Genomic DNA, 115,343 nt, shown 5'->3' on the forward strand with positions numbered 1-115,343 from the left:
TCTTGGTTTTACCTAAAATGGAACCAAGCGGACCAATGAATGGCGGCATTGAAATCGTCATGATTAAGTCCGGATTCTTAGAAGCCAGGCCTTTCCTGTACATCCCCAGAAAAACAAACAATGCTTTGACGATCCGTCTCGGGAAACTCTTTTCTTCAATTGGAACATCTATTCTTCTGATAGCTAATGATCCGTCCTGAGCAACTTCATTTTTCTTTGCTTTATATTCTCTTTTAACTTTCTCATCTACTTTAACCGGAAAGGGAGTGATCATCTCTACTTGATGACCCGCAGCAATCAGATCATCAACTAAATCTTTGGCCAGTCTTGTTCCTCCTGCAACTTCCGGGAAATAGTTGGGTCGTAACATTAAAATTTTCATTGCTATTACTCCCTTGGATAATATGAATGTTGATGGGTAAATTCTTTATCAGCCTTTGTGTAACATTAAAAGGATACTATCTTATCGCCTAATCCAGGTGGCATCCTGATTTTATCAATCCTGGTTGTCTTAATAAACCTGATTATTCGTAATTTTGCTAAACTTTACACAAACTTAAAAACCTTTACATTAAATCGTTTGGATACAATCATATATCCCACGATGTTTGTGAATATAATGGTAACCATACTGGCAAATGCAGCACCATTAATTCCGTATTTAGGAATCAATAAATAGTTAAGGAGGATATTGATTAAAAACGCCACGATATTTGCATACATTTGAAATTTTGGCTGTCCTGTCATCGAAAGCATCAGCCAGACTCCTCCAACTGAGAGGTTGATACAATGAGCGACACTCCTTAAGATCAGAGCGTTTTGTCCTTCCAGGAATTCAGCCCCGAAAAAATATAAAATAAAATTACTGGAAAGAATCAATATAACTGTTACGGTCACTGAGGTAAGTGCCAAAATTCTGGTAGCTTTCACATACATCCTTTTCATTTGTTCCAATTGTCCGCTATGAAAAAGCCTTGAAATTTCCGGGGCGAACACAGTATTGAATATCAACAGTAGTGCCGATAAAATATTAGAAACCTGAACAGTAATCTGATAGATACCTACATCACTTTTGGTAGTCATACTGCCGAGCATTAAAATATCAATTTTATTGATCATTACACCAAGCAGCGATGCCAGTATTAAAGTTAAAGAGTATTTTAAATAACTTTTATCAAAGGTGTATTTATTAATTTTTCTCCTGTTGTAAAAATAGTACATAGCATTCGAGAATAAAAATGAAGCATATACACCATAAGCTATGCTATACTCATTTTTCCCCGTTATATAATAGAAAGCGATAATCAGCACAATTCTTAGAATCATGGTTACTAAACCATTGATCACATAATATTCTTTTATCTTTCTTTCCGATCGATAGATTCCGAAGAATAGCTGCTCTGCAGATAACAGCCAAATTAAAGGAAGCATCCATCTGATATAGTGATCCTCAATGAATACCCACCCAACGCCAACAATTACGAGGGATAGCAAAAAATTAATAACAAAGCTGAACGACACATCTTTATAGCCATGTTTCGGAATGGAATACATTAATCCGTTATTGAATCCTGCCGTAGCCAGAATCATCAACACTTGGACCAGCGTGAATGCATAGGTGAACTCGCCAAAGACTTCCACCCCATACAATTGGACACTTATATAAGAGAACAGCAAGGTGAAAAGTAAGAAAGAACCTCTTCCAATAAAAGATTCAATGATTTTCATGATGAAATTGCCACTTGTCATTTTAGCTATCAGTTTTTTGAAGTTCACCTTAACCATCCTTAAGCTCAAAGAGTCTTTAACTTGTCGATCAGTGCTTTTAATAACTCTCCACTTCCTTTTGGGATGCCTTATCCATACCGTCATAAGAAACGTGGAGCTTTTTTTGTTTACTTTTAACCTTACTTTTCTTATTCAGTTTTAATAGAGTAAACCCTTTGAAGCAGAAAGGGGCGACCATCATAAAGCCCATCAGTAAATAAACAAGCCTGGAAAAGGTGCTCATAAAAGCACCTCTATTGATAAACAAAAAGATGAGAACTACGTAAGGATAAATATAATTAAAAAGATATTTTCGATCCATTTTGGCTAAAGACCAATATAATCTATCCAACCTTCCGCTGATTAAAGCCATTACGGCGGTGAATATGATTAACCCGGCCACCCCAAAATCAACAAAAAATTCTATCACCAAGGGTGAAGCCATGTTATTTATAACATGATCATAATAATCAGCAATCGTATAACCCAGGGAGTACTCCTTTTCAGGCCAAATATTCCTTGGCACAAAAAACAGCAAATTAGACAGCATTTGTCTCCCATACATTAACCCCTCTATCTTTACATATTCAATTGTTGCTAAAGCAATTGCATATGGGGAAAAGTCTCCTTTAATAAAGTACTCATAGTCGATATCTAAACTGAAACTTGTTAAAAGCTCTCCAGCATTGGTTACGTTTCTGATATCAGACAGTATAGGCATAACAAATAAAAATCCGACAATTAAGAAGATGATTAGTATTTTTTTGTTTGCCGTGTTGCTTCTTACATATAAAAAAGTGCCTAAATAAATAGCTCCTATTAAAAATCTTGCACGGCTTGTTGGAAAAATAAGCGTCAAAAGGTATAGGAAAGAGAATATATAAACTGCCCATTTAAATACATAGTGCTTTGTTCTGCTATAGTCGATATTTAATAATAGCAGCAGACATGCTGAAAATAGGGAAGCTTCGAGAATGATTCTTAGCAGACTCACTTCCTCGCCTCCACTTTCCCCCACAGTTCTTGTAGACCTTAAAAACATATTTTCAGGGCCAATTATATACATATTGATAAATAAGATAAATAATAAAAGCAAGAAATATAAAAAACTGGTACTTCTTTTTGTTTCTTTTATTTCGACCATGTATGCTTTATTCATATTTTTATATGAAAATTTATAAACAATACTAAAAACTAACATATACAACAAAATCAACAAATTCAATTCTATGACACTTGTATCATTAATAACTAGATTTCTTAACTTGAACCATTGGACCGTGTACTGGAAAAGTGGAGTTATGCCTAAAAACAACAAATTAAAGAACCAAAATACTGCATTAAAAGAAAAAGGTTGAGTTGTATCCCAAATTAGTTTTTTTACTGCATAAATTATATTTATAAAAAATGTAACAACTACAAATATACTGCTTCCTTTAAAATCGTACCAATTATAAAAGAATATCAAAAACAGAATAACTAAAAATGACAAGATCCAATTAATGGATAGGATCTTTATATTAAATTCTTTACCTTTATACATAAATATCGGCCTCATTATTTACTGGTGAATTAATCTAAACTATTAAAAAGTTGACAGTCTATTGGCGATATTCCAGTTTTAAATATCCACCCTATTATAGGTGCCTTCTTTTTGCTGCCAATTCCAGGTGTCTTCACACATTTCCGTAATTCCTTTTTCAGTTTTCCATCCTAGTTTATTTAAAGCTTTAGTTGGTTCCGCATAGGACTCAGGTACATCCCCATCTCTTCTTCCTACAATTTTGTATGGGATTTTGTTTCCTGTTACTTGTTCAAATGCTTGTATTACTTCTTTTACACTATATCCTTCCCCTGTACCAAGATTGTAAGTGTCTATTGACTCTTGTTCTTCAATATTTTCAAGTGCCTTCAGATGCCCTTTTGCCAAGTCTGTCACATGAATATAATCCCTGATTCCGGTCCCATCCGGTGTATCATAATCATCTCCAAATACTTTCAGTTCTGAAAGATCTCCGGCAGCTACCTTTGAAATAAAAGGCATGAGATTGGTAGGGACTCCATTTGGATTTTCACCCAAAAGTCCGCTTCGGTGAGCTCCCACAGGATTAAAATAACGCAATAAACTAATTTTCCAATCATCATCAGAAGATGATAAATCCTTCAAAATCTCTTCATTCATTAATTTCGTTCTACCATATGGATTTAAAGGATGTGTCTTAAAATCTTCTGTTATAGGCAGGTCATCCACCTCACCATATACAGTGGCAGATGAACTGAAAATCAGCTGCTTTACATCATTTTTTCCCATGATGTCTACAAGATTAAGGGTACTAAGTAAATTATTTTTATAATATTTAATAGGTTCTGCAACAGATTCACCTACAGATTTGTATCCCGCAAAATGAATGACTGCTTCAATTACATGCTCTTCAAATACGAACGAAAGTTCAGTGTAATCGAGCATATCAATAAAATAAGCTTTTATTTTTATGCCTGTAATCTTTTGTAGCCGGTCGATAACTACCCTGTTACTATTACTTAGATTGTCTACAATCACAACATCATACCCGTTATCTACCAGTTCAACTACTGTATGACTTCCGATGTAACCAGTTCCTCCGGTAACTAATATGGCCATAAAATAGACCTCCAATTTAATGATCTGTAGCCAGGATCGATAATCAAACAGCTCTTACAACAGTAGATTCAAGGCTGTGATGACCCTGCGCTTTTAATTGTTGCTTAAAAACTTATTCCTTTTTTCTACAATATTTGAATATAAGGCATTTGCTTTGTCGATGTTCCGATGATTTTGTATGATTGCTTTAATTTCTTCTTTCTTTTTGTTTTTTTGTTCACTTGGCAATGCGACAAATGATTCGTCTTTTTCTTTAAATTCAATTCTTTTCTGTGAATAATCTTCCGCACGTTTAGTCAAATTCCTATCGATTTTTCGATTATGTGCTTCAATATATTTAAATAAATCACTAAAATCCGAATTAATAATTTCATCAAAAGTCAAAATGAAAAAGCGGTCTAAATTATTATTGATATATTGATAGAATGATATATATTCATCAATGGCTTTATCTAAATCATAGTCAAATCTTACAACCCTGGAAGCCACCGTATTTACAGGTTGTCTAATCAATATGACAACAGGCATATTCTTTAATTTACTTTCTTTGACCGAAGCTAAGGAATGCGTATGATGCGCATATATTTCATCAGGCAGCATGTAGCCTAAAAGATACTGAAAATAAGTATTGGCTGAAGACGGATAACCTTCGACACAAAATGTCGTATTCGAGGTTACATAATTACGCCTTTCTTTAAACACCCCAACCCTGAACATACTGTATAGCTTATATAATAGAAAGTTTTGGGTAACTACTTTCTTTACCAGGTTTTGTGCCATAAAAATCCTCCTGCAGCAAAAGCAGCTGCTTCGCTTTATTGATGAGTAATTTTCTGCCTAATCGTACTAGTTTCCTTTGTTTTCCATTTTGCTATGAATGTTTCTATATCTTCTTCGGTATAAAATAAATCGACTCTGTTTTCTTGATAAAACCTACGAAGATAACCTTCATCATAGCTGATTTCTTCACTGAACTTAGATTTCAACGGATTATACCACTTGTGCATGGAATCATTTGATTTCTCGGCATGAAAAGGAATGCCAAGGAAATCTCCTACAAGCTGGTGATTATCGTTCAATTTCTCTAGAGTCACCATTAGAATGTTAAACTTTTTGTTGTTATAAAAGCCATAACCTCTCTGTTTATTGAAATTTAAGTTCTCTTCTTTGATTTCCAATGTTTCAAATAACTCATTTTGTAAATGTTCTACAAAATAATTTTCCTTTATATAAGTATCCATGATTTTTTTCATGAAATCCCCATCTGAATTTTCCCTGGCAGTTCCTTTATTCATTTCAAAATAGTCGTAAAGAAACAAATGCAGATCCTGAAACAGAAAAGAGTGTCGAACTGTAATCGGATCCCGAATGATTGTCAGGACTTTGATTTGTTTTTTTTGGAGTTTAAAAATTAATTTCACCAGGATATTGTGTACGACTTCATAAGCCTTAAGTTTAAACTTTTTTTTATGAAGAAATTTCAAATCTTTTTTCGTATGGTACGTATAATTCAGCCAATGTAAATCTAATGGTTCAATACCGTTCTGATTCAATTCTTTAACAATACTTCGAGAACCGACTTTCCCCATCGTATAAATGACTATCGGCAATTGATTAAAATTAGCGATCTTTTTAAGTTTTGACACAGCTATTTCTCCTTGGATATAACTTGGATTTTCTTCCCTATACCTTATAAAAAGCTGGGTGGTATAAATCACCTGATATCAATACATTACAGAATAGGCTGAAGTTTATTTGTTTTCACTTTTTCTTTATATAACTTGATATAGTTCGAAAATTTTTCTTGTTTGTCAAACTTGCTCTGTGCTCTCAACTGACCCTTTTCTATGAAATTTGAACTCGACATCTTTACTTTGGTAATCGAAGCCCTCAAGGAATCAACCGTTTTATTTTCCAGCTTGATTCCTGTTTCTGAGTTAATGATTTCTGCACTTCCTCCTGAGTCAAAGGTGATTACAGGCACCCCACATGCCATCGCTTCTATATTTGTAGTCGGAAAAGTATCTTGTAACGTAGGATTAACAAAGACATCCGCTGTAGAATAGATTTCTATTAATTCTTTTTGGTTTGAAGTTCGGGTAATACCGACAATATTGGCTGGAAGAAGCTCTTTTTGTTCTTCAGTCACCCCTACTAAAACAACAACTTCCCTCTCAGTCAATTTTTTGGATAATTCCAGGAAGTAATCAAATCCTTTTTGTTTACTCCAGACACTTGCAACACCTAAAATCATAAATTTTTCCTGCAATCCATTTTCTTCTTTGAAACTGCTTGGAGTTGGCTTAAACAAATCGATATTCACACCATTATTGATCGTTTTGACTGGATATCCTCCTAAGAAGGACTCACGGACTAAGTCAGCCAGCCATACGGATGGAGTAACAATTGTCATGTCATCTACTCCTGAAAAAATTTCCTTCTTATGTTTGTAATTAAATTTTGAATTATCCCAGAGGTCACTTTTGGGATATGATTTCTTTTGTGGACAAGAAAAACAGCCTGTCTTCCATCTATCACACCCAATATAATCAAAATGTGTACAATGACCGGTGAATGCCCAGCAGTCATGCAATGTCCAGATTACAGGTTTACCAGCTTTTTTGAGGTAATCAAACAAGCGCTCTACATTCATATAGTAACCATGGATGTTATGCAAATGGATGATATCAGGATTCAATTCTTCAACCTTCTCCAAAAATTCTTCTGTCGCTTTTCTGGAACCAAACCCATGCAAATCAAGTATCCTTGTTTTGAGGACATGCGAATAAACACTGGGTTTTGACCCTATTGTGATTGTATTTTCTTTAAGGGCGGTGTTTCCCCTGCCATAAGCTACATGACTTTCATAGTTTTTTGCTAGCAGCATTTCATGGATATCCGCCATGATTCTCCCTGTACTACCGAAACCACACACAGAGTTTATTTGTAATACCTTCATATAGCTTCCTCCAAACACACCCCATAAGACTTCTTAAAAATCGACTGTCCTTTGTTCAGTTTTCCTAATGAAACTGATATGCTGTTCGCTTCTATTCTTTTCGCCAATTGACTTTATTAATAATATCTGTGTAGCTTTGAATCAGCTTAACCACTTTTGTAGAAACGTTGGCATCCTGATAATCTGTTGCCAATTCAACTCCTTCATTGTTTTCCCACATATTTCTGCTCAGCTCTACTGCCTGCACGATTTCTTGTTCCCTGATGCCGCCGATAACAACTGTTCCTTTATCCAGTACTTCCGGACGTTCTGTTGAAGTGCGGATCAACACACCTGGAAATCCGAGGATGGCTGATTCTTCCGATAACGTGCCACTATCTGATAGCGTGACGTAAGCATTCAGCTGCAATGCATTATAGTCAAAAAAGCCAAACGGTTTCATTTGCTTCACCAAAGGGTGAAATTTAAAATTTCTATCCTCAATTTTTTTCCAGCTTCTCGGATGCGTGGAATACACGACAGGATATTGATACTTCTCTGCAATATGGTTAATGGCATTCATTAAAGAGTTAAAATTCTTCTCATTATCGATGTTCTCTTCTCTGTGAGCAGATACTAAGAAATATTCATTTTTATTTACACCCAAGGATTTTAGGACCTGACTGTAATCTATTTTTTCTCTATGTTTCTGTAGAACTTCTGTCATTGGCGACCCTGTAACGAAGACATGATCTTTACGAATTCCTTCTGATAACAAATACCTTCTGCTATGCTCAGTGTAAGCGAGATTAACATCTGAAACATGGTCTACGATCTTTCTGTTGATTTCTTCAGGCACATTCAAATCGAAGCAGCGATTTCCGGCTTCCATGTGGAAGACTGGAATCTTGAGCCTTTTCGCAGAAATTGCGCTTAAACAACTATTTGTATCACCAAGAATCAACAGGGCATCGGGTTTAACTTCGTTTAGAATATTATAAGAAGAAGCGATAATGTTCCCCATTGTTTCACCAAGGTTGTTGCCGACAACCCCTAAAAAATGATCCGGTTTTCTCAATCCAAGCTCTTCAAAAAAAACATCATTCAACGTATAATCCCAATTTTGCCCTGTATGCACTAACGAATGATCAAAATAACGATCACAGGCTTTGATTACTTCAGAAAGTCGGATAATTTCCGGTCTGGTTCCGACTACTGTCATTACTTTAAGTTTCTTCATAAAAGCTATACCTCCAAGTAGTACGTATCTGGGTTGTCTGGATCAAACTTTTCATTTGCCCACATGACTGTAACGAGATCTGTTTCTCCGACATTGACAATAGAATGGGTGTAGCCGACAGGGATATCTACTACTTCCAGTTTCGATCCACTGACAAAATACTCTATAATATCTTCAGTATCTATTTTTCGGAAACGAATTAGCCCTTCTCCGCTGACAACCAGGAATTTTTCATTCTTAGTGTGATGCCAGTGGTTTCCTTTCGTAATTCCAGGCTTGGATACATTGACAGACACCTGCCCTCTTTCAGGGGTTTTCATGATTTCTGTAAACGACCCTCTATCATCTACATTCATCTTCAAGTCATAAGAAAACTCGTCGGTAGGTAAATAACTTAAATAAGTGCTGTATAATTTTTTCGTTAAGGAATCGCCCATATCAGGAATGCTTAGATCTTTTCTGCTTTCCTTAAAACTTTTAATCGTATCGGCTAACTCCTGCAAGGTAATACGGTGTACCGTTCTTACCGTGCCATACTTACCATCACAGGTTGGTTTTCCTTCCAGAGCCTTTTTAAATTCGGCCAGAACATCATCTATATAGGCTAAAGTTAACAAGGCATCCGGATTATTCACCTGGATTCCCTCTCCCCTGGCGATGTTATGGCAGAATGTAGCTACGACACTGTTGTAATTGGGCCGTGACCATTTCCCAAATAGGTTTGGAAGACGGTACACATAAGCACTGGCTTCTGCTTGTTCGTAAAAATCAAAAATAGCTTCTTCCGCCTGTTTCTTGCTAGCGCCGTAAGGGTTGTCCTTTTCCGCTTGAATAGAAGAGGAAAGTACAATCGGCGTATTCATCATCTGATGCTTTTTCAATAAACCAACCAGTTCTTCGGTCAAGCCTTTATTTCCTTCAAAGAATTCCTGCTCATTTTTGGGACGGTTTACTCCTGCAAGGTGAAAAATGAAATCCGCCTTACGTACAGAGACATCTAAATCTTCTAATGTGTGATCTCTGGTGAACGGCATGACTTCATGGTCCTGGTTCTTCAATTCAGCCACCAGGTTCTTACCTAAAAAGCCATTAGCCCCGGTAACTAAGATATTCATTACTATTCCAACTTTCTAATTCATTTTGGATATATTTCAACTCTAATAATTTTTGTTTGATCTGTTCAATATTGAGTCGTTCCGTATTGTGGGAATTATACTCTTCTTCTGTGGAAAGGCGTTCGTCCCCTACAGCAAAATACTTATCATAATTCAAGTCCCTTTGGTCAGCCGGTACACGGTAAAATCCACCCATATCTTCAGCGACCATATGCTCTTCTTTCGTCAACAAGGTTTCATAAAGCTTTTCACCGTGCCTGGTTCCGATGATCTTGATTTCATTATCAGCTTGAAAAAGCTCTTTTAATGCCTGTGCCAAATCACCAATGGTAGAAGCAGGTGCTTTCTGAACCATGATATCTCCAGGTTCAGCATGTTGATAGGCAAAAGCCACTAAATCAACAGCTTCTTCTAAGCTCATTAAAAACCGTGTCATTTCCGGATTGGTAATTGTAATGGGTTCATTGTTCTTGATTTGATTGATGAATAATGGGATGACAGAACCTCTTGACGCCATAACATTTCCATACCTTGTCCCAGTTATCGCGGTTTCGTCTTCGGTAACTTTTTTCGCTTTTGCTACAAATACTTTTTCCATCATTGCTTTAGAAATCCCCATAGCATTAATTGGATAAGCAGCTTTATCGGTCGACAGACAAATGACTTTTTCCACTTTCTGCTCAATAGCAGCGGATAAAACATTTTCCGTACCCATGACATTTGTCTTCACAGCTTCTATCGGAAAAAATTCACACGATGGCACCTGCTTCAAAGCGGCCGCGTGGAATACGTAATCTATCCCATGCATCGCGTTTCTTACGCTATTGATATCTCTCACATCTCCAATATAGAAATTGAGTTTGTCATTTTTGAATTGTTTCCGCATGTCATCCTGCTTTTTTTCATCTCTTGAAAAAATGCGAATTTCTTTAATATCCGTCTGCAAAAATTTATTCATTACTGCATGGCCGAAGGATCCTGTTCCACCTGTAATCAATAACCTCTTTCCATTAAACATCCCAGTCACTCCATCTCATTTGTTTTGATTTTGCTTTGGTCCAAGCAAAAATCCGGTTGCATTATCAGTCCATATAACTATTCCACAAACGAATACGAGGGAACTTCTTCATTATTTGCCAGTGAAAGGACATAATCTTTCAAATACTGCTGATCAAATATGTAATGCTGCCTGATAAGTGTGTCAACTTGGTTAAAGTCTACTTCAACTGAATTGCCGACGAAAATCTTAGGGAACACCGGCTTTTGATCGGCTTCATTGTCATTCAATAGCTCTTCATACATTTTTTCACCCGGACGAATCCCTGTATATTCGATACCGATTTCTTCTATGCTGTACCCCGAGAGTTGAATCAGATTACTTGCTAAATCAACAATTTTGACCGGTTCTCCCATATCGAGGACAAATATTTCCCCGCCGCCTGCAAGTGCCCCTGCCTGCAACACTAGACGGGATGCTTCTGGTATGGTCATAAAATACCTGGTCATGTCAGGATGAGTGACAGTGACCGGTCCACCCTTGGCAATCTGCTTTTTAAAGAGTGGAATGACACTCCCACGGCTCCCTAATACATTTCCAAAACGTACCGCTACGAATTTGGTACTGCTGTTCCGGGCCAGCTGCTGAATCACCATTTCTGCAATCCGCTTTGTCGATCCCATCACATTAGTTGGATTAACTGCTTTATCAGAAGAGATCAGAACAAAATTACCGACGCCAGCTAAATCTGCTGCTTCCGCTACGTTCTTCGTTCCAATCACATTATTTTTCACAGCTTCATCGGGGTTCGCTTCCATCAGAGGAACATGCTTATGAGCAGCTGCATGATAAATATAGGCTGGTACATACTCCTTCACCAGCTGGATGATACGATCTCTATCCTGAATATCAGCAATAACCGGGATGAGTTCCGTTTCGAGCCCCAGCTGTTTTAATTCCATATGAATCTTATAAATGCTATTTTCTCCATGTCCCAATAAAAGCAATTTTTTAGGGCGGAACTTTACCAGCTGGCGGCAAATTTCTGAACCAATGGATCCTCCTGCCCCTGTCACCATTACCGTCTGGCCGTGAATTTCATTAGAAATAGAATCGATATCCAACTCCACAGGATCACGTCCAAGCAAGTCTTCAATGGAGACATCACGAATCTGGCTCACCGATACATTACCCAGTGCAATATCTTCAATCATAGGCAGGGTTTGGACACTCGCTACTATACTTTGTGCTTCCGTAATAATCTCCTTGACCCTTTCCCGTTCGACAGAAGGCATGGCGATAACAATATGATTGATCGATTTCTCCTCTACCACCCTTGCCAAATCCTTCGTGTTCCCTAGTACGGGGACATTGTTAACAGATAAGTGATGAAGAGTGAAATTATCGTCGATAAAACCTATCAAATTGATATCTTGCTGTTCGTTCCCCTTCATTTGTCGTGCCAGCATCTGTCCAGCAGACCCCGCCCCGACAATCAACGTACGCTTTTTATCCTCATTCTTCCCTGTCTGATTCATTTTTTTCTGCCCTAATGCAAAGTTAAATCCATAGGTATTGTAATAACGCCAGGCTAACCGTATGCCTCCAATCAATATGATATGGAGCATCCAGGTCACAATCAGCGCCCGTTCATATACCATTCCAAACATCAACTGTTGTTCGACCGCAGTCACTACGATAGAACCTGTAACTGCAACCAATATACCGATTAATTCTTCGATACTCGCATAACGCCACACTTTTTTATATAAGTCCAGAAGATATGAGAACAAGTGGTGAGTTAATAGCAGCGTTACCGATGATACGAACATGAAACGGTCGAACTCATGCCTATACGGATTTAAAAAATAATGAGACATAAAAATGGAAAAAGTAACGATGATTGAATCTATCAGTATTAATAACGCCAGGCGTTTACTATACGTCAATAGTTGCACCTTCCTTCCGCCTTCTTGATCGATAAGATTTCATTAAACTTAGTGTTGGCAGAGCCTGCACCGTAAAACATTACATTATATAATTATTTCAATTTGAAATTATTTTTCGGCGTGTAAATACAGGCTGAATCAGGTGAAACACATCTAAATCAACTGTTCAACTGTACGTATTTGTATGTAATACTTTTATAACCTTGTATATACAGAAGCAATATCTTTTTTATAGTGGCTATATTAACACAGTCCGGTCTTTTATTAATGAGGGCTAAAGATGCACTCAGTTTTACCCCCTACCCAAGAAACCGATCTTAGGCAACTATCATCCTATTGTTTTGAAAATTCTTCTAACAATCAGTCGCCTTTTCGTCGCATTCCATAACAGGTCTATTTACTCCCTCACTCCTTAATATAGGAAAAGTAATGCAGCTTATGAATTATTTGGATAGGCAAATATGATGATTTTGCCAAATAAACAAAAAAAATACATCTGATCGACAAAAATTGTCGATAGATGTATTAGATATTGGCGAACTAAAAAATACCAAGGAACTTCTTCTTTTTTATCTCCTCCGGTGGCTCTGCTGCCAATATTTGCCCTTCCGTCACATAGAAAGCATTTTCTGTAAATTGATATACGGAGGAAGTTCCATGCTGCTTCCTTATATCATCATAAGCTTCTTTCATACAAAAACCACGGCTGTGGGTATTATGGGCATCGGATGCAATCAAATGTGTAAGCTTGGCTTCGATTAATTGATGAGAAAATTTTTGAATCGACTTTCCGAACTTTCCAGCCACGCTGGCAGCCGTAACCTGAGTATACGCACCGCCTTTTACAAATTGATAAAGCAGATCTGGTTCCTGAATAAGTTTTTTATTTCGTTCCGGATGAACAATAACCGGTTTGAAGCCATCACGCTGCAAATCGAATAGTAGACGCTTGGTATAGCGGGGAACCTGGTCCGAAGGAAGTTCGACAAATATATATCCGCTATCAATATTCAGTGGGAGAATCTCTTCTTTTTTTAAATCCTCGGCCATCTCTCCAAAGATACGGGTTTCCTGCCCTGGAAGGATGGTCAATTCAACCCCCCTCTGTTCCAGCTCGAAATTCAATTGCTGAACATGGTGCAAAATATCGAGACGGGGGTTCTCATACTTTCCATTCTTATGATGCGGGGTAGCAATAATTGTATCGATACCCTGATCGACCGCTTCTTTTGCCATTACGATGCTGTCTTCCAAGGTTTGGGCTCCATCATCAATTCCGGGGAGGATGTGGCAATGAATATCTATCATCCACTTCACCTCTTTCAAATTTAATCTACGTACCTCATAAACTATCAGCTTTAGTATAGCAAACCACCCCGGAGCCTCCAAATTCAGGAGGTTCCGGGGTGGTTGGTGGAAAGCTGGTCAATTTCCTTTTGAAGATTGCATTAATTTTTTTAGCTTTAGGTCTTCCAGCGTGAATGATACACACTTTATTTTTTCTTCTTTCCGCTCCTTTATGTCAGCAAAATGAATCATGAAAACACTAAATGTAACGGTTAGAATATCTAAAATTAAACACAAAAAATAACTGAGCGGAGTTTCCCATCTACTTAGTATCTGCCAATTCACAAGCAATACGATAGCTATCAATAATAAAGCACAAACCTTAACCAGTTTGCGAATAGAAAAAAATTTCGACATTAAGTTCCACATTCCTTCTCCACTTCTCAATTTCCTATACGAAGTATAAACAGCATTGTATTTAATCAATCTGGTAACTTATGCAACTACTGAACCTTTACCAATGAGATCTATTAATTAGAAGTTATCTAGTATAAAAGACCTCTATTGTAACTATAATGTAACATTAGTAAGGATTCAAGTCCTTATTTTCTTATTTTGTAAATAATTTCTAAACCATCTGTACTCCATACAAACCTTAAAGATGTTTCTTAGCTTGCCAACCATCTCATCCAGCCAAAAAAGAGAAGCCATAAAGGGATACTGATTAATAAAGCCCATCTGAATCCGGTAATAAAATCATTTTCTTTAAACATGCATCGTCCTCCAATCACTTGATCAAAGATTGGTCATTTCATCCATAGACTACATGATAGCCAAAATGATTCTCACTTAAACCCGCCCGATAATTTACTTCATCATGAGGTAGATCGTTAGAATGATGAGGACCCATAGTGGCAGCGAGAGCAAGATCCCCCACATACACCCTTTAGCAAAGTTGTTTTCTTCCATCTTCTTGTCCTCCATCTCTGGTTATTGTAACTGTATGCTATCAGAAGACGGTTAACAAGAAAAATCGTTCGAAAAATTCATACAAAAAACTACCCTTATCGGGTAGTTAGACTATGAGTTATATTCTTCGATCATACTATGCACTTTCTGTACTTCTTTCTCTGGAACTTGAAGATAATAGATACCGTTAATTTTGATCCCTTGACCTGTCATTTGATAGGTGACCATATTCTTTCTCGTACTACTATAATTCGTCAAAAGGTTTTTCATATCACTGAACTTCATGTTGGTCTTCATATTATCACCCAGAACGCCAATCATATTATCGATTTTATTGACGGATGCTACGCTTGCACCTTTTTCAATAATCCCTTCTATTACCTGGCGCTGTCGTTGGTTACGTCCAAAGTCACCATTAGGATCCTGATAACGCATGCGCACATATCCCATCGTCTTTGGGCCATTCAGCTCTATTTCACCTTTTGCATAATGATAGCCTTTCTTGTAATATCCACGGTCTTTCCAGTCGAGTTTGTTATTAACAGTGATCCCACCGACAGCGTCGACCATTTCTGTCAGACCTTCCATGTTCATGCTTACATAGTAGTCGAGCTCGATTTCAAGGAATGATTCAACAGTATTGATAGCCATGTCTGTTCCGCCAAATGCGTAAGCATGATTAATCTTGTCTTGTCGACCGTCCCCAACAATCGTAGTCCTGGTATCACGGGGAATACTGATCAGCTGCATTCGATTTTTCTTTGGATCAAGTGTCATCACCATTAATGCATCAGAGCGTCCACGATCATTGTTCCGTTCATCAACGCCCATTAAAAGTACGTTTACAGGCTTGTTTTCTTTCACTTTTTTCTTCCCAATATCATAATCAATCGAGGCAACTGGGGTATTCATTTTCTTATCTACGGTTTGCTTAGCATTATTATAGATAGAGTATGCATATCCTCCACCACCAAGAATAACGAATAAAACTACTAACGATATGATTTTAAGCCATCTTTTACTTTTATGATTAGTAGATTTCCTGGCTCTTCTAGAAGTCATAGGATAATCACCTCTTATTTTCCCTTATAACATAACCATCTGGGTGTTGCTGGTGCCACTCCCAGGCAGTAGCAATGATGTCTTCCATATCAGTATACTTCGGATTCCATCCCAGCTCTTTCCGAGCTTTTTCAGCGGTTGCTACTAATTGCGCTGGGTCACCCGCACGCCGTTCTTTTACGACAGCCGGGATTGGGTGCTTGGTTACCCGTCTGGCGGCATCAATTACTTCCTTTACAGAAAAACCGTTTCCATTCCCAAGGTTGTATGTAACATTCACTTTTTCTTCCTTGATATGATCAAGAGCAAGAATATGAGCTTGAACCAAATCCTCCACATGGATATAATCACGAATACAAGAGCCATCGGGTGTTGGGTAATCTTCTCCAAAGATAGAAATAGATTCACGCTGTCCTAGAGCTACTTGTAATATAATTGGAATTAAGTGTGTTTCCGGTTGATGGTCCTCCCCAATTTCATATTCCGAATGGGAACCAGCAACATTGAAATAGCGTAAAACTGCATAATTCAGTTCGTGAGCATTTGCAGCCCATTTTAACAGCTTCTCAATCGCCAGCTTAGTTTCTCCGTATGGATTAGTAGGATTGGTCATATCATCTTCGACAATCGGCATCCGCTCAGGTTCACCATAAGTGGCAGCAGTCGAAGAAAAAACAATATTCTCCACTCCATGTTTAACCATAGACTTTATTAAATTTCAGCGAACCATATACATTATTTTCATAATAGGCCAGAGGTTCTTTGACACTTACACCTACTAGTGAATCAGCAGCGAAGTGCATAACAGAATCAATTGTGTAACCACGAAAGACCTGATCAATATCCTTTATATTTCTAAGGTCACCTTCCACTACCTCCGCACCTTCTACAACAGCCTCTCGATGCCCGGTTTGAAAATTATCAAAAACCACTACCTTTTTACCGCTTTTAATCAGTTCGGCTACTGCATGGCTGCCAATATAACCAGCACCGCCACAAACTAGTACAGTCATAATATCCCTCCTACCATTAACGATTCAATTTAGCTAAGAACCAAGGGTTTCTCAAGTCTTCTTTATTATATCGTAAAGGGTTCGATCCTCCTGCAATAGTCACCTGTCCTCCAGCATGCTCCACAATTGCTTGGCCTGCACCTGTATCCCATTCCATGGTTGGAGCATAACGCGGATAAAAGTCCGCAGCCCCTTCAGCAACAAGGCACAGCTTCAAGGAACTACCTGCTGATAGAGTTTCTACTTGCTTGTAATCTCTTTTTAAACCCTCAATAAATTCCTCTGTCTCTTTGGACATATGAGACCGGCTAGCTACTACTTTCACTTGATTAGGTTGCTTATCTTGAAGTGGCAATACAACTGATTTCGAATAAAAGTCTTCTAAGTTTTCCAAGGAGTTCACGTATGCTTCTGCATTTTCTAACTTATAAGATCCTTTACTTTGCTGCCCCACATAAAATGTATCTAAAGCAGGAGCATAAATCACTCCAAAAACAGGCTTGCCCTGTTCGATCAAGGCAATATTAACGGTAAACTCATCATTCTTTTTAATAAACTCTTTCGTTCCATCAATCGGGTCAACTAACCAAAATTTCTCCCATGCAGAACGTTCTTCATAAGCAATATTTTTTCCTTCCTCACTTAAAATAGGAATTTCAGGATAGTTTTCCTTCAAAGCTTTTTGAATGACTTCATGTGATTTCATATCTGCTATAGTAAGTGGGGATTCGTCTTCTTTATATTCAACATCAAAATCAGTTTGATAGATTTTCATTATTTCCTGTCCTGCTTCATAAGCTGCTTTAATGACAGATAGCATATACTTCCTCCTCATAAAAGACAATCGCCAGCAAAGTACTGGCGATTGCTTGTTTAAATTAATTGCTGCTTTACTAGGTAACTGATAATCGTTTCAACAGATTCGTCCAAGTTCTGACGGTCGGTTTCCACCACTACTTCAGGACTGTTAGGCTCTTCATATGGAGCATCAATCCCAGTGAAGCCCTTGATTTCTCCTGAACGAGCCTTCTGATACAAACCTTTCGGGTCACGTTTCTCACATTCTTCTAGAGAACATTTTACAAAAACTTCGATGAATTCTCCTTTTCCAAGAAGTTCACGGACCTGGTCGCGATCTTCACGATATGGAGAAATGAAAGCTGTCATGGTTACTAGACCAGCATCATTCATCAATTTAGCAACTTCACCGATACGGCGAATATTTTCGGTACGATCTTCCGGACTGAAGCCTAAATTCTTATTTAATCCATGGCGTACATTATCCCCATCGAGACGATAAGAACGGATGCCACGTTCATGTAATGCTCTTTCCAGTGCTACAGAAACAGTAGATTTACCAGACCCAGAGAGCCCTGTAAACCAAATCACCGGGCTTTTATGGTCATTCATGCTTTGACGATCTTGTTTGGATACAGTTGAGTCATGCCATGTGATGTTAGTAGATTTCATATAACTACTCCTTCTTAAAGAAACTTATAATAAACAATCAAAACGGTTAGTAACATAACCATTACTGTCAATGGAAAACCTGCCTTAATATAGTCTTTAAATGAATAGCCTCCAGGTCCATAGACAATCAGATTAGTTTGGTAACCAATCGGTGATAAAAAGCTTGCGGATGCAGCTATAGCAACTAAAATCGCTATGGCCATCGGTTCTATCCCATAGCTAACAGCTACTTCATAGCCAATCGGAAACATGATTACCGCTGCGGCATTATTGGTAATCAATTCAGTAAACAAATTGGTGAGCATATAAAGCGCTATTAAAATAACAATGATCCCTAATGGTGCTAACAAGTCAATCATCCCACTAGCCAACCATTTAGCTGTTCCAGTTTGGATAATTACATTACCGATTCCCAATGCACTAGCAATTAAAAGAAGAACTTGAAATTGAACAGAAGCCTTCGCTTGTTTAGGTGAGATTATATTTAAGGCGATTAAAATGCCTACCGTAAGAACCATTGCTTTGAAAATGGATAACATGTTAAAGGTGACTAAGCTAATCATTAATACTAGCAGTACAAGAGAGAACCACCCTGTTCTTTCGTTCTCTTGAAACTTCCCATTTTTAATCGGCGATGTCAGATAGAAATCTCTTCTCTCTTCCAGATTGCTTTCAAAATCCTTTCCTGTTACTAGAAGCATAAGATCTCCAGCTTTAGGAATGATTTCGCCAATTTTACCCTGGACTTTTTCATCATTTCGATGGACCGCTAACACAGCCGCATCATACCTCTCTCGAAATCGACTTTCTTTAATGGTTTGACCTAATAACGAGGACTGATGAGAAACAACAATTTCTACTAATTGATTGTTTCCATTCTTAATATCATCCAGGGATAAGTCGGTCCCTGTATCAAGTTGAAGCCCCTTGCGTTTCTGTAAATCGGCGATAGTCGACATCATACCTGAAAAAATCAGGCGATCACCACTATGTATTTTTGTTTGACTGGTTACAGGGGAAATCCTCTTTTTCCCACGAATAACCTCAATCAAATATAAGCCTTTCAAATTACGTAACTCCGCATCTTCAATCGATTCCCCTAAGAAGGGGAACTCATCAGTAACTACCATTTCACTAAGATAGTCTTTGGTATTTTCTCTTACCTTTTCGATTAAGCTTTTATGGTCAGGGAGGAAACGGTGTCCTACCACTATCAAATAAACAAGGCCAAAAAAGGTGATAGGAACCCCCACCCATGCCAACTCGAAAAAGTTAAATCCTTTTTCCCCAAAATCAAGCAGTAATCCATGAATAACAAGGTTAGTAGAGGTTCCCATTAGAGTGATGGTACCCCCTAAAATTGCTGCATAAGATAAGGGTAAAAGAAATTTGGACGGAGAGATATTATTCTCCGATGCCCACTTACGTACTATTGGCGTTAAAGTAACAACTATCGGTGTATTATTTAGAAATCCAGAAAATCCAGAGATAGGTACGATGAGTCGAAACATCGCACTCTGGCGCGTCTTTGCTTTTGCCAGCATAAATGAAACCAGCCGCTCTACTAATCCACTACGTTCAAAAGCACCAGCAACGATGAATAACAAACCAACGGTCAACATGCCCTCATTAGAAAACCCAACAAGTGCTTCATTAGTACTGACGATATCTGTCATTATGAAAAAGAACAGAGTGAAAAAAACAAGAAGATCCGGTCGAGCCATTTCGAAAAATAACCCAACCAGCATTAATGTTATAACAATGATCACAAGGATCATTTCAAACGTCATTCAGACCATCCTCTATACGGTTTGCGTTTGCATCCCTTTAATTAAGACATCTGCCACTTCCGGGCGAGAGAATTCTTTCGGAGGACGCTCCCCATTACGTAACAATTCACGTACCTTTGTACCGCTAAGGTGTACATGGTTTTCTTTACCGTGTGGGCAAGTTTTAGCAGATGCCATGTTTCCGCACTCTGTGCAGTAGAAAGCATGCTCGAATTTAAAAATTTGAATGCCTAATTCATCTTCGAACTGAGAAATAAAATCTTGTGCTTCATAGGTTCCATAATAGTCACCCACTCCTGCATGGTCACGACCGATAATAAAGTGAGTACAGCCATAGTTTTTACGGACAATCGCATGCAAAATTGCTTCTTTTGGTCCTGCATATCGCATTGCTGCCGGATAGATTACAAGTCGAGTAACATCTTCCGGATAATAGTTTTTAAGAATCACCTGGTAGCTTTTCATACGTACATCTGCTGGAATATCATCAGACTTTGTTTCTCCTACAAGCGGATTTAGCAACAAACCATCAACTGCCTCTAATGCACACTTTTGAATGTACTCATGAGCTCGGTGTACCGGATTACGAGTTTGGAAGCCAACAACTGTCTTCCACCCTAAGTCTGAAAACATTTGTCTAGTTTCGCTTGGGTCCATATAGAAATCATTAAATTCACCATGATCTGGACGATTCAATAGTGTAATAGGTCCACCTAGGTAGACGTCACCACGCTCATAAAGTTTTTTCACACCTGCATGAGCTTCTTCAGTTGTTCCATATACCTTTTGTGCTTCTAGTTCTTTATCATAACTATATTTCTCTTCCAGGCTAAGTGTCCCATAAACTACACCATCTTCACCTTTAAGAGCGATTTCCTCTCCGACTTGGTAATTTTCAGCTTCTTTTGAGGAAACTGATAGAGTAATAGGAATACTCCATATTGTTCCATCAGCAAGACGGGTGTTACGTACAACACTTTCGTAATCTTCCTGGCCCATAAAACCTGCAAGGGGACTAAAGCCTCCGATACCGATTAACTCTAAATCTGAAATCGCCCATGGTGAAAGTATTAAGGAATTTAGTGACTTGGCATCTGATAAAGCTTCTCCTTTTTTACTCCCTTCTAGTTCTCTATTAATTAGAGTTCCTCCGTGTGCTTTGATAGACATAATAATACCTCCATAAATATTCATATAATATTTACTTAATTATTTTTCTTCCTAAACAATACTACTCGTATACTTTACAGTAATTCTCTATTTCTTCCCAAGTAAGTACTATCCGATAAATATCTTCTTCGATTAATTCACTACCAGTTTGGACTTCTATGATTTCCATGTCTGTGGTAGCTTTCAACGCATGTCTTGATGATAATGGGATTTGCACAACATCCCCAGCTCTTACATGCTTTAATTGATCGTTTATTACAAATACTCCTTCACCCTTAACTATAGTCCAAACTTCACTTCTTTTATAATGAACCTGGTAACTTAAGTTATTTCCACTATTTATTCCTATTCTTTTTGTTAATACCTCATTACCTTCACTATATTTGGTATATTCTAAAACTCGGTACCATCCCCAACGTCGCTCTTCGTACATGGGTCTTCCATTAAATTTATTAGAATAGCTTTTTACTTTTGGACTAGATTCTTTATCAGTAACGAGAATTCCATCAGGACTAGCTGCCACTACAGCATTATTAATACCTAATAATGTAATTGGTATATCTAATTCATTAACTATGTGGGAATTATCTATATCATCACTAATGACACCTTTACCAATTATCTTCGAGGAAATTTCATCAGTTAGTGTGTTCCAAGTACCAAGATCTTTCCAGTAACCCTCATATGGTATTGCTACAATTTGATGCGCTTTTTCTACTACTTCATAATCAAAACTTTTTTTTGGTAGTAAGCTATACAACTTTAAGAGATCTTCATAGTTGATAGGTAAACCTTTCTCTTTTAGTAAGTTAATAATAAATTCTAATTTAAATGCAAATACACCACAATTCCAGAGAGCATTTTTTTCAATTAATGAACTAGCGGTCATTTCATTAGGCTTTTCCTTAAAATAATCAACTCTTAAGAAATTTTTACTTTCCTTTTCTTCAGGTACAATATATCCATATTTTTCAGAAGGGTATGTTGGTTTTACACCCATAAGCGCTAAATCTCCGTTAGATTCTATTAAAGTTGCCTCTAAATCTTTTACCCTTTCAAAAAAATGATCTTCTACGTAAGGGTCAACCGGGAGCATTGCTACTACTTCGTTAAGACTACATCCCTGCACTGAATACAAATATACTGCTGCTAAAGCAATTGCTGGGAATGTATCTCTTCTCTCAGGCTCTGTTACGATAGTGACATCTAACCCTAGTTGACTTGTTATCATATCTACTTGTGATCTACTAGTGGCTATTATGGAACTATTAGATAGATTATTCTTTTCTATTTGACCCCAAACTCGTTGTACCATTGAAACTTTTTGATCATTTGAGCCACTTAGCACTTTTAAAAATTGTTTAGACCTAGAATCATTAGATAAAGGCCAAAGTCGTTTCCCCGAGCCACCTGATAACAATACTAATTTCATTATTTAACCTCCGTACTCTTATTGCTAAGCATTTTGCTATCTACAAATCTTTTTAATTCTTTTCTGAAACGTTCAGTTCCAAAAAATTCAGCGTGTTTTCTACAATTTTGAGGTGAAAATACATATTCCATTTCTTCAAATTTTTTGACAGCATTTTTAATTGCTTCATTTGTTTGTTCATAGAAAAATAACCCAGTGGGATTTTCTATTACGTTATTACCGCGGACAGTTTCTAATGAACCTCCTTTACCATAAGCAATAACTGGCGTACCACAAGCCTGAGCTTCAACAGGCGTTATACCAAAATCTTCTTCTGCCGCAAATATAAACGCTTTTGCACGTTGCATATGATTTCTTAATACTTCAAAAGATTGATATCCTAATAAAGTTATATTTTCAGTAGCTTTGGCTTTTATCTTCTTGAAGTCCGGTCCATCTCCAATGACAATTAATTGTTTATCAGGCATTTTATTAAACGCCTCTACAATTTTGTCAATTTTTTTATATGGCACCATGCGTGAGGCAGTTAGATAAAAATCCTCCTTAGTTTCGTGCAAGGAAAACCTAGTTATATCGACTGGTGGATAAATAGTTTCGGCCTCTCTCCTATACACTTTCCATATTCTATTACTGATAAAATTAGAATTAGATAAAAAGTAATCTACTCCGTTAGATGTTCGGTAATCCCAATTTCTTATCTTATAAAGAAAATATCTAATTAATACAGACTTTATCCCCTTCTCAACCCCAGCTTCCTTTAAATACTGATTTTGCAAGTCCCATGCATAACGAATCGGTGAATGTACATAAGATATATGTATTTGATCTGGCCCCGTTATTACTCCTTTTGCAACTGCATGCGAGCTAGATATAATAATTTCATACTCTGACATGTCAAATTGCTCAACTGCAAAAGGCATAATAGGTAAATAATTCCTATATTTATTCTTAGCGAAAGGCAATTTTTGAATAAAAGAAGTGTTAACTTCTTTATTCATAATAAAAGACCTTTCATTTTCGGGTATAAAGTTTACAATACTATATACATCAGCATGGGGAAATACTTTTAATATTTGTTCTAGTACTTTTTCAGCTCCAGCATATGTAACTAACCAATCATGTACGACCGCTACTTTCATTTATAACCCTCTTTTCAATTAAGGAATAAATTTGTTTTCCAGCTAACTCCCAAGTGAATTTATTTGATTGTTTATTGCCTTTTTCTATTAATAAATTTCTATGGTGCGGGTCACTATATAACTTTTTAATTGTTTTAGAAAGGGAGTGAGCATCATCAGGAGCTATATACTCTGCTGCATCGCCACAAACCTCTGGCAATGATGCTTGATCTGATACAATCACTGGACAGCCTGTTGCCATAGCTTCTATTGGCGGTAAACCGAATCCTTCATAGTAAGAAGGATATATAAAACATAAAGCATTCTCGTACAAGGCTTTTAATTGTTCATCAGTTACATATCCAACGTGCAACACATTCTCAACTTTAGAAAAGTTAGTTTTCTTAAAAATTTCAAAGTTATTTCCCCCCGCAATTACTAATGGGATATTTTTAGAAAAGTAATCCGCAGCCCGAGTGATCACTTTGAAATTTTTATTTGGGTTCATACTACTAACTGCTAAAACAAATTCTTTATTTTTTAATTTGTATTTTTCTATGATTGCATTATCACTATTAATCCTTTTAATTTGTTCTTTACCTTCAATTATTACATGTATTCTATCTTCTTTAATTTTTAAATATTTACTTATTTCATTTCTTGAAAAATTCGAGATTGTTATTATTTCATTTTTACTGAACTTGTTTGATTTAAAAAGCATCTTATAAAACAGTTGAAAGCTTCTTGAAAAATTTTGAGGTGTGGCAAATACAGCCATATCATGTATTACAGTTAACTGTTTTTTCTTTAATATCGGAGATGTATTACACAAATTTAGTAAAAGCTTATTTCTAGTAAAACGGCGCAAATCAAATTGCTCCCAAAGATGACCTTTTGTTTTTCCATATTTAACTACCATAATATTTTCCAATTCTAACTCACAAGTGATATTTTCAGGGATAACCAATATAAATTTAATTTTGCTATTTTTCAATCTATCTAAAGAGATTAAAATTTCTCTCGCAAACCTTTGTACTCCTGTTATTCTTTGTGTTAAGAAACGACCGTTTATATAGACCTTCATTATAAAACCCCTAATTATCTTATTTTCATAAAATCTTTTATATTTATATCAAACTGTTTTAGTACTAAAACAAAACCTGTGAGATTCATTAATATAAGAGAAATCATACTTGCTATTGCTGCACCATTAATTCCATATTTGGGAATTAATATTAAATTCAATGAAATATTAAGTATACATGTAATTAAATTTGTATACATTTGATAAATAGGTTTACCAGTCATAGCTAGCATTATCCATACTCCGCCAACTGATATATTTATAAATTGCCCTATTACTCTGAGAGTTAGAGCATAACCACCCTCTACAAATTCTCTTCCAAAGACCACTAATATTTCCTCTCTAAACAGTATTAAAAAAAGAGATAATAGCATACCTGTAAAAAATAAGTATTTTGTTGACTTTAGATAAATCGTTTTTAATTTTTCTAGCTTACCTAAGTGATAAAGAGTAGATATTTTAGGGGCAAACACAGTATTGAATATAATTAAACACATTAGTAATAGGTTTGACACTTGTACCGTTACTTGATATATACCCACCGAGGTATTCGTGGAGAAATAACCAATCATTAATATATCTGTTTTATCTATTAATATACCTATAAATGAACTAAACATTAAGGGAGCAGAATATTTTAATATATCTTTATCCACATAAATTTTATGGAATTTACTTTTATTTTGGTAGAAGTACAATAATATAGAAAATGTTACTGATATATAAACAGCTAGTACTATACTAGCCACATTTTTTGATAAAAAATAGTAGAATATTAAAAGAAGACTAATTCTTAATAATAAGGACCAAAAGCCATTAATGATATAAAATCCTTTTATGTTATTACTAGCTCTATATATTCCAAAAAACAATTGTTCCATTGAAAGCATCCATATAAGGGGTAGTAAAATAATAGTTATTGGATCGCTAATAAACAATAACAATATAACCATTATTATTATACTTAATAAAAAGTTGAATAAAAATACAAAACTGATTTGCTTACTTCCATTTTTAGGTATATTAAATATTAGGCCATTGTCTAATCCTGCTTTAGCTAAGATCATAAAAAGAATTACCACTGTATAACCAAAGGTATATTTCCCAAACTCTTCAGCTCCAAATAACCTTGTACATAAGAAAGTAAACACCATAGTTAACAATGTATATGATACTTTGCCAAAAAAAGATTGTAATAATTTAATTATAAAATCATTTTTATATAAAATTTTTTTTATCACTAGTGTTTCACCGCGTCCATTTGCTCCTAAGCCTTTCAATTTCTTCGGTAGTATAGAAATGCCTCATATACTTTGAGTCATAAAGAGAATCAATAAATTTAGTAGTTGGTTTGAAATTTTCTTTAAAATTATTATATAAGTCTGAATACCACTTTTCATTTGCAACATTAGAACTTATCAATTGGAAGTTCTTCAACCCCAAAAATTCTCCAATCATTTTCTCGTTTTCTTTAATAGTTTCAAGCTTCAATAAAAGTATTTCTATATTCCCTTTAGTGATTACAGAGGCTCCTCTTTCTTTATTAAATCTATAATCATATACATCTATTCCTATGGTTCGTTGAAATTCGTTATCAAACCAATTTATTGAACTTTCTTGATTAAGCTTCTCATAAAATTGATAATTAAGCTCCTTTAAAACACTTTCTTTATCTAAACGTTTACCTTTTTCAAAATATATATCATACAAAAAAATTGGTGCAAATTGAAAAAATAAAGAAATGTTTCTACTAATTGGATCTCTAACAAGAGTTATAATTTTGGTAGTTCCTTCATTTTTTAAATTTTTTTTAAACTCTTTTCTTGTCAGTTTCATTTCTACTGGTCGTAAAAACTTATTTAATGCACTATTTAACCTGTTTTTTCCTCTTAAATTATTTTTTGACTTAAACATTTCTTGCTCCCAAAATGGGTAAAAACTGTGGATGTGAATTGAATTATCGATTGATTTTTCTAAAGAAGATGATCCTACTTTCCCCATTTGATAGATATATATTTTATTGTTTGGATTTGCTATATCTTTATACCACATGTATCTATTACTAACACCCTGTAACATTTTGGTCTCCTCCTTAATTATTAACGATAACCCTCTTCATTAGGTATATTTTTTATTTTATATGAGAAAAAATAAGCAAATACGCTAAAAAGTAGAATTGGAAAAGTACTACTCGATGACAAATAGAGTGTTCTCAAGATTTCTAAGTATGAAATAAATAACACTGGATATAAAAAAACACCTATTCCATTTTGTTTTACAAATGATTTATACAAAACCCCGGAAATAATTGCATAAAAAATTGTATAAATATAACCCTTTATTATTCCTAAGTTAAACATTATCATAAACAATCCAGATGGATTGTTAAATTCGGTATCTCCATATGTTCTTAAATATGTTTTATAATCAGAATTAGTACTTGTTACTACGGTTTCACTTAAATATTCTCCAATAAGTGGCATTTGGTATAGCCAATTTAATATATACCTCATTTCTCCGCTTGGCCATTGTAAGTTATTCATGGCCCCCACCCCATTGTTAAGCGCAGTACTGTAGTAGTTAAGGATTCTTTCAGTAGTAAAACTAACTATATTTTCAGATGTTACTGAAGAATAATAATTCCAGGATCTAAAATATTCAGTAATACCAAAAAGTAAAAATAGTAACCCTATTCCTAAAAAAGGAAGTATAGGTACTACCTTGTTAAGAAACAAAAAAGAGGGCTTTTTATCTCGAATATATATTATTAGTCCGATGGTGAGAGGTATTGCTAATTCAATTAATGCCAATCTTTCAGACCATATAAAAACTCTAAATATAGTTATTATAATAATTATAAAAAGGTAAATAGAAAACTTTTTGTCTATTAATTTCTTTTGATACATAATCACATAATTAACATAACAAATAGCATATACTACCCCTAGTTGTGATAAAGTAGTAATACCTGGAATAGTAGAAATTTGATTTCTTAAGCCATCAGTACCTGTTTCTCCTAAAAAAATATTTAATATTAAATTAGGTTGCAATATTAATTCTCCGTACCAAACTAAATAACCAAATAAACATAATATTGCAGTTAAATGGAGATAGAATGGTTTTACTACTATGATGTAATTGTTTTTTTTATTTTTGTTCATACCCTTTATAATAATAAACGTTATAAATACAAAAGATAGTAAATACAATAACCCAATATAAAAATAAAAACCATTTAAGTAATTATAAGATTCATCTATATAAATTGAATTCCTATAAAACAAATAAATAGAAAGGTATATTGGTGTTACAAAACCAATAAACAATTTGTGGGGTTCTAACCACCAAGAATAACTGCTCATCCCCTTCCTCCTTATTTTTTATATTTGTTTTAAAATTTTTAAAGAAGCTTGTTTAAGCTCGCTATTAACTATAACTTTCTCTAATTCACTATCCACAATAAAATCATCACTATTTTTGAGAGCTCCTAAGAAGCCATCCATGCTTTTCACTATGTGCTCTTTAAATAAGTGTTCAAATTCAATTATAAAGCCTCTGTTTTCCGAATATTTCTTTAAATCATTGCAATACAAAATTACCGGTTTCTTTAATGGTAAAAAATCAAAAACTACTGACGAGTAATCAGTAATTAATACATCTACAAAAGGTAAAACCTCTTGAATGTTAGTACCTGAACTAAATAAATAAATATTTTCATAAGCATCAGTATTTATTTTTCTCTTATCAAATGGATGTAATTTAATATATAATTTACTAGATTTTTTTTTCAATATTTGGTTTATATTATCTAATTGTGATTCATTAAATATATTTTCGGTTTCATAATCTCTGAAAGTCGGTGCAAATAAAAAAACCTTATTATCCTTTTTATAAATACTTTCTTGAGGGAAGGGACTTTTGATCTCTATTCCAAATTTCGATGAATCTAATAAAAATTCCATACGAGGATAGCCGATAGTTTTAATTTTGTCTGGCTTTAAGTTAAAGCATTTTGAGTATATATTATTAAAATAGACATTGTTAGAAATGAAAATATTTGTTCTTTTGGATTTATAATAATTATTAATTTTACCTAATAACTTAATATTTTTGTCTAAAAATTCTATTTTTTTCATTGGAATTCCATGATGTAAATTTACTACTTTAGTCTTTTTATTATAAATAACGGGCATGACGTCGCTTAAACTATGTGTAATAAAGATTGCATGTGCTTTCATGGAATACACAAATGCATTCTTACTAAAATAATATTCTGCTGGTAATCCTTTATCCTTTAATTCTTTAACTATGGTCTTATCCTTTGAAATCCAAACTACGTTATAATTTCCATGCCTTCTAGCATAGAAATATAAATATTTAGTATTGTCTTCAAACCCTCTTCCTCCTCTTGCCCCAAAAAGCAGCAATCCTTCTTCAACCTTGAAGAAGTTTCTTAGCACTATAGATATACAATACAAAAGAAGGTATTTAAATTTTTTAACCATGGTAACCATCCAGTCTAAAATATATTAGTAAGCATCCTTCGAGCCAAAGAGTACAAAAATCGTTTTAAAAATAAGTTTTAAATCAATTAATAAACTTCTTTCTTTTATATATTTCAAATCCAACTCGACCCATTTCTCAAAACTTATATTACTTCTTCCACTAACTTGCCAGTAGCAAGTAAGTCCAGGTGTAACTTTTAGTCGTTGCTTTTCATATACATTATATTTTTCTACCTCAATTGGCAACGGGGGTCTAGGACCTACTAAACTCATTTCCCCTTTTAAAACATTTATTAACTGAGGCAATTCATCAATACTAGTCTTCCTTATAAACTTCCCTGTTTTTGTTATTCGTGGATCTTCTTTAATTTTAAATACTGGTCCATCTGCTTCGTTCTTATGAAGCAGGGATGCTTTAATTTCCTCAGCATTAGAAATCATTGACCTAAACTTATATATATAAAAAACTTTCTCATTTTCCCCAACACGTAGTTGTTTAAAAAATATAGGACCTTTTCTATCTTCAAGTTTTATTAATAAAGCTATTACTAAAAATAATGGAGCCAATAAAATAACACCTAAGGCAGCCCCTATAATATCTATAAAACGCTTGCTAATTAAGTAAAAACTATTTTTTCTTAAATCTTGTTCTAGTAACTGTTCCGGATGATTTTTGCCTTTATTTTTTTTCAAAGTTGTTATTTCCACAAAGATTCACCAACTTTCTTTTTTGGTTATATTCTGAATTATTTAGCATCTACTTCAACCTCTAATAATTGTTGAAGTATTTTTTTTACCTTATCCCCCAACTCTGGATCTAATAAAGCAATTTCAATTGTTGTCTTGATAAATCCTAATTTCTCTCCAACATCATATCGCTTACCTTCAAAGTCATAAGAATATACTTTTTGCAGTACATTTAAATTTTGGATTGCATCTGTTAATTGGATTTCCCCACCAGAGCCAGTTTTTTGTTTATCAAGGAAAGGGAAAATTTCTGGAGTTAAAATATATCGACCCATAATTGCTAGATTTGAAGGGGCAGTCCCTTTTGCTGGTTTTTCAACAAAGTTGTTAACCTTATACCTACGCCCTTCAATTGTATTAGGGTCTATTATTCCATAACGATGAGTTTCTTCGTCAGGGACCTGCTGCACTCCTATTATAGAGGAACCTGTTTGTTCGTATTGCTCTATAAGCTGTTTTAAACAAGGCTTTTCAGCCTCGACAATGTCATCACCTAACAAAACTGCAAACGGTTCATCGCCTATAAAGTTACGCGCACACCAAACTGCATGACCTAAACCTTTTGGATCTTTCTGTCTAATGTAATGAATGTCCACATTGGATGTTTCTTTAACTTTATCTAGTAATTCGAACTTTTCTTTTTTAATCAAGTTGTCTTCTAACTCATAATTATTATCAAAATGATCTTCAATCGCTCGTTTACCTTTTCCAGTAACGATAATGATATCTTCAATACCTGACGCAATTGCTTCCTCTACTATGTATTGAATCGTTGGTTTGTCGACAATTGGAAGCATTTCTTTTGGCATCGCCTTTGTAGCCGGTAAAAAACGAGTCCCTAAACCGGCTGCCGGAATAATAGCTTTTCTAACTTTTTTCATAATGTCTCCCCCTAAAATATTCCAAATAACTTTTTCTTCTTTTTGATTGGCTCTGGCTTGTCGGCCGCCAGCATTTGCTCTGTTGCAACAAATTTCGCCTTTTTAACAAAATAATAAACCATGGATGATTCCATAGTTCATTTAAATATAATCCAATAAACTAATAGATTTTTATAAGTATGACTTACTAGTTTTACAAATATGTAATTACTAGATTCGTTAGGTTACTCTACAGTACGTTTTCTACTTTACATCAGCCTATAGAAAGATAAAACACACATCTGGAATACGACTATCGGTATTATAGCATATTTATCCTCCATTTGAAGTAAATTTTGGAAAATTATAAGGAAAATTATATCTATCTACTATTTAAACCCCCATAAATACTTAATATGATTCGTATATTATTGAATTTTTTATAAAATAACCTGTTAATCAATGACTTCATCGATTAACAGGTTATTTTTGTATAAAAAAGCTTAAAAAATTTTAAGAAACTTCTTCTGCTTGGTTCGTTCCGGCGGATCAGCAGCCATAACCTGGCCGTCTGTAACATAAAATGCATTTTCCGTAAAATGGTACACGTAGCTGGCTCCGTACTTTTTCTTTACTTCCCGCATAGCTTCTTTCATAAAAAAGCCTCTTCGTTTTGTATCATGCGCATCTGAGGCAATCACATGGGTGAGATTAGCCTCGATTAACTGATGGGAGAACTTCTGAACGGATTTCCCGAATTTCCCCGCAACACTACCTGCTGTAACTTGGGTATAAGCTCCACTTTTCACAAAATGGTACAACAAGTTCGGATCCTCGATGAATTTTTTATTTCTTTCCGGATGCACGATGATCGGTTTATAACCTGCACGCTGTAATTCGAATAACATGGATTTCGTATAATTCGGCACCTGATCATTTGGCAGCTCGACGAATATATACCCGCTGTCAATATTGATTGGGATCATCACTTCCTCGTTTAACTCTTCCACCATGTCTCCATTGATCCGGGCCTCCTGGCCTGGCAATACCGTCAATGGAATTCCCGCACGCTCTAGTTCAAAATTTAGTTCCTGGACAAAATGCAAGACCCCTAAACGTGGATTTTTATATTTTCCATTTCGGTGGTGCGGGGTGGCAACTATCGTATCAATCCCCTGCTCAACGGCTGCCCTAGCCATTGCTAAACTATCTTCTAACGACTGTGCTCCGTCATCTACTCCGGGAAGTATATGACTGTGAATATCAATCATCCTTTGACCCCCTGTGCTTTTAGTACTATGTAACATCTAATTCTCCCTATTTATCTACCAAATAATTACTTTTAACTAGTATAGCAAATACATGATTACTTGTATTTAGGAAGTTTTGTCGAACTATGACTAAATTTTTAGAAAACTTGCCTTGTCGCGAAGTACTGATGTCGAAAGCCTTAGTATTTTCTTATACTTTAATCTTTTAAAATAGTAAACTTTCTTAAAGTAGAACATAAAAAAGTGCTCTCTGCTTTCGCAGAGAGCACTTTTTATGAGCCATAGTAATAATAATAATTTGATTGTTTTTGTTCGACATCATTTAACACAGCACCAAGTACATTGGCATTTACTTGATGCAGCAAATCTACCGCTTTTTTACCAGCATCGATCTCTGTCTGTTTACTGCGGGTGACGAGTAGTACTCCATCACATAAGTTCGATAAAATCTGTCCATCAGTAACCGCCAACACGGGAGCTGTATCAAATATCACCAGATCGTAATCTTGTTTCGCTGTTTGTAAGAAGTTGTTCATTGCACGGGAGCCCAGTAATTCCGAAGGATTCGGCGGGATCGGACCCGATGACATCAAATCCAGGTTTTCCATATCACTTTGTTGGATTACCTCATGTATATCTTTATCGCCAATCAGTACGCTGCTAAGTCCCCGGCTGTTATCCAATCGGAAAGTGTAATGCAGGGTCGGCTTTCGCATATCGGCATCGATGAGCAGCACCTTTTTTGCTTGCTGGGCAAAAGTTACTGCTAAATTAGAAACCGTGAGGGATTTCCCTTCTGCAGGTCCTGCCGAAGTAACCATCATGCTATGGAGTTCTTGATCCACGGAAGTAAATTGTAAGTTTGTCCGTATTGTACGATATTGTTCCGAAATTGGGGAACGAGGGTTCATTTTGGCAATTAACGTGCGTGCTTTATTATTAGACAGTTTCTTTCTGCTTCGACGCATAACGGCTATGTCCTCCCTTCGCCCTTAGTGAAGTGGCATTGGCTGCTTCGGAAGCTTTCGAGATTTCCTCTTCACTGATATGAGTGATAATACCCAATACAGGCAAGCCCAGTTTATCTTCTATATCTTTCTCTGCCTTGATCGTATTATCCAGATACTCCAATAAGAAGGCGACCCCGACACCAACCATCAGTCCAAGGACCAGTGCAATTGCCATATTCAGAAACGGCTTCGGACTGACGGGACTTGGATTGTCTACCGGCTGTGCTTCGGATAATATATTGACATTATCCACATTCATATAATCCTGAATTTTTTCATGAAAAATCTCAACGGTAGTGTTCGCCACCATAGCAGCGCGATTCTGGTTCGTATCCGTCACTGTAACAGATACTACTTGTGAATTCTGTTCGCTGGATATATTCAGCTTTTGACGCAGACTGTCTGCTGACATACTTAAGTTCATTTCAGAAACGACATCATCCAGGATAGCCGGACTTTTAATGACTACATTATATGTATTGATGAGTTCGACATTGGTACGTATGTCATTGACGTCAAACTCTGATTCTTCCTGCGACTGGCTTGTATTTACAATAAATTGCGTAGTGGCTTCATATGTAGGCGTAAGAAAAAAATAACTGATTAATGCAGCAATGATAACTGCTCCTGCTGTTGTTGACAAAATCAGCCAAAAGCGCTTCTTCAGCACCTGCGCAATCTCCTTCAGCGAAATTGTTTCTTCCATGTATGTCCCTCCAAGATTCTTTGTTGACTTTTGCAAAAACTAGTCACATTATAGCACACCCAACTGGTTATTTTTGTGATTTTTTAAAGATTCCTTCAATCTGATACATTTTACATGGATTTCTAATAGATTAGTAGCATACCTCCCCTTACAATTATCGTCATACCTAGTCGATTAGTAAATAATATTTTCTAATATAGACAAAATAGTCCCGAATCTCCGACAAGACTTCCCAATATTATAGACCTATCCCAGGACCATTAATTGTTGGTAAACCCGTCTGCAACAAATGTTTTGTTTCCAAATTATTGTAATATAACTCCGTTTCTATCTCGAGTGGCTTTTGTTGAAAAGATGACAATAAGTTCCGAATAACTAGTAAAATTCGACAGATTTCATACTACCTATTTTGCTAGTCCATCAGTAAGATTTTTACTTTCTCCTCTTGTAAAATTTTAAAGATGCCCAGAAGATGTTAATGGAAATCCGATAATAGAGGAGGCTTTATACTTGGAATTATTTCTAACAATATTTTTTGGTCTATGTCTATTTTTCCCCTTGCTTCATCTAATTCACTGTACTCCATGGTTCCAGGAAGAGGATGAAATCGTAAAAAGAAACCCGGCGTTTGAAAAGGGAATCAGTATTTTAGTTCCCTCCTTCAACGAAGCAGGAATAATCAAAACATCAATCACTAGTATGAAGTCATTGGATTACAAGAACTTTGAAGTGGTTTATATCAACGATGGGTCGACCGATGAGACCTTTTCCATTTTGCACAGTCATTTACACCTGAAGCCATCAGCCAAGCTGTCCATTGGTAAATTGACGCACCAGGATGTAAAGAAGGTCTATCAATCAAGCTTTTATCCGAACATCTACGTAGTCGATAAAGTAAATGGCGGTAAAGCAGATGCCTTGAATGCAGGCATAGAATTCGCTTCGAACGAATTGATTGTCACATTAGATGCCGATACTGTATTGACTGCTCCGTCATTAAAGGTAATAAACGAAAAATTCGACAACCCGGAAGTCGTAGCTGCAGGCGGGATGGTCCACGTATTACAGACCAAGACTAACAATCCATTAAAAAGGCTATCCTTAGCCGGCACGCAAATGCTGGTACGCGTGCAAATGCTCGATTTTATGAAAGCATTTTATGTAACCAAGCTGTCACTGGCACGCTTTCAGGCATTAGCTATCATTTCCGGTGCTTTTGGCATTTTTTCGAAAAAGGTGTTGATCGATGTCGGCGGCTATCGCTCCTCTGTTGGGGAAGACATTGATATTACATTGAAAATCCACCGCTATATAGCCAAACAAAAGGATAAAAAAGTTCTATTGATTACGCAGGCCATCGGTTATACAGAGCTGCCTGAAACATGGAAGGATTTATTTAAACAAAGGATACGCTGGCAAAAATCCTATATAGATTGCCTGGTCCATTTCAGCTCGTTTTTAGGGAAAACTGTTTTAACAAAAACTGTGTCGTTTTTCTACATAATTGAATCTTTCTTTGTAGGAATCTTGGCTGCCTATATAACAGCAGGGTTTTTCGTAGCTAACGCCTTTCTGAATATGGCTTTTGTATTTATTGGTTTCATTATTGTCTACTTATCCTATATTTTCTTATTTAATTTCATTTATAACCTGCTCGCGCTTTTTCAGGTGAAACGTTATGGTTTTAGATTTGAAAAAGGGGATCGTATTCGTTTATTGAACACTGTTGTGTTCGATGTATTTGTTCATCGTTTTATAACCATGTATTTCGTTATGTATGGAAGCATCGCTTATTTCTTTAACAGGGATTGGAAGAAGGTTTCCCGAACAGGAAGAAAATACGAGGTAGAGTCCTCTTCTGAAATCACTACGTATAATCAAAATGTAAGGTGAGGTAATGATGAGAAAAATAAAATGGAAAAAAATTATACTTGTATTGCTAACCCTTATCCTTGTTTCCATTGTAGCTGTTGGAAGTTACGGGTGGAACATGGTAGCCTCTACATTTACGAATATCCAGGAAGATATTGACCGAAAAAAATCAGATAAACGCCGAGGAACTATTAACTTTGAGGAAGGAGATCCTTTTTCTATATTATTGATGGGAATCGATAAACCAGGAAGCCAGGGAGACCTCTATAAGCGTACAGACACCTTAATGTTACTGACGGTCAATCCGTCCAGCAATTCTACGCACATAGTCAGCATCCCACGTGATACCTATACGAAAATCGTAGGCGAGGGAAAAAAAGACAAAATCAATCATGCCTACGTATTCAGCGGGACAGAAATGACCATACGTACGGTTGAAAACTTTCTGGATGTCCCAGTAGATTATTTTGTGCGAGTCGACATGAAAGGTCTGAAAGATATGATTAACGCTATAGACGGCGTGAAAGTAAATAATGAATTGGTCTTCACCTATAGGCGTGACCATTTTAAAAAAGGGACGATACAACTGTCGGGTCAAGAAGCAGTAAATTATGTACGAATGAGACATGAAGACCCCCGCGGAGACATGGGCCGTCAAGAACGGCAACGTAAAGTTATCAAAGGGCTGCTGAATAAAGCTACAAGTATATCTTCCATTACCAGAATCGAAAAGATACTTAGTGTCGTGGAAGATAATGTAAGGACTAACTTCAGTTTGAAAGAAGTCTGGGGTATTCGTTCCAATTATCAAGATGCTTTTTCAAAGATTAAACAACATGAAATTCCGGGAAAAGACGGTGAAATAAACAAAACATACTACTATATGCCGAACGAGGAGAAAGTTAAAGAACTTTCCAACATGCTGCAGGAACATTTGGAATTAAAAAACTAGTAAAAATGGTGACCCTTGCGAATTTTATCTATACGGGGTCACTTATTTTTGTGAGGAATATTTACTAAAAATTATGATAGGTATTATCTGTTTTCCGGAGAAAATATTGTATTTTTCTGTCGAAATGCTACAATGCCGTAACAAAATAGAAGATTAATAAAGGAGAGATGACTATCCGCACATACCGTTTGTTTTTATGTTTATCAACATGTATTGGGTTATTTTTATTTTTCCTGACGCTTCTATTTCAGTTTTCGATCATTTCAGCCGGTGCCCACGAAAGCGGCAATTACGAAGTCGGGGCTACATCCCTGAATGTACGCAGCAGCCCAACAATGGATGCTGAAGTAATTGGTTCCTACCCTAACGGGGAAATCATACATGTCAAAGATATCAAATACGGCTGGGCAAAAGTGAGTTATGAAGGAGATACCGGGTGGGTTGCTTCTCAATACTTATTTAAAACCGGAAGTTCTGGCAGCCAGCATACAAGCCAGGTGACAGTTGGCGTCGATGTCGCAAATATCCGTACTGGGCCAAGCACGGATTACAAGGTTATAACACAAGCCACCGATGAAGATGTATTCCCAAAGCTCGGAGAATCAAACGGCTGGATAAAAATCCAGCTGGAGAATGGCAAACATGGATGGATAGCTGGTTGGCTGGTATATGCATCCAGGGAGAAAGAACAGATAAGTGAACAGCCGTTAAAAGGAATAAATATAGTCCTTGATGCCGGCCATGGCGGATTTGATCCCGGTGCAATAGCTTTCGATGGAACATCGGAAAAAGTATTCACATTGCCAACGACAGAAAGAATTGCTGAGAGCATGCGCAATGCTGGGGCTACGGTAATTTTAACGAGGGAGAAGGACCGTTACCTTGCGCTCGAGGAACGGGTTAGAATCAGTGAAGCCTATTATACACACGCCTTTATAAGCGTCCATTATAATGCTTCCTATTACCCTTCTGCGAGAGGGATAAGCACGTATTATTATCAGGAACCAAAAGGCAGGAATCTGGCATCTGATATTCAAGCACGGCTGAATTCCACGACCTCTTTACAAAACGATGGGGTCCGTCATGGAAATTTTCATGTATTACGAGAAAATATAGGAGATGCTGTATTAGTTGAATTGGGGTTTATTTCTAACCCTTATGAATTAAAAGTGATCAAGTCCGCAGACTATCAACAATCAGTCGCCAAAGCAATCACCCAAGGAGTCATCAATCATTTCTCTAATTGAACATTAAACAACCCCTAGCGATATATTAGTAATTTTGAAGAATCTTGCTTATAGACAAGGAGGAGATAGAATGTGCAAAAAGAGGTTATTTGGCATTTCTTTGATGAATATCTGCTTAATTTTCTTCTTGTTGATTAGCGTTTTTTTTGGAAATACTGTATCAGCATATATAGAACTGGATCTCGACCATGCAGGACTGGAAGAAACTCCTGAAATAGAACAAATTGATCCAGGTTTCAACTATACACCTATGGATGCCAGACTGATGAAAAATTTGGGAGCTGTCGAAGCCTGAACCTCGATAGTTCTACTATAATAGCAGTTGGCGGCGGTCTGGTATTTGTATTCCCCGCAACCCTCCAAATCATGGGGTTCCGGGGTTGGGTTTTGTTTATTTCAAGTCTTTTATCATTTCTTCCAGCAGGGCTTCCTGGTAGCCGGCTTTTCGTTCGGTTTCAAGAAGACGGGCAGTTTCGATCAGCTCCTGGTGAGTGATCGCTTTCAGCTTCCTGATCCGGTCGTCTTCCAGTTCAACGGTTGGATTGGTATTGCGATAGCTGTCCGGGTCCATTTTCCATAGCTGGACATGCTCCGGATGCCGACTCAACAGCCGCTGCGCCATGGCCAGCCCTTCAGGATCAAAGTCGCCGCCATAATGGATGGTGCATCCTTCGTCGGCCAGACGGTCGATCAGCATCAGACCAGCGAGTTTGAACTGACCATGGGTACAGATCACCGGTGCTTCGGGGACTTCGTCCATCAAACCGGAATAGACGCTAGAGTTTTCGACGATCCAGACGTCCGAGCCCACCACGGGATAAACCCGCTCCAGCGTCAGCAATTCCCGGATCGGGATATTACGGACCATGTGCAGGGAAGCAGCCGCATGCCACACCGGGTGGACAGCGTCATCTTTCTCTGCCAGCAGGTTGGCGCAGGTGACGAAGTTCAACAGGTCGTCCCTGAGCAGACGGTATTCCTGCAACAGTTCGTTGATGTCCTCGCTCGTTCCCGGCAGCACTCCGCCTCGGCCGCTCGCCACACTTAACACATGGAGCCACAGCCTGCCGAGGTTGGATGAGACATCAAGTGCATGGGGATTGTACATGACGCGCTGGCTGAACAGGGGCAGCCGCTCATAATCATCCGGCAGCTGCCGATAAGCTGCCTCAAGCCATGCACACGACTCCATGAATGGTTCCGGCTGTTCCTTTACTTGCCGCACAATCCAGTAAGTGTCCGCAGTGTTGCCAGCCAGGTGGCGGAACCAGAATTGCAGAGCCGGGAACGCTTCTTCCAGCTGCTGGAGACGTCCGGCCAGTTCCTGCTGTTCCTGATATTTACTTTCTTTTTTTGACAGGATCGTCTCACCGAAATAAGCATCGAGCAGCTCTTTAAGACCCACATCACTGAATCTCGTCTCACCAAGCTGGCGTTCGAATTTCACCAAAGAAACGCTGCCTTTTTCCTGCAATCCTTCCACCGTCATTCCAAAAAAACGGGCGAGTGGCTCCAAATCCTCAAGAGGCCACGGGGCTACACGGACGGTGCCTCCGATCCGCCCAAGTGACTGGTATTTTTTCCGGAACAGCTGAAACAGCTGATCGAAGGCCCGCTCCTCACGAAAATAATCGAGTGCTTCTGCAAGCTGTGTGGACCGCTTCACAGTAATGTCTCCTGTTCTTCCGCTTCTTCCAAGTCGGACAGCTGTAGCGATGAACCATCCCATAAATAATGAATGACGGAAACGAAACTTGCGTTTTTCGGCCGGACGAGCTCGCAGATTGACAGCTCGGAGATGGTATCATAGTCCCCCCAGAGCACCTGGGAGTTCATGATGTAGTCAAAGCCGAGCTCCTCGACGATTTCGAACATTTCCCTGATATTGTTTTCATCAACACCCGCAAAAGCTTCATCCAGCGAAATGATGTACGGTGCATCATGATTTGCCTCCTGATAACGCGAATAACAGGCGGTGAACAGCGGGATATACATCGCCATCGCCTTTTCACCGCCGCTGAATTTATAAAAGGCATGGTTCGTCAGCTCGCGTTTCGGCTCGCCTTCCCGGCGGTACGAGAGTACGAATGAAAACCACTTCCGGTAATCGAGCACTTCCTTCAGCACCTGGAGAAGCGTCTGCCCTTCCCCTTTGATGGCGATCAGCTCTTTCGCTTTTTCGATTTTGGACCGGAAATGGGCGATGATTTGATTCAGGTCTTCATCACGGAGTGTCCGGGCATCGCGTTTCAGCAGATCCACAAGGTCTTTCGTATCCATTTCTTCTTCACTGTCGGCGGTGCGTGGTTTCCATCGCACGGAAAAAGTAAGCCCCGAGGACGAATTGAGTTTTTCCATGAAGCTGTTCATTTTCTTCGTCCACTGCTCGGCGCGATGGATCCTGGCACGCAGTTTATTGCCAACCGACTGGAACAGGATCTCTTCATATAGCGCGCGATCCTGCTCATCCAGGAGACTCTCCTGCCGGGCCTGGTCTTTTTCGACTTCTGCCTGCACATAAGCAGGGGCTACCTGCTTACCCTGATAGTTCAGCTCGATGATCCGGCGTCCGGCTTTCTGTTTCCATTTATCTGTATAGATGGCGGCATCTTCGCGGGAGATGGTATCCATCCATTCCGGCACTGGTGCACGCTGGTCATACTCCTGCATCCGGTATTCGACCAGGTTCGATTCTTCATTGTAAAATACGCGTGTCAACTGGCCGCCGACATGATTCAGGTCACTATCAAGCCTGGAGCCATACGTTGCTTTCACCCATCTTGCCAGCTCGAGCGTGTCCTTCTCACTCTTCGGTAACACAACGAAGCCGAGCCGGATTTCACGGGTAAAGGTTTCCCGCCAGGCAGTCTCCAGCTGCTCCCACATCCGGCAGACTTCCGCTTGTTCCTTCAGCTGCTCTTCACGATGACGGAATTCGTTCCGACTGGCCGGCAGCTTGCCCTGGACATCTTGCCATTGTTCGTTCACCTCAGCAAGCCGCTCCTGTACCTGCATGATTTGTTTCCTGATATCCTCCATGCCGGATTGTTCCAGCTGCTGGAGGATCTCCTCATAGTTACGCCGTTTCCGTTCCAGCTGATCGGTCATGGAGTTGAGTTCACCTTTCAGTTCATCAACTTCTTCCTGGAGCTCTGCGATCCGCTCGTCAAGCCGGGCTTTCCGTTCAAGCATGTGCCGGTATTCCACGTGCGCAGTTGTCAGGCCGGCCAGTTTCTTTTCGTACTGGCGCATCACATAACTGGCATCCTGGTAAGCAGAGCGGGAGGTCTCAAGATTATAATGACGGGTTTTCTGGTCGAGCTCCTGCCTGATTTCCTGGAATTGATGATAAATTTCCTTCAGTTCCGCGTCTGCCTGACTGATCCGGTCGTTCAGCTGGCTGATCTCGATATGTTTTCTCTGTATCTGCCGGTAGCTTTCGCTTACGTCGGCGTCACCAGGAAACTTGCGGATTGCCGCTGCTGCCTGATCAATATCCCTATACAACGCACTTATCTCCGATTCGACTGCCCGTTTTTCTTCATACTGACCTGCAATCTCCTCTTCCAGCAACAGGGTTTTCTCTTCCCGGTACCGTTTCCGTGCTGCCCGGCCGATAAAACGGACCGATGGCACTGGTGAAGCATGGCCGTGGACGAGACCGATTTGGTAACGGCCGGCTTCATCAAGCGATAGTCCTCCTGCATCACCATCAAGCAAAATACTCTGGAGCACATCTGCAATCCGTTGTTTTGAAACAGAACTTCCGGCTTCGACATCGGGCTCGAGATAATCAGCGAGGGTGTAGGCCATCATACCGGGCTTAGCATGCAGTACTTTGTCGAACGATGGATCCACCGGGTCTTCCGTAATCAGGGCGTCGAGCACTCCTGTCTCTAATAAGGCGGCTTCCAGCCGTTTCCGCACCGGATCGGTGACATGCTCCTGGAATTCCACCGCTTCATAAAACGGCACGAACGAATGCCCCGCTTCTTTCAGCTGTCGTCTTGAATCGTTCGTTTCTATCGAGCGCTCGGGCTCCGGGTCCTTTTTCTGCTTCCATTCGGCAAGCTCTGCCTCCAACTCGTCAATCCTGTCTGTCAGCTGGTTTTTATCATGTTCCCGTCGGGATAATGCTGTGCGTTTTTCCTGTTCATATCCTATCTGGATCGTACGGAACAGTCCCCGGATATCTTCATAGCTGGCGTCGTCATAGAGCGCCGGCAACAGACGGGACGTATGCTGCAATGCCTGCTTGTCCACCGGGAGGAAGTCATGGGCTTCACTCCAGGCATGGATGTCCCGGAGCAGCTTCTCCTTGTCTTCTTCCATCGTACGGAGCCATTCCTGTTCTTCCCTCTGGTGACCCTCAAGCTTGAATTTCAGTATTCCGATATCTTTATGACGCTGTTCATACTGCTCTTTCAGCTGATCATAGGAACGGTATTGTTCGACGATTTCTTCCAGTCTGGTGAGGTGCCCGTCGGCTTCCTGTTTCCAGACAGCAAAATCGAACGCCTTTTCCTTGTGACGGCGAAAATCCTGCAGGTTGATGTCATGCTGGGAAAAAGAAGCAGCTTCTGCATCGTCTTCGAGGCCGGTTACGATATCTTCTATCTCTTCCTGCCGGGTGTCGATTTTATCGATCTGGTTCTTACGGTCATCGATCGCCTGAAGCTCCTTCTGGCGGCGCTCGTCCCACTTGGCATCTTTTTTTCCGATACTGTCCTGCAGTTCCTGAATCGCCTGCGCTTCCGAAGTCCGCTCATTTTCCAAATTCCAGACTTCATGGTTGCGGAGCCGTTTGTCCTTTTTATCGAGGGCATCCTTTTCCTGATCGAGCTCCTGGGCTGTGATTTCCAGTCTTTTAATTTCGTCCCGCAATCGTACGAGACTGGCGCTCTGTTCGTCATGCTTCGTTGCTTCCCGGTCTGCCTTCCGGTGGGCGTTCAACAGCTCTTCTGCCTGGTCAGCAATTTTCCATTCATTGTATACCTGGTATGCATCATTCAGTTTGGTGATTGCGGCAAGTTCCCGGTCCAGCTGTTCGATCTGCTGCTTCGTCTGGTCCATATGCTCGATCGTATCGGATAGATGACGGAGATCCTCATCCGATAACGGTGGCAGTGCCGCTTCGAGGATGTCATAAATCGCAGTCGGACGGAATTCTTTGGACAGTTTCGGACTGCGCAGCTGGATCAGAAGCTTGATCAAGTCTTCATAAGCATCGATCGTTTCAAACCCGAAGATGTACTTATTGACGAGTGCTGCATACTCCCCCGGCGTCTGGACGACATGCCCGCCGCCTGCGACCCGGTTTTCCAGTTCTGTCCGTGAAAAAGGGATCTTCTCTGTTTCCCCGGCATTGTTCACTTCTTTATAAAGCTGGAAATCCTCACCGACCCGCCGGTTGTCTGTCAAAACGAAGCCCCAGAACTTCATCGCCTTGTTCCGTTTCGCCTGCAGGCCGATGCCTGTCGTTATATACTGGTCGGTGTTTTCCCGTTTGTATTCGATGAACAGGTAGCCGGTTCGTTCATCGCGGTCGACAACTTCCTTTTCCCCCAGCAGGTAATCTTCCATTTTTCGAGCTCTTGACCCGAACGGATCGAGACGGTCCGGCGACTTGCGCCCATCGAGAAGGACCGGAAGAAAGCTCTGCATCGTCACTGATTTTCCCGAGCCATTGCTGCCGCGCAGGAGCAGTTTTCCATTGGCGAATTCAAAAATTTCTTCGTCATAATACCAGAAATTCACAATTCCGGCCCGGTTCATTTTCCATTTATTCGTCTTGTCCATCTTTTTCCCGCCTTTTTTCAAGATATTCTTTCGGGTAGCGGCCGATCAGCCGTGCGATCGCCGGCTTAAGAACGAACATGCCGGATTCCTTCTCTTTATAGGCAAGCTCCCACGCCTGCAGTGCTTCGAAAAGTTCATTACGGATCGCCATCGTCCCGCTGTTCCTGTAAGCCTTGCTCCAGCCGTGGCTGTAATCATCGATCAGAAGCTGGACCATCCGGTCGAACTCAGTTTCTGTCCACTTCACCTGTCCGAATGCATTGATTGTTTCGTGTGCGACTTTTTCCCTTACTAATGCTGCAAAATGGAGGATGAGCATCGATGTCATTTTCTGATCGGGGAACAGGTGAAATCGCTGCCGGTTTTCCTCCATGACGAGCATCGCGGCGTTTTTGAACATTTCCAGGCGAAATGGTGTATGGCTCTCGATGTCATCAGCCAGCCGGTTCCGGAAATTGCGGAGATAGGCAAAATCAGGATCATCCTCAGAGGTCCGGTAGACGACAGGGGAAAACAGCAGTTTCCGGTAAACGCGCTTCCTCCGCTCATCCGTCCCCTGGCGCTGCCATTCACTGGCGAGGATGGCTTCTTTCGTATCATAACGGAACAAATCATCCGGATAAGAACGGATGAAGTAGCGGGCGTAGACGGTCACTTCATACAAGGCTTCGTAATTCTCATCCGCCGCGAACATTTCAATGTCCCCATCGACCAGCTTGATGATATGCATATCAAGCAGCTTTTTCAGCGCCCGGACCAATGACTTACGGTGATTGTAATTCGTCCAGTCCAGGGAAAAAGCGCCGGGGTACATATCCCTGATGTCCTCGCAGATTTCCGACAGGAGAAACTGTTCATCGACGGAACGGTTTTCGGTGAAAGCAAGTCCACAGCAGAAAATCGCATAGTCACGTGGATCGCTGAACTCCTGAATTCCCATCCATGGTTTTGCTTCGACCGGGATCTTTTCCAGCTTGATGAAATGCTGATGGACAATCAGATCGAATCCGAACTTGTCGCTTATGTAGCGTTTGAGCTGATGCTCCCGTTCCCGGATTTTCTGATACAGCTCCGGTTCCTCGCTACGGAGGACCCAAAACTGCTCGAACAGGATGCTCAGCGCTTCTTCTGCTTTTTCATCGAATCCTTTTGGCTCCGTCATTACCGGTCACCTCCCTGGCGTCTTTTGCTGTGATGGATGTCTCTATGGAGTACCCACTCTCCGGTCATTGGTTTCTGCCTCCGTCAAGGAATCGGAATACGACTTTTGGCATCTCCAGACTGCCATCCTCGGAAGCGAGCGTCGTCCTTCCTTTTCCTATTACTACCTGCACCTGTCGGCCCGTCTCCGTCTTGATGATCCGGTCCTTGCGCGCCATCGCCTTTCCGACCCAGGCAAGCAGCACTTTCCGGACATGTTTTTCGATTACCGGTAATGCATCTGTCCTGATTTCCCCATTGGTGATATATTTCTCCAGCAGCTCCTGCTCGAGCCTCCGCTGCCTGAGGTGTGCCTTTCGCATCTGTTCTTTTTCTTGTTCATGACGGACCATTGCTCCGGCGCGGGTCTTTTCGGTAAATGTCCGCACCCTCGGCTTTGTGACATGCTCCATCGGCCGTTCTTCCCACACATCGGAGTAGATGTCATCTGTAGGAATGTGGTCCGAATGGAAGTGACGGGTATGGAACACCCCAAAGGCGATTGCGGACAGCTCATGAGCTTCATTGATATCTTCTAAACTGTCAAACCATTTGGCAAGGTGGAGATAATCCTGCTTGCGGCTCCGAAAATGCTGGTGACGTTCCCCCAGACGCTGGACGACACGCGTGACCCGTCGAATCGCCTCATTCGTACGCATCTGAAGCATCGCATACTCGCTGTCGCCATGAATATTACCGAGAAACCAGGCAGACAGGCTGCGCCACTTTTCCAGTTCCTCCGTCAGCCGTTCTTCAGGCACCAGCTCCTCGAACCGGAATGTCTGCTCCTGGTGGGCGACCACTTTTTCCAGGAACTTTTCCAATTGTTTACGGTCAACCGATTGTATCAGCTCCTGAATTTGGAGTGCGGTCTGCTGCAGTGCAATGATGAAGTCCCGCAGATAAGCGGTGAATTGATCCTTATACACCAGGAAAGCCTCGGTCTGCATCCGCTGCTCGACTTCCTCACTGTTCAGATAAGCCAGATAGTCCGCCGTGTTTTGCGTAATTTTGCGGTAATACGTTAGCACATCCTCCCACAGCTGTGCCGCTTCCTCTGATGGTATATTGCTCTCGAAACTTCCTTCGACTTTGACGAGTGACTGATACAGCCGCTCGAACTGTGTCTTCTCCAGCGAACCTCCGAACGTCTCACCCATATGTTCCATCTGCTGCAGCATACGCTCAAACTCTACGGTGTAAGCAGTACACTGGTAGCGGAATCGTTTCTTTATGTATTCTTCCACTGTCCTCGCCTTACCGGAATCCTGGCTGGCAATGAGGTTGCCCCACTTTACCAGGGCGGAGAGGTCCTGGTGCAGCTGGTCCTCTGTATAACCGGTGAAACCTTCCAGCTGCCGGAGATGGCCCAGGATTTCCTCCGGGAATAAAAATTCGCGCATCCGCTCATGCTGGATGTAGAAATACCGGAGGATCGCCCGGTAGCTCCACGCGCGATCTGCCGTCAGATAAGTCGCCTCTATCACCTTTTTGAAACTATCCATACTGCCCGCACATCCCTCATCGTTGATTAGTTTCATTGTAAGAGGAATGACGTTACCTGTCTATCCCCGTCGAACCTCCCCCCCTTACCCCAGGTCCTCCAGATTCTGGAGGACCTGGGGTGTTGACTTGTTTACCCCGGAGCCCTCCAAATTTTGGATGCTCCGGGGTGTCTTTTGTCTAATTTTGATGGTTCTTAATTCCTTTTTCCTTCTTTTCTATAGGATTATTGCAATTGAATATATAAGTAACATTCGAAGACTACTAATCTATAGAAAAGGAGTAGATGGAATGAGCAATAACAGGCTAGTCGGCACTTCTTTGAGGATTATCACGTTAAGTTTATGGATGTTACTTGGGGGTTTTTCCGTAAATACTGCATCAGCCTATATGGAACTGGATCTTGGCAATGCAGGGCTGGAAGAAACCCGTGAAACAGAGGAAATTGCTCCTGGTGTTAACTACACCCACTTTGAACGTGGCCATACTTCTGATGTATACACGGTTCAGATCGCCCTGATGGAAACAAAGAATGAAAGCAAGGATCTAGTCAAACGCTTAAAAGCAGACGGTTATAAGGCTTATGTCACTAAGATTAAAGATAATAAATACAACGATATTGAAACACATCACATCGCTTATCTTGTACGCGTCGGAGAGTTTGAAGACATTGGTTCAGCGCAGGAGTTAGAAGCAGAACTGGAAAAAGACGGTTACACGAGTGCCAGCACACTTTTTACTGCCTTTGACGGAACACGGACAGATGGTCCATGGGCAGTCAATATTCTGGAAGTTGATCCGGATGTTTTTGATGGGACCGTCACTTCCGCCCTCGCCCAAGGAAAGGTGCAGGGAAAAGAGCGGGTAACCGAGATATCTGAGCGGACCGGAGCCCTTGCAGCAATCAATGGCGGATACTTTGTCGTCGGTTCCCGTGACGGGACACCGGGAGACCTGGCCGGCGCTTCTGTCATTAATGGCGAACTGGTCAGTGAATCTGTCAGCGACCGCACCAGTCTGGTTTTTTCCGACTCGGGGGCAGATATCGCGGAAGTGGAAACGGAACTGATGGTTGAGGCTTCCGATGGAGCTTCCATCCCCCTGGATGGCATCAACCGGAAACCTGGGTTAATCCGTAGCTGTGGCGGTACCGGAGATGATGTACCGACAGAAGCACCGCGCCATGATGTCACCTGCACCGATGACAGCGAGCTGATTTTATTCAAGCCGATATTTGGCGATGAAACACCGGCAGGTGAAGGCCTGGAAGTTGTTTTAGATTCGGATGGCGAGATTTGGGAAGTCAGAAACCAAGGCGGACACATCCCGGTAGATGGTGCGGTACTTGCTGCTACTGGCTCACACGCCGATTGGCTTAGGCAACATGCACAACCAGGAGCCAAGCTGAATGTGGAGGAGAGTTTATTGGTAGATGGAGAAGAGTCGGCGGGTGAAGCCATAAATAGTATTGTAAATGGCGGCCCACGCCTGATTGAAAACGGAGAATTGGCGATTTCTGCCGCTGATGAGGGTTTCTATTGGAGTACTGACTTCCTGTATAACTTTGCTATCAAGCGACACCCTAGGACGCTTGCAGGTATCAAGGAAAACGGCAACCTGTTGTTTGTTACTGTAGACGGTCGTGCCGACAACAGCATCGGCGTGAACTTCCTGGAAAGCGCAAAGCTGATGAAGAGTCTCGGTGCAGTTGTAGCTATGAATCTCGATGGCGGCGGCTCATCGACTATGGCTGTCGGCGGTGAACTGGTTAATCAGCCTTCCGATGCTTCCGGCGAAAGACCCGTCGGTGACGCGATTGTTATCTTGCCAGAATAACCTTTTTAACCATACCCCAGGTCCTCCAGAAATTGGAGGACCTGGGGTGTTAACTTGTCTACCCCGGAGCCCTCCAAATCATGGAAAATTAAAAGGTGTCCATTGGTTAGATGGACACCTACGTATCTTACTTTAATTCATCGCTTTTTCTACTGTATCAGTTGTCTTCTGGAGCGAGGTTTCAAGTCTGTCAATAGCTTGCTGCAATGCCTCTCGGTCACCAGCTTCAATGGCTTCTGCAAGGGCTGGAAGTGGCAGAGCTGCATAGCCGGTTGTCATTCCTGGAGCCCAAATCTGATGCTTATACCAGGAACGGCCCGGTAACCCCTTCTCATTCATTAGATCACGCTCTTGTTTTAACATAGCCGTATTCATGTTTTTCAACAGGCGTTTTTCTGGTCCCTGAATTCCGTCAGAAATCATCTCTTCGGCTTTTAATTCCAATGCAGTTGCAGCAAATTGCCATTCTCTGGCCTGTTCTTTGAGGTTAGCCAGGTTAACGTCATTATTTTGTTCCAGTTCTTCTAGAAGTTGAACGACTTCTTGCGCATAATCGGAATACTTAAACGGCAATAGGTCAGCATTAGCAAGCCGAAGAGCAGCAAGGCCTACCAGTTTTGCTCCTGCTTCATGATGTTGATAGCCAGGATCTGCAAAGCGCTGCATTGCATCTGAATTATCGTAAAAGCTGTGATACAAACCGCCTGGAGAGCTAAAGCCCATCCCTAAAGAAGGAACACCAATATGCTGCAGGAACGCAGTATAATCAGAGCCGCTTCCCAACTGTCCTAATTCCGGTTCTTTATTACCAGACCGCTGATACCAATCTTCATAAATAGAGGTCCCCGTTCTAGGTTCCTCGACTTCTTTCGTAACGTCATAAATCAATTCATTTAATGACGGTACCGAGGAAGCTCCAAAATACTTCCCTCCCAAACCGTCCATATTCAGATAAGCTACTGCATTTTTCGTTAAATCTTTCCGTTCTTCTTCCACCCATTCGGTAGAACCAAGCAATCCATATTCTTCACCATCCCAACCGGCAATTACAATGGTCCGATCCGGCCTCCATCCTTCCTGGTATAACTCACCAAGCGAACGGGCGATTTCCATTGCTGAAGCCCAACCTGAGGTATTATCACTGGTCCCATACACCCAAGTGTCCCGGTGAGCCCCAATGACAATTTTTTCTTTCGGATGTTTTTTACCCTTAATTTCCACAATCACATCATTTACCGGTTCATTCTGATACTCAATGTCCAATGATAGTTTTACTTTAGTCGGACCTGGACCTATTTTGTAGTCAATAGGAAGCCCGCCTTGCCAGGATTCAGGGGCTGTCTCCCCTTCCATTGCTGCTAAGAGCGGCTCGGCCTCTCCATAAGAAATAGGGGTGGTCGGAATCGACGGTAGTGAGTCCGCTTCTGAAGGATCGATACGTTTAGTCCCTTTTTTCGAAGCCTCACCCGGGGTCAAAGGATCTCCTGGATAGTTGAAAATATAAAGGACACTCCCACGTTGAATACCATCCTCTGGAAGCCAGGGCCCTTCCGGATAAACTTCTCCATGCACGTAGTCTTCAGGGTCGGAATATAACAAGACACCTGCTGCACCCCGTTGTTCCGCCTGGGAAGGTTTCACACCGCGGAAGTTAGCGCCGTATCGAGCAATGACTATTTTACCTTTAACCGATATTCCTCGCTTCTCCAATTCTTCGAAATCTTCCGGTCTACCATAGTTTGCGTAGACGATTTCAGCCTCGATTTCACCTGCAGCTGAATACGCATTATAGCCAGTTACAACTTCATCCGCATACGGAGTGCCTTCCGGAATATCTTCTATTACACTAATTTCCCGATTTTCCGGTGCTGTCTGGCTGACAGAAATACTGTCAGGTTTGGACATATATACATCGTAGGATTTCACTTTGGGTTTTAAGCCGGCTGACTCTAGCTGTTGAAGAGCATAGTTGAGGGAAGCATCATTTCCTGCTGTGGCTACTCTGGAGGGGCGTGAACTCATAGATTCAGAGTATTCCTGAATGGAAGTCGAATTAACAGTTTCAAGATAATTTTCTTCGTATTCTTGCTGCCAGGAAGATTTCTCTGGTGAAAAACCTTGAACAGCAGAATCCGCTGCAACACTTTCGGGTAATCCTGTTGGAATTAATAGAGTTAGAGAAAGGACACCTGTGGTAAGCCAACGTCGTTTTTTATTACGCTTCATTCCATCAATCACTCCTTTTTATTTGTTACTGTTTATACTAGCAAATGAAACATCCCCATAATATGGTAGATTGGTAACTTTCATGTAGTATATTGTCATTATTTTGAAACTAAGGAAATTAGGTACTAGGTAATAGTTGACAAAAGCAACTACATTCATGTATAAATAAGTCAAAATAGTTAGAAAATGGTGAAAATTTTGTATGAGGAAATAAGAAAGTTCAACCGGTTTTATACACGAGTATTGGGATTAATCAATCAGTACACCGAAGAAAGTCCATATACACTTCTGGAAGCTCAAATTCTTTATGAAATATATACTAGGGAAGGATGTGTAGCTCATGAAATAGGTAACCGTTTCTCAATAGATAAAGGGTACCTTAGTAGAATTATTAATAAGCTTACAAAGGAAGGCCTTATCTTTAAAAAACCCGCTGACCATGATAAAAGAAAGAGTATCTTACTGATTACTCCTAAAGGGATGACCCAATTAAATGAACTGATCGAATCTTCCAATTACTATGTTCAAAGAATGCTAGAAGGTATTCCTGATCAGGAACAGGAAAGACTAATCGAAGCCATGCAGGTGATTCAAGATATTTTTAACACCTACAAGAAGGAAAAATAATTATGTAGAGGAGGAGGAACCATGAGTAATATCTACATAACAGTAGTCGTTCTTTATTTGGTATTAATGATTCTGATGGGAGTTTATTATGCCAAAAGAGAAGTAAAGACAAGTGAAGATTTCATGGTAGCTGGCAGGAGATTACCAAGAATTATTATGATTGGTACGTTGTTAGCCACTTGGGTTGGCTCCGGTACGGTGGTTGGGGGTGCCAGCTTCATTTACCAATACGGACCTCTAGCATCTATTATTTATTTTGCCGGGGCTCCTATAGGGATTTTCATCTTATATTTTATTGCTGATAAGGCACGGGCACTAAGTAAATATACGGTTCCCGAGATGCTCGAAGTAAAATTCGGGAAACATACCCGAACAATTGCTGCAATATTTATTCTTCTGGCGTATGTTGGGATCACCTCTTACCAGTTTATTGGCGGGGGATATGTGTTGAATATCACTACCGGCATTTCTGTAGAGATGGGCACATTGATTACCGCGGCACTTGTTATTTTTTTAGCAACTACTGGTGGTATGTTTTCTGTCGCATATACGGATTTCTTAAGCTCTTTCCTTATCGTGATTGGTTTTATTATTGGCATTCCATTCGCTTTATCCGCAGCCGGTGGAGTGGATGGGTTAACGACTGGACTTTCAGAAGCTCAACTGTCCTGGACCGGAGGGTTAACTGTTACCCAGTTAATCGGGTTTTTCCTTCCTACTTTCCTTTTAATTTTAGGTGACCAAAACATGTACCAACGTTTTTCATCCGCTAAAACCCCAGCTGTTGCAAAAAAGTCAACCGTCGGCTTCTTCTTTGGTGACTTACTCATCGTAGGGTTAGCCATTACATTAGCTACTTGTTCGATTGTTTTATTTCCTAATATCCCCGCTGATACCGCCATCATCGAATTGGCTGCAAGTGGATTACCGATCGGTATCGGTTCGCTCATTCTTGCAGCATCTGTCGCTTTCATTATCACCACAGGAAACTCTTACTTATTATCTTCAGCCGGAAACCTCGTATATGACTTAATCCAAGGATTTCGTAAAAAGAAGATCCCCGAGAATAAGCTCCTTGGATTGAATCGTTATATTGTCATTTTGTTAGGAGCCTTTGCTTATATTATTGGACAATTCTTCCCCACCGTTTTAGCCATCCAAATGTATTCTTACACCATGTATGGGGCAGCCATAACACCAACCATCTTAGCTAGTTTTCTATGGAAAAGAGCAACAACTCCAGGTGTTTTAACTTCGATCATCACAGGCGGAGTCGCCACCTTATTTTGGGAAATGGCCCTGCAAAGACCCATGGGCTGGAATAGTGTGTTAATCTCATTGCCATTATCTGTAGCTGCTTTGATTGTAGTGAGCCTGCTTACCAAACCAAAACAACTGGAAGCTCAATCTTCTAAAGTTGTTAATGACTAAATGGAGGTAGATAATATGAATATCGACAAACGTATTTTAGAGTTAAGAAACCACCTGGAACAAGAGGGAATGAATGCCGCGATAATTACGTTACCTGATCATCAGTATTACTTAACAGGATTCAAGGCACTTATTTACTCCAGACCGATATACTTGGTTGTTGATTTCAAAAAAAGCACTCTGATTGTTCCAGGGTTGGAAGAACTGCATGCGGTTCAAGAAGCGCAGGTTGATGAAGTAAAGGTTTATTATGAACACCCGCTGGAAGAACAAACCAATCATATGAACCTGGTAAAAGAAGTTTTATCTCGTTATTCGTCGGGATCAAAAATTGGCATGGATTTCGCCAGTGCACCAACGAGTTTATCTCAATTCACCGCTGACTTAGGTTATTCATTATCAGATATTAGTCAACAACTGGTTCGTATGCGCTACATTAAGAGTGAAGAAGAAATTGATATGATGAAAAAGGCCGGGCAATTAGTGAACCTTGGAGTGCAAACATCCATCGAAGCCTGTAGAGCGGGGATAAGTGAATTACAAATGGACGCTGAAGGAAACAAGGCCATCTATCAGGCAGCATCCCAGGAACATCCGGATGCAACTTTAGAACTCATTGTTATGTCACCTTCTGGAAAAGTAAGGACAACTTTACCTCACATTTTCTCCAACACCAGGCAAGTGAAAAATGGTGAAAGCATCATACACAGTCGTCAAGTCGCACTAAATGGTTATCGAGCAGAACTGGAACGAACCATTTTTGTAGGACACCCCTCCGAAGAACAAAGAAAACTCTTCGACCTGGCTACTGAGGCTCAACTAAAAGCTTTGGAATTCATACGTCCAGGTGTGAAGGCAAGCGAAGTCGATCAAGTCGCCAGAGATATGATTCAAAAAGCTGGTGTAGACCAATATGCCGTTCATCGAGTCGGCCATGGGTTAGGGATTTCTGCACATGAAGAGCCCTATATCCGTTTTGACAATGACCTTGTATTGGAAGAAGGAATGGTGTTCTGTATCGAGCCCGGAATTTATATTCCGGAGTTAGGCGGTTTTAGACATTCGGACACTGTGGTGCTAAGGAAAAATGGCGCAGAACAAATTACATCCTATCCTAAGACGTTAAATGAGCTTGTGTTACAATAGAATTTTTGTTCAGTTGGAAAAATGTTATCAGGTTGTAATCTATTGTCTTCTTAAGCCAGAACCCCACAAACGTATCATCAACGTTTGTGGGGTTTCTTGTATCTCCTTTTAAGTCCCTATCTAAACATAATATTAAAACATGGATTTCACTTTTTTCAGAATAACAACATCATATAATCTATAGAATCTATTAAATTTAAGTCTAACCTTTTAAAAAAAGTAAAACGTCCCCTCTTATTACTTCGTCCCCACTTGCTACATTCAGGCTATCAATTAAACTGCTTACCCCAGTTGCCAGATACTCCAGGGTACCTTTATCATTAATGATCGCTAATAAATGCTGTCCTTCTATAATCATTTCTCCCTCTTTAACCCTTATTTCTTCTACCTTGCCATAAATCGGACTTGTTACAATTTCTTCTTTCCCCCATTTATGGGGGATTATTTCATGGATCATTATTCAGCGCTCCCTTTAATTTCCAAAATTTACTATCAGAAAATTAATAAGACAAAATTTCTAATTTCATAAGATCCACTTGTCTATTTTCTATCTATTCCTTCCTGGTTAGGTTCTTTCATGGAAGATTTTCTTTCTTTATTTTTAACCTGACACAATTTACATTCTTCACAACTTGGAGTATCACAAATAATCTTCCCCTCCTTATTTAACTTTTCTTTCAGTATAAAGACTACTACTGTTCTTCTTTAATTTGTTTATAATGGAGATAAAGATCCTTACACGCAGCAGCAAGAGCATTGGTAGCTTTACCCCTATAGTATTTATGAATATCTTCTATGGATCCTTCAATACCATCCTTTAAGCTGACTCCTTTTAGTAACGAGCCCATAAAATCCCGTCCATGTGTTGTGGCTAATGTGCAAGAAGCTTCTAAAATCACTCCGTATTTTTTATCCACTTCAGCTGTAATTGTTAAAGTTTCAAATACACTCTTTGCAGCCATGCCTTGCGGTAGCTTGGAATGTCCAGCAAGGAACATAATTTTAGAGTTAATCATTCCTCTCCCCTCCTATTTGCAACTTCATATTACATGTGTCATGATTAATAATCTTCCAATGAGGGATGCATAGGTTGTAAAATTGACCTAAAAAAGCCCTTTAAAATATCTATATCTTCTAGATACACCCCCAATTTTTCAGACCAGTACGTCTCATCATTAATATCTTCCTTAGACATTAATAACAGCACTTGATTTTGCAAGGAAAATACCAGACTTTTCCCCAAAAACTGTCTTGAACGAACCACACCGATATCATAGCGCCTGTCGTTAGAAACAATGCCTGTATACCTCACCTCTTGTTCTTCTACTTCTTCAAATAAATATTCCAGTTCCATTTACTCAGCCTCCCTATTCAATCGATCCATCCTCTAAAACGCGCAGCTTCTGCAATCTTTTTAACGCCAACTATATACGCTGCGGCTTTCATATCTACTCTGTAGCGTTTACTAGTTTCATATACATTCTTAAAACTGCCTTGGATTTTTTCTTTTAACCTCTGATCAACAAGTTCTTCATCCCAGTAATACCCTTGATTATTTTGACACCACTCAAAATAGGAAACGATTACACCCCCGGCATTAGCTACTACATCTGGTACAATCAGGGTACCTTTCTTTTGTAGAATCTTGGAGGCTTCTCTTGTGACTGGCCCATTAGCTGCTTCAATAATGATATCTGCATGCAGACGATTTACATTTTCTATTGTGATCTGTCCACCTATGGCGGCAGGAATTAGTACATCACATTCTTTTTCCAGTAACTCTTTGTTTGTGATTGTATTTCGATAAAGGTTACTGATCGTACCAAAAGAATCTCTCTTTCCCATTAAATAAGGAATATCAATCCCTCTTTCATCATAAATAGCCCCCAGAACATCAGAAACGCCAATTATTTTAGCCCCTTGTTCATATAAAAAGTTTGCTAAATAACTCCCCACATTTCCAAACCCTTGAATGATAATTTTCATCTGATCTACTGGAATGTTCTTTAGTTCACTCACTAATTGCAGTGTATAAAGGACTCCTTTTGCAGTTGCAGTTTCTCTGCCATATGAACCACCTAAGACAATTGGTTTACCGGTAATAAAACCGGGAGAATCAAACTCGCGAATGCGGCTGTATTCGTCCATCATCCACGCCATCACTTGTGAATTCGTGTACATATCAGGAGCAGGAATATCCTTTGTAGGGCCAACTACTTGACTAATTGCTCTTACATACCCTCTACTTAACCGTTCTAATTCTTCAAAGCTTAATTCCCGGGGATTACAAACCACACCTCCTTTACCTCCCCCATAAGGTAAGTCATTAATTCCGCATTTCAAGCTCATCCACCCAGATAATGCCTTCACTTCGTCAGGAGTAACTTCTGGATGAAAACGAATCCCTCCCTTAGTAGGGCCTATAACATCATTGTGTTGGGAGCGATACCCTGTGAATATCTTTATATCTCCGTTATCCATTCGGACGGGAATTTGCACACTCAAAAAACGAACTGGTTCCTTTAATAGTTCATATGCGGACTGTGTATAATTCAATTTACTTACGGATTCTCTTAAAATTTGTTGAAACTCTTCTAACGGACTCAAGGGAGTATTTGCATGACTTGTACGAACTTCCTGTTTAACACTAATCATATTCACACCATCTCCTTTTGGCATTTCCCATATTTTGATTGGTATTGGATGGAATTTTCCAGACAATACACATATAGCTGAACGTCTTCAGTAAACAAAAAGCCAGTTGCACCTGCCACCTTTTCGGCAATTAGGTACAACTGGCGATAATCTAGATTATTCTCCGTGTTAAACGAAGTATTTAGATTTACTCAGTCAACATATAGTTTTACTGAACTGTTTAATCATGATCACTGCTCCTGAAAGGGGTTATCTATCTGGAAGTGAATGATTAAAGATTCTTTAGTTAACGCTTTACTTTTTTGTCTTTATTAAGCATACAACACGATTGACACCCTTAAAAGTTACAGTTTTAAATTATTTGACAGGGTCAGCTTTAAAAAACGTGTTCAAAGTAGTATATCTGTTTCTATAGGTTATTAGAAATTGAAATTGTTTTAAATGCGGTGAAAAATTCTTTGGCAGCTTGTCCCTGCTCCCGGGTCCCGGAACTTGACTCCTTCATTCCGCCAAATGGTGCTTGAGGTTCTGCTCCTCCTGTTTCTCCATTAATTTGTACCATTCCAGCTTCACTGTTTTTTATAAAGTGAAAGGTTGTTTCTAAATTATTAGTAAACAGGGAAGCACTTAATCCATACTTAGTGTCATTTGCTTGTTTTAACGCTTCTTCATAACTATTTACTCTTATTAAAGACAAGACAGGACCAAATATTTCTTCCTGTGCAATAGTCATGCTATTCGTTACTTGATCAAATAGGGTGGGTTCAATAAAGCAACCACGTTCATATGGATCGTTTTCTAACAGGTTTCCTCCGTGTAAAAGGTTAGCTCCCTCTGAAACCCCTTTATCAATATAGTTCTTTACCGTTTCCAATTGTTTGCTGGACGCTAAAGGACCCATATCCACATTATCTTCCATTCCATTACCGATTTTAATTTTTTTAAAGTGATTTAATAGCTGGGATTTAAATTCTTCATAAATGGATTCATGGATAAACGCCCTGCTAGTAGCTGTACAACGTTGCCCTGTTTGCTTCATCGCTCCATCAAATACGAGCCTGGCCGCCAATTCCAAATCAGCGTCTTCCAGTACAATTGCTGGATTTTTACCTCCGAGCTCCAGCTGATACTTTTTGTTCAAACCAGCTGCTTTTTCAGCGATAGTCCGTCCTACTTTATTTGAACCTGTAAATGTTATGGCTGAGGTATCCGGATCTGTAACGATAGCGTCACCTACAGAAGGACCTCCATGTACCACGTTAATAACACCTTTGGGTAACCCTGCTTGTTCAAAGCACTGAACTATTCTGGTAGCTGCAATGCTGGTCAATTCCGACGGCTTCCAAACAATGGTATTTCCGTATATTAATGCAGGTGCTATTTTCCATATCGGAATAGCTACTGGAAAATTCCATGGAGATATTACACCCACCACACCTAGAGGAACACGTATGCTATATAGGGTATTATTTGGATTTATCGATGGAAGCATTTCACCAACATCACGCATTCCCTCTTGGGCATAATAGCGTAGAATGGTTACACTCCTGAGGACCTCGCCTTTTGTTTCAGCTAATCTTTTTCCCATCTCTTTGGTGCACGTTTCTGCTATATCATCGCAATTTTTTTCAAGCACATTTGCAACTTCTTGTAGAAACGATCCCCTTTCAACTGGTGATGAATTTTTCCACTTTCCAAACGCTGTCTTGGCACTTTTTACAGCCTCTCTGACTTGGATCTCTGTTGCAATATCCACTTCGCCCAATTTTTGCTGTTTGTTTGCCGGGTTATTTACACTGAAGTTTTTCCCCGAGCCTGAATGAACCCATTGTCCATTGATGAAATTTTTATATCGCTGCATCGTGAATCTAACTCCTTTACTAATCATCTATCCTTCAAGTATATTTCAAATGCTTCTTCTAAAATGGAAAATCCTTTTTCTAATAATTCGTTATCAATATTAACCGGAGGTAAGAATCTTAGAACATTGCCATAAATCCCCGCACTCAAGATAAACAATCCGTGTTGCCAGCAATATTTGACAATCTTTCCCGGTAGTTCACTCTCAGGTTCTTTCGTTTGTCTATCTTTCACTAATTCCATTGCACACATCGGACCGAGCCCCCGCACTTCTCCGATCACCTTATATTTTTCTTTCATTTGAATAAATTTCGTTTGCATTTTCTCGCCCAACTCTTCACTTTTGCTCACCAATCGTTCTTCTTCGATTACATCTAATACTGCTAGAGCTGCTGCACAGGAGAACGGACTTCCTCCAAGCGTTCCTCCCAGCTGACCTGCTTCTGGAGCATCCATGATTTCAGCTCTGCCGGTTACTGCACTCAAGGGCATTCCAGCAGCCAATGATTTTGACATGGTTATTAAGTCTGGAGCGATATCAAAATGTTCCATGGCAAATAACTTACCTGTTCTGCAAAAACCTGTTTGAATTTCATCAGCAATGAATAATATATTATTTTCCTCGCAAATCTTTTTAATTCCCCGAACAAAATACTTAGATGGCAGGATAAAGCCGCCTTCCCCTTGCACGGGTTCCATTATAACTGCTCCTATCTCATCCACAGAGGCCTCTGAAAGGAAGAAATCTTTAAATCTATCAAGCATAATGTCGTCTATTTCTCTAGTATCAAGATTACTTTCTGAACGATAGTAATAAGGATATGGCAATTTATACGTGGAATTCGCGAATGGTCCAAAGCCATATTTAAAAGGTTTTACCTTACTTGTTAACGACATGGTTAGTAGGGTTCGCCCATGGTATCCACGATTAAATGAAATAACACCTGGTTTTCCTGTAAATTTACGTGCGATCTTTATTGCATTTTCAACTGCTTCTGCGCCACTGTTCAGAAATAAGGTCTTCTTTTCAAATGAACCTGGCGTTAAATCGTTTAGTCGCTCAGCTAACTCAACGTAATCCTCATAGGGGGCGACGTGAAAACATGTATGAATAAACTTGGAAGATTGTTCATTTATCGCTGCAATCACTTTTGGGTGAGAGTGGCCGATATTTTGGACCCCGATTCCCCCGGCAAAATCGATATAATCATTTCCATCAACATCCGTTACTGTGGCCCCTTCCGCTTTATTTACATAGACTTCTGTCACATGGTAAGGCCCTCTTGGAACCGCCTTATTTCTTCGCTCATGTAATGACATAGATTTTGTCCCCGGTATTTTACTCGTTTCTTGTTTCATTTTCGGCATTTGTATTCCTCCCCTATTCGTCAAAAATTCCATTTTCAAAAGCAAAATGACATTTTAAATATTAGAATATTGCAAATGTTATTAATCTTGTTATATTATAGACTAAATAACTTTTGACCCTTAGAAAAGTGACAGTTTATAAAAAATCGACAAGGTCAGATTATGAGGTGAGTATAAATTGTTAGAAATAACACCGCTTTTAGAAGAAAGATCGGGTACCTCTTTGTATATTCAGCTTTATGAATATTTGAAAGATGAAATTAAGTCAGGCAACATACCTGCAGAAACCCGTTTACCTTCCATCCGTAAGTTGTCTACTTATCTGAACCTAAGTAAAAATACTGTAGAAAAAGCTTATGACCAATTAGTCAGTGAAGGGTATTTGGAGAGCAGGCCAAGAAGCGGTATATATGTATTGGAATTAGAAAAAGAAGTAATTGCTCTTAAACCAAAACCAGTGTTACAACCTCAATCTAAAAAAAAGAAACCAGAAATCAAGTATGATTTTCGATTTGGTAACATCGATACCGGTCATTTTCCTTTTTCTACATGGAGAAAATTGACAAATCAATGCTTATATCCCGACCAAAAAGAACTTTTTTCATATGGTGACCACCAAGGTGAGTATGAATTACGCAAGGAAATTAAAGAATATCTTTACTACTCCCGCGGAGTAGTGTGTGTTCCAGAGCAAATTATAATCGGCGCTGGAATTCAACAGTCATTAAGCTTACTTTTTCAAATCATGCAGTTTTTCAATCAAACAGTAGCAGTTGAAGACCCAGGATATGATGGTGCGAAATCTATATTCATGAACCACGGCTGTACCATTGACCCCATTCCTTTAGATTCAGAAGGGATCAATATTGAAAGTTTATATCAAAGTCAAGCAAAAGTTGTATATGTAACACCTTCTCACCAATTTCCTTATGGGATGATCATGCCCTATAACAAGAGAGTGCAACTATTAAGATGGGCGGAAGAGAATAATGCACTGATTATAGAAGATGATTATGATAGTGAATTCCGTTATGCTGGAAAGCCCATCCCATCACTGCAAGGATTAGGTAAAACTAATAAGGTAATCTACCTTGGTACATTTTCAAAGTCACTTATTCCCTCTCTACGTATTAGTTACATGGTTTTACCTACATTTTTAATGGAGAAATATGAACAACACTTCCAATCCTATCAACAGCCAGTTTCACGTATACACCAAAAAACGCTGCATTCATTTATGAAAGAAGGCTACTGGGAGCGTCATATCCGTAAGATGCGAACTACTTATCAAAAAAAACAGCATACATTGATTTCTGTTATAAGAGAGCGTTTTAAAAATAATGTTGAAATCATCGGGAATGGAGCGGGGTTACATATCTTACTGCGAGTTTATACCAATCACACAGAAGAAGAGCTATTAGACATAGCTGAGAGGAATAAAGTGAAAGTCTACCCCATATCAAAATTTTGGACCCGTAAGAATGTAAGTGGATTTCCTATCATTCAAATCGGGTTTGGTGGCTTAAGCGAAAAAGAAATTTTAAAAGGGATTAAAATTCTTGAGAGAGCCTGGTTTGGTTAAATCTATATGAAAGTATCAAAATTACAAATGTTCTGAGACATACGCTTATTAATTTTAGAGAAATATTGAATTTTCACGGTTAATAAAAATCACCCCACTGATCGACTGTTACTAGAACAGTCGATCAGTGGGGTGAAACACTTTTCCATTAATCATGAAAACATTCGTTAACTCCAATAGGCAAATGACCTTTTCTGCATGGTATCCCGAAATTGTTTCGTAGATTCAAGTAATACTTTATTGGTCTTATAGTTCATTACTACACCATAACGGCGAATAACATCCAGTTTGTCAATTTCTCCTTTATTAAACAGTTGTTCCACGTATTTCGGCTCCTCTTCCAGCCATTGTTTACGGTTATTTCGTATGAACTCCCTGGATAATTCAGTGGCTTCATAATCGATTTCGAACTGGTCCAGATTTTTGTCTACTTCCTCAATGATAACTCCATAATCCTTTTCAGCCCTTTCAACTGACACATACTCGTCCATGACATCTTCTAAAACAGCTTCAGGATTCCTTTCGAGTGGATCACCTAGTCCGCCACCGCCAGCAGAAGGACGGATGAAAGAGTCTCCGCTCTTTACCTTAACATTAGAAAATATAGCACCCAAAAACTCCTCATTTTCTTTTCCTGGATTCAACCATGCACCATGAGGATAAGAAGGCAGCCCCCCCTTGATACCCCACGTGACGGAACGAGAGCGATCACAGCAGTAGGACATCACGGTATTATTTAACTCCGTCAGGGTGCCGCCTTTTTCTACTCCACAACCACCTCGATATTTTCCTGGTCCGCCTGAATCGGTGATTATTTCATGTTTAGTGGTAAGGACTGGTGAGAGTCTTTCCTGACCTTCACAAGGTTGTACACTTAATCCCACTCCAAAGACAGGGGACAATGCATTTACCCCATCCCTATCACTTCGGCCACCATGCCCTCCTGCCATCCAGTCATACCACATGAAATAGTTATCCTGCCCGTGTCTTGAATCATTACCTCCTATCAGAAGGTATTCCAGGTTAAACGAACATGCGATAGCTCGCTCCGGCATGATAGTGGACCATAACTCAAAGCAGGCATTCATTATTTTCTCATACGCTCCTGAACAAAACCCGGTAACCGCTATTGGCTCAGGTGCATTGACTACTGAGTTTTCCGGTAATTCCACTTTCACAACTTCATAAAAGCCGGAATTCAATGGTATTTCAGGGAAGAAAGTTTTTGTACCTGCGTAGGCAGCTGATAAGGAAGCACCAAACCCTGAGTTTAGAAAGCAACCAATATAAGGATGAGATCCATTCAGATCATATAGAATTTCCTCATCCGTTATTGTCATTTTAACTTTAATCGGAATCAATCCGTCTCCTATTTCCGGATCCATATCAATATAGTCCACTGTTTCCCATGTGCCATTTGGAAGTGATTTCACTTTTGCTTTTGCTAGGCGCTCTACATACCTTTGCACTTCATCAAAAGCTACCAGCATAGTTTCTAACCCATACTTCTCTACTAAATCTATTAACTGACGTTCTCCCGTCTTCGCAGCTTCTACTTGAGCCCTTAAATCCCCTACTCTTTCCTCCGGGATTCGCATATTCGATACGATTAAGCTCACTACATCTTCCAGATATTCACCCTTGCTATAAATTCGGACAGGAGGGATCCTCACTCCTTCACCAAAATGGTCTTTCGCATTCACGTCAAAGGACCCAGGAGTAGACCCTCCCATATCCGCCCAATGGCCATTTGTTTGCATGAAAGATATCAGCTGCCCATTGTAAAAAACTGGGAGTAGTACACGCGTATCGTTGAAATGGGTACCGCCACGATAAGGATCGTTCACTAAAAACACATCACCAGGATGTATATCACCCTTAAAGTCTTCTAGCACCGCTTTTGCTGTCAAGTGTAAAGTCCCTACGTGTACGGAAATATCCTGTGTCCCCTGCATGATCGTATTACCTTCCGCATCACACATGGCACAGCTAAAATCACGATTATAGATGACAAAAGAGTAACATGTACGCAGAATCTGTTCAGCCATCTGATCCACCAGGTTAATAAAACCATTTTTTAAAACCTCAAAGGTAACCGGATCCAAACGTTCATCAAATTTTGGTTTAGTAAGTTCTGTGCTATTATTCACCATCATCCACCTCTCGTTTAATTATTAGTGTTAATAATTAAGTTTTTGTATACATCCACTTTGGCCGAAAAAGCCGGTGGTATAACCGTAGTTGTGTCAAGCTGATCGACAATGGCCGGTCCTTCTATTTCAGACAAAACAGGAATTTTTGCTCTATCATATACAGGTGTCTCTACGTACTCCCCGTCAAAATAAACGTTCCTCGTTTGCTTAATAGCATCTGTAATATTTCCTATCGGCTCAAACGTTTGGAATGCCGGTTTAGGTACAGTTCCGATGGCTGTTACTCGTAAACCGTATATTTCTATCGATTGATTTTCATCAGAAAATGCAAATTCTCTTTCATGCTCCTCGTGGAAGCTTTTTATCGTTGCTTCTAAAGATTGAATTGGGCGTCCAACAGAAACAGCCAGAGAACGCCATTGTCCCATATATCTCATCTCTATATAACGCATGAGTGTAGAATCCACTTCTGAAACGCCTTCTTCTTCTAATAAATCTCTTGCTTCTGTATCCATACTGATGAATGCTTCTTCTAATTCTTCAATGGTTACGCTTTCAACATTCCTTACAAAAGTTTTCGATATGTCGTGACGTACATCAACCAAGAGACATCCCATAGCAGCTGCAACTCCTGGATGAGGTGGAACTATAACTGTCGGTATCCCCATTTCTTTTGCCACATAAGCTCCTTGAACCGGACCTGCTCCTCCCATTGTCACTAGGGCAAAATCACGCGGGTCATACCCTCTACGTACGGAAATCAATCGTAAGGCGTCGCACATATTGGCATTAGCTACTTGGAGGATGGCATCAGCAGATTCTTCTTTAGTGTACCCAAAATGCTGGCCGACCTTATCTACTACATCATCAGCTTTTTCTTTATCAAGTATCATTTTTCCATCCAACAGTTCTGTACCTAACCTGCCTAATACAAGGTTGGCATCTGAATTAGTAGGTTCTGTACCACCTCTTTGATAGCAGGCAGGTCCGGGCACAGCGCCGGCGCTCCTAGGTCCGTTCCGTAAAGAACCGCCTTCATCGATCCAGGCTAAACTTCCGCCTCCGGCACCGATGGTAATTATCTCTATACTTGGAAAGCCAATTGGATATCCATATTCAATATACCAATCTTTCGTTATCCTTAAATCTCCATCATGCATCAAGGAGATATCTGTGCTTGTACCACCCATATCCAGACCGATAGCATTATCGAACCCACATAATTTAGCAATATGTTTACTGGCAATTGCCCCAGCTGCAATTCCTGAGCTGGCAAGTCTTGCAGCATACCGTGGTACGGTTTCAGAAGTCATAACCCCTCCTCCTGAATGAAGTACAAGTATATCGTCTTTATACCCATGTCCCTCCATTTCACTTTCTAGTACATTGATATATTTTGTTATGGTAGGTCCAAGCACAGCATTGATGATGGTGGTACTCATTCTTTCATGTTCGAATATTTCTGGTAAAACTTCACTTGAAATGCATATATAAGCTTCTGGAAGTTCTTCTTCTAATATTTCTTTTATTTTCGCTTCATTCACACCATTCACATAAGCATTCATTAAACATACAGCAACGGATTCCGTGCCTCTTCTACGCAAAATATTGGCTAATTCTCTTACTTCTTGTTCATTAACTCCATTCAAGATATTTCCTGAATAATCAATTCGTTCATCGACTTCAAACCGATCTCTTCGCTGGATATACGGCTTAGCAACATCATCATAAGCATCCCATAGCTCACGCTTGGTCCCTCTTCTGATTTCAGTGACATCTCGAAAACCTTTAGTAGTAATCAAAGCAGTCTTCGGCAGCTTTCTTTCAATTAATGCGTTTGTCCCTACCGTAGTACCATGAGAGAAAACTTTGATATCTTCTCCATTTATTTCTGCTTTTGCAATCCCATCCAATATGCCTTGCTCTGGATTGGAAGGAGTGGATGCTGTTTTTGTAACTGAGATCTCACCTGTTTGCTCGTTAAATAGAAATACATCTGTAAATGTGCCGCCTACATCAACTGCCAGTCTATATTGCTTCATTTAATCACACCTCTTATGTATAGATTTTAATACTACCTTTCATCAAATATATAACTCTAGTTTCCCGCTGTATTTTTCACCTCCTTTAAAATTCATTCGCAATGAGGGCTTCTAAAAGGTAAATACCTAATTAGATAAAGCTTAACCACTCAAATAATTAACAGAATATTTGTAATGTTTTAATTATTAATATATATAGACTAAACAAATTCTGTCCATTTAAAAAGAGACAGTTTATAAAAAATGAAACAGGTCAGATTTACATAAAAAATAAACTGGAATAACTATCACCCCAGGTCCTCCGGAAATTGGATGTCCCGGGGTGTTGACTGGTATACCCCGGAGCCCTCCAAATTATGGATGATTCAGGGTTATTGTTTCTCTGGCTCTGACAGAATTGTCATAGCTCTTCGATACTGTTGAAAAACTTAGGGATTTTTTAGTGGTAAGGAGAGGATTCAGCGGTTTGAGTGATAAAAAATAAAGCTTTGTAGTTGGTGGTTGCTCGTTTCAACAAGCAGGTGTACGTGGTTGGATATGAGGCAATAAGCATAGAGATAAAATGAGTATCTACTGCTGACTTCTGATTAATAACTCTAAGTAATAATAACGGTCAACATCTTCTAAAAATATATATTGTAAATTTTTGTGTACCCCGGGTCCTCCAGAATATGGAGGACCCGGGGTACACAGACTCACAGACTTACTTAGTTCCAGCCGATCATTTGGGCGATGATTAAAAATACGGTACAGCAGGCTATCCATATACCGAGTATGGGAAGAACAAACTTCACCCATTTCCCCCAGGAAACATACGCGAGCGCTAAGGTAGCCATAAATGGCCCAGCAGTCGGATAAAGGATGTTTGTGAATCCGTCACCGAACTGGAAGGCTAAGACAGCCGTCTGCCGGGTAACTCCGAGCAGGTCAGAGAGTCCGCTCATAATCGGCATGGTTATCATAGCCTGTCCGCTTCCAGATCCGACAAGGAAATTGAATAGACCCTGTACAAGCATCATAGCAACAGCAGTCACTTCTCCGGGAACCATGCCAACTACCTGGGTAATGCCAAAAACAATTGTATCGAGAATATTCCCTTCTTCTAGAATAATTGAAATCGAACGTGCCAACCCGATCAACAACACTCCGAGCAGCATCGTTTTGAATCCTTCATGGAACGTTTCGGCAATTTGGCTGCCATTCATCCCGCAAATCAAGCCAATAACGATTCCAAGGAATGCATACCAGCCGCCAAGCTCGACAAAATACCATTTCCACACCAGCAGTCCATACAGCATGATACCGAATCCTGCAGTCAATACAACTAAACCGATTTTTTGTTTTGCGGTAGATTTATGAGTGATACCCTTATCCTCCGTGAGGAATTCATTATCATAGCCATCATCATAAACATAGCTGTTAGAAGGATCACGCTGAACTTTCCGAGCATAATTCCATACATACCAAATCCCAATTCCCGTTATGATAGTAAAGATAATCATACGGTAAACGGCACCAGAATAAAGTGGAAGTTCGGTGATTTCCTGAGACAGTCCTAACGTTGCAGGCGCGGTAATACCAGTGGAAAAGCCGGCAGTAGCGCTAACTAACACAAGGGCAAGCCCTGTAAAACGGTCGAATCCCATTTTCACAACTAGTGGAACAATGATAGGAACGTAAATCAATATCATTTCTAATGCTCCGGTTATAGTGGTAAATACAGCAATAGGGATCATTAGTAACGGAATGACGAGAATGGTTCTGGATTTCAAGGTGGTTACGATTTTATGCACAACTAACGGAAGAAGACCGGCTTTCTCCAGCACAGCAACCAGTCCACCCATCATCAATCCACCGAAAATAATTTCACCAGCCTGAACCATCCCTGTGGGGATCGCAAAAATGAAATCGAATATACTGAGGTTAACTTCTTCAGTGAATTGGAAAGTGCCAGGGATAAGTATATTGGCACCACTTTCTGTTTGCTGTCTTTCAAACGTGCCACTTGGAATTAAGTAGGTTGCTAAGTAACCAAGCACCATCATCGCAAATAATATTACATAAACATGGGGGAGTTTAAATCTTGATTCCTCTTGCTGCCTGTCATATTCTTTCCATTCCTTTGCGTGTAAGCCCATAACTGCCTCCTTTTATCGAAATATTCGAAATTCAATATGGAAAAATATAAAGGGGAAGGATTTTCCCCTGCTTACGTTAAATATTTAAATACGGCATGTACAAAAATGTTGACCCCATACTTCAAAGCATCTTCATCGATATCAAAATGGGGATGATGATGAGGATGGATAATACCTTTCGCTTCATTCCCTGCTCCAATCGTAAAAAACGCCCCTGGGGTGTCTTTTAAATATCCCGAAAAGTCTTCGGCGCCCATTTTCGGTCTCTGATAGTCGAGGGTAGTCTCCCCATACAATTCCCGCACCGTATCTTCGATTACTTGTAGCACGGTTTCGTCGTTGATGACGGGATCATATCCTTTTACATAATCCAATTCATACGTGGCTCCATGCGCGTCTGTAATTCCTTTAATCACACGCTCCATCAATTCGGGCATTGTTTTCTTATATTTCGGGTCAAATGACCGTACTGTCCCATCGATTTTTACTGCATTAGCAATTACATTCCCCGCTTCTCCTCCAACAAATTTACCGATAGTAAGTACTACCGTGTCCAGCGGATCGGTATTACGGGAAATGATCTGCTGAAGATTGGAGACGACCTGGGAAGCAACCACTATGCTGTCTACGGTTTGGTGCGGCATGCCTCCATGCCCGCCTTTCCCTTGTATCGTCAGCCAGAATCCATCCGTTGATGCCATCATCGGACCAGGGACAATCCCAACTTTGCCGATTTCCAAGTCGGACATCAGATGTGCCCCAATGACAAAATCGACTCCTTCTATAACCCCGGCTTCTACCATTTCGACCGCTCCACCAGGGAAATGTTCTTCTGCGTGCTGGAATAAAAAACGTACTTCCCCGACAATCTCATCCTTCAAGCCTGAAAGAACTTTTGCCGCACCTAGCAGCATCGCCGTATGCCCATCATGGCCGCAGGCATGCATCACACCCGGGTTCTTCGATTTGAATTCATGTGTGGTTTCTTCTTCGATCGGCAGGGCATCCATATCAGCTCGAATTGCTAATGTCTTCCCCGGCTGATCGCCCACCAGACGTGCCATCACACTGGTTTTGGTTGGCCGTGTCACCTCCAGATTGCCGAATGACTGGAGCTTGTCATATACAAATTGCGATGTATTTACTTCCTGAAAGGAAAGCTCAGGGTGCTGATGTAAATGTCTTCTCCATTGGGTGACTTCTTTTAATACACTTTCGACTTCTATTTTAGATGTTAATTTTGCCATTGTTCCTACCTCCTATTGTCAGCTATTGGCTCAGAAGCTTTTCTTTTTGAAAAAACAGGTTTCCATCGATATACGTTTCCAGCACAGATGCTTTGTCGATATCTTCCGCTTCCATAGTGAATATGTCCTGGTCCAATACCATAAAATCGGCATGAAATCCTCGCTTCAGCTGGCCTGTATCAGCGATTCGGGTAAGCTCCTGGGCAGCTTTTGTATAAAGAATGATCGCTGTCGGAAGATCAACCTGTTGATCTTTTCCTACATCTGTACCATCATGCGCCAGCCTGGTGACAGCTGCTTTTAATCCAACAAATGGATCGACGGGCTCAGACCATGCATTTCCCGGCGCATCCGAAGAAAAAGCAACCGCTCCACCAGTTTGAAGCATGGATTTAATAGGGTAGGAATGCTGCGTTTTTTCCAAACCGATATTATTCTTATAACTCTCAATTTCTGCATATAGAAAAATAGGCTGGGTGACAAAGCCTATCCCTGCTTCCACTGCACGCTTGAGCACTTGTTCTGAAGGAAACGAAACGTGCTCAATCCGAATCGACGGGGCATCCTCCAGCCATCCCGGAATATGTTTCAATGTATCGACGATCCATTCAATCGCCTGTTCTCCCATCGCATGTATCGCTAATTGTATCCCGTTTGCTTTAGCTCCTTCCGCTGCAGCAAGCAGCTCTTTTTTCGTGGTCACCTTAATTCCATAGTTGCTGTCGTCACCAATAAAAGGTTCTTTGACCCAGGCCGTCCTTCCTGAAACGCTTCCGTCGGAAAATAGTTTAAACCCACCAATATGAACAGGCTCCTCTCTCTCCGTCCTATTTTTGTCCAGTATCGGTGCATGCTCAATATCTTCCCACTTATAATATAAAGCCGTCCGTTGCTTCAGCCCTTTCTTTCTTGCTTCGGTATAGATATCATAGTCATCTGTCTCCCCTTTTCTTGCCATCATGTCCGTCATACCTGTAACCCCATAGCGGAGCAGTTCGGAACTATGCTCGGCCAGCATCGTCGCCTTCTCTTCCAAGGTTTGAGTTGGCATTGCTTTCTCGAACAGGTCTTTTGCGTTTTCCCGTAAAATTCCCGTAGGCTCGCCCATATCGTCTCTATCAATTTCTCCCCCCTCCGGGTCTGATGTATGTTTATCGATACCTGCCAGCCTTAAGGCTTTCGAATTGGCTACAGCTATATGTCCGCAGGTTCGTGTCAAAAAGACAGGAGCATCAGGTGCAGCTTTATCAAGATCCCACCGTGTTGGTGTCCGTCCTTCGATAAGTTTTCCTTCATCAAACCCCCAGCCTTCTATCCATTTGTCTTCATTTTGTTCCTCTGCCCTTAAGCGGACTTGTTCCACTAAATCTTGTATAGAGTGGACAGTCGGCGGGGTGCTTGGTACCTGATTCGATATTTTAGCCAGATGCATAGGATGGAGATGCGCATCGATAAAGCCCGGAAGTACTCGTCGTCCTTGAAGATTAACCTTATTTTCGGGTTCCCCCCCCAGTTCCACGTATTCCCCAATCCAGTGGACCCGGCCATCTTTTATGATCATGGCATCCGCATATAATTGTTCAGGGTTTGAGGTGAATATTTTTGCGTTGTAATATAGCATTTGATTGTTACCTGCCATATTTCTTTTCCTCCTTTATGAAGCCTTTTAGTTGTTTTTAATAGAAGAGGTTTTCATTTTCTGGGTCATACCTCCTGCTAAGTATTATGCAAATTTCATGCCAAACAACGGAGTATATCCCCTGGATCGGTTTGAATATTCAGAATAATACAGGGTTGAAAAACTTTACACTTTCGTTTATTAGGAAGGATTTCGGTTATAAAAAATAAAAAAGAGAGGGAAATTTTCCCCCTCTACGTAAAAATTTTTTTACCGCAAATTGTATTTATTTATCTTATATTTCAACGATTGTTTTGAAATGCCTAACCTTCTTGCTGTTTCCGCAATAACCTCTTCAGCAGCTGTATAATGTTCGATAATCAATTCTTTTTCAAAATTCTCGACAGCATCTTTCAACGAAACACTATCGTTAGTAATTGGTGATGCTTCTTTGCTTGATTTTTTACAAATACGTTCCGGGATATCATCCAGGGCCAACTTACCATTTTCTGCATGATTATATGCCATTTCAATAGCATTTTTGAATTCTCTTACATTCCCGGGCCATTTATAACGCATAAAGCAATCGATTACTTCCTGGTCCACTTCCTCAATGGTAATGTTCATTTTGTCGTTGTAGAAGTTCAAGTAATAATCAAGCAGAATCTTAATATCTTCTTTACGTTCCTTCAGCTCCGGTAGACGGATTTCCACTACAGCCATACGATAAAATAAATCTTCCCGAAGCCTTTGTTCCGAAAGTAAGGTTTCTGGATCTTCATTGGTAGCAGAAATCACCCGGATATCGACGGGGATATTCTTTTTGCCGCCAATCCTCCTGACTGACTTTTCCTCCACCGCCTTCAGAAGTTTCACTTGCAGTGTAATATCAAGCGAATTGATCTCATCTAAAAATAGTGTGCCTCCATCGGCCTGCTCAAATAATCCAGGAGTTTCTTCTGCCCCTGTAAAACTTCCTTTCGTTGTTCCAAACAATGTAGTTTCCATTAGATTTTCCGGCACAGCACTGCAATTAAGAGATATAAACGGGCCACCAAATCGATCACTAAGGTTATGAACAGACTGGGCGACTATTTCTTTTCCTGTTCCGGTTTTTCCGGAAATCATTAATGTAGAATCAGTGCGTGAGATTTTTCTTATTTTCTGTTTTATCTTCTCCATGGCAGGGTCCTTCGTAATCATATCGCCAATCGTATAAATCGTATTGTTCTTGCGATACATTTTATGACCAGCATATTTATTAAGGGACTCAATATTCTTTTTTGAATAAAAACGCTTGGAAAACTCGATAGCTCCCTTCACTTCGCCGGATTCTATAATCGGATAGGTGGAGCTGATCGATTCCACTTTGCCCCCTTTGTGGGTTGTCATGACCTGTCGTATATCTGTCAATGGCTGTCTGGTTCGCAGTACGGTCATCACGGTACTGTCCTGTTCCGATAAATCTTTATAGAAAGTCGTCACCTTACGTCCCAGGAAATCTTCCGGGCGCTGGCCGAGATGGCGAAGTACATTCAAGTCAGGAATGTCATAAAAGAGGGTATGCCCTTTTTCATCCACTACTAAGATATTTTCATAGTCGGCCAGCTTATCAACATAACTGATGTTCATCATGGTCCCTCCTCTATCGTTTCAGGATACCATAACTCTTCCTGACAATAGAAAAAGAGGCGTCCGCTAAAAGTCTGCAATAGACTATTGTGACGCCCCTTTAGGTGCTAGGTAATGATTGGCAAGTTATTACCCCCCCTTAGTCTATCAGTAGAAAGGAGGTGTCGTAGTGCGGGTAAGAACCGTTAAGGTGTTATTGAATGTATTCAAGTTAACTATTGCCCCAATAGGAATTGCAGTTTTATAAGTGCCGTGTGCTGAGGTTAGATTAGTCATCAGCGGCTTTCCTAATGGGATCATAAATTCATTGATAAAATCTTCGTACGTCTTACCATAAGATTCATCACATTCTGTACATTCTCCCATAACAACCCCAATACAGTCCCGGAACTTCCCAGCCATTCTTAATTGTTCAGTATATCTGAATAATGTGTTAATGGGTTCGTGTGTATCCTCGATGAGGAGGATCTTTCCCCGAGTATCTATTTCAAAAGGAGTACCGATGGTGCCAACTAATGATGTGAGATTTCCGCCAACAATCGGCCCGGTGACGTTTCCTGGTACTCTGCTTTTTAACGGAATATCAGGGGGGGTTTGTATTTTTCCTATTGGTGTAGAGGAAGAAATAGCAGTAAAAAATTGATTAAAATTATAGCCGGGTGTGCTTGGGTTAAAATCGACAAGCATCAGACTTTGAAAAGTTATTAAATGGGCATATTGGTACAAGGCATTCAACAATACCGTTATATCACTGTAACCACTTATGATTTTTGCGTTTCGCTGTATAAATGCATAGTCAAGATAAGGGAGAATTCCTGCAACTCCTACCCCACCCCTTGTAGGTAATATCATTCTCACCTCAGGATTGGCAAACATACGCATCAAATCTCCCGCACGTACTTGCGCTGTACCTGCTAAGAAACCATCTCGTGCGTACACGTTACGGCCGAGAAGTGTTTTAAAACCCATGTCCTCCAACATTTTTAAACCCGTCTCAACCTCATCTCTTTCTGGCGGGCTTCCCAATGTGACAATACCGATCGTATCTCCGCGCTGTAATGCAAATGGTCTTATTTGCATAGAAACACTCCTTCCAGAGTCAAACTTCATTCTAGAGTTATTTTATTTGAGAAACCCTCTTGAAATACTAAATAATTCTTGCTGGTGTAGAAAATGAGAAAACCCCAGGTCCCCCAATTTCTGGAGGACCTGGGGTAAACAACAACAAACGAGCACCCCGGAGCCTCCAGATATTGGAGATAGATAAAAAAAGCTTATAGATAAACGTGAAAGTTTTTCTCTAAGCTAAGAATTACACAAACACCCACTATTCTTTTACACCGCCACCGCTCATACCTTTTACTAGATACTTCTGAAAGATGATCGCTATCACTACTGGAGGGATCAAGGGTGCTGTTTTTTTAACGTGCATTCTGCGCCATACGAAGTGGGACGATTTTATTTCGTTCCCATGCTTGATCGAATGCACTGGCTGGCAGGTGTCTCTGGCCAGGATAGGCACTGATTTCTATCGTCAATCCTACCGCTTGAATTCATCGATAATCTGGAGGGCTCCGGGGTGGATTAGTTCTAATAGATTATAGACAAAATATTACAAAATTTTTACACTGTATGTAAAACAGATTTAAACTTTTTTGCTATTTTTTAGATGTTATTAAATTATAGGAGGTAGATCATGTTTCAAGTAAAAAAAGTATTACCAGCATTTCTTTTATCCGTTTCTCTCATAGGTACATCAGTTTCAGCTGCTCCCGGGGCAAATGATAGCTATAAGGAAAGATACATACCGGTTCAGCTATTAGGCATCAATGATTTCCATGGTCAACTGGACGTTTACCGAACCATCGGTGACCGAAAGGCAGGAGGAGCAGAATATTTGGCTGCTTACCTGAAACAGTATGAACAGGACAATAAAAATTCGCTGCTTGTCCATGCAGGCGATGTCGTTGGGGCAAGTTCACCTGTTTCTTCCCTGCTCCAGGATGAACCTACTATTGAGATTCTAAACGAACTTGGTTTTGATGTAGGAACGGTCGGCAACCATGAGTTTGATGAAGGGGTTGCTGAAATGAAGCGCCTGATCAATGGAGGGACTCATGAAGAAACAGGAGATTTTGAAGGAGCTTCCTTCCCTTATACCGTAGCAAATGTGAAAGATAAAGAAACAAGCGAGCCGATCCTGCCTCCGTATGTAATCAAAAAAGTCAACGGCATGCCAATTGGATTTATCGGTGTAGTCACCACGGACACGAAGAACATTGTTCTTCCGAGCGGTATCGAAGGCGTTGAGTTCACCGATGAGACAAAAGCGATTAACAATGCAGCTGCACAACTGAAAGAAAAAGGCGTCGAATCCATTGTTGTACTTGCCCACGTTCCTGCTTCCTCAAACCAGGATGGTTCCAACCCTTCTGGAGAGGTTGTGGAATTTGCACCAAAAATAGACGATGAAGTCGATGTTATTTTCGGCGGGCATAATCATGCTTATGCGAACACGGTTGTAGATGGAAAGCTGATTGTGGAATCTTACTCCTATGGAACTGCTTTTTCTGATGTAGATTTAATGATTGATCCAAAAACGAAGGATATCGTTTCAAAGGAAGCCTCCGTGGTTACCACTTTTCACGACGCCATCGAACCTGATGCAGAAGTGAAAGATATGGTAGATAACTACAGCAAAGAAGTGGAGGATCTAGTTCAGGAAGTCATCGCGCAGGCGGGCGAACCGATCACGACCGCTCCAGATGCCAGCGGAGAGTCCGCACTCGGCAACCTGGTTGCTGATTCACAACGGGCTGCCATGCAAACAGACTTTGCGTTTATGAATCCCGGCGGTATTCGTGCGAATCTTGATGAAGGCCCAATCACATGGGGAGAACTATATACCATGCTTCCATTTGGAAATAACCTTGTAAAAATGACATTGACCGGAAGTCAAATAAAAGCAGTCCTTGAGCAGCAATGGTCAGGCAGCTACCCTCGGATATTGCAAGTGTCAGGATTAAACTATACTTGGGATGACAACGCTCCAAACGGGGAAAAAATCGTCGCCATGACAGACAGTAATGGCAACCCGATTGATCCCGAACAACAATACACAGTCACCGTCAACAACTTTATCGCCACTGGCGGAGACGGGTTTACGGTTTTGAAAGAAGGAACAAATCAAGTAACAGGTCCGCTAGCATTGGATGCTATGATTGAATATCTAAAACAACAAGAGGACATTAAAGCACCAGCTTTGAACCGAATTGATGTGAAGTAACTCAATTAAAAGTAGCCCCAACTAACAAAGCACCCCGGGACATTAGTGTGCACCCCTTAAAATAGACGTTGAAAAAACACCCGGTTACAACGTACGATTTTTAAGGGGTGCATTTTTATGGCTTTAAAAGGACAAAAGAAAAGAACTTACCCATTCGAACTGAAAATGGAAGCCTTAACGTTAAAGAAAAAAGGTTGGACGAAACGCCAGATTGCCAATAAATTAGGGATTCATGATAGGGACTTGATCAAGGCTTGGGCAAGGAAATACCGAGCGCAGGGCGCTTACGGTTTGGTTGACAGGCGTGGGCGAGGGTCAAAGAAGAATGGGGAATATACGGATCAAGAACGGTATATCCGTTCGTTGGAAATGGAGAATGATGTGTTAAAAAAGTATTTCGAGATTCTAGGAAAGGAGAAGCGTTAACGGCCTATCAAGTAATTGATGTTTTACGGGGAACCTACACGATCGAAGAATTGTGTGCTTACCTTAGCGTTTCCAGGAGTGGATACCACAAATACCGTGCACGCAGGAAATGCCCGGATAAGGATCGTTTCTTGCGAAACCGAATTTGGGAGCTTTATGAAGCTTTTGATCACCGGTTTGGGTATCGACGAATTCAAGATGAATTAATCCGCCAGGATCAATGGAAGGTGAATCATAAAAAAGTATATCGACTGATGGATGACATGAACTTAAAAGCTAAAATACGCAGGAAACACAACAGCAAGCTTCGTATGAAAAAAGTGATGAAACCTTATATCGCAGACAACGTTTTAGAGCAGAACTTCCAGGCGGAGAAACCAAATGAGAAATGGGTTACGGATATCACTTATATTATTGTGGGACAGGAACACCGTTATTTATCCGCAATTATGGATTTATACACGAAGGAAATCATTGCTTATCAAATCAGTGATTCCTATGACTTAACCTTTGTGCTGGATACCGTAAAAGAAGCTGTTCATAAAGAAACAGACGCAATGGGACCTCCGATCCTTCACAGTGATCGAGGAGCCCAATATACGTCTGAGGATTACCATAACATACTGGCTGACCACCACATCACGCCCAGTATGTCAGGTAAAGGCAATTGTTTTGATAATGCCTGTATCGAAAGCTTCTTTTCCCATTTGAAAGTGGAAGCTCTCTACTATTATCCTATCGCAGATATCGATGAAGCTCAAAGAATAACGGAAGAATATATCTATTTCTATAATCACCAACGTGCTCAGCGAAAACTAAACCGCCTGACTCCTGTCGAATACAGAAATCAGGCGGTTGCATAACCCCGGTGTTTTTTCAATGTCTACAGTTTTGGGGCTTGACCACATCCATTAATTGGATGTCCCGGGGTGCTTTTGCTAACTATTCTTAACGAGCGTTCTCTGCCATTCGTAATGGCACGATTTTATTTTTGTTCCACGCTTGATCAAATGCGCTTGTCGGCAAATGTCTCTGCCCTGGATAGGCACCGATTTCAATCGTTAACCCTACCCGCTTGAATTCATCTACGAACCAATCGGTATAGCCGCCGCCTGATGGATTGGGCTGTGGGCTTACTGGCTTGTAGCCAGTAATCAGGCTGATGTTGTCTGCTACCCGCTTGTCGCGATCATATTGTTCTCCTGTCTGGCTGAAGTACCAATACACGATTTGGCCTGCTGAGTGATAGGCGACTGTTGAGCGTGGTCCGGTTTCATAGGTGAAGCTGGCTAGATGACGGGCTTCTTTTGCCTGCATTGGATAATAACCTTTGAAGTCCTTATAATATGGCTTTCCACTACTGTATTTGATGTTTTCCCAGTCTGCCGGGTACTGACGGTTTAGGTCTTCCCCTTTGGCATTTGCTTTCCAGCGTGTAAAATCCCTCATTCCGTCATTCATTCTAATAAGATCATTATGAATAGAAGACGGCATTGCATTCAACCCCTGCTGCTGAAGCGTAACACCATCAGGATTTACCATCGGAACGAACCAGATGGCAACGTCGTTAAGCAGCGTTCGTACCTGGAATCCATTGATGGTTGTGTTATTGGAATAAGCCTTCGCATATTCCTCTACCATTTTCATATTAAGTGTCGAGGTCAGCCACTCCCTGGCATGGTGGGAACCATTGACAAGGATATTTTTATCCCCGCTGCCTACTTTCACCGCCCAAAGTTCTCTGCCATATGGGGAAGTTCCAATAGATTTATAGGTTATAGCTTCAGGGTAACGTTCAGCCAATACCTTGATGTCTTTCGTTAATCTTTCATAAGAATAAGTAGTGTCTGGATCGACTTGTGACGCCGAAGCGGTATTTTCCTTAAGTCCCAACCCTCCAGAAAAAACGATCAAAAAAGCGAACAAACTCATAAACAAATTTTTGTAAAACAAACTTTCTCATTCCTCTCTGGTCTTAAGATTCGACAAACTTCTATGCTTGTTATCTATTAAACTACCGCATACACACGCCCATTTCACCACTATTACAAAATGTTACATAAAATAAATAATACGAGCTATCCCCCTCCTACTAAGGGAACAGCCCGTATTTACCTCTGCTAATCCATATCCTGTATTAAAGGGACGATAGAAGTCTTATTCATTACTAAGATATGCATACCTCTAATTACCGGTTAACCTAAAAAACACCCCGGAGCCTCCAATATCTGGAGGCTCCGGGGTGTGGTCTTGTTTAACTGGCAGTGTTCACTCTTTTGATTTTCCTGATTCCAAATACTAGTACTGCTATTAGTAAAGCGAACAACAAAATCGGAATACCATAAACAAATGTGAAATAGCTGATTTGACTTTTTTCTTTAGCCACTGGCACGCTGAATTCGTCAGAAGCATTTTTAATATCCTCAGTCGGCAATGCATATACATTACTGTCCTGACTTCCTACAATCAAGGTGTCATTCATAATGATTGGACCTGATGGAGCCAATTTTCCACCTAACTCTTTACGACCAATCTCTTCCCCTGTCTCGGCATCCAAGGCATGGACAAACCCCTTCGCATTGGAGAAGTAAACAACTCCGTCATCCGCTACTGGCGGAGCCTTCATAACTGCATTATTGAACTCCCAGAGCCGCTCGCCAGATTTCAAATCATAGGCATAAAACTTTTTAGTGATTGGACTTCCTACATAGATTTTGCCTTCGTATATAATTGGAGCACCGGATTTATTGTTCTTTACAAATTCACCGATGCCAAGACTATCTTCCCAAATCACTTCACCAGTTTTTGTATCCATTGCGTAAATTTTGTGTCTGGGATGCTTTTCACGTTCATTGATGAAGCCGCCTCCGCCAAAGAAACCTTTGATGGCTTCTTTATAGACTTCAACTACACCATCCCGATCGTATACTTGCTTCAACCGAACCGGCGTCGCGTCTTCCAGAGCAGTTGTCACGACAATCCCTTGGTCTACCGCAGGCGGAACATCATCCAGGCCGGCATTTACATTTTCAAACTCGGTCTGCCATTTGATTTTGTCTGTAGTAAGATCGACAGAAGTAAAGGCATATGGTAACGGACCGCTTCCCCCGACAAATAGCTGATCACCAACGATGTTCGGGGATGACATACTTACCGTGTGGCCCAGGTTCACCTTTGTATCTGACTCTCCAGTTTCGGCATCAATTTTATAAAGATGGTCGTCTCCGGTAGCAGCATACACATAACCGTCTTTGAAGGTAGGGGTAGGCATCACTTCACCTTTGGTATTAAATTTCCATTTTGTTTCTCCTGTTTCTGCATCTAACGCTAACACACCACTTTCCCCAGTTCCTCGGGTACCATCTTCCTGGAAGAACCGGTTACCGAATCCAACAAACACAGTGCCTTCGTTATAAATCATCTCAGAGTGAATCCAGTTAGGGGCTTTGCTTCTCCACAACTCTTCACCACTGTTAACATCAAATGCAAACAGATCACCAGAATTGTGGTTCCCGACAAACAGTTTGTCCCCTGCCACGACTGGGGTAGCACGTACCTCATCTGCAGTTTTAAACGTTTTCGCTTCCAGTGGCTCGACGCCTTCCTGATTGTATACGGCATTCTTATCGTCCTTCAGACGATACTCATGCCAGGCATCCGGTCCAAATTCAGCGCTTGCCTGCACTGGAGTCATAAGTAATGGGACAGCCAGTAAGGCAGCCAATAATCCATTTTGCCTCTTCTTTCGCATTCTTTCCACTCCTTAATTCATAAAAATATAATGACAAAATATTTACACTTCTAAGTACGGTGCATATTATAGCACATTTTGTCGAGCATCCACATTACAATTTAGTGTTAAGGGTATGGGTATCCAATATCTGGATGACCTCGGGCATGAACGAAAACACCCCGGAGCCCTCCAAATTTTGGAGGGCTCCGGGGTAGTATTGGTATTAATGCAATTTTTTATAAACGCTTTGGACTTGTGAGGCGAATTGATCGATGGAGAAATTGGCAGCTGCGTATTTTTGTAAGGCAGCTCCGATATGTTTAAGCTGTCCCTCTTTCTTTTGTTCCACTGCTTCTAATATCGCTTCAGCTATAGAAGTTCTACTCGATGGCTGAACCAGCCAGCCATATTTCTTCGAAGGTACCAGCCGCTTTACGCCTCCGACATCCGTACTTATAACCGGAACTTCCGCCCGTGCCGCTTCCAGTAAGACAAGCGGGAAGCTCTCGCTTTTTGAGGTCAACAGTTCTACATCCATCATCGGCAAAATACGGTCGACATCGTTCCGGTGCCCGAGGAAATAGACAGCAGATTGTATGTTCAACTCCTTTGCCAGCTTCTGAAGGTTATTCCGCTCCGGCCCATCTCCAACTAATACAAGCTTACACCCCGGACAGTTTTTATGAACTTCCCGGAAAGCTGCAAAGGCCAGTGCGTGCTGTTTGACCTGTTCAAGCCGGGCGACCATCACTACTAAAAAGTCGGCTTCCTGAAACCCGAGCTCTTCTCGTGTATAAGGCCGTTCCACCTGATCATCAAAATCCAGGCCATTCAGTATCGTCGTAATCTTTTCTCCCGGAATCGAAAAGTCGAGCAGAACCTTTTTGAACCTTTCTGAGATAGCGATACAGTGGTCGGCCGAGCGAATCGCCCGTTGTTGGAGCTGCCGCATCACATTCCCTTTCCAGCCCTTGCCCATGAAATCATCCCTTGGGTCGCTGTGAACCGTGACGACCCAGGGGATATCCAGCCAGTGCTTCATAGCATGGACAAGCACGTTCGCCCGCGGGCCATGAGTATGCACGATACCAATATTCTCTTCCTTTATGTAGTGCTTCAACTTTTTCATAACACGCAGGTCCAGCTGACGGGTTTGCCTGAATACAACCGTTCGGATACCAAGTTCACGAGCGCGCCTAATCATTTCCCCTTCCTCGAATACCCCGAGAACAAATGTTTCCCGGTCTAGTTTGTTGAGGAGAGAAAGGATATGGAACATGCCGCCTCCTGTTTCATTGCCTGCATTTAGATGAAGCACTTTCATTATTGATACCCTCGTTTCTACTGACTTTATTTTTTCCTGATAATATGCCAAAGGAACCGCGGCAGCTGAAGCATGCGCTTCCAGCGGGATGGACGTTTGATCAGCCGGTACAGCCACTCTAAGTTCAAACGTTGCCAAATCTTTGGAGCACGCTTCATTTCTCCGGCCCAGACATCAAGACTGCCTCCTACCCCCATCATCAGGCCATGATCCAGCTGCTTGATTGCTTTGAAAATCCACTTTTCCTGTCTAGGAAATCCGAGTGCCACGAATATCAAATCTGGAGCAGCTGACTTGATCTCCTCCAAAATTGTTTTATCGTCATCATCAAAATATCCATGATGATAACCGCATACATCCAACTCGGGATAGGCTTTTTTAATATTGTCGGCTGCCCTTTCCGCTACTTGATCTGTCGCTCCCAGCAGATAGCACTTCAACTTTTTATCATTACCATAGTCTAGCAGCTCAAGCATCAAATCATACCCCGGTATTCGTTCTGGCAACGGTTTTTTTATGATTTTTGAGGCAATAATGATACCGATGCCATCTGCAACCACATAATCCGCTTCCTGCTGGAGGATATATTTATATTCCAGATCGGATTCAGCGGCCATCACGATTTCCGGGTTCGCGGTGACGACGAAGTTTTTCCCTTTGTTATCTAGCGCTGGGTAAAGATGATTTTTCAATAATTGTTGCTGTGTAATATTGATGAATGGAATTCCTTTAATGGAAACATAACTGGTAAATTTATTCATGACAAGCAACCTTTCGCTAAATTTACATAATTTTAGTAAAATGTAATCAAATTATAAAGAAGTGTTTAAACGAGCATAAAATCCATGAGCTACATTATATATGTGTGATAAGAACAAAATAATGATCGGGGTGAGATTTTTGAAACCATTTGATTATCGACTGCTACTTATACATATTGGGCTGCTGGGGCTGGCGCTTTTATTCCCTTCCCCGCTTTTTGGTTATATCATAACAGGAATCATCCTGGTGACAAGTTATTTTTATGTAAAGAATGGCTGGCTGTTCTTACTGGTATTCTTTCCATTACGCCCGTTTCTTACTGAAGTGAATGGAGGATTGCTCTATTTGGGGGATCTGATTATCATCCTCCTTTTTTTCATGAGCCTTATCTATGCTCGACCGTCTTTCGAGCATTTAAGACGAAACTATCTATTCTCTATCTTTTTCATCCTAATGCTCGGGATCGGATTTTTTTCCGGTTTGTTGACCGGGATATCATTGGTCGCAGGCATCTTTCAGATTCGTGCCTTTTTAATCATGTTTTTACTTATTTATATTGCAAGTGCATACCCATGGGAAAAACGCGACATTAAGGCTACCATCACTGTTTCGCTTGCTGTAGCCACTTTGTTAAGCGTCCATGGCTTGATCGAAAAGATTTCCATGCGGCATTGGCTGTTGCCTGAAACGTGGGAAAACTGGAACCTGGCTGCTGCGAATGCGATGCGGATTTATGGCTTGATCGGCAATCCTAATGTGCTTGCTACGTATTTAATCATCGTGTTTTTCATGAGCTTTTACTTAAAACCCGATATGATACGCTGGTACAAATTGCTGCCGGTCATCCGGATAGTCATCCTGGGTGCCTTTTTATTGACCTATTCCCGCGGGACAATTCTCGCCTTTGGGTTCGGTTTCCTGGTCTTTCTTTTCTTCCAGAAGAAATGGCGCTCGATTGTACCCGTATTCATCTATGGAATTGTAGCATTCGCTCTCATCTACTATCCGACAGTTATAGCAGTCGACTACATCCAGGAAGCCGGCTTTTTTCAGGAGGATACAGAAAAAGAAAAGCCTGAGTCATCGGAACTGAAGAAAGATACAGAAGAGAATTCCTCTTCGAAGACAAAAAAGCAAAATAACGTGTTCATTGAACGCTTCCAGGAGATGTTTTCCAGTGCCACCTTGCAATCCAGCCTGGAATGGGGAAGGTTATATGTCGTTTTTAAAGGAATCGAAATATTCCTTGACCACCCTGTCATCGGTACGGGATTCGCAACATACGGAGATTCAGCAACAAAAAGCTATCCCTCACCGATTTATGAAGAATACGGCGTACCAGATAATTTATATACTGATAATCAATATATCGAAATCCTGGTCGAAACCGGCGTAATCGGTACCGTGCTGTTTCTCACTTTCCTGGTCTTTCTAATATGGAAGCTGTTTCGTTATCCTCCTTCCCTTGTGCGGAATCTTGGGCTTGCCATGACAGCTGTCATGCTTGTCGCTGGATTGTTTTATAATATTCTTGAAGACAAAACATTCACCCTGTATTACTATCTATTGATCGGGTATATAATCAGTATCAACAGTCACAAAAAATTGGAGACATGATTTCATGATACAGTTATCAAAATTAATGAAAGCGTTCGGGATGGTAACCGTTTTATCAGCGTTCGGCAAATTATTCGGTTTTGTCCGTGAAGCTCTGATCGCCTCCTTTTTCGGGGCTTCCGGAACCGCTGACGTATTCTTTGTCGCTTTCCTGATCCCGACCATCCTGTTTACTGCACTTGGGACAGGCATCCAGGCAGGTATCGTCCCGCTTTACATCCAGGAAAAAGAACGATCTGGCGAACAAGCCTCTCACCTGCTGCAGCGGCTCGGAAGCTTTTTCATCCTGAGTTCAGCTGCGCTGACATTACTCGCCTATTTGCTTGTCGTTCCGTTAGTACATATTTTCGCACCCGGGTTTACCAACGCCCAGTCGGATCTGGCTGTCATCCTGACGATGATTATGCTGCCAAGTCTGGTGTTCATGACAATCCAGTCCTTGACTCAGGGTGTCCTTCATTCCAACGAAAAGTTCGGGCTTCCTGCCTGGGCGCCGCTCGTCAACAATCTGGTGATCATCTTATTTATGTACCTTTTATATGACTGGCTCGGCATCCATGGGCTGGCAATCGGGGTACTTATCGGGAGCGCAATGCAGCTGGTCATCCAGCTGCCCGGACTTCAAAAAGGCGAACGAATAGCAATCACCTTCAAGTTTTGGCAGGAATGGAGCACCTTGAAGAAGGTATTGAAGCCCTTCATGCCGATCATCATCGCATCACTCGTCGTCCAGTTGAACCTCGTAGTCGACCGGGTCGTGTCATCATTTCTGGAAGAAGGAAGTGTGTCGGCACTGAACTACGGCAACCGTTTATTGTGGTTACCACTGAGCATTATTTTGATGCCGATTTCAACGATTTTATATCCTTACTTATCCCGTGTCGCTACAAAAGGGTTTCAGGCATTTATGGATATCTCAAATCAGGGAGTAAAAGCGATCATCATGCTGGCGATACCACTTCAGGTCGTCATGGTAATCGAAGCGGATTCCCTCGTGCAGCTCGCCTTCGAACGGGGAGCTTTCGATGACAAAGCAAGCATGCTGACCAGCCAGGCGTTTGTCTTTTTTGCTGTCGCTCTGCCGTTTTTCGCACTTCGTGATTATTTGATGAACAGCTTTTATGCTTTCAAGCTGGCAAAAATGGCAATGTACTCCTGTCTGTATGGTGTCGGGTTGAACATCCTGCTCAGTGTCAGTCTTGCTTATTGGCTTGGTGTCGGAGGTGTCGCTCTTGCGACCAGTCTCTCGATGGTGTTCCAGACGGTATTCCTATACCGCTACCTGGTTAAACAAACAGTATCAGGCACCGAAAGGCCGGCCCAGCATTTGTTTCGGTTAGCCGGGGTGCTTATCCTGTTACTTATAGGTTCAGCCGGGCTGCACTGGCTGCTTCCGGAAATGCCGATTCTTTTTTCTTTAATCATTACGACATCATTTACATTTATTCTTTATGGACTTTTCTTATACATCTTTCGACTGTATCATTTACAAACACTATTCCCTACCCTGACCAGTAAAGGAGAATCCTGATGAAAATTCTGATCACTACAATTTTCGACTATCCCCATGAAGGCGGCCTTTCTTCCCATGTAAGCACATTGAAAGAAGGCTTGGAAGAACGGGGCCATACCGTTGATGTACTTTCATTCTCAGACCTTGGAAGCTTAAAGAAAAAAGTGCTTGCCCAGGCTCCGGGGTACATTGTCAACCGCTTCAAAAAAGGGCATGGCCAGTTGCTGAATGATTTGCAGCGCAAAAAGCTATTGGAAGAGGCTTTAAAAGACAAAGCTTCCAATTATGATGTCATCAACTCACAGGATATCTTTGCAACGTTAGCATCTACCGCTACAGATGTTCCAGTAGTTGCAACAGTCCATGGCTACTATGCTTATGAAGCAATCAGTCGCGGTGCCATCCAGCAGGAAACGAATACTTCGGACAAGTATCGAAATTTAGAAAAAGAAGCTTACCAGGCGGCTGACCTGAACGTTACCGTTGATCAGAGGATTCGCGACTATCTTAAAGATACAGCGGGTGTCGAAGCCGAGGTGATGAAAAACTTCATCAACACCAAACGTTTTGACAGGATTGATGTTAATCTGGACGAGTTGAAACAATCACACGACATCCCGTCAGACAGGGAAATGTTATTCGTACCACGCAGGCTGACCGAAAAGAACGGAGTCATCTATCCGATCCTGGCACTTCCTGAAGTTTTAAAACAGCACCCGAAGACCATGCTTGTCTACGCGGGCACCGGAGAGCAGATGCCGGCGATGAAAAAGAAAATTGCGGAGCTTGGGTTGCAGGAAAATATACGCCTGCTCGGCTCTGTCGCACCTGAAGAAATGACAAGCCTCTATCAGGCGGCTGATATCGTACTGATCCCCAGCGTCCATTCCCATGGTGTCGAGGAAGCAACGTCGATTTCAGCATTAGAAGCGATGGGTTCCGGCACTCCGGTGATTGCAGGAGCTGTCGGGGGTTTGAAGGAAATCATCGACCATGAAAAAGATGGGCTATTATTCGGGGACCGTGATGTAAAAAAGTTGGGTAGCCATGTCATCAAGCTATTACAGGAAGCTCATTATGGCGAGCAGCTGGCTATCAAGGCAAGAGAGAAAATCAGTACCAGCTATTCCCATCAAGCTGCAGCTGAAAAATTTGAATCTTTTTATAATACAGCAATCAATTCTAAGAAAAAAATCACCTGATTATCATACACTAAATCTTTTATAACATTAAAACCCCCGGCCGAGGCCGGGGGTTTCTCCTTACAATTAGTTGATAATAATATGGACAAAGTCTTGATGAACCCATCCTGCTTCATTAGAATCAGGAAGCTGGATTTTGACATATTCATCTTTTACAATAAATTGTCCTTCTTCCAGTACAGCTTTCAAGAAATCACCAGGATACGTTTTACCAACTATATCTCCATTAGGAGCGTTACGAATGTTCAATCTAGGTGAAACATCTTCGTTAACTTGAATCAAGTTGTTCATAGCGAGTGATTTGCCATATACCCAAACTGTTCTACCATCTACTAACACTCGATACCATCTGTTGTCATATGGATAGCTTCCATTTTCACGGACATCCTCATTATAACCAATAATGGTTACTTCAGAAGACTGCGTTAATGTCCCAACATAGGTCGAAGAGGATGTATATGGCAGCGTACGATAGTTTGAGTTTTCCAGCAATGTAGCTGTTATGCCTTCCGGAAAGTTGATAATTACATCTTCCGGGTATGGCTGGCTTTCAGGAATATTGCGCCCGTAGGTACCAGGCGAACTTCCATTCATTGGCAGGATAGAGGCTGAAGAGTAATGCTTTGCATCATATGGACGGATGCTTTCCATCAGCCTTGCAATACCATTTTTCCAATTTTGGTCGGTTGCATATCTGACGTTCATACCAATCAGTGTTGGGCCGTTATAATACCGCCCATCAGGATTCAGATAATTTGTTCTAACCATATAGGCTACAGAGTTGATGCTTTCTGCCTCTGTCGGATAATAATATCCACAAGTGAATGGGCAGACATCATACGCACCATAACCGTATAGATTGTTTTTGTAATCCATCAAGTTAGAGCCGCCCCATCCTGTTTCCCAAATCGTATGAGCAACAAGATAAACTGCATTGACACCATATTCATTCTGAACGTCAATAAAGTCTTGAGCCAAGTCTTTCAATGGACTTTCTGGTCTTGTCCGATTGAAGTAATCTACTATTTCTTGGGCAGTTACATTAGAGGGTTTTCTCAAATCCGTATCAATGTAGGTTTTATCTGGTTCTGGCTCTAAATTTGTAGTTACATCACTTTCAGCTATATACCCAGTTACATATTTGCCATTGATTGACACCTTCACTTTATACCAATCCTCAGTAAAAGTGTAAACCTTAAGAATAGAGTCTTTTTCATATGACTTTAAAACGTTCGATTTACGTGAAGCTAAATCATGCACATTCACCTTGTCGAGGGCTCTTACTTGGAACGTGGATGTTTCATCAGTTAGTCCCTGGACATGGGTATTATGGATATACCCGGTCTTGCTTGAACCATTAATATCCACAGTGATTTCATACCAATCTTCTGTAAAAGATTGATAGGCCAGTATTTCCCCTTGCTTAAAGGCTTTCAATACTTCAGAACTTAATGTGGCTTGAGAATATACATTGGTCGGATCTGCTAATCCAATCCCTTTTAAGGATGTAGGAGAAGGGTCACCGCTTTCAACATCTTCCTTATAGATATAGCCATTTCTCCACTTACCGTTACTATAGACGACTGCTTGATACCAATTTGTGGTGAAAGTTTGATACTTCAAAACAGTTCCTTGCCCATAAGTTTTCAGAACTTCGGAATTGGTTGTAGCATCCGCATAAATGTTCGTAGGGGCCTTAATTCCAATCCCGGACAGAGTAGTCGGATTAGCTACACTATTCTCTGTGTCGCTGGCATTAATGTATCCATGTCTTCTTTTACCGTTTACGTAGACAGTAGCTTCATACCAGCCTGATATAAAGGTTTCGTATTTTAAAACAGTACCTTGGCCATATGTTTTTATTACATTAGAGCTTGTAGTAACATCTGAGTAGATGTTGGTAGGGCTTTTAAGACCTATACCATATATAACAGTTTGATCTTTATCCCCGTTTTGCACATGGTTAGCATTAATATAACCTCCTGTCTTTTTCCCGTTGACATAAACAGTAGCTTTATACCATCCGGAAGTGAATGTTTCATATTTCAACACTGTACCCTGACTATAACTTTTTAAAATATCAGCACTGGTTGAGGCTTTAGCATATATGGGAGTTGGACTATTCATGCCTACTCCCCTTAAAGTTGTTGGATCAGCATCTATATTTTCGACATGATCTGTCTTAATATATCCAGTACGATATTCACCGCTAGCATAGACAGTTGCTTTATGCCATCCCGTGGTAAAAGTTTCATATTTCAATACTGTACCTTCAGCATAACTTTTCCAGGCAGATGAGCTGGTGGCAGCCTCTCTATAGACCTTCGTCGGGCTTTGCAAGCCTATACCATACAGAGTAGTCGAAGAACTGTCTCCATTGCTTACATCACTTGCTTTAATGTAGCCTGTTCTATAACTTCCTTCAGCATATACGGTCGCCTCATACCAGCCAGAGGAGAAAGTTTTATACTTCAAAACTGAACCCTTGTTATAACTCTTCCAGACGTTCGAGTTTGTCGAAGCTTTGGAATAGATATTAGTAGGATCAGCTTGTGCCACCCCGTGTAAAGTAGTTTGAGAATCTACAAGATTCTCGACATCCCCTTTGTTGATATAACCGGTAGTAGGGGTTCCATTGATATACACAGTGGCGACATTCCAGTTTGCGTTAGAGAAACCACTGTATTTGAGTACAGAACCTTGCGCATAACTTTTCAGCACTTTAGATCCTGTTGAAATTTCCGCATAAACATTCGTAGGAGCCTTTAAAGCAACTCCATGATATGTTTGAGTAGTTTCTACACTGGTCATTGTCAGAGACTTCTTTTCCATACCAGCGATGGAGACTTGTTCGTCAGTAGAACTTTCCTCTTGAGCTTTCACATTTTTTTCCTCTTTGTCTGGGTTCTCTTCACCTGGAAGCTCATTTGAAGAAGACTCAGTTTCTATAGTCTCTTCCTCTTCATTACCTTCAACGACCTTATCTTCAGCCGCTTTTTCCTCAGTTGAAAGATCTGCCTCATCACTACTTACTGACGTGTCTTCAGAGGAAGTGTCATTCGTCTCCGGTGATTCCTCGCCAGCCTCTCCTTCGATAGGCGATTCTTTCGTGACAGTAGACTCTTTGTCCTCATCTATTTCCTGTCCTTCTACACTTTCCGTTGAGGATAACTCGTCAGCACTTTTCTCCTGGTCTATTGTTTGCTGCTCACGGGAAGTACGGATTTGTTCTGCTTCTGCCTCATCAACCAAATAGTTTTGGTCAAGAAAACCAGTCCATACTTGTTCAGAGTCAGTCCCTTCATAAGTGACCTTAGCATATTCATCACCTATTTCTTCCACAATGACTTTTGAATCATCCGGTATATGTACGAGGACATCACTATTTGCATCCTTTTCTTCCAGAAGTTTCACTTCTTCTCCGATATTATCAGAAAATACTACTCCATTAACCTTCCCATCTGCTTCAGTTCCCGTGGTGGCGTCCACCATATGTAATGGAATGAGCTGAATAAAAAGTGCAAAAACCATAAGAAGAATATTAACTTTTTTTATCATAGCGTTCACTAATCACTCCTCCATTTGTTAAATTTCATTTCCTGAAGAATTTTTACATTGAAGCTATTAATATACTAGACTAGCGTCACCACCTTTTAGAATTTTATAGATGCACTTTCCTATTATGCCGAATTTTGTCAAAAATGTTAAGCCTATATTTCGATAAATTTCATAATTTTAAATTTAATTTACAAATACATTGCATCTAGTGGTTTATCATAGAAATTAAGTTATGTAAGGCCTATAAAATGGTTTTTTTAACATAATATAAAGTGTCTCTTATACATTACATCGACAAATTCTGATAAAAGTAAATACTTTCCTACTAAATTCCAGCTAAATTACTATTTAAACAATAAAAATTTCCCAGGCCAGTGCTGGGAAAAAAATAATATAAAAAAGGACAGCTGAGTTTTAAATCCAGCTGTCCTTTTTTTAGTTGGAAGGAGCTAATCCTATTCCGCTTTGTTTTTTACTTACTTCTTCTCTATATTGCTGTCTTTCTTTTTTACTCATTTTTTTATATTTATTAAGGAATTCCTGGTATTGAGGAAGTACTTCATCAACGGATCCATATGCCTTCACTTCCCCGTATTCCAGCCAGAGGATTTTCTCGCAGAATTCTTTCATTTGTCCTAGCGAGTGGCTGACAAAAAACATTGTCTTTCCACTTTTTTTGAACTCATGCATCTTAGATAAACTTTTCTCAGCAAATGCTTTATCTCCAACCGATAGTGCTTCATCAATTAGCAGTATATCCGGGTCGATATTAACAGATATTGCAAACCCGAGCCTTGACTTCATTCCACTGGAATAAGATTTTACAGGCTGGTCTATAAACTTGCCAATTTCCGCAAATTCAATTATTTCATCCTCAAGCTCGTTAATCTCTTGCTTATTAAAGCCTAACATTAAAAGCTTTAATTCAATATTTTCTCTCCCAGTCAACTTTCCATCCAACCCGGTGTTTACTGCAATCAAGGCAGCCTGCCCATTGACTTCAACTGTTCCCGATGTCTCTGGTACTACTCCGGCAATAATATTTGAAAGTGTGGACTTACCTGATCCATTGACCCCCACAAATCCTACAATGTCTCCCTGCTCGACATCAAAACTGACATTTTGGAGTGCATAAAAATCCTCCCCATAACTTTTCTTGGGGATGACCAAGTCTAATAGTCGCTCTTTGGGATTATTGAACAGTTTGTACTTTTTACTGATATTTTTTACTATGACTGATTTACTCATAAGTTAACACTTCCAATTTATAGAAAATCAACAAAATGTCTTCTGAACTTAACATGTAATGCTCCACCTATTACGAACAATAGTAATAACAGCCCAAAGAAATAAAGTGTATACTGCCATTCTTCTATAAAATACCATCCACCGGTCACCAAAGAATGACGATACCCTTCCACAATATAATAAAATGGATTGATTTTCATCACAGTCTGCACCCAGTGTGGTAATCCACTGACATCCCATAGAATCGGAGAAAGATACAATAGCATCCTTAGTACTGATTGTAGCAGCATTTGAACATCTCGAATTATGGTAGCCAACGTGGAAGTGATTAAAGAAATAGCAAAAATCAATGCTACTACACCAAACATGTAAATTGGCAGCTGCAAATAATAAATTCCCATACTGAAAATCGAAAATCCTAAAAATTGCAAGATAAGAATGATAAACCCTAATAACATTAGATGAGAATAAAAATTCGCAAATATAACGTAATTAGGAATGACGCTCATTGGAAAATTCATTTTTGATAACATTTTAATTTTTGTATATATCGATTTAGATGACTTCAGTAATCCTTGATTAATGAAGAACCATACAACAATCCCGCCTAAAAGCCAGGGAAAGTAGTCGATATCACCAATTTGGCCTCTTTTATCCCTTAATATACCAAAACCAAATACAAACCAATAAATGGCTATTTGTATGGCAGGATTCAGAAGCTCCCAGAACATTCCTAAATAATTATTGGAATTAGTACTCTTCAATTCATAAAATGACAATCGCTTAACCAAATAAAAATATTTGATCTGTTCCTTTAAAACAGTGACTGCAGCTTTCATTATATATATCCCTTCTTCAATAAAGCTTAACTCTGACAAATGCCATTATATCCAATCTGATTTTGTTTAACAATTGGAATCTTTAAATGTCATCAAAATATAATCAAACCACATACTGATTATATTTATCAGTCCTTTATAAACCTGTCTACTACTCTCCTGGAAGCATTACCATCTTCCCATTCACAGAATCTGCGATAGAATTCTTCATACTGTTCCAGTTTGAACTTTTTTTCCTCGCTTTTAATTGCCGAAACCAACTCATCTGTCGTTTTCACTAATGGTCCGGGGGCTTCTTTTTCAAAATCGAAATAAAATCCTCTTAACTGGTCACGGTAATATTCTAAATCATATACATAAAAAATCATGGGACGCTTCAAGTTGGCAAAATCGAAAAATACAGAGGAATAATCAGTAATCAATATATCTGAAACTAAGTATAAATCCCGTATATCAGTATAATGAGAGAAATCATATACAAACCCTTCATATTCGGTCAAATCTAATTGATCCGCCACTAAATAATGCATTCGCATCAGCACGACATAATCCTCACCTAATTCAGCTTGAAGCTTGTCCAAGTTCAAGGGAGAAGAGTATTTATATTTACCTTTGTGATGGTATTCATTATCTCGCCAGGTTGGTGCATATAAAAGAACTTTTTTGTTTAAAGCAATACCCATTTGTTCTTTCAACCTACTAATATGACTCTCCTGATTGGCATTATATAAATAGTCATTTCTTGGATACCCGGTCTCAAGAACTTCTTTATCAAAACTAAAAGCTCTACGAAAAATCTCTGTCGAATAAGCATTCGGTGATATTAAATAGTCCCACTTACTTGAAGCTTTCTTAAAGTTCTTTTTATAACGTTGAATATCTGTACCAGGCATCTGCACATCTTTCATATCAGCTGCCAATCTCTTTAAAGGAGTACCATGCCATGTCTGTAAGTACCTCGTATGCTTAGGCTTAGGAATCCATAATGGTAAACGGCTATTTGAAACCCAATAACGTGCCCTGTTCATCGCCACTAGCCACTTTATAGAAAAGCGAGGCACCATCTCTATTCCCTGGTCTTTGAAATAAGGGATGGAAGAACGGTCCATGCTCCAAACTAGTTTATACTCAGGATTATGTTCAGCCATATATTCAAATATAGCCCTTGGGCTGTCGCTATATTGTTTCCCTAAAAAACTTTCAAAAATCACCAATTTCGAATCAACCGGCAATACTTTACCAGCAACTTTAAAAAATAGCTTATAAAGTTTGGTTAAAGAGGCTTTGATAAATGCCTTTCTTAAAATAGCTTTCATCTAGTTTAATCCCCCGTTATTTTACCAATCATTTGTTTAACTTTATTCACCACAGAATGCTTTTCTTTCTTTGATGGAGAAGCTTTCACTTGGTTCTCTGTCACTTTTATTGAAAGGTTACCATGTTTAGTAGAATAAAGCCGGTAATTAAAGTTATTTTTTTGAACTGTATGACTCTCATCGTGATAAGAAAGACGGATATCCTTAGCGAAAGTACCCTGAGCCAGCCGTATACTGAAATCTCCAATAAAGTCCAATTGCTCCAGGTCTTCAAATGGGATTTCAGTAAGAGCTTCCCCCCCAGTCTCCATTATATCGTAGAACTGGATCCAGGTAGATTTCCTGCCTCTAAGATACAGTTGAACTTCCTGCATGGGAAGATCAAGTTTTTCCATTTTTAAAACTAACCGCTGTTGATCGAAGTTTACTTCTTTAATGGTAAAAGGCAAAGCGAATTTAGGCTTCTCCTGTCTTATTACAGGATCTTTATCATTCAATTCTTTTAGTAGTTTTTTCCAATTTCGCACAAATTGGTTATAACTAAACTTTTCCACTACAGAAGATGCCTGGTTTGAGAATTGGTTTCTTTTATCTTCATCTTCCATCAACTCAATTATTCGTCTGCCAAGCTCATCGGTATCGCCATCTTTTACTAAGTAACCATTTTCTCCATGAGTGATTATATCACGTGGGCCAAAGTTAATATCATAAGCAATAACAGGCGTCCCGAAAGACATACTTTCGGTCATTACCATGCCGAAACCTTCAGAACGTGAAGTCATTATGGTAAGATAAGAACTTTTATAAACCGAGCCCATATCTGTCGTGAACCCTTTCATTACAATATTATTGGATAAGTTCAGGTCTTCTATCAATGTGTTTATGTTATTTTCTCTTTTATCCTTATAACTAAATCCATATATCTCCAATACGGCGTCAGGGTTATATTCAACAACCTTTTTGAAAGCTTTGATGCCGTCCTCTACTCTTTTTTTATAATGAAGGCGGGCGACTAGAATTACTTTATTCTTATCATATTCCTCCCCTATACCTTTTTCATCCGGTTCAGCAACAAAATGAGGGATAACAGTATAGCTAGGCCTGTCACCGTATAATTTCGCTACCGATTCTTTTTGGCCATTGGTCAGGAAGATATGCTTATCAAACTCATTCAGATGATTGTAAAGTGTATCCCACACTGCACTAATTGGAGCATATTTTGTAAATGGTTTTGCAAAGTGACTACTATGGGAGAATGTCACTTTGCGTACTGATGGATGTTTTACTTGAATAACAGTATAGTCCAGATTTTTATCTGGCAGATTATATAACCTGTCTCTAAATTCAGCAAATAACACCGGTGCCTTATCATCTTCTATCACTTGTTCAATCCAGTAAACATAAGCGTCTGCCATGCTATCAAAGGTGATTGGTTCAGGAGCGTGCAGCTTGCATCTCACCCACTGTTTTTTATCATTAACTTCTATCGTTAAAAAAGTCTCACCATTTTTACCAACATGATGGTGGAAGGTCTCTTTCCTAGATTCAGGTTCGTACTCTATCACTCGCGTCAATTGCCCGCTGACTGCATACTCTTCCCGCTTAAAACGCCGCCTGGAATCATTGAAATAGTCGATATACATCAACTTTCCCTCTTCATTAAAACGCTTATATTTAATATATTTTCCGTTTATAAAATAGCGGTAAGCATAATCCCTTTTTTCATCAGGTTTACGATCAAACCCTTTTTCTTCTTTCATATGAGCATCATCATCAATTTGGATTTCTTGATGTTTGGAGGGATCGATATCGTAGAAGAAATTACGGATGTCGATGTCTTCAGGCAACTCCCCAAGTTCTCTCATTTCTCTCAGATCTTTCTGTAGGTTCCGTTGATAAGAAATAGTAAGCAGCTGCACATCTACTTCAGGAAATTCATTCCTAAACATCTTCATGCGATTAACAACTGCTTTTGTCAACCCGCCTCTTTTAGAGGCGATAGTATTCAAGATAAAATATGGTTTCACTTGGATAGAAGACAATAGAAACTCCTCCTAACTAGTTCATAGCCCTGCAGTTTTAACCACAGGGCTACGTCATTACTTTCAAAAAACCTCTTTTACTACTCGCTCCGTTGCTTTTCCATCTTCTAAATAACAGAACTTATCATAAAAAGCTTGATATTTGTCTTTATAATCTTCTTTTAGTTGATCAAGTCCAGAGATGGCCTCAATGACTTCTGATGTTGTTTTTACAATAGGGCCTGGAGCTTTCTCTTCAAAATCAAAATAAAACCCGCGCAAGTCATCTCGGTATTCATCCAGGTCGAATGCAAAAAATACCATCGGCTTTTGAGTATTGGCATAATCGAACATGACGGAAGAGTAATCTGTTATCAAGCAGTCTGTAATTGTATATAATTCTTGCACCTCTGGATACTTGGATACATCTATTGCAAATTCCTGCATTTCTTCCGGTATCACTAATTTATTGCTGACAATTACATGCATCCGCAATAAAATAATGAAATCTTCTCCCAGTTCCTTTTGCATTTGCTCTAAGTCCAAATCAAGTTTGAAAGTGAATTTATTTTTTGATTTTTGATTATCTCTGAACGTAGGTGCATATAAAACCACTTTCTTTCCTTCTGGTATACCCAGTTGCTTTTTCAGCTGTCCAGCAATTTGATAACGTTCTTTCTTGTAGAACAAATCGTTCCTTGGGTATCCGGTTTCCAAAATAGTTCCCTTAAAACGAAAAGCAGAACGAAAAGACTTGGTAGCATATTCACTTGGAGAAATCAGATAATCCCAATTTTTAATAGCATTACTGACTCTCTCAAGGTAATCAGCGCTTCTTCCATGAATTTCTTCGATATCAAACAGCATTTTCTTTAAAGGAGTGCCATGCCATGTTTGCAAATACACAGTTTCCTTAGGTTTCTTCATGTAGGTAGGGAAATTTTGATTGTTGACCCAATATCCTGCCCTTGCCAAATAATAGTAATATTTTGGACTTAATCGTTTGATTTTTTTCGTATTAGGGTCTTTGAAGCGGTGATTGCGATTATACACCCATACCTTTTTGTAGTTTAATTCTTTCCTTACTATTTCTTCATAGATATATCGTGGGCTGTCAGCGTATTGTTTTCCTGTACCACTTTCAAATAAAATAAGTGATTTGTCTACAGGAAAACGGCGAAGTACTGAATAAAAAGCCTTCATAGTTGGGAAATACCATTTACTTTTCCTAAACCTTTTCCCCAGTTCATCCCAAATATAACTATTCTCTTTAATTATTCGTAATTTGTTGTTTTTCTTTGCCCTTTCAATTACTGAATAGATTCGTTCATTAGCACTCTGATCCTTATATGTGATGAATTTATCACTGCGGATTTTGAATTCTTCTTTCATTTTGAAACCATCGTTTATTCTTTGCTGCAGCTTATCCAAAACCTCATCTGCTTCAAAGACAATATCTCCGGGTAAGTCATTGTCCAAATCCAAATGGGAAGGACGTTTTCCGATAAACCTGCTGCGGTCGAATTGGTAGTAGACGATAGGTTTATGCAGGAAACTAAAATCAAATGCAACACTAGAATAATCCGTAATCATCAATTTACTTTCTTTTAGCAATTGCTGTACATCTACTTCTCCTTGAGTGATAACTTTTACAGGTGAATCTTCAAACGCATAACTATATTTTTGCATATTCGGATGTAAGCAGAATAGTACTTCTAAGTTATTTTCGTCTGCAATTCTGTGTAAGTCGGGATGATGGATCAATTCGTGATACCTTTGGTAATATTCAGTTTCTGTAAAGTTTTCGAGAGATCCTATATAATCACGCCAAGTCGGGATGATTAAAATCTGGTTTTTTACAGGGGTATCGGACTCGAACAATTTATCAAACCTCGAAAGTCCAGTTACAAATACCTCCTCCTCTTCATAACCGAAATCATTAATAATCATCTCTTTTTCAAATTCGGAACTAACTAAAAACAAATCAGTATCAAAAGCTGGTGACTTCTTCCCATAGTTAGCTACCATATTTTTCGTTCCCATGACACCATGCTGCAAAAACACCTTAACCGCTGTCACTTTCTTTTTAAACTTCGGTGACCGAACCGGATACAGATAGTCGGGGTGATGGGAACCAATGATCCTATTAGCTAATAAGGTATAGAGGATGTGACGTTTTGAACCGAATTCAATAACGTTACCTAAATGATCAATATTTTTTCTTTCAGGTGAATCTTTTTCTATTACATAATAAACTTCTTTGTCCGGATGATTTTCGCGCATATATTTAAAAAAGTGATAGCCGGTGTCTTGTGCTTTATATGGACGCTCCCCCACTAACCAAATATCTCTGCCACGATTCATCCACTTCAAAACCCTGGCAATTTTAAGCAATCTTTTCATGTATTGATAATTTTCATTTTTTAATTCAAACACTTCAAAAGAAAGGTTTGATTGCTTAAATGTGTAATATGGTGAAATAATACTGGCAGTATTTGAAGACTTAGTATCCGCGCCTCTTGTCAATAACCGTGTTTTAAAGGTAGGTTTTCCTACCCTTATCCATTTTTCCTCACTGAGGTCATGCATGTTTAATCTAAGGTATAAATCGTATACTCCTTCATTAAGTAAAGGAACACCTGTTGTTTTATATAATGGCACGTCCACCGTATATTGGTACCTATTTAACCCGAATTTGTTTCTTGTGCCTTCAAAGTCATGTATTAAGGTTAATTCAACAACGTGCTGCTCTTGAGTCTCCCTGCTCACTAAAACAGCCTCTCCATTATTTACAGACGAATTCCTGGTGAATAACTTACCAGCAATCATGTACTTCTCTTTATCGCGCTCCGCTTTTTCTATTTGAATTTTTGTAGGAGATTGAGGATCCTCATTAATTGTCAAAGAAATATTACCCTTTTTAGTGATATAAAATTGAAAAACATTTTCTTTTATGTGAACCGGGCCTTGTGGCTCCACCTCGGTCTGTTGAAATCTTCCAAGTCTAATTAAGTAAAATGCTATATCTATCCCATTTTTATTGATTACTTCGGCCTTTTCTTTAATTCGATTCCATGTCTTCTCTTTAAGTGAACTTTTAGGAGTGGCCACTTTCAAATATAAATCAAAAATGTTAGTTGAGACTTCCTGTTGTAGTTTTTCTAAATCAGAGTAAGTAACCTCAAATGAAAATTCATTACTTGGTTTTATTTTTCCGAGTCTACTTTCCGATGATGAGTCACGTGCGATAGCCCATAACTCCACTGCAGTATAGTTACTTCGTGCAAATTCCCCACTAAAGCAAACTGCATTTTCTCCATACTTTATATCAAATTTGTGTTTTAATTTTTTACCACTTTTATTTTTTTTGTTTTTCTTTAGGTTGAACAACATCAAATTCACCTGCCACTATAAGAATTCTTTAATAAGTAATAATTTTATTTCACAAAATTTCTCTATGTTCCCAGGTTATTTCAAAAATTTGCCAACAATCTTTTTCATTCCCTTTCCTTCATGTGCTGGAATAAGTATCGGTATAAAATTGAATCCCTAAGATTATTGTGCTCTCTTATAAAAAAATCATAAAATAGTTGCTCCTCCAACCTGAGAGAGCTAAAGGATAGCCTCAAATTAATTATTATATCTTCTTTCGCTTAATCTTAACTTATGCTACACCAATTTTTGCTGTATTATCAACTATTATTCCTGCAAACCATTCCCCTTAACGATCAATTCAAACACGTCCCATAGTTCACCAACAATAATTCGATATATAATCAGAGATTTAGTACGTTTGCTGGTTAAATTCAAAAAACTCCCCTGTAGCTATCCTTCATTGCTACTTGGGGAGTTTTTGTATAATTTTGTAAACTAATGGATAGGCTTGTCTTTTTGTCCTGTTCCCTATAAAATGATTATAGCAATACCTATTATTATACCGAACTAATATTAACTCATTTTAAATAAATTGTTAAATTTACGTTATGACTGTGTAAAATTCGGCTATTATACTAGTAAACTAGTAAAACCTTTCACTTAACTATTCAATAATTCGAGTTTATATTTTCCAGGAGGGAAAAAACATGAAAAAAGTAATTACCTATGGAACATTCGATTTGTTGCATTGGGGACATATCAATTTACTAAGTCGTGCTAAAGAATTAGGGGACTACCTGATTGTAGCCATTTCTACAGATGAATTCAACGCTATAAAAAATAAAGAAGCTTATCACAGTTTTGAAAACAGAAAAATGATTCTTGAAGCAATCAAGTATGTAGACGAAGTAATCCCTGAAGAACATTGGGAGCAAAAAGTAGAAGATGTCGTCAACCACGATGTAGATGTATTCGTAATGGGAGACGATTGGGAAGGAAAGTTCGACTTCCTGAAAGATTATTGTGAAGTGGTTTATCTGCCACGTACCGTCGGAATTTCTACCACGAAAATCAAGAAAGAAATGGCTAAAGTTAATAATGGTTAGAGAAATACTTGTGAACGCCTATTTGATTTTTTTTCGAATAGGCTTCACTTTATTCAACTTATTTCCCCAAAAGAAGAAAACAGTCTTTGTTGCTTCTTTTGGGGATAATGTTTTGTATGTAGAAAATGCCTTAAAAAAGTGTTATGAAGGAAACATCGTTATCCTTAGCGCCCCTGAATGCCGGGTCAATTTTAAATTAGATTTTCAAACAGACGTTATTCCATTCGATTTAAAACGTCATCCCATACAATTCATTAAGTCTATTTATCATATATCCACATGCAGGCATGTATTTATTGATAATTACTTTGGCTTTTTAGCGGCTGCAAAGTTTCGAAAAAACGTGAAGTGTGTCCAATTATGGCATGCTGCAGGTGCCGTGAAGCGTTTCGGCTTGAAGGATCCATCAACGAAATATAGATCTGCTAAGGCGCAGGCTCGTTTCAAAAAAGTTTATCAAACGTTTGATCATGTCGTAGTAGGTTCGGAAAAAATGGCAGCCATCTTTAAAGAAAGTTTTGGGTTGGCAGATGATCGTATGCTGCGTACGGGTGTACCACGTACGGACTTTTTTTATGATAAAAACGTGATAGAAAGAGTTGAATCTTCCCTTCACCGCCAATACCCTATCCTTCAAAATAAAAAAGTCATATTATACGCTCCTACTTTCCGTGATCATCAGTTAACCAACCCAAACATTCAATTGAACCTCCAACATCTATACGAGGAGCTAAATGAGGAATTTGTACTCTTGATGCGTCTCCACCCTGCTGTGAAGGCAAATTTATCAAATTCATATCCGGATTTCGTTATTGATGTCTCTTCCTACCCCAATATGAATGAGCTATTGGTAGTGACCGACATCCTTATTACAGACTATTCATCGATACCTTATGAATTTTCTATTTTAGAACGTCCAATGATTTTTTATTCCTATGATTTAGAGGAATATAAACGCGCGCGAGGCTTTTGGGAAGATTACCATTCCACTATTCCTGGCCCTGTTGTTTCTACAACGCAGGATATTATTGAAATAATTAAACGAAATGACTTTAATATGGAACAAATCAAACAATTTTCCCAACAATGGAATCATTATTCTAATGGAAATTCAAGCAGGCAGTTAATTGAAAAACTTTATTAAAAAGTGAAGTATATATACGAGGAGAAACAGCATGAAAAGAAAAGTTTTAGTTAGAAAGAGAAAACGCAAAAAATTAATTCGGAGAATGATGGCCGTTTTCATCCTTACGCTGGCAATAATCGGGGGAAGCTTAAGCTATTTATATTACCAAACAACGGAAGCTTCCAACAATGCCTATAATGATTTGAATCGTGAAAAGAGCGACCTGCGTATAGAAAACGTTTCAATTTCAGATGATCCGATCTCTGTGTTATTAATGGGTGTGGAAGATTACGCAACAGGCGGAAGCCATGGCAGGGCAGATACAATCATGGTAGCTACCTTTAATCAGACGGAAGAAACCATGAAACTTGTCAGCATTCCCCGGGATACCCTGGTTACCATCGCCGGAAGAGGTACAGAGGACAAAATCAATCATTCCTTCGCATTTGGCGGTCCTAAAATGACCATTGAAACGGTTGAAGAGTTTTTGGATATTCCAATCGATTATTATGCGACCATTAACTTTGAAGGCTTTGAAAATATTATAGATATTGCGGGAGGGGTTCCGGTCGAAGTTCCATTCAACTTTACAGAAAAGAATGCAGATGAGTCTGAAACCCTTCATTTTACTGAAGGCAATATGGTATTAAATGGGGAAGAAGCACTCGGATATGTCAGAATGCGGAAACAGGATCCAAGGGGTGACCTCGGGCGTGCTGACAGGCAGAAACAGGTCATGAAGAGCTTGATCAGTCAATTGACGAAGCCTGGCTCCTTATTGAAAGTTGATGATTTAACAGATGAAGTTGGGAATAATGTCACGACTAACCTGCAAATCCCGGAGTTACTAGCATTCTATAAGCAGTATAAAGACTTCAACGTCGATAACATCGAACAACTTGAACTATCAGGAGAAGGTGTACGCTATAATGGTGTCTACTATTATTCCGTATATGAATCATCGGTTAATGAAGTCCGCCAGACACTTCGCAGCCACCTGGAGATGGAGCATTCTTTATCAGCAGATAGCAGTAATGAAGCAGGAACTATGAGCCCATAAAAAGAACGATGTGCTTATCAGCACATCGTTCTTTTTATTATGAAGAATTTTTTTCTCTGTTTTGCGACTTAGTTGTTTTCTTCTTAACCGTGTCGATAACAGGCTTCTTACCACCCTTAATGACCCCAGTCATTTCAGCAAAGAGTTGCAATAGTAATAAGAATAAGAATGTCAGACCTAAAGCTAACGCAAATGATGCATACGAAAATATGATACCCAGAAAACCGAACAGTGCACTAAAAGCATATAAGATCAATACGGTTGTGCGATGGCTCAAACCAGCTGCGATCAGTTGATAATGGATATGCTGACTGTCCGGTGACATAATGCTTTGCTTATTCCTGATTCTTCTTAAAATGGAAAACAGCGTGTCAAAAATTGGAATCGCCAGTACTAATATCGGGATGATGAAGCTGAAAAATGTAATACTTTTCATCAATCCCAGTACGGATATGACAGCAACGGAATACCCTAAAAATAACGACCCTGTATCGCCCATGTATATTTTTGCCGGATAAAAGTTATGGGGTAAAAAGCCTAAGTTACCCCCGATAATCGCTACACAAATCATTACAGCAGCTGCATGCTGATCAATAAAAGCCATTACCATGATACTTGTCAGTGCTATTGTTGTAACACCTGTAGCCAAGCCGTCAAGGCCGTCAATTAAATTGATGGCGTTCGTTACCCCGATAATCCAAAAGAAAGTCAGTATTACTCCGACAAATTCATTTAAGGGTATCATTCCGATCAAGGGAATGGTCAGGTTTTCGATGATAAGCCCGGAACTGATTAAAAGCACGGCTGCAATGATTTGACCCGTCAACTTTATTAACGGACGTATTTGATATCGATCATCCAGTAATCCTGTCAGCATGATCACCGTAGCTCCAAGGCAGATCGCCCAAAAATGTTCAATGGCAGGTTGTAAATATAACAAGCCGGCAACTACACCTGCAAATATTGCTATTCCGCCCATACGCGGGGTAACGGTTGTATGTATTTTTCTTAATTCCGGGTAATCCATCATTTTCAGCTTTTTGGCAATTTTACGAACCGGAAAGGTCAACAAAAAGCTTGTCAAAAATGCAATCACTAAACCTATAAGTAGGTTGCTGATATCAAACATAGGGGGACCCCACTTTGTTGTTAAAATTATAATTCAGTCAAACCTCTTTCATTTTACCTTAATCTTCCCCATTCTTAAAGCGAGTAGTAAGATTGAAGGTCCCCGTTTACAAAAAATTTACATTATCCAAGCTGTTGAATAAGTTCTTCAATCGCCTGTTCGGTGGTTTCAATCTCTGCTGATTCACTCTGCTTGATTATATTTTGTAAAATTTCGCTTAAATTTATGTCTTCCTTCATGATATTTACTCCTCTGTCCTTTTATTTATACCTATGCAAGATGAGCTGTCTTGGTTTCTACTACATATATTTACATAGCGATACGATATCAAACATAGTTTTCCGTCCGTTTGATTAAATATGAGTTTTTTCTACAAAAAAAACAGATGATTTGCTGAATAATAGCAAATCACCTGTTCTGGTCAAATATGCAGGCTAACTATATTGTGCTTTCCGCTCCATTCGTAAAGAGGCAGACCAGTTAACTGCAAATGTATCCCTTTCCTTTTTTTGACTAAGTTCGAATAATTCCTCAAAGTAACGGTCACTCTCTTCATATTGTCCCTGACAATAATACTTTATTGCCAAATAATGGAATAATGCTTTGTCGAATATTTTATTAAGCTTGATAAAGGCATTCGACTTGTCCAAAAAATAACTTAAATAATTATCTTCAATCCATCGAACATGATCAAGCCTATGCCTTTGATAATTGTAAATGGCTAAGAGCAGGTGATAAATCATTTCCTGGTGGAGGGATGAGATAGGCTGGTACATTTCAATTTCAGAGATGAATTTCTCTGCTTTCTCGTGTTCACCTGTAAATAATGCTAACTGAAAGCTTTGTAATAAATTATGAACCCCTTGATCCGTTATATTATGATTTTCAAAGTATGAAACAGGCCTGTCAAAATAACCACTGAGGTATCTGGTGCTTGAGGGTGGCAATTGGATGAGCCCCTTCTCGAGCATTTCTAACTCTTCCATAGGGATGTCCAGCTGTTCAACCGTGACAGCATTGATATGACACAAATAATCAATCCTCGATCTTAAATTCATCATACGCCCTCCCGCATTGGATGTCAGATGCTGATTCATACCAATGGTAGCATAGGCGGGTTAAGAAGTTTGTCACTTCTTGTAGCTGGTGACTGATTATTCTAAAAAGTTTTCGACAAATGTGTGAGATTTCCCGGGAAATAGTTTAAATCAGACAATATTATTTTCCTGGATTCATCTTTCTCGACAGTAAAAACAGAATAGCTACAGCAATTATCGCACCTGTCGTATCGAGGATGACATCCCCGAAATATGGTGTGCGGTTAGGGGTTATGCTCTGATGCCATTCATCTGAGATGGCATAGATGACTGTCAGCAACCAGGCGAGTGCCAGTCGAACGTTCAGACTTAAGCGGCTGGTTTTGGTAAGTGCGTAATAAAACGACAAGGTCAGGATAAGAAATACAGTAATATGAGCACCTTTCCGGATAAAGAATTCAACTAATCCTGCTGTCCCTAACGCAGCTATGCTTACTTCCGAATGGTGATAAGTGAAGTGGAGCGGTTCCAGTATTGGCTTCAGGAAAGTAAGGTCAAGCTTGCCGGATAAAAAAGGTTTGATATCCTGGTCCTGGTACGGCTGGGCGGATGAGTAAAAAATGACTGCCATCCAGAGGGTTGGCCAAAGCCAGTATTTCATGATGAAAAGCTCCTTTCATAGGGAAAACCTGCAAGCATAGGCTTACAGGTTTACGCTTTTTTTGACTCAGAATCTGCTTCGTCAGTGTGCAGCTGCTCATGTTTCTGCTTCAGCAGTTCCGCTTTTTTATTATATAAGTCTGCTACGACAGGATAAAGTTCGTCCAGTCTCCGTTTGTTCTGCCGGGCTTCGTAATAAGCAATCACTTCTTCGTAGAGATGGATAGCTGTCCTGATATTGTCATCTTCACTTGCCAGCATCTCCGCTTCGAGCAGAGTTAGCAGCGCTATTTCTTCTTCGTTAACGGCTGCTTGCTTTGCTTTTTTCAGGTATTCATCAGCTGTTTCCTTATTTTTCAGGATAAAGTTAACCTTAGCTATCGCGTGCAATTCATTGAAGTGCCCTTCTTCCAGCTCATGTTCTTCAATCAACTGTAGCGCTGCCCGATATTTCTCCAGTGCCTGGTGATATTTATGCAGCTTGTAGTAAAGGACACCCAGATTATGCTGCATCCGTGATTCGGTCACTGGATCTAAATCAAGCTCCCGCATTTTCTCGAAGTAATGGATAGCAGGCGGGTAGGATTCCTTCAGCATGTATAAGACTCCCAGGTAATTCAGAGCGATTGACAGTCCCCGGCTGTTGTTATGATCTAGGCTGAATGCATGCAATCGCTTCATATAAGCAATCGCCTGGTCAAAATCCTGATTGTTCATCGTAATCAAAGCCAGATTTTGCATGATGGACACTACTTCATCCTCATTATTCGTCTTTTCCAGCAGCCGTTCAAAGTAACCAAATGACTCTTCCTGCTTTCCTTCGTAAAAATATTTGACTCCATAGTAATAAAATAGCGCTTTTTGAAATGCTGAGGACTCTGTCAGAAGATTATGGTCAGGAAGCATGAATGACAAATAATCCGTTTCGATTTGCTCGGCTTCCGCTTTATAATTATTTTTATAGAGATAAATGGATTTCAATAAATGAAAAATCACTTCCTGAGTCAGCGATGACAGAGCCCATGATTCATCAAGCGAATGAATGGTTTGAGATGCTTGTTCCTGGTTGGTCAAAAGCTCATGCTGCAATGAGCGCAGTTTACGATAAACAGCAAGATCCTTCTTATTATAATCCACAAAATAGGCTGTAGGTATCTGCCATAAGTCTGCTAAATATTCTGCCTGACTTTCTGTAAGCGGTAAGCGCCCGGAAAGTAACTGCTCCCATTCGACTTCCATGATCTTCTCATCTGAAAAGTCAGGCGCAGGACGTTTATGCGCTTTCATTATATAATTCAGTCGATTTCCAATGTTCATGAGTACTCACCTTCTATGCCTGTTTCGCATCGCCGTTTTTATTGTGCAGCTTTTCCAACCCAGCCTGATATTCATTAGCTTTCTGATATTTCCCCAATTGTTCAGCCAGCTTTGCAGCTGCTGGATAAATGGACTCAAGCTTGCCCTTAATAGTATGGCGTTCGTAGTAATCAAGCGCTTGATCGTACCATTGCAGTGCCTGTTCAGGAGATTCTGATTCCGATGTCTGGGCCTTCGCTAATAGAAGTAAAGTTTCTTCACCTTCATCTTTTGCATAGGCATGTGCTTTTTCGAAATATTTTTCTGCATTCGGTTTGTCATCGTGAAAGTGATACACTTTGAATAATGCGTGATAAGAAAGGAACAAACCATCCTTCATGCCGTACGCTTCTTTCAGTTCCTTTCCGGTTTCATACATCTCAATCGCTTGCTTGAAATTATCCAGTTTGAAATAAAGCACACCCAGATTATGATACAGCCTGGATGTAAGGCGTGGCGATAAATCCAGCTTTTTCATTTGTTCAAAATAGTGTATCGCCTGGCGATATGCTTTTTTCTCAATATATATAGCACCAAGATAATTGAGTGCAGCCGACATTGCTTGCTCGTCTTCTTGCTCCTGACTATATCGCTTCAGCCGCTCCATATAATGAATGACGCGGTCATACTCTCCGTTTTCTTTTAAAATCAAGGAAAGATTCTGAATGATAGATACGATCTCGTCACGATCTGTCGTCTTATCTAACAAACGGGCAAAGTAAGCAAGTGATTCTTCACGTTTTCCTTCATAGAAATATTTGAAACCATAAAAATAAAAAAGAGCCCGTTGGAATACCGCAGACTCCTTCAAAATGTTATGGTCCGGCAACATGAATGCTAAGTATTCATTTTCTATCTGTTTCACTTGCTCAAATTGTTTATATTTATAATGATACACTGCTTTTAATAAGTGGAAGATGATTTCCTGGGTGATCGATGAAATGGACATCGGTTTCATTAATCCGGCGATTATTGTTTCGTCTGGGTCATGTTTAGTCAGAAGTTCATGTTGAAGGTCCTGGAGTAGTCGGTGTATGTGTATATCAGTCTGATCATAGTCAGTTAAATAGGTTAATGGAATATTCCAGTATTCAGCCAGATGGATTGCCTGTTCCATCCGAAGTGGTAAGCGCCCTTGTAGTATAGCTGTCCATTCTTCAGGGAGAATCGATCCATTTTTCATGTTTGGCGATTCTAAATGATAGTAATGCATAATATATTGGACCCTTTTCCCAATATTCACTGCAGGCCCTCCCTCTTTTTATCTCTTAATCTAGGTCTATCATATCACACTATTATAGCACACTATCTGACAAAATATTACATGATTTCCGTGATATTTAAATACCCCGGAGCCCTCCAATATATGGAGGGCTCCGGGGTTTTAGGACTCAGGCTCCTAATAATATCAGCAGGATTGGAATGGTTAACAGACTAAGAAGCGTGGTGACGAGAGTGATGCTGGATACAAGTCCCGGCTTGGCATCGAATTGAAGAGCATACATTGTCGTAGTAGCTGCTGATGGACAGGCGGCGGCTACTATCAACACGTTAGCCATCATCGGATCCATCGGCAGGACCAGTGTCAAAACATAAGCGATTAAGGGTGATGCAAGCAGCCGGACGAAAGCAGCATAGCTGATTTTCATCCAGTTCATATTTTTAACCGTTATTTCAGCAAGCTGCATGCCCAAAGTAATCATCATCGTCGGTATCGTTGCATCTCCGACCAGGGTGATGACTGACATCAGGCTCCCCGGAACCGGAATGGAACCAAGGTTCATTACTAAAGCTGCAAGCACTGCATAGGTCGGTGGCATCTTCAGGACAGATTGGAATGCCAGCTTAATGCCGGCACTTCCTCTGGCTGCGTAATAAACGCCAAAAAAGTTCATGATGATTGCCTGCAATACCATAAACGACACAGCATACATAAAGGCTTCTTTCCCAAAAGCGAACAGGATAATCGGTGTTCCATAATTCCCGGAATTCATGAATGCAGTAGACAGGATCATACCGCTCTCAGTCGCCTGGTCATAGTTTCTGATTTTAGCGGCCAATTTGTTAATAACTATGATCGCGGCAAGCAAAATCGCAGCAAAAGCGAGCATCATGACGTATTCCTGATTGAGTTCTGCTTCATAGAACGTCTTGAAGACAAGGTTTGGGAGCATGATATAAAGCGTGATGGTTGCGAGCGATTTTATATCCAGACGGGCAACGAGCTGAATTACGTAACCGGCAGCAAAGATGAGCAGTACCGGAAATACTACCTGGAGAAAAACTGCCATGTAATCGTTCCTATTCTATTATTATGTAAAGGTTGTGCGTTCATATCGGATGTTCCTTTCTAGTTTAGTACCATTTAATTTCCCGTTTTTAAAAATTTTTCCCACGGAATAAAGCCCATCCTCTTTCCCATCTTAAACCCTTCCTATATTCGTTTCCTGGCAATTGCTTTCCGCATTTTTGCCAATGCTTCCTGAGACTGATTTTTCCTTTTGACACTGTAATTGACATACAGTGCATCGAGGATGGACAGTTCAGCAAGCCTGGAAGACAGTGCTTCGGAACGGTAGCCCGTCTCAGGAGCTACGGTATACAGACATACATCGACTGCTTTGCTGAATGGCGACTTTGCGTAATTGGTAATACCAATCGTTTTGGCACCGGTATTCCTGGCAACATCGATAACTTCCAGCAAATCCTTATTTGCACCGGTATGGGATATACATAATGCTACGTCCTCTTCTGCCAGTTGGGATGCCGCCATCAATTGAACATGAGTATCGGTATAGGCATGACTGGGCAGACCGCTGCGCATAAATTTATGCTGTCCATCCTGTGCAGCCACCCCGGAGCCCCCATTTCCATAAAAATGGATTTGCTTGGCGCCAAGGATGTAGGTTAAGGCTTTTTGAAAATTTTTTTCATTTTGTATTTCTCTCGTATATTCAATAGCATTGATGTTTGCCTGAAAAACTTTTTTCATGATCTCCATTTCGGAGTCGTTTTCATCAATTTCTTCATGGATGTCTTTGATCGGACTGACCAGTTCGGAGGCCAGGGCGATTTTCAGCGCCTGATATCCTTTGAAACCGAGCCGCTTACAGAAGCGGAATACAGTTGCGTCAGCTACTTTCAAGTCATCTGCGACCTGGTTGATGGATGAATGGACGATTTTTTCCGGATTGGAAATGATGTAATCCGCAATCTGCTTTTCTTTTTCACTGAATTGCTGATAGGTCGATCGAACTCGCTGCATTACGTGTGAAGGCGCTTCAGCCACAATGTATTCCCCCTTTTTCAAGACATGTAATCAGTTTAAACGATTTACAATTTAATGAAAAGTAATCTGATGAAATATTTTTTCACAATAATGAGTTGTATCAAAAAAAATTTATTGTATAATCGTAGTCAAAGAAAATAATTTTCATTGTTATATTTTAATCTGAAAACGCTTTATAGTTTGGAGGGAAATGGATGAAAACATCTGTCGTACTTGCTATAGATATCGGCACCACCAGTACGAAAACGCTCGCATACGATACTGCGGGACAGATTTGGGCCGAAGTGGAACAAGGGTACCCGCTTTACTCCCCTGTTCCAACCCATAAGGAACAGGATGCGGAAGAGATCTATCAGGCAGTGATATATACACTACAGGAGGCAGCAAAAAAAGCCGCCGGTAAAAGCGCTTCCATTACAGGCATCAGCTTCAGCGCCGCCATGCACAGTCTGCTTGCCCTGGACGAAAACGGAAGGCTTCTGACCAATGTCATCACCTGGGCAGACCAGCGATCAGTGGAAGAGGCAGAAACATTAAGAACAAATGGCGGTCATGAAATTTATCTCAGAACCGGAACACCAATCCACCCTATGTCGCCACTCACAAAGCTGTTATGGTTCCAAAATCGTGAGCCTGGAATTTTCGCCAAGGCGGATAAATGGATATCCATCAAAGAATATATCATTTACCGCTGGTTTCATCGCTTTGTCGTCGATTATTCGATTGCTTCCGCATCTGGATTTTTCCACTTGGAAAACCTGGAATGGGATCAGGAAGCATTGGAGCTGGCCGGAATTACAGAACAACAGCTATCCAGGCCGGTACCTACGACACAAATCATCAATGGAATGGACGACGAATTGGCAGAACGCCTTCACCTCCCGTCTGGCACACCAGTAGTCATTGGAGCCAGCGACGGCGTGCTCGCCAACATTGGCGTGGGGGCCATCGATCCAGGTATTGTCGCCTGTTCAATTGGAACGAGCGGCGCTATCCGCACGGTGGTAGACCGTCCGACCGTTGATCCGAAAGGGAGGATTTTCTGTTATGCCCTGACTGATGAACAATGGGTGATCGGCGGCCCGATCAATAATGGCGGGATCGCTTTCCGCTGGGCTCGTGATGAGCTGTACCCTGACCTCCAGAACATTCAGGATGGAGAGGTTTACAATGAGCTCACCAGGCGCGCCGAAAAAATCCGCCCAGGGGCTGATGGTCTGTTGTTTCTCCCTTATCTGACTGGAGAACGCGCCCCATTCTGGGATGCAGATACGAAAGGTATGTTCTTCGGCTTGACGTTGAACCACGGCCGTAACCATATGGTGCGAAGCGTACTGGAAGGTGTGATGTTCCAGATGTATTCGGTCGTAATCGCCCTTATTGAAGCAGGTGTTGAGCCAAAGGAATTCCGGGCCGGCGGCGGATTCGCCCGTTCAGAATTATGGAGGCAGATGATGGCTGATATTTTCGAAGCAGACATCGTCATTCCAGAGAGTCACCAGAGTTCATGCCTCGGAGCTGCCTGGCTGGCGATGAATGCACTCCGGATGGTTGATGACATTTCCAGCGTCAAACAGGTCATCCACACGAAAGTGAAACACAGCCCGATTGAAGAAAACATTCATGTCTATCGGGACCTGAAACCAATATTTTTGCGGCTTGCCCGTCAAATGGGCCAAGAGTTCAAAGCGATCTCTGACTTCCAGCGGAAGCATGGTCACGGGGATCAGAAACTATCAACTAAGTTAGACTAGAAAGGGGATTTTTGAAATGGATTCAACTGCAGGACTGATTATTACCGCCGTCCTCGGTGTTTTATTGCTATTATTTTTGGTTATGCGTACGAAACTGCAAGCGTTCATCGCGCTCCTGCTCGTCAGTATCATCATTGGACTTGTTGTCGGTATGCCGTTACAGGATATCATCAGTACGATAGAAAAAGGAATGGGCGGTACGTTAGGGTTTATCGCCGTTATCATCGGCCTTGGCGCCATGTTCGGGGAAATGCTCCGGGTATCCGGCGGTGCCGAACGACTCGCCTTGACGCTCATGGATAAGTTCGGCGAAAAGAACATCAGCTGGGCTCTCGGCCTGACAGGTTTTATCGTCTCTATTCCGGTATTTTTCGATGTTGCGCTGGTCATCCTTGCTCCAATCCTGTACAGCCTGCAACAGAGAACGAAAAAATCGCTCTTGTATTTTGGTATCCCGCTATTAGCCGGTCTTGCCGTCACCCACAGCTTCATCCCGCCGACACCGGGACCAATTTCGGTCGCATCCCTGCTTGGCGCAGACCTTGGCTGGGTCATTTTGTTCGGCTTTATGGCTGGTATTCCGGCTATGATCATTGCCGGTCCGATCTTCGGTAAGTATATCGCTAAAAAAATCCATGTCGGTGTGCCAGAATATATGATGGAACAAATCAGAGAAACAGAGTACGACCGTGATCTCCCGAGCTTCAAAAGTGTCGTCGGTATCATTACCCTGCCACTGGCTTTGATTCTGCTCAATACGACTGCCAGCCTGGTGCTTGCGGAAGACAGCCAGCTGCAAAGCATCCTGACCTTCATCGGTCACCCATTCGTAGCTCTGACTGCTGCGGCATTGCTAACCTTTTATGTCTTCGGTTACAAACGTGGATATAAAAAGGAAGAAATTCAGCAGATCACAACAAAAGCATTGGAACCAGCCGGTATCATCATCCTCGTCACCGGGGCCGGTGGGGTCTTCGGCGAAATGCTGATCACTTCTGGTATCGGGGACATACTTGCTGACTTGATGAAAGATGTTCAAATGCCACTGATCATATTCGCCTTTATTACTGCGACGATTGTTCGAATTGCACAAGGATCCGCGACGGTGTCGATGATTACTGCAGCCGGACTGGTTTCACCATTGCTCGATTCGTTCCAGGTCAGTGAACCGATGCTTGGTCTATTAGTAATTGCCATTGCTTCCGGTGCAACGGTCGTATCCCATGTCAATGATTCAGGTTTCTGGCTTGTCAACCGTTACTTCGGCCTGACGGAAACCGAGACTTTGAAATCCTGGACAGTGATGGAAACACTGATCGGACTTGTAGGATTTGGTGTAGCACTTGTGTTAAGTATGTTTGTATAAAATAAGAGAAAAGAGGTTTGCGATATGAAAGCAGGTTTAATCGGTTTAGGAAAGATGGGCTTCAACATTGGAGCCCAGATGCTGGAAAAAAATCATGAAGTTGTTGCTTATGATGTTAATGAAGAATCCATCGAAAACTTTAAAAAAGAAGGCGGCAGCGGTGCCGGGTCCTATCAGGAGCTTGTTGATCAGCTCGATACCCCGCGTGTCATCTGGATGATGGTACCTGCCGGGGAAATCACCGACCAGGTGATCGAAGAATTGTCCCCATTGTTAGCGGAGGGGGATATCCTGATTGATGGCGGCAACTCCAATTATAAAAAAACTTTGGCCAATCATGAGAAGCTGAGCGCTAAAGGCATCCAGTTTTTCGATGTCGGCACGAGCGGCGGGATTTCAGGTGCCCGTCATGGAGCCTGCTTCATGATCGGTGGCGACAAAGAAACTTTCGGTGTCATCGAGCCGTTGTTCCGCGACTTATCTGTCGAAGATGGCTACCTTTATACCGGAAAAGGCGGCAGCGGCCACTTCTTGAAAATGGTTCACAATGGCATTGAATACGGCATGATGGCCGCTATCGGTGAAGGGTTCGAGCTGCTGGAAAAAAGTCCGTTCGACTATGACTACGAAGAGGTTGCGAAAGTATGGAACCACGGTTCCGTCATTCGCAGCTGGCTGATGGAACTGATGCAGGACGCTTTCCGTAAAGATGCCAACCTCGATGAAATAAAAGGGGTTATGAACTCTTCCGGAGAAGGAAAGTGGACGGTCGAAACAGCACTTGACTTCGAGACTCCAGCTCCAGTTATAGCCCTTGCACTGATGATGCGCTATCGCTCACAGGAAACCGATACGTTCACAGGAAAAGTGGTATCCGCCCTTCGTCACGAATTCGGAGGCCACGCTACTGAGAAAAACTAGATTTTCTAAAAACAATAACCCTTGCAAAAGCCGGGTCTTCCCCGTCCTTTTGCAAGGGTTTTATTAATTTTGCTTCCTTTTCCATTTGTTGAACTCAAGATACTCTTTGAATTGCTCTTTCGTGACACCTGACTCCAGCGCTTCCTTTCCGAGTTCCATCCAGCCTTTGTCTAAATACTGCTCTTCCTGTTCGCCGTGAAGTATGTAATGGATCGAAACATCAAGTACAGCGGCAGGAAACTTCATCTGTTCAACGAATTTTGCTTATCTGTTTTCATCAAAGAAAAGAATGCCCTGATATCATCTCTGCTCATTCCCAGCTCCCTTGCCTCTTTCATCAATTCCACCCATTCCGTGTCCAGCTCTTCTGTTTTCGCCTGTTTTGAAATTGTCATCGTTTTTGATCCTCCAATTAATAGTCTTCCAGGCAGTCCAGCCGCCATAGTAGCATTTTCCGTGAACAAAACTTCCCCCTTAGGCCTGCGACTTTGCGCCCTCATTTTTCAACAAGTTTGCCGTTTTCTGAAGAATTTGTCTTATTTATTAAGAAAAATATACTATAGAAAGCTTGTTAATGTTTGTAGATTTTTGTCAGGCAATCAGTTCTAGTTTTGTCGAATGATAAAAATTGGAAATTTAATAGGGTTTAAGGGGGTGTTTTTGAGTAATTAGACCTATTGCGAGGCTGGTGATAGAGTAAAAGGAAAAAACTATTGATTTAAGGTCCCGCCCTGCCGGTTTTCCTATAAAGAGAAACGCCCAGGAAGGGTTCCTGGACGTTTCTCGCTTCTATTCTATTATATTGCTGATTAATCGGTGATAAATTCTTTCTGCTACACCCTGTTATTGGTTTTTCAACCGTTTGACTGCTGCTGAAAAATGTTCATTTTCTTCTTTTAGGATAGTTAATGCTTTATCCGCTTCGATTCGAAACATCAGCATCAGGATCGCGATTCGTGCATCTCCCCCCGCCTGGGAGCTTGCCTCGCGTGCTTCTGATTCAGAAACACCGGTCAGCTCCTGGATGATGGATACCGAGCGCTGCTTCAGTTTTTCGTTGGTCGCCTGGACATTCACCATTAAATTTTTATAGACTTTTCCGGTTTTGACCATGGAGGCGGTCGAAAGCATATTCAGGACCATTTTCTGGGCAGAACCTGCTTTCAGCCTGGTCGATCCGGTCAATACTTCAGGTCCGACTAATGCTTCGATCGGATAGTCGACTGCTGCCGACAATGGTGTATTGTCATTGCAGGTCAGTCCGATCGTTTTTGCTCCAAGTCGTTTGGCTGCGTCGACGGCGCCCAATACATATGGCGTGCGCCCGCTTGAAGCAATACCTACTACGACATCTTTTGGGCCAGCCGCTTCCTGGATCGCTCTCTCACCTTCGTCCCAGTCATCTTCCGCATTTTCGATCGCATGCCTCAGCGCATGATCGCCACCGGCGATGATACCCTGGACCAGGGTTTCCGGGACCCCGAATGTGGGCGGACATTCGGATGCGTCAAGTACACCCAGCCTGCCGCTCGTGCCAGCTCCTATGTAGATCAACCGGCCGCCTTGATTCAATGCGGCGACAATGATATCAATCGCTGCTTCGATTTGCGGGAGTTTTTTTTCAATAGCAGCAGGGACTGTGCGGTCTTCCTCGTTCATCAGTCTGATGATTTCCATAGTCGATAATTCATCCAGTTGGTGGGACTTGCTATGTCTTGATTCGGTTAACGTTCTTTCTTTTGTGTCACCCATTCATTCAGCCCCCAATTTCTCTGTTTTTGATTGGACTTGCTTATATGATTCTTTCATGGTGGTTATCATCGTATCGGTCACCGATATACCTGCTTCAAGCAATGCGCAGCAGTACGCACCAACGGCCGGCGGCATTTCCGTTTGTAAAAATTCAACCTTCGGATGGAAACGTGTATCGCTTTTGTTTCGGAATAATTCCGTAAAATATCGCGATTGAAAAACGCCGCCTGCCAGAACGACCGGTGTTGCAGTTTGTGCTTTTTTCCTATGGGCTTCGATCAATTGTAACAGC

89 protein-coding genes, 1 pseudogene and 1 riboswitch (2 of these 91 running past the window's edge) are annotated in these 115,343 nt (G+C 40.4%); of the genes and pseudogenes, 21 read left to right on the forward strand and 69 right to left on the reverse strand.

The window, feature by feature from the left end:
* The 30 genes and pseudogenes from P855_RS0113050 to P855_RS0113215 form a co-directional block, all read right to left on the reverse strand.
* Positions 1 to 382: the 5' end (the start) of a glycosyltransferase family 4 protein gene (locus P855_RS0113050; RefSeq protein ID WP_028783984.1), read on the reverse strand. It extends 881 nt beyond the left edge of the window; the window shows 382 of its 1,263 coding nt (coding positions 1-382); its start codon is at positions 380 to 382; its stop codon lies beyond the left edge, outside the window.
* A gap of 164 nt (positions 383 to 546) precedes the next feature.
* Positions 547 to 1,776 (reverse strand): polysaccharide biosynthesis C-terminal domain-containing protein, encoded by a 1,230-nt coding sequence (locus P855_RS0113055; protein WP_028783985.1) that lies wholly within the window; start codon positions 1,774 to 1,776, stop codon positions 547 to 549.
* Positions 1,777 to 1,825: 49 nt separating this feature from the next.
* Complete coding sequence (locus P855_RS0113060) at positions 1,826 to 3,310, reverse strand: O-antigen polymerase (protein WP_028783986.1); 1,485 nt, start codon at positions 3,308 to 3,310, stop codon at positions 1,826 to 1,828.
* Between the two features lie 78 nt (positions 3,311 to 3,388).
* Positions 3,389 to 4,408: a UDP-glucose 4-epimerase GalE gene (gene galE / locus P855_RS0113065; RefSeq protein WP_028783987.1), complete on the reverse strand. Its 1,020-nt coding sequence runs from the start codon at positions 4,406 to 4,408 to the stop codon at positions 3,389 to 3,391.
* Between the two features lie 93 nt (positions 4,409 to 4,501).
* On the reverse strand, positions 4,502 to 5,188 hold the full coding sequence (locus tag P855_RS0113070) for a hypothetical protein (RefSeq protein ID WP_028783988.1): 687 nt from the start codon (positions 5,186 to 5,188) through the stop codon (positions 4,502 to 4,504).
* A 35-nt stretch (positions 5,189 to 5,223) separates the two neighbouring features.
* Positions 5,224 to 6,054: a putative capsular polysaccharide synthesis family protein gene (locus P855_RS0113075; RefSeq protein ID WP_028783989.1), complete on the reverse strand. Its 831-nt coding sequence runs from the start codon at positions 6,052 to 6,054 to the stop codon at positions 5,224 to 5,226.
* A gap of 86 nt (positions 6,055 to 6,140) precedes the next feature.
* The gene (locus P855_RS0113080; protein ID WP_028783990.1) at positions 6,141 to 7,367 is read right to left on the reverse strand and encodes a glycosyltransferase; all 1,227 of its coding nucleotides are present in this window, start codon (positions 7,365 to 7,367) and stop codon (positions 6,141 to 6,143) included.
* A 91-nt stretch (positions 7,368 to 7,458) separates the two neighbouring features.
* Complete coding sequence (gene wecB / locus P855_RS0113085; protein WP_028783991.1) at positions 7,459 to 8,586, reverse strand: non-hydrolyzing UDP-N-acetylglucosamine 2-epimerase; 1,128 nt, start codon at positions 8,584 to 8,586, stop codon at positions 7,459 to 7,461.
* 5 nt (positions 8,587 to 8,591) lie between these two features.
* Entirely contained in the window at positions 8,592 to 9,701 is a 1,110-nt protein-coding gene (locus tag P855_RS0113090) for an NAD-dependent epimerase/dehydratase family protein (protein WP_028783992.1), read from the reverse strand.
* Positions 9,676 to 10,719 (reverse strand): polysaccharide biosynthesis protein, encoded by a 1,044-nt coding sequence (locus P855_RS0113095; RefSeq protein WP_028783993.1) that lies wholly within the window; start codon positions 10,717 to 10,719, stop codon positions 9,676 to 9,678. Before P855_RS0113095 ends, P855_RS0113090 begins: the two co-directional genes overlap by 26 nt.
* A gap of 77 nt (positions 10,720 to 10,796) precedes the next feature.
* Complete coding sequence (locus P855_RS0113100; RefSeq protein WP_028783994.1) at positions 10,797 to 12,647, reverse strand: polysaccharide biosynthesis protein; 1,851 nt, start codon at positions 12,645 to 12,647, stop codon at positions 10,797 to 10,799.
* A gap of 540 nt (positions 12,648 to 13,187) precedes the next feature.
* A complete protein-coding gene (locus P855_RS0113105) occupies positions 13,188 to 13,955 on the reverse strand; it encodes a tyrosine-protein phosphatase (RefSeq protein WP_084315701.1) in 768 nt (255 codons plus the stop codon).
* A gap of 1,059 nt (positions 13,956 to 15,014) precedes the next feature.
* Positions 15,015 to 15,965 (reverse strand): LCP family protein, encoded by a 951-nt coding sequence (locus tag P855_RS0113125; protein ID WP_028783997.1) that lies wholly within the window; start codon positions 15,963 to 15,965, stop codon positions 15,015 to 15,017.
* 7 nt (positions 15,966 to 15,972) lie between these two features.
* Positions 15,973 to 16,978, reverse strand: a pseudogene (gene galE / locus P855_RS20985) (UDP-glucose 4-epimerase GalE).
* Between the two features lie 16 nt (positions 16,979 to 16,994).
* The gene (cysQ, locus tag P855_RS0113135; protein ID WP_037986048.1) at positions 16,995 to 17,798 is read right to left on the reverse strand and encodes a 3'(2'),5'-bisphosphate nucleotidase CysQ; all 804 of its coding nucleotides are present in this window, start codon (positions 17,796 to 17,798) and stop codon (positions 16,995 to 16,997) included.
* A gap of 53 nt (positions 17,799 to 17,851) precedes the next feature.
* Positions 17,852 to 18,448, reverse strand: coding sequence for an adenylyl-sulfate kinase (cysC, locus tag P855_RS0113140; protein ID WP_028783999.1), 597 nt, complete (start codon positions 18,446 to 18,448; stop codon positions 17,852 to 17,854).
* Between the two features lie 14 nt (positions 18,449 to 18,462).
* Positions 18,463 to 20,238 carry an SLC13 family permease gene (locus P855_RS0113145; protein WP_028784000.1) on the reverse strand — a complete coding sequence of 592 codons (1,776 nt, stop codon included), beginning with the start codon at positions 20,236 to 20,238 and terminating at the stop codon, positions 18,463 to 18,465.
* 12 nt (positions 20,239 to 20,250) lie between these two features.
* Positions 20,251 to 21,408: a sulfate adenylyltransferase gene (sat, locus tag P855_RS0113150; RefSeq protein ID WP_028784001.1), complete on the reverse strand. Its 1,158-nt coding sequence runs from the start codon at positions 21,406 to 21,408 to the stop codon at positions 20,251 to 20,253.
* A gap of 61 nt (positions 21,409 to 21,469) precedes the next feature.
* Complete coding sequence (locus tag P855_RS0113155) at positions 21,470 to 22,840, reverse strand: sugar phosphate nucleotidyltransferase (protein ID WP_028784002.1); 1,371 nt, start codon at positions 22,838 to 22,840, stop codon at positions 21,470 to 21,472.
* Complete coding sequence (locus P855_RS0113160; protein WP_028784003.1) at positions 22,840 to 23,979, reverse strand: glycosyltransferase family 4 protein; 1,140 nt, start codon at positions 23,977 to 23,979, stop codon at positions 22,840 to 22,842. Before P855_RS0113160 ends, P855_RS0113155 begins: the two co-directional genes overlap by 1 nt.
* Positions 23,957 to 25,042 carry a glycosyltransferase family 4 protein gene (locus P855_RS0113165; RefSeq protein ID WP_028784004.1) on the reverse strand — a complete coding sequence of 362 codons (1,086 nt, stop codon included), beginning with the start codon at positions 25,040 to 25,042 and terminating at the stop codon, positions 23,957 to 23,959. Before P855_RS0113165 ends, P855_RS0113160 begins: the two co-directional genes overlap by 23 nt.
* A 14-nt stretch (positions 25,043 to 25,056) precedes the next feature.
* Positions 25,057 to 26,283: a flippase gene (locus tag P855_RS0113170; protein WP_028784005.1), complete on the reverse strand. Its 1,227-nt coding sequence runs from the start codon at positions 26,281 to 26,283 to the stop codon at positions 25,057 to 25,059.
* Positions 26,284 to 26,290: 7 nt separating this feature from the next.
* Positions 26,291 to 27,121, reverse strand: a complete 831-nt coding sequence (locus P855_RS0113175) for a putative capsular polysaccharide synthesis family protein (RefSeq protein WP_028784006.1) — start codon at positions 27,119 to 27,121, stop codon at positions 26,291 to 26,293.
* 20 nt (positions 27,122 to 27,141) lie between these two features.
* A complete protein-coding gene (locus tag P855_RS0113180) occupies positions 27,142 to 28,404 on the reverse strand; it encodes a hypothetical protein (RefSeq protein ID WP_028784007.1) in 1,263 nt (420 codons plus the stop codon).
* A gap of 18 nt (positions 28,405 to 28,422) precedes the next feature.
* A complete protein-coding gene (locus P855_RS0113185) occupies positions 28,423 to 29,547 on the reverse strand; it encodes a CDP-glycerol glycerophosphotransferase family protein (RefSeq protein WP_028784008.1) in 1,125 nt (374 codons plus the stop codon).
* A gap of 24 nt (positions 29,548 to 29,571) precedes the next feature.
* The gene (locus P855_RS0113190; protein WP_051353217.1) at positions 29,572 to 30,255 is read right to left on the reverse strand and encodes a sugar transferase; all 684 of its coding nucleotides are present in this window, start codon (positions 30,253 to 30,255) and stop codon (positions 29,572 to 29,574) included.
* A 38-nt stretch (positions 30,256 to 30,293) separates the two neighbouring features.
* Positions 30,294 to 31,175 carry a UTP--glucose-1-phosphate uridylyltransferase GalU gene (gene galU, locus P855_RS0113195; RefSeq protein WP_028784010.1) on the reverse strand — a complete coding sequence of 294 codons (882 nt, stop codon included), beginning with the start codon at positions 31,173 to 31,175 and terminating at the stop codon, positions 30,294 to 30,296.
* A gap of 482 nt (positions 31,176 to 31,657) precedes the next feature.
* Positions 31,658 to 32,425, reverse strand: a complete 768-nt coding sequence (locus tag P855_RS0113205) for a tyrosine-protein phosphatase (protein ID WP_028784011.1) — start codon at positions 32,423 to 32,425, stop codon at positions 31,658 to 31,660.
* Positions 32,426 to 32,697: 272 nt separating this feature from the next.
* Positions 32,698 to 33,393 (reverse strand): CpsD/CapB family tyrosine-protein kinase, encoded by a 696-nt coding sequence (locus tag P855_RS0113210; protein WP_028784012.1) that lies wholly within the window; start codon positions 33,391 to 33,393, stop codon positions 32,698 to 32,700.
* Positions 33,365 to 34,141, reverse strand: coding sequence for a YveK family protein (locus tag P855_RS0113215; RefSeq protein ID WP_028784013.1), 777 nt, complete (start codon positions 34,139 to 34,141; stop codon positions 33,365 to 33,367). Before P855_RS0113215 ends, P855_RS0113210 begins: the two co-directional genes overlap by 29 nt.
* 510 nt (positions 34,142 to 34,651) lie before the next feature.
* Here P855_RS0113215 and P855_RS0113220 point away from each other — a divergent pair.
* From P855_RS0113220 to P855_RS0113235, 4 genes are all read left to right on the forward strand, one after another.
* A complete protein-coding gene (locus P855_RS0113220) occupies positions 34,652 to 36,034 on the forward strand; it encodes a glycosyltransferase family 2 protein (protein ID WP_028784014.1) in 1,383 nt (460 codons plus the stop codon).
* A 7-nt stretch (positions 36,035 to 36,041) separates the two neighbouring features.
* Positions 36,042 to 36,965, forward strand: a complete 924-nt coding sequence (locus P855_RS0113225; protein ID WP_028784015.1) for an LCP family protein — start codon at positions 36,042 to 36,044, stop codon at positions 36,963 to 36,965.
* Positions 36,966 to 37,132: 167 nt separating this feature from the next.
* Complete coding sequence (locus P855_RS21545; RefSeq protein ID WP_051353218.1) at positions 37,133 to 38,212, forward strand: N-acetylmuramoyl-L-alanine amidase; 1,080 nt, start codon at positions 37,133 to 37,135, stop codon at positions 38,210 to 38,212.
* Positions 38,213 to 38,282: 70 nt separating this feature from the next.
* Positions 38,283 to 38,507: a hypothetical protein gene (locus P855_RS0113235; protein WP_028784016.1), complete on the forward strand. Its 225-nt coding sequence runs from the start codon at positions 38,283 to 38,285 to the stop codon at positions 38,505 to 38,507.
* Positions 38,508 to 38,603: 96 nt separating this feature from the next.
* Here the strand turns inward: P855_RS0113235 and P855_RS0113240 are convergent, their stop codons facing one another.
* From P855_RS0113240 to P855_RS0113255, 4 genes are all read right to left on the reverse strand, one after another.
* Complete coding sequence (locus tag P855_RS0113240; protein ID WP_037986053.1) at positions 38,604 to 39,878, reverse strand: TIGR02679 family protein; 1,275 nt, start codon at positions 39,876 to 39,878, stop codon at positions 38,604 to 38,606.
* The gene (locus P855_RS0113245; RefSeq protein ID WP_028784018.1) at positions 39,875 to 44,011 is read right to left on the reverse strand and encodes a TIGR02680 family protein; all 4,137 of its coding nucleotides are present in this window, start codon (positions 44,009 to 44,011) and stop codon (positions 39,875 to 39,877) included. Before P855_RS0113245 ends, P855_RS0113240 begins: the two co-directional genes overlap by 4 nt.
* The gene (locus P855_RS0113250) at positions 43,995 to 45,173 is read right to left on the reverse strand and encodes a TIGR02678 family protein (protein ID WP_028784019.1); all 1,179 of its coding nucleotides are present in this window, start codon (positions 45,171 to 45,173) and stop codon (positions 43,995 to 43,997) included. Before P855_RS0113250 ends, P855_RS0113245 begins: the two co-directional genes overlap by 17 nt.
* A 64-nt stretch (positions 45,174 to 45,237) precedes the next feature.
* A complete protein-coding gene (locus P855_RS0113255; protein ID WP_037986057.1) occupies positions 45,238 to 46,716 on the reverse strand; it encodes a TIGR02677 family protein in 1,479 nt (492 codons plus the stop codon).
* Positions 46,717 to 47,005: 289 nt separating this feature from the next.
* On the opposite strand from P855_RS0113255, the gene P855_RS20995 reads away from it, so the two are divergent.
* Positions 47,006 to 48,550, forward strand: a complete 1,545-nt coding sequence (locus P855_RS20995; protein WP_051353219.1) for a phosphodiester glycosidase family protein — start codon at positions 47,006 to 47,008, stop codon at positions 48,548 to 48,550.
* Positions 48,551 to 48,682: 132 nt separating this feature from the next.
* Here the strand turns inward: P855_RS20995 and P855_RS0113265 are convergent, their stop codons facing one another.
* Entirely contained in the window at positions 48,683 to 50,776 is a 2,094-nt protein-coding gene (locus tag P855_RS0113265; RefSeq protein ID WP_028784021.1) for a M28 family peptidase, read from the reverse strand.
* 198 nt (positions 50,777 to 50,974) lie between these two features.
* Here P855_RS0113265 and P855_RS21000 point away from each other — a divergent pair, with 198 nt between their 5' ends.
* Genes P855_RS21000 through P855_RS0113280 form a run of 3 tightly spaced genes read left to right on the forward strand, consistent with a single transcriptional unit; the run spans position 50,975 to position 53,980 of the window.
* Positions 50,975 to 51,403: a MarR family winged helix-turn-helix transcriptional regulator gene (locus P855_RS21000; RefSeq protein WP_051353220.1), complete on the forward strand. Its 429-nt coding sequence runs from the start codon at positions 50,975 to 50,977 to the stop codon at positions 51,401 to 51,403.
* A gap of 21 nt (positions 51,404 to 51,424) precedes the next feature.
* Positions 51,425 to 52,834: a sodium:solute symporter family protein gene (locus P855_RS0113275; protein WP_028784022.1), complete on the forward strand. Its 1,410-nt coding sequence runs from the start codon at positions 51,425 to 51,427 to the stop codon at positions 52,832 to 52,834.
* 15 nt (positions 52,835 to 52,849) lie between these two features.
* Complete coding sequence (locus P855_RS0113280; RefSeq protein WP_028784023.1) at positions 52,850 to 53,980, forward strand: M24 family metallopeptidase; 1,131 nt, start codon at positions 52,850 to 52,852, stop codon at positions 53,978 to 53,980.
* A 202-nt stretch (positions 53,981 to 54,182) separates the two neighbouring features.
* On the opposite strand, the gene P855_RS0113285 is transcribed toward P855_RS0113280, so the two are convergent.
* From P855_RS0113285 to gabT, 6 genes are all read right to left on the reverse strand, one after another.
* Positions 54,183 to 54,437, reverse strand: coding sequence for a hypothetical protein (locus tag P855_RS0113285; protein ID WP_051353221.1), 255 nt, complete (start codon positions 54,435 to 54,437; stop codon positions 54,183 to 54,185).
* 235 nt (positions 54,438 to 54,672) lie between these two features.
* Complete coding sequence (locus P855_RS0113290; RefSeq protein ID WP_028784025.1) at positions 54,673 to 54,996, reverse strand: DUF3870 domain-containing protein; 324 nt, start codon at positions 54,994 to 54,996, stop codon at positions 54,673 to 54,675.
* Between the two features lie 44 nt (positions 54,997 to 55,040).
* Complete coding sequence (locus tag P855_RS0113295) at positions 55,041 to 55,334, reverse strand: SAV0927 family protein (RefSeq protein ID WP_028784026.1); 294 nt, start codon at positions 55,332 to 55,334, stop codon at positions 55,041 to 55,043.
* A gap of 17 nt (positions 55,335 to 55,351) precedes the next feature.
* Positions 55,352 to 56,635 (reverse strand): Glu/Leu/Phe/Val family dehydrogenase, encoded by a 1,284-nt coding sequence (locus P855_RS0113300; RefSeq protein ID WP_051353222.1) that lies wholly within the window; start codon positions 56,633 to 56,635, stop codon positions 55,352 to 55,354.
* A 409-nt stretch (positions 56,636 to 57,044) separates the two neighbouring features.
* Positions 57,045 to 58,496 (reverse strand): aldehyde dehydrogenase family protein, encoded by a 1,452-nt coding sequence (locus P855_RS0113305; RefSeq protein WP_152526241.1) that lies wholly within the window; start codon positions 58,494 to 58,496, stop codon positions 57,045 to 57,047.
* 23 nt (positions 58,497 to 58,519) lie between these two features.
* Positions 58,520 to 59,854 carry a 4-aminobutyrate--2-oxoglutarate transaminase gene (gabT, locus tag P855_RS0113310; RefSeq protein ID WP_028784029.1) on the reverse strand — a complete coding sequence of 445 codons (1,335 nt, stop codon included), beginning with the start codon at positions 59,852 to 59,854 and terminating at the stop codon, positions 58,520 to 58,522.
* Positions 59,855 to 60,041: 187 nt separating this feature from the next.
* Between gabT and P855_RS0113315 the strand changes: the two genes are divergently transcribed.
* The gene (locus tag P855_RS0113315; RefSeq protein ID WP_028784030.1) at positions 60,042 to 61,445 is read left to right on the forward strand and encodes a PLP-dependent aminotransferase family protein; all 1,404 of its coding nucleotides are present in this window, start codon (positions 60,042 to 60,044) and stop codon (positions 61,443 to 61,445) included.
* A gap of 167 nt (positions 61,446 to 61,612) precedes the next feature.
* Here the strand turns inward: P855_RS0113315 and P855_RS0113320 are convergent, their stop codons facing one another.
* The 7 genes from P855_RS0113320 to P855_RS0113350 form a co-directional block, all read right to left on the reverse strand.
* The gene (locus P855_RS0113320) at positions 61,613 to 63,595 is read right to left on the reverse strand and encodes a hydantoinase B/oxoprolinase family protein (RefSeq protein WP_235062649.1); all 1,983 of its coding nucleotides are present in this window, start codon (positions 63,593 to 63,595) and stop codon (positions 61,613 to 61,615) included.
* Positions 63,596 to 63,612: 17 nt separating this feature from the next.
* Positions 63,613 to 65,640, reverse strand: coding sequence for a hydantoinase/oxoprolinase family protein (locus P855_RS0113325; RefSeq protein ID WP_028784032.1), 2,028 nt, complete (start codon positions 65,638 to 65,640; stop codon positions 63,613 to 63,615).
* 707 nt (positions 65,641 to 66,347) lie between these two features.
* Positions 66,348 to 67,778 (reverse strand): YfcC family protein, encoded by a 1,431-nt coding sequence (locus P855_RS0113330; RefSeq protein WP_028784033.1) that lies wholly within the window; start codon positions 67,776 to 67,778, stop codon positions 66,348 to 66,350.
* Between the two features lie 71 nt (positions 67,779 to 67,849).
* Complete coding sequence (locus tag P855_RS0113335) at positions 67,850 to 69,025, reverse strand: amidohydrolase (protein ID WP_028784034.1); 1,176 nt, start codon at positions 69,023 to 69,025, stop codon at positions 67,850 to 67,852.
* Positions 69,026 to 69,047: 22 nt separating this feature from the next.
* Positions 69,048 to 70,664, reverse strand: coding sequence for an amidohydrolase (locus P855_RS0113340; RefSeq protein WP_028784035.1), 1,617 nt, complete (start codon positions 70,662 to 70,664; stop codon positions 69,048 to 69,050).
* 249 nt (positions 70,665 to 70,913) lie between these two features.
* Positions 70,914 to 72,275: a sigma-54 interaction domain-containing protein gene (locus P855_RS0113345; RefSeq protein ID WP_051353224.1), complete on the reverse strand. Its 1,362-nt coding sequence runs from the start codon at positions 72,273 to 72,275 to the stop codon at positions 70,914 to 70,916.
* A 147-nt stretch (positions 72,276 to 72,422) separates the two neighbouring features.
* Positions 72,423 to 73,355 (reverse strand): S66 peptidase family protein, encoded by a 933-nt coding sequence (locus tag P855_RS0113350; RefSeq protein ID WP_028784037.1) that lies wholly within the window; start codon positions 73,353 to 73,355, stop codon positions 72,423 to 72,425.
* Between the two features lie 616 nt (positions 73,356 to 73,971).
* On the opposite strand from P855_RS0113350, the gene P855_RS0113355 reads away from it, so the two are divergent.
* The 3 genes from P855_RS0113355 to P855_RS0113365 all read left to right on the forward strand — a co-directional run bounded on the left by P855_RS0113355 (position 73,972) and on the right by P855_RS0113365 (position 76,850).
* A complete protein-coding gene (locus tag P855_RS0113355) occupies positions 73,972 to 75,561 on the forward strand; it encodes a bifunctional metallophosphatase/5'-nucleotidase (RefSeq protein ID WP_037986058.1) in 1,590 nt (529 codons plus the stop codon).
* A gap of 117 nt (positions 75,562 to 75,678) precedes the next feature.
* On the forward strand, positions 75,679 to 75,987 hold the full coding sequence (locus tag P855_RS22530) for a helix-turn-helix domain-containing protein (protein ID WP_028784039.1): 309 nt from the start codon (positions 75,679 to 75,681) through the stop codon (positions 75,985 to 75,987).
* A gap of 14 nt (positions 75,988 to 76,001) precedes the next feature.
* Positions 76,002 to 76,850 (forward strand): IS3 family transposase, encoded by an 849-nt coding sequence (locus P855_RS0113365; RefSeq protein WP_028784040.1) that lies wholly within the window; start codon positions 76,002 to 76,004, stop codon positions 76,848 to 76,850.
* Positions 76,851 to 76,935: 85 nt separating this feature from the next.
* On the opposite strand, the gene P855_RS21005 is transcribed toward P855_RS0113365, so the two are convergent.
* The 4 genes from P855_RS21005 to P855_RS0113385 form a co-directional block, all read right to left on the reverse strand.
* On the reverse strand, positions 76,936 to 77,940 hold the full coding sequence (locus tag P855_RS21005) for a M14 family metallopeptidase (RefSeq protein ID WP_051353225.1): 1,005 nt from the start codon (positions 77,938 to 77,940) through the stop codon (positions 76,936 to 76,938).
* Between the two features lie 301 nt (positions 77,941 to 78,241).
* A complete protein-coding gene (locus P855_RS0113375; protein WP_028784041.1) occupies positions 78,242 to 79,738 on the reverse strand; it encodes a PQQ-binding-like beta-propeller repeat protein in 1,497 nt (498 codons plus the stop codon).
* Between the two features lie 205 nt (positions 79,739 to 79,943).
* Entirely contained in the window at positions 79,944 to 81,044 is a 1,101-nt protein-coding gene (locus P855_RS0113380) for a glycosyltransferase family 4 protein (protein WP_028784042.1), read from the reverse strand.
* 26 nt (positions 81,045 to 81,070) lie between these two features.
* Positions 81,071 to 81,805, reverse strand: coding sequence for a WecB/TagA/CpsF family glycosyltransferase (locus P855_RS0113385; protein WP_028784043.1), 735 nt, complete (start codon positions 81,803 to 81,805; stop codon positions 81,071 to 81,073).
* Between the two features lie 139 nt (positions 81,806 to 81,944).
* Here P855_RS0113385 and P855_RS0113390 point away from each other — a divergent pair, with 139 nt between their 5' ends.
* Genes P855_RS0113390 through P855_RS0113400 form a run of 3 tightly spaced genes read left to right on the forward strand, consistent with a single transcriptional unit; the run spans position 81,945 to position 86,138 of the window.
* Positions 81,945 to 83,423, forward strand: a complete 1,479-nt coding sequence (locus tag P855_RS0113390; RefSeq protein WP_161628823.1) for an O-antigen ligase family protein — start codon at positions 81,945 to 81,947, stop codon at positions 83,421 to 83,423.
* A 4-nt stretch (positions 83,424 to 83,427) separates the two neighbouring features.
* The gene (gene murJ / locus P855_RS0113395; RefSeq protein WP_028784045.1) at positions 83,428 to 84,954 is read left to right on the forward strand and encodes a murein biosynthesis integral membrane protein MurJ; all 1,527 of its coding nucleotides are present in this window, start codon (positions 83,428 to 83,430) and stop codon (positions 84,952 to 84,954) included.
* Entirely contained in the window at positions 84,954 to 86,138 is a 1,185-nt protein-coding gene (locus tag P855_RS0113400; RefSeq protein WP_028784046.1) for a glycosyltransferase family 4 protein, read from the forward strand. The genes murJ and P855_RS0113400 overlap by 1 nt, the downstream gene beginning before the upstream one ends.
* 66 nt (positions 86,139 to 86,204) lie before the next feature.
* Here P855_RS0113400 and P855_RS21550 read toward each other — a convergent pair whose 3' ends face one another.
* The 6 genes from P855_RS21550 to P855_RS21015 all read right to left on the reverse strand — a co-directional run bounded on the left by P855_RS21550 (position 86,205) and on the right by P855_RS21015 (position 98,513).
* Entirely contained in the window at positions 86,205 to 89,696 is a 3,492-nt protein-coding gene (locus P855_RS21550) for a glucosaminidase domain-containing protein (RefSeq protein WP_235062664.1), read from the reverse strand.
* Positions 89,697 to 90,131: 435 nt separating this feature from the next.
* On the reverse strand, positions 90,132 to 90,944 hold the full coding sequence (gene tagH / locus P855_RS0113410) for a teichoic acids export ABC transporter ATP-binding subunit TagH (protein ID WP_028784047.1): 813 nt from the start codon (positions 90,942 to 90,944) through the stop codon (positions 90,132 to 90,134).
* 17 nt (positions 90,945 to 90,961) lie between these two features.
* The gene (locus P855_RS0113415; RefSeq protein ID WP_028784048.1) at positions 90,962 to 91,783 is read right to left on the reverse strand and encodes an ABC transporter permease; all 822 of its coding nucleotides are present in this window, start codon (positions 91,781 to 91,783) and stop codon (positions 90,962 to 90,964) included.
* A 128-nt stretch (positions 91,784 to 91,911) separates the two neighbouring features.
* Positions 91,912 to 93,099, reverse strand: coding sequence for a CDP-glycerol glycerophosphotransferase family protein (locus tag P855_RS0113420; protein WP_051353227.1), 1,188 nt, complete (start codon positions 93,097 to 93,099; stop codon positions 91,912 to 91,914).
* A 5-nt stretch (positions 93,100 to 93,104) separates the two neighbouring features.
* Positions 93,105 to 95,141 (reverse strand): glycosyltransferase, encoded by a 2,037-nt coding sequence (locus P855_RS0113425; RefSeq protein ID WP_028784050.1) that lies wholly within the window; start codon positions 95,139 to 95,141, stop codon positions 93,105 to 93,107.
* Positions 95,142 to 95,204: 63 nt separating this feature from the next.
* The gene (locus P855_RS21015; RefSeq protein WP_051353228.1) at positions 95,205 to 98,513 is read right to left on the reverse strand and encodes a CDP-glycerol glycerophosphotransferase family protein; all 3,309 of its coding nucleotides are present in this window, start codon (positions 98,511 to 98,513) and stop codon (positions 95,205 to 95,207) included.
* A gap of 689 nt (positions 98,514 to 99,202) precedes the next feature.
* Here P855_RS21015 and tagD point away from each other — a divergent pair.
* Genes tagD through P855_RS21020 form a run of 3 tightly spaced genes read left to right on the forward strand, consistent with a single transcriptional unit; the run spans position 99,203 to position 101,787 of the window.
* Positions 99,203 to 99,601 (forward strand): glycerol-3-phosphate cytidylyltransferase, encoded by a 399-nt coding sequence (gene tagD, locus P855_RS0113435; RefSeq protein WP_028784051.1) that lies wholly within the window; start codon positions 99,203 to 99,205, stop codon positions 99,599 to 99,601.
* A complete protein-coding gene (locus P855_RS0113440; protein WP_028784052.1) occupies positions 99,594 to 100,745 on the forward strand; it encodes a CDP-glycerol glycerophosphotransferase family protein in 1,152 nt (383 codons plus the stop codon). The genes tagD and P855_RS0113440 overlap by 8 nt, the downstream gene beginning before the upstream one ends.
* Positions 100,746 to 100,776: 31 nt before the next feature.
* Complete coding sequence (locus P855_RS21020) at positions 100,777 to 101,787, forward strand: LCP family protein (RefSeq protein WP_037986067.1); 1,011 nt, start codon at positions 100,777 to 100,779, stop codon at positions 101,785 to 101,787.
* 37 nt (positions 101,788 to 101,824) lie between these two features.
* Here the strand turns inward: P855_RS21020 and P855_RS0113450 are convergent, their stop codons facing one another.
* The 7 genes from P855_RS0113450 to P855_RS0113485 all read right to left on the reverse strand — a co-directional run bounded on the left by P855_RS0113450 (position 101,825) and on the right by P855_RS0113485 (position 109,258).
* Positions 101,825 to 102,916: a glycosyltransferase family 4 protein gene (locus tag P855_RS0113450; protein ID WP_028784053.1), complete on the reverse strand. Its 1,092-nt coding sequence runs from the start codon at positions 102,914 to 102,916 to the stop codon at positions 101,825 to 101,827.
* 434 nt (positions 102,917 to 103,350) lie between these two features.
* Positions 103,351 to 103,974 carry a hypothetical protein gene (locus P855_RS0113460; protein WP_028784054.1) on the reverse strand — a complete coding sequence of 208 codons (624 nt, stop codon included), beginning with the start codon at positions 103,972 to 103,974 and terminating at the stop codon, positions 103,351 to 103,353.
* Positions 103,975 to 104,134: 160 nt separating this feature from the next.
* Positions 104,135 to 104,614 carry a VanZ family protein gene (locus P855_RS0113465; RefSeq protein WP_028784055.1) on the reverse strand — a complete coding sequence of 160 codons (480 nt, stop codon included), beginning with the start codon at positions 104,612 to 104,614 and terminating at the stop codon, positions 104,135 to 104,137.
* Between the two features lie 50 nt (positions 104,615 to 104,664).
* Positions 104,665 to 105,930 (reverse strand): tetratricopeptide repeat protein, encoded by a 1,266-nt coding sequence (locus tag P855_RS0113470; RefSeq protein ID WP_028784056.1) that lies wholly within the window; start codon positions 105,928 to 105,930, stop codon positions 104,665 to 104,667.
* A 13-nt stretch (positions 105,931 to 105,943) separates the two neighbouring features.
* Positions 105,944 to 107,212 (reverse strand): tetratricopeptide repeat protein, encoded by a 1,269-nt coding sequence (locus P855_RS0113475; protein ID WP_028784057.1) that lies wholly within the window; start codon positions 107,210 to 107,212, stop codon positions 105,944 to 105,946.
* 148 nt (positions 107,213 to 107,360) lie between these two features.
* Positions 107,361 to 108,260, reverse strand: a complete 900-nt coding sequence (locus tag P855_RS0113480) for an AEC family transporter (RefSeq protein ID WP_028784058.1) — start codon at positions 108,258 to 108,260, stop codon at positions 107,361 to 107,363.
* Positions 108,261 to 108,403: 143 nt separating this feature from the next.
* Positions 108,404 to 109,258: a MurR/RpiR family transcriptional regulator gene (locus P855_RS0113485; protein ID WP_028784059.1), complete on the reverse strand. Its 855-nt coding sequence runs from the start codon at positions 109,256 to 109,258 to the stop codon at positions 108,404 to 108,406.
* Positions 109,259 to 109,452: 194 nt separating this feature from the next.
* Between P855_RS0113485 and gntK the strand changes: the two genes are divergently transcribed.
* From gntK to gnd, 3 genes are read left to right on the forward strand one after another with little or no spacing between them, the layout of a single operon-like run.
* Positions 109,453 to 111,012, forward strand: coding sequence for a gluconokinase (gene gntK / locus P855_RS21025; protein WP_051353229.1), 1,560 nt, complete (start codon positions 109,453 to 109,455; stop codon positions 111,010 to 111,012).
* Positions 111,013 to 111,028: 16 nt separating this feature from the next.
* On the forward strand, positions 111,029 to 112,378 hold the full coding sequence (locus P855_RS0113495) for a GntP family permease (RefSeq protein WP_028784060.1): 1,350 nt from the start codon (positions 111,029 to 111,031) through the stop codon (positions 112,376 to 112,378).
* Between the two features lie 24 nt (positions 112,379 to 112,402).
* Positions 112,403 to 113,299, forward strand: a complete 897-nt coding sequence (gene gnd, locus P855_RS0113500; RefSeq protein WP_028784061.1) for a phosphogluconate dehydrogenase (NAD(+)-dependent, decarboxylating) — start codon at positions 112,403 to 112,405, stop codon at positions 113,297 to 113,299.
* Between the two features lie 63 nt (positions 113,300 to 113,362).
* Here gnd and P855_RS21030 read toward each other — a convergent pair whose 3' ends face one another.
* From P855_RS21030 to P855_RS0113520, 4 genes are all read right to left on the reverse strand, one after another.
* Positions 113,363 to 113,545, reverse strand: a complete 183-nt coding sequence (locus P855_RS21030; RefSeq protein ID WP_051353230.1) for an anti-repressor SinI family protein — start codon at positions 113,543 to 113,545, stop codon at positions 113,363 to 113,365.
* Positions 113,542 to 113,763, reverse strand: coding sequence for an anti-repressor SinI family protein (locus P855_RS21035; RefSeq protein ID WP_037986069.1), 222 nt, complete (start codon positions 113,761 to 113,763; stop codon positions 113,542 to 113,544). The genes P855_RS21030 and P855_RS21035 overlap by 4 nt, the downstream gene beginning before the upstream one ends.
* Positions 113,723 to 113,826: riboswitch (cyclic di-GMP riboswitch) on the reverse strand. (Overlaps the previous gene by 41 nt.)
* 316 nt (positions 113,827 to 114,142) lie before the next feature.
* Positions 114,143 to 115,051 (reverse strand): N-acetylmuramic acid 6-phosphate etherase, encoded by a 909-nt coding sequence (murQ, locus tag P855_RS0113515; RefSeq protein WP_028784062.1) that lies wholly within the window; start codon positions 115,049 to 115,051, stop codon positions 114,143 to 114,145.
* On the reverse strand, positions 115,052 to 115,343 hold the end of the coding sequence (locus tag P855_RS0113520) for an N-acetylglucosamine kinase (RefSeq protein WP_028784063.1). The gene runs 701 nt beyond the window's last position; the window shows 292 of its 993 coding nt (coding positions 702-993); the start codon falls outside the window, past its right edge; it ends in the stop codon at positions 115,052 to 115,054.

The organism is Thalassobacillus devorans MSP14, from assembly GCF_000496835.1.
Lineage (GTDB): Bacteria > Bacillota > Bacilli > Bacillales > Halobacillaceae > Thalassobacillus > Thalassobacillus devorans_B.

Bases quoted from the DNA above. Each gene is read 5' to 3' on its own strand.
- P855_RS0113060 (WP_028783986.1), bottom strand. From the start codon at position 3,310: ATGTATAAAGGTAAAGAATTTAATATAAAGATCCTATCCATTAATTGG.
- galE (WP_028783987.1), bottom strand. From the start codon at position 4,408: ATGGCCATATTAGTTACCGGAGGAACTGGTTACATCGGAAGTCATACA.
- P855_RS0113070 (WP_028783988.1), bottom strand. From the start codon at position 5,188: ATGGCACAAAACCTGGTAAAGAAAGTAGTTACCCAAAACTTTCTATTA.
- P855_RS0113080 (WP_028783990.1), bottom strand. From the start codon at position 7,367: ATGAAGGTATTACAAATAAACTCTGTGTGTGGTTTCGGTAGTACAGGG.
- wecB (WP_028783991.1), bottom strand. From the start codon at position 8,586: ATGAAGAAACTTAAAGTAATGACAGTAGTCGGAACCAGACCGGAAATT.
- P855_RS0113090 (WP_028783992.1), bottom strand. From the start codon at position 9,701: ATGAATATCTTAGTTACCGGGGCTAATGGCTTTTTAGGTAAGAACCTG.
- P855_RS0113095 (WP_028783993.1), bottom strand. From the start codon at position 10,719: ATGTTTAATGGAAAGAGGTTATTGATTACAGGTGGAACAGGATCCTTC.
- P855_RS0113105 (WP_084315701.1), bottom strand. From the start codon at position 13,955: ATGATAGATATTCATTGCCACATCCTCCCCGGAATTGATGATGGAGCC.
- P855_RS0113125 (WP_028783997.1), bottom strand. From the start codon at position 15,965: ATGACTTCTAGAAGAGCCAGGAAATCTACTAATCATAAAAGTAAAAGA.
- cysQ (WP_037986048.1), bottom strand. From the start codon at position 17,798: ATGCTATCTGTCATTAAAGCAGCTTATGAAGCAGGACAGGAAATAATG.
- cysC (WP_028783999.1), bottom strand. From the start codon at position 18,448: ATGAAATCTACTAACATCACATGGCATGACTCAACTGTATCCAAACAA.
- P855_RS0113145 (WP_028784000.1), bottom strand. From the start codon at position 20,238: ATGACGTTTGAAATGATCCTTGTGATCATTGTTATAACATTAATGCTG.
- sat (WP_028784001.1), bottom strand. From the start codon at position 21,408: ATGTCTATCAAAGCACACGGAGGAACTCTAATTAATAGAGAACTAGAA.
- P855_RS0113155 (WP_028784002.1), bottom strand. From the start codon at position 22,840: ATGAAATTAGTATTGTTATCAGGTGGCTCGGGGAAACGACTTTGGCCT.
- P855_RS0113160 (WP_028784003.1), bottom strand. From the start codon at position 23,979: ATGAAAGTAGCGGTCGTACATGATTGGTTAGTTACATATGCTGGAGCT.
- P855_RS0113165 (WP_028784004.1), bottom strand. From the start codon at position 25,042: ATGAAGGTCTATATAAACGGTCGTTTCTTAACACAAAGAATAACAGGA.
- P855_RS0113175 (WP_028784006.1), bottom strand. From the start codon at position 27,121: ATGTTACAGGGTGTTAGTAATAGATACATGTGGTATAAAGATATAGCA.
- P855_RS0113180 (WP_028784007.1), bottom strand. From the start codon at position 28,404: ATGAGCAGTTATTCTTGGTGGTTAGAACCCCACAAATTGTTTATTGGT.
- P855_RS0113185 (WP_028784008.1), bottom strand. From the start codon at position 29,547: ATGGTTAAAAAATTTAAATACCTTCTTTTGTATTGTATATCTATAGTG.
- galU (WP_028784010.1), bottom strand. From the start codon at position 31,175: ATGAAAAAAGTTAGAAAAGCTATTATTCCGGCAGCCGGTTTAGGGACT.
- P855_RS0113205 (WP_028784011.1), bottom strand. From the start codon at position 32,425: ATGATTGATATTCACAGTCATATACTTCCCGGAGTAGATGACGGAGCA.
- P855_RS0113210 (WP_028784012.1), bottom strand. From the start codon at position 33,393: ATGCGTCGAAGCAGAAAGAAACTGTCTAATAATAAAGCACGCACGTTA.
- P855_RS0113215 (WP_028784013.1), bottom strand. From the start codon at position 34,141: ATGGAAGAAACAATTTCGCTGAAGGAGATTGCGCAGGTGCTGAAGAAG.
- P855_RS0113225 (WP_028784015.1), top strand. From the start codon at position 36,042: ATGAGAAAAATAAAATGGAAAAAAATTATACTTGTATTGCTAACCCTT.
- P855_RS21545 (WP_051353218.1), top strand. From the start codon at position 37,133: ATGACTATCCGCACATACCGTTTGTTTTTATGTTTATCAACATGTATT.
- P855_RS0113235 (WP_028784016.1), top strand. From the start codon at position 38,283: ATGTGCAAAAAGAGGTTATTTGGCATTTCTTTGATGAATATCTGCTTA.
- P855_RS0113245 (WP_028784018.1), bottom strand. From the start codon at position 44,011: ATGGACAAGACGAATAAATGGAAAATGAACCGGGCCGGAATTGTGAAT.
- P855_RS0113250 (WP_028784019.1), bottom strand. From the start codon at position 45,173: ATGACGGAGCCAAAAGGATTCGATGAAAAAGCAGAAGAAGCGCTGAGC.
- P855_RS0113255 (WP_037986057.1), bottom strand. From the start codon at position 46,716: ATGGATAGTTTCAAAAAGGTGATAGAGGCGACTTATCTGACGGCAGAT.
- P855_RS20995 (WP_051353219.1), top strand. From the start codon at position 47,006: ATGAGCAATAACAGGCTAGTCGGCACTTCTTTGAGGATTATCACGTTA.
- P855_RS0113265 (WP_028784021.1), bottom strand. From the start codon at position 50,776: ATGAAGCGTAATAAAAAACGACGTTGGCTTACCACAGGTGTCCTTTCT.
- P855_RS0113275 (WP_028784022.1), top strand. From the start codon at position 51,425: ATGAGTAATATCTACATAACAGTAGTCGTTCTTTATTTGGTATTAATG.
- P855_RS0113280 (WP_028784023.1), top strand. From the start codon at position 52,850: ATGAATATCGACAAACGTATTTTAGAGTTAAGAAACCACCTGGAACAA.
- P855_RS0113285 (WP_051353221.1), bottom strand. From the start codon at position 54,437: ATGATCCATGAAATAATCCCCCATAAATGGGGGAAAGAAGAAATTGTA.
- P855_RS0113290 (WP_028784025.1), bottom strand. From the start codon at position 54,996: ATGATTAACTCTAAAATTATGTTCCTTGCTGGACATTCCAAGCTACCG.
- P855_RS0113295 (WP_028784026.1), bottom strand. From the start codon at position 55,334: ATGGAACTGGAATATTTATTTGAAGAAGTAGAAGAACAAGAGGTGAGG.
- P855_RS0113300 (WP_051353222.1), bottom strand. From the start codon at position 56,635: ATGATTAGTGTTAAACAGGAAGTTCGTACAAGTCATGCAAATACTCCC.
- P855_RS0113305 (WP_152526241.1), bottom strand. From the start codon at position 58,496: ATGCAGCGATATAAAAATTTCATCAATGGACAATGGGTTCATTCAGGC.
- gabT (WP_028784029.1), bottom strand. From the start codon at position 59,854: ATGAAACAAGAAACGAGTAAAATACCGGGGACAAAATCTATGTCATTA.
- P855_RS0113325 (WP_028784032.1), bottom strand. From the start codon at position 65,640: ATGAAGCAATATAGACTGGCAGTTGATGTAGGCGGCACATTTACAGAT.
- P855_RS0113330 (WP_028784033.1), bottom strand. From the start codon at position 67,778: ATGGGCTTACACGCAAAGGAATGGAAAGAATATGACAGGCAGCAAGAG.
- P855_RS0113335 (WP_028784034.1), bottom strand. From the start codon at position 69,025: ATGGCAAAATTAACATCTAAAATAGAAGTCGAAAGTGTATTAAAAGAA.
- P855_RS0113340 (WP_028784035.1), bottom strand. From the start codon at position 70,664: ATGGCAGGTAACAATCAAATGCTATATTACAACGCAAAAATATTCACC.
- P855_RS0113345 (WP_051353224.1), bottom strand. From the start codon at position 72,275: ATGAACATCAGTTATGTTGATAAGCTGGCCGACTATGAAAATATCTTA.
- P855_RS0113350 (WP_028784037.1), bottom strand. From the start codon at position 73,355: ATGCAAATAAGACCATTTGCATTACAGCGCGGAGATACGATCGGTATT.
- P855_RS0113355 (WP_037986058.1), top strand. From the start codon at position 73,972: ATGTTTCAAGTAAAAAAAGTATTACCAGCATTTCTTTTATCCGTTTCT.
- P855_RS22530 (WP_028784039.1), top strand. From the start codon at position 75,679: ATGGCTTTAAAAGGACAAAAGAAAAGAACTTACCCATTCGAACTGAAA.
- P855_RS0113375 (WP_028784041.1), bottom strand. From the start codon at position 79,738: ATGCGAAAGAAGAGGCAAAATGGATTATTGGCTGCCTTACTGGCTGTC.
- P855_RS0113380 (WP_028784042.1), bottom strand. From the start codon at position 81,044: ATGAAAGTGCTTCATCTAAATGCAGGCAATGAAACAGGAGGCGGCATG.
- P855_RS0113385 (WP_028784043.1), bottom strand. From the start codon at position 81,805: ATGAATAAATTTACCAGTTATGTTTCCATTAAAGGAATTCCATTCATC.
- murJ (WP_028784045.1), top strand. From the start codon at position 83,428: ATGATACAGTTATCAAAATTAATGAAAGCGTTCGGGATGGTAACCGTT.
- P855_RS0113400 (WP_028784046.1), top strand. From the start codon at position 84,954: ATGAAAATTCTGATCACTACAATTTTCGACTATCCCCATGAAGGCGGC.
- P855_RS21550 (WP_235062664.1), bottom strand. From the start codon at position 89,696: ATGATAAAAAAAGTTAATATTCTTCTTATGGTTTTTGCACTTTTTATT.
- tagH (WP_028784047.1), bottom strand. From the start codon at position 90,944: ATGAGTAAATCAGTCATAGTAAAAAATATCAGTAAAAAGTACAAACTG.
- P855_RS0113415 (WP_028784048.1), bottom strand. From the start codon at position 91,783: ATGAAAGCTGCAGTCACTGTTTTAAAGGAACAGATCAAATATTTTTAT.
- P855_RS0113420 (WP_051353227.1), bottom strand. From the start codon at position 93,099: ATGAAAGCTATTTTAAGAAAGGCATTTATCAAAGCCTCTTTAACCAAA.
- P855_RS21015 (WP_051353228.1), bottom strand. From the start codon at position 98,513: ATGTTGTTCAACCTAAAGAAAAACAAAAAAAATAAAAGTGGTAAAAAA.
- tagD (WP_028784051.1), top strand. From the start codon at position 99,203: ATGAAAAAAGTAATTACCTATGGAACATTCGATTTGTTGCATTGGGGA.
- P855_RS0113440 (WP_028784052.1), top strand. From the start codon at position 99,594: ATGGTTAGAGAAATACTTGTGAACGCCTATTTGATTTTTTTTCGAATA.
- P855_RS21020 (WP_037986067.1), top strand. From the start codon at position 100,777: ATGAAAAGAAAAGTTTTAGTTAGAAAGAGAAAACGCAAAAAATTAATT.
- P855_RS0113450 (WP_028784053.1), bottom strand. From the start codon at position 102,916: ATGTTTGATATCAGCAACCTACTTATAGGTTTAGTGATTGCATTTTTG.
- P855_RS0113460 (WP_028784054.1), bottom strand. From the start codon at position 103,974: ATGAATTTAAGATCGAGGATTGATTATTTGTGTCATATCAATGCTGTC.
- P855_RS0113465 (WP_028784055.1), bottom strand. From the start codon at position 104,614: ATGAAATACTGGCTTTGGCCAACCCTCTGGATGGCAGTCATTTTTTAC.
- P855_RS0113470 (WP_028784056.1), bottom strand. From the start codon at position 105,930: ATGAACATTGGAAATCGACTGAATTATATAATGAAAGCGCATAAACGT.
- P855_RS0113480 (WP_028784058.1), bottom strand. From the start codon at position 108,260: ATGGCAGTTTTTCTCCAGGTAGTATTTCCGGTACTGCTCATCTTTGCT.
- gntK (WP_051353229.1), top strand. From the start codon at position 109,453: ATGAAAACATCTGTCGTACTTGCTATAGATATCGGCACCACCAGTACG.
- P855_RS0113495 (WP_028784060.1), top strand. From the start codon at position 111,029: ATGGATTCAACTGCAGGACTGATTATTACCGCCGTCCTCGGTGTTTTA.
- gnd (WP_028784061.1), top strand. From the start codon at position 112,403: ATGAAAGCAGGTTTAATCGGTTTAGGAAAGATGGGCTTCAACATTGGA.
- P855_RS21030 (WP_051353230.1), bottom strand. From the start codon at position 113,545: ATGAAGTTTCCTGCCGCTGTACTTGATGTTTCGATCCATTACATACTT.
- murQ (WP_028784062.1), bottom strand. From the start codon at position 115,051: ATGGGTGACACAAAAGAAAGAACGTTAACCGAATCAAGACATAGCAAG.